The organism is Qipengyuania pacifica (assembly GCF_019857205.1).
Classification (GTDB): domain Bacteria; phylum Pseudomonadota; class Alphaproteobacteria; order Sphingomonadales; family Sphingomonadaceae; genus Qipengyuania; species Qipengyuania pacifica.
The window spans coordinates 57,020-170,168 of the sequence record NZ_JAHWXO010000002.1; the positions used below are offsets into that span (position 1 = coordinate 57,020).

At 60.9% G+C, this 113,149-nt stretch carries 115 protein-coding genes and 1 riboswitch (1 of these 116 only partly in view); of the genes, 74 read left to right on the forward strand and 41 right to left on the reverse strand.

Going from position 1 to position 113,149, the window contains the following annotated elements; translation table 11 throughout:
• Together hemA and murI are read right to left on the reverse strand one after the other, a co-directional pair.
• On the reverse strand, positions 1 to 1,067 hold the 5' portion of the coding sequence (gene hemA / locus KYK83_RS03370) for a 5-aminolevulinate synthase (RefSeq protein ID WP_222827198.1). 154 nt of this gene lie to the left of the window's left edge; the window shows 1,067 of its 1,221 coding nt (coding positions 1-1,067); it begins with the start codon at positions 1,065 to 1,067; its stop codon lies off the left edge, out of view.
• A gap of 143 nt (positions 1,068 to 1,210) precedes the next feature.
• Positions 1,211 to 2,005, reverse strand: a complete 795-nt coding sequence (murI, locus tag KYK83_RS03375) for a glutamate racemase (RefSeq protein WP_222827199.1) — start codon at positions 2,003 to 2,005, stop codon at positions 1,211 to 1,213.
• Between the two features lie 134 nt (positions 2,006 to 2,139).
• On the opposite strand from murI, the gene plsY reads away from it, so the two are divergent.
• From plsY to KYK83_RS03400, 5 genes are all read left to right on the forward strand, one after another.
• A complete protein-coding gene (gene plsY / locus KYK83_RS03380) occupies positions 2,140 to 2,727 on the forward strand; it encodes a glycerol-3-phosphate 1-O-acyltransferase PlsY (protein WP_222827200.1) in 588 nt (195 codons plus the stop codon).
• Positions 2,724 to 3,830, forward strand: a complete 1,107-nt coding sequence (gene dprA, locus KYK83_RS03385) for a DNA-processing protein DprA (RefSeq protein ID WP_222827201.1) — start codon at positions 2,724 to 2,726, stop codon at positions 3,828 to 3,830. The genes plsY and dprA overlap by 4 nt, the downstream gene beginning before the upstream one ends.
• A 120-nt stretch (positions 3,831 to 3,950) precedes the next feature.
• Positions 3,951 to 6,530, forward strand: a complete 2,580-nt coding sequence (topA, locus tag KYK83_RS03390; protein ID WP_222827202.1) for a type I DNA topoisomerase — start codon at positions 3,951 to 3,953, stop codon at positions 6,528 to 6,530.
• The gene (locus KYK83_RS03395; RefSeq protein ID WP_103023151.1) at positions 6,530 to 6,712 is read left to right on the forward strand and encodes a hypothetical protein; all 183 of its coding nucleotides are present in this window, start codon (positions 6,530 to 6,532) and stop codon (positions 6,710 to 6,712) included. The genes topA and KYK83_RS03395 overlap by 1 nt, the downstream gene beginning before the upstream one ends.
• A 79-nt stretch (positions 6,713 to 6,791) precedes the next feature.
• The gene (locus KYK83_RS03400; RefSeq protein WP_222827203.1) at positions 6,792 to 7,400 is read left to right on the forward strand and encodes a hypothetical protein; all 609 of its coding nucleotides are present in this window, start codon (positions 6,792 to 6,794) and stop codon (positions 7,398 to 7,400) included.
• 197 nt (positions 7,401 to 7,597) lie between these two features.
• Here KYK83_RS03400 and era read toward each other — a convergent pair whose 3' ends face one another.
• From era to lepB, 3 genes are read right to left on the reverse strand one after another with little or no spacing between them, the layout of a single operon-like run.
• On the reverse strand, positions 7,598 to 8,500 hold the full coding sequence (gene era / locus KYK83_RS03405) for a GTPase Era (RefSeq protein ID WP_222827204.1): 903 nt from the start codon (positions 8,498 to 8,500) through the stop codon (positions 7,598 to 7,600).
• Positions 8,497 to 9,168 carry a ribonuclease III gene (gene rnc, locus KYK83_RS03410; protein ID WP_196846447.1) on the reverse strand — a complete coding sequence of 224 codons (672 nt, stop codon included), beginning with the start codon at positions 9,166 to 9,168 and terminating at the stop codon, positions 8,497 to 8,499. The genes era and rnc overlap by 4 nt, the downstream gene beginning before the upstream one ends.
• Entirely contained in the window at positions 9,165 to 10,061 is an 897-nt protein-coding gene (lepB, locus tag KYK83_RS03415) for a signal peptidase I (protein ID WP_222827205.1), read from the reverse strand. The genes rnc and lepB overlap by 4 nt, the downstream gene beginning before the upstream one ends.
• A gap of 69 nt (positions 10,062 to 10,130) precedes the next feature.
• On the opposite strand from lepB, the gene pgi reads away from it, so the two are divergent.
• The 7 genes from pgi to gorA all read left to right on the forward strand — a co-directional run bounded on the left by pgi (position 10,131) and on the right by gorA (position 17,505).
• A complete protein-coding gene (gene pgi, locus KYK83_RS03420; protein WP_222827206.1) occupies positions 10,131 to 11,684 on the forward strand; it encodes a glucose-6-phosphate isomerase in 1,554 nt (517 codons plus the stop codon).
• Complete coding sequence (locus tag KYK83_RS03425) at positions 11,681 to 12,553, forward strand: SGNH/GDSL hydrolase family protein (protein WP_222827207.1); 873 nt, start codon at positions 11,681 to 11,683, stop codon at positions 12,551 to 12,553. The genes pgi and KYK83_RS03425 overlap by 4 nt, the downstream gene beginning before the upstream one ends.
• 270 nt (positions 12,554 to 12,823) lie before the next feature.
• Entirely contained in the window at positions 12,824 to 13,291 is a 468-nt protein-coding gene (locus KYK83_RS03430; RefSeq protein ID WP_248284243.1) for a hypothetical protein, read from the forward strand.
• Between the two features lie 16 nt (positions 13,292 to 13,307).
• Positions 13,308 to 13,712: a GtrA family protein gene (locus KYK83_RS03435; RefSeq protein WP_103023159.1), complete on the forward strand. Its 405-nt coding sequence runs from the start codon at positions 13,308 to 13,310 to the stop codon at positions 13,710 to 13,712.
• A 231-nt stretch (positions 13,713 to 13,943) separates the two neighbouring features.
• Positions 13,944 to 15,308, forward strand: a complete 1,365-nt coding sequence (locus KYK83_RS03440; protein WP_222827208.1) for a DEAD/DEAH box helicase — start codon at positions 13,944 to 13,946, stop codon at positions 15,306 to 15,308.
• 75 nt (positions 15,309 to 15,383) lie between these two features.
• Positions 15,384 to 16,070, forward strand: a complete 687-nt coding sequence (locus KYK83_RS03445) for a CDP-alcohol phosphatidyltransferase family protein (RefSeq protein WP_103023161.1) — start codon at positions 15,384 to 15,386, stop codon at positions 16,068 to 16,070.
• A gap of 82 nt (positions 16,071 to 16,152) precedes the next feature.
• On the forward strand, positions 16,153 to 17,505 hold the full coding sequence (gene gorA, locus KYK83_RS03450; protein ID WP_103023441.1) for a glutathione-disulfide reductase: 1,353 nt from the start codon (positions 16,153 to 16,155) through the stop codon (positions 17,503 to 17,505).
• On the opposite strand, the gene KYK83_RS03455 is transcribed toward gorA, so the two are convergent.
• A complete protein-coding gene (locus KYK83_RS03455; protein WP_222827209.1) occupies positions 17,502 to 18,599 on the reverse strand; it encodes an NAD(P)/FAD-dependent oxidoreductase in 1,098 nt (365 codons plus the stop codon). The two genes, gorA and KYK83_RS03455, sit on opposite strands and share 4 nt — an antisense overlap.
• 67 nt (positions 18,600 to 18,666) lie before the next feature.
• On the opposite strand from KYK83_RS03455, the gene KYK83_RS03460 reads away from it, so the two are divergent.
• The 7 genes from KYK83_RS03460 (at position 18,667) to KYK83_RS03490 (ending at position 23,798) form a co-directional block, all read left to right on the forward strand.
• Positions 18,667 to 19,686 (forward strand): NAD-dependent epimerase/dehydratase family protein, encoded by a 1,020-nt coding sequence (locus tag KYK83_RS03460; protein ID WP_222827210.1) that lies wholly within the window; start codon positions 18,667 to 18,669, stop codon positions 19,684 to 19,686.
• Positions 19,687 to 19,795: 109 nt separating this feature from the next.
• Entirely contained in the window at positions 19,796 to 20,350 is a 555-nt protein-coding gene (locus KYK83_RS03465; RefSeq protein WP_103023164.1) for a TspO/MBR family protein, read from the forward strand.
• Positions 20,351 to 20,381: 31 nt separating this feature from the next.
• Positions 20,382 to 20,630, forward strand: coding sequence for an accessory factor UbiK family protein (locus KYK83_RS03470; RefSeq protein WP_103023165.1), 249 nt, complete (start codon positions 20,382 to 20,384; stop codon positions 20,628 to 20,630).
• A gap of 60 nt (positions 20,631 to 20,690) precedes the next feature.
• On the forward strand, positions 20,691 to 20,939 hold the full coding sequence (locus tag KYK83_RS03475) for a hypothetical protein (protein ID WP_222827211.1): 249 nt from the start codon (positions 20,691 to 20,693) through the stop codon (positions 20,937 to 20,939).
• Positions 20,940 to 20,965: 26 nt separating this feature from the next.
• Positions 20,966 to 21,565, forward strand: a complete 600-nt coding sequence (gene recO / locus KYK83_RS03480) for a DNA repair protein RecO (protein WP_222827212.1) — start codon at positions 20,966 to 20,968, stop codon at positions 21,563 to 21,565.
• Positions 21,562 to 22,629, forward strand: coding sequence for a 3-isopropylmalate dehydrogenase (gene leuB / locus KYK83_RS03485; protein ID WP_222827213.1), 1,068 nt, complete (start codon positions 21,562 to 21,564; stop codon positions 22,627 to 22,629). The genes recO and leuB overlap by 4 nt, the downstream gene beginning before the upstream one ends.
• A 32-nt stretch (positions 22,630 to 22,661) precedes the next feature.
• A complete protein-coding gene (locus KYK83_RS03490; RefSeq protein ID WP_248284244.1) occupies positions 22,662 to 23,798 on the forward strand; it encodes a glycosyltransferase family 2 protein in 1,137 nt (378 codons plus the stop codon).
• 22 nt (positions 23,799 to 23,820) lie between these two features.
• On the opposite strand, the gene KYK83_RS03495 is transcribed toward KYK83_RS03490, so the two are convergent.
• Both KYK83_RS03495 and KYK83_RS03500 read right to left on the reverse strand, forming a co-directional pair.
• A complete protein-coding gene (locus KYK83_RS03495) occupies positions 23,821 to 25,092 on the reverse strand; it encodes a phospholipid carrier-dependent glycosyltransferase (protein WP_222827214.1) in 1,272 nt (423 codons plus the stop codon).
• A 43-nt stretch (positions 25,093 to 25,135) separates the two neighbouring features.
• Positions 25,136 to 25,522 carry a hypothetical protein gene (locus tag KYK83_RS03500; RefSeq protein ID WP_222827215.1) on the reverse strand — a complete coding sequence of 129 codons (387 nt, stop codon included), beginning with the start codon at positions 25,520 to 25,522 and terminating at the stop codon, positions 25,136 to 25,138.
• Positions 25,523 to 25,609: 87 nt separating this feature from the next.
• Here KYK83_RS03500 and KYK83_RS03505 point away from each other — a divergent pair, with 87 nt between their 5' ends.
• Complete coding sequence (locus KYK83_RS03505) at positions 25,610 to 26,134, forward strand: TetR/AcrR family transcriptional regulator (RefSeq protein ID WP_222827216.1); 525 nt, start codon at positions 25,610 to 25,612, stop codon at positions 26,132 to 26,134.
• Between the two features lie 41 nt (positions 26,135 to 26,175).
• A complete protein-coding gene (locus tag KYK83_RS03510) occupies positions 26,176 to 27,381 on the forward strand; it encodes a trans-sulfuration enzyme family protein (RefSeq protein ID WP_221597635.1) in 1,206 nt (401 codons plus the stop codon).
• On the opposite strand, the gene KYK83_RS03515 is transcribed toward KYK83_RS03510, so the two are convergent.
• Positions 27,378 to 27,791, reverse strand: coding sequence for a DUF6628 family protein (locus KYK83_RS03515; protein WP_222827217.1), 414 nt, complete (start codon positions 27,789 to 27,791; stop codon positions 27,378 to 27,380). The two genes, KYK83_RS03510 and KYK83_RS03515, sit on opposite strands and share 4 nt — an antisense overlap.
• Before the next feature lie 506 nt (positions 27,792 to 28,297).
• Between KYK83_RS03515 and apaG the strand changes: the two genes are divergently transcribed.
• Positions 28,298 to 28,696, forward strand: coding sequence for a Co2+/Mg2+ efflux protein ApaG (apaG, locus tag KYK83_RS03520; protein WP_103023442.1), 399 nt, complete (start codon positions 28,298 to 28,300; stop codon positions 28,694 to 28,696).
• A 3-nt stretch (positions 28,697 to 28,699) separates the two neighbouring features.
• Here the strand turns inward: apaG and KYK83_RS03525 are convergent, their stop codons facing one another.
• Positions 28,700 to 30,226, reverse strand: coding sequence for a Ppx/GppA family phosphatase (locus KYK83_RS03525; protein WP_222827218.1), 1,527 nt, complete (start codon positions 30,224 to 30,226; stop codon positions 28,700 to 28,702).
• Entirely contained in the window at positions 30,223 to 32,388 is a 2,166-nt protein-coding gene (locus tag KYK83_RS03530) for an RNA degradosome polyphosphate kinase (RefSeq protein ID WP_222827219.1), read from the reverse strand. The genes KYK83_RS03525 and KYK83_RS03530 overlap by 4 nt, the downstream gene beginning before the upstream one ends.
• Before the next feature lie 132 nt (positions 32,389 to 32,520).
• On the opposite strand from KYK83_RS03530, the gene KYK83_RS03535 reads away from it, so the two are divergent.
• The 4 genes from KYK83_RS03535 to KYK83_RS03550 all read left to right on the forward strand — a co-directional run bounded on the left by KYK83_RS03535 (position 32,521) and on the right by KYK83_RS03550 (position 36,384).
• Positions 32,521 to 33,318, forward strand: coding sequence for a LysR family transcriptional regulator (locus KYK83_RS03535; protein ID WP_103023177.1), 798 nt, complete (start codon positions 32,521 to 32,523; stop codon positions 33,316 to 33,318).
• 228 nt (positions 33,319 to 33,546) lie between these two features.
• A complete protein-coding gene (locus KYK83_RS03540) occupies positions 33,547 to 35,121 on the forward strand; it encodes a TadE/TadG family type IV pilus assembly protein (RefSeq protein WP_222827220.1) in 1,575 nt (524 codons plus the stop codon).
• Positions 35,118 to 35,750 carry a TadE/TadG family type IV pilus assembly protein gene (locus KYK83_RS03545; RefSeq protein ID WP_222827221.1) on the forward strand — a complete coding sequence of 211 codons (633 nt, stop codon included), beginning with the start codon at positions 35,118 to 35,120 and terminating at the stop codon, positions 35,748 to 35,750. Before KYK83_RS03540 ends, KYK83_RS03545 begins: the two co-directional genes overlap by 4 nt.
• Before the next feature lie 52 nt (positions 35,751 to 35,802).
• A complete protein-coding gene (locus KYK83_RS03550; protein ID WP_234036391.1) occupies positions 35,803 to 36,384 on the forward strand; it encodes a TadE family protein in 582 nt (193 codons plus the stop codon).
• Positions 36,385 to 36,396: 12 nt separating this feature from the next.
• Here the strand turns inward: KYK83_RS03550 and KYK83_RS03555 are convergent, their stop codons facing one another.
• The 4 genes from KYK83_RS03555 to KYK83_RS03570 form a co-directional block, all read right to left on the reverse strand.
• Positions 36,397 to 37,038, reverse strand: coding sequence for a GNAT family N-acetyltransferase (locus tag KYK83_RS03555; protein WP_248284245.1), 642 nt, complete (start codon positions 37,036 to 37,038; stop codon positions 36,397 to 36,399).
• Positions 37,039 to 37,147: 109 nt separating this feature from the next.
• The gene (locus tag KYK83_RS03560; RefSeq protein ID WP_222827222.1) at positions 37,148 to 38,080 is read right to left on the reverse strand and encodes a hypothetical protein; all 933 of its coding nucleotides are present in this window, start codon (positions 38,078 to 38,080) and stop codon (positions 37,148 to 37,150) included.
• Entirely contained in the window at positions 38,071 to 39,450 is a 1,380-nt protein-coding gene (locus KYK83_RS03565) for a glycosyltransferase family 2 protein (protein WP_222827223.1), read from the reverse strand. The genes KYK83_RS03560 and KYK83_RS03565 overlap by 10 nt, the downstream gene beginning before the upstream one ends.
• A 263-nt stretch (positions 39,451 to 39,713) precedes the next feature.
• Entirely contained in the window at positions 39,714 to 39,980 is a 267-nt protein-coding gene (locus KYK83_RS03570; RefSeq protein ID WP_222827224.1) for a hypothetical protein, read from the reverse strand.
• Between the two features lie 182 nt (positions 39,981 to 40,162).
• Between KYK83_RS03570 and KYK83_RS03575 the strand changes: the two genes are divergently transcribed.
• Positions 40,163 to 40,348 carry a DUF1289 domain-containing protein gene (locus tag KYK83_RS03575; protein ID WP_222827225.1) on the forward strand — a complete coding sequence of 62 codons (186 nt, stop codon included), beginning with the start codon at positions 40,163 to 40,165 and terminating at the stop codon, positions 40,346 to 40,348.
• A gap of 131 nt (positions 40,349 to 40,479) precedes the next feature.
• Here the strand turns inward: KYK83_RS03575 and KYK83_RS03580 are convergent, their stop codons facing one another.
• The 5 genes from KYK83_RS03580 to KYK83_RS03600 form a co-directional block, all read right to left on the reverse strand.
• Positions 40,480 to 40,749, reverse strand: a complete 270-nt coding sequence (locus KYK83_RS03580) for a hypothetical protein (protein WP_103023184.1) — start codon at positions 40,747 to 40,749, stop codon at positions 40,480 to 40,482.
• On the reverse strand, positions 40,746 to 41,528 hold the full coding sequence (locus tag KYK83_RS03585) for a hypothetical protein (protein WP_222827226.1): 783 nt from the start codon (positions 41,526 to 41,528) through the stop codon (positions 40,746 to 40,748). The genes KYK83_RS03580 and KYK83_RS03585 overlap by 4 nt, the downstream gene beginning before the upstream one ends.
• Positions 41,529 to 41,875: 347 nt before the next feature.
• A complete protein-coding gene (locus KYK83_RS03590; RefSeq protein ID WP_222827227.1) occupies positions 41,876 to 42,160 on the reverse strand; it encodes a hypothetical protein in 285 nt (94 codons plus the stop codon).
• 127 nt (positions 42,161 to 42,287) lie between these two features.
• Positions 42,288 to 42,449: a hypothetical protein gene (locus KYK83_RS03595; RefSeq protein WP_222827228.1), complete on the reverse strand. Its 162-nt coding sequence runs from the start codon at positions 42,447 to 42,449 to the stop codon at positions 42,288 to 42,290.
• A gap of 223 nt (positions 42,450 to 42,672) precedes the next feature.
• Entirely contained in the window at positions 42,673 to 44,319 is a 1,647-nt protein-coding gene (locus KYK83_RS03600; RefSeq protein ID WP_222827229.1) for a DUF4435 domain-containing protein, read from the reverse strand.
• Between the two features lie 650 nt (positions 44,320 to 44,969).
• On the opposite strand from KYK83_RS03600, the gene KYK83_RS03605 reads away from it, so the two are divergent.
• The 37 genes from KYK83_RS03605 to KYK83_RS03785 all read left to right on the forward strand — a co-directional run bounded on the left by KYK83_RS03605 (position 44,970) and on the right by KYK83_RS03785 (position 70,553).
• Complete coding sequence (locus tag KYK83_RS03605) at positions 44,970 to 45,248, forward strand: cold-shock protein (RefSeq protein WP_222827230.1); 279 nt, start codon at positions 44,970 to 44,972, stop codon at positions 45,246 to 45,248.
• A 92-nt stretch (positions 45,249 to 45,340) separates the two neighbouring features.
• Positions 45,341 to 45,802 carry a hypothetical protein gene (locus tag KYK83_RS03610; protein WP_222827231.1) on the forward strand — a complete coding sequence of 154 codons (462 nt, stop codon included), beginning with the start codon at positions 45,341 to 45,343 and terminating at the stop codon, positions 45,800 to 45,802.
• 329 nt (positions 45,803 to 46,131) lie between these two features.
• Entirely contained in the window at positions 46,132 to 46,503 is a 372-nt protein-coding gene (gene rpsL, locus KYK83_RS03615; RefSeq protein WP_006831873.1) for a 30S ribosomal protein S12, read from the forward strand.
• Positions 46,504 to 46,638: 135 nt separating this feature from the next.
• Positions 46,639 to 47,109, forward strand: a complete 471-nt coding sequence (gene rpsG / locus KYK83_RS03620; RefSeq protein ID WP_103023192.1) for a 30S ribosomal protein S7 — start codon at positions 46,639 to 46,641, stop codon at positions 47,107 to 47,109.
• 118 nt (positions 47,110 to 47,227) lie between these two features.
• On the forward strand, positions 47,228 to 49,321 hold the full coding sequence (gene fusA, locus KYK83_RS03625; protein WP_103023193.1) for an elongation factor G: 2,094 nt from the start codon (positions 47,228 to 47,230) through the stop codon (positions 49,319 to 49,321).
• Between the two features lie 92 nt (positions 49,322 to 49,413).
• Positions 49,414 to 50,589 (forward strand): elongation factor Tu, encoded by a 1,176-nt coding sequence (tuf, locus tag KYK83_RS03630; RefSeq protein WP_103023194.1) that lies wholly within the window; start codon positions 49,414 to 49,416, stop codon positions 50,587 to 50,589.
• 312 nt (positions 50,590 to 50,901) lie between these two features.
• Entirely contained in the window at positions 50,902 to 51,213 is a 312-nt protein-coding gene (gene rpsJ, locus KYK83_RS03635; RefSeq protein ID WP_006831877.1) for a 30S ribosomal protein S10, read from the forward strand.
• Positions 51,214 to 51,479: 266 nt separating this feature from the next.
• Entirely contained in the window at positions 51,480 to 52,346 is an 867-nt protein-coding gene (gene rplC, locus KYK83_RS03640) for a 50S ribosomal protein L3 (protein WP_103023195.1), read from the forward strand.
• Positions 52,347 to 52,349: 3 nt separating this feature from the next.
• The gene (rplD, locus tag KYK83_RS03645) at positions 52,350 to 52,973 is read left to right on the forward strand and encodes a 50S ribosomal protein L4 (protein WP_103023196.1); all 624 of its coding nucleotides are present in this window, start codon (positions 52,350 to 52,352) and stop codon (positions 52,971 to 52,973) included.
• Complete coding sequence (locus KYK83_RS03650; protein ID WP_103023197.1) at positions 52,966 to 53,274, forward strand: 50S ribosomal protein L23; 309 nt, start codon at positions 52,966 to 52,968, stop codon at positions 53,272 to 53,274. Before rplD ends, KYK83_RS03650 begins: the two co-directional genes overlap by 8 nt.
• Before the next feature lie 13 nt (positions 53,275 to 53,287).
• Positions 53,288 to 54,124 (forward strand): 50S ribosomal protein L2, encoded by an 837-nt coding sequence (rplB, locus tag KYK83_RS03655; RefSeq protein ID WP_103023198.1) that lies wholly within the window; start codon positions 53,288 to 53,290, stop codon positions 54,122 to 54,124.
• A gap of 6 nt (positions 54,125 to 54,130) precedes the next feature.
• A complete protein-coding gene (rpsS, locus tag KYK83_RS03660; RefSeq protein ID WP_067464762.1) occupies positions 54,131 to 54,406 on the forward strand; it encodes a 30S ribosomal protein S19 in 276 nt (91 codons plus the stop codon).
• Positions 54,406 to 54,783, forward strand: a complete 378-nt coding sequence (rplV, locus tag KYK83_RS03665; protein WP_103023199.1) for a 50S ribosomal protein L22 — start codon at positions 54,406 to 54,408, stop codon at positions 54,781 to 54,783. The genes rpsS and rplV overlap by 1 nt, the downstream gene beginning before the upstream one ends.
• A 1-nt stretch (position 54,784) precedes the next feature.
• Entirely contained in the window at positions 54,785 to 55,480 is a 696-nt protein-coding gene (rpsC, locus tag KYK83_RS03670; protein ID WP_103023200.1) for a 30S ribosomal protein S3, read from the forward strand.
• Between the two features lie 21 nt (positions 55,481 to 55,501).
• Positions 55,502 to 55,936, forward strand: a complete 435-nt coding sequence (rplP, locus tag KYK83_RS03675; protein WP_103023201.1) for a 50S ribosomal protein L16 — start codon at positions 55,502 to 55,504, stop codon at positions 55,934 to 55,936.
• Positions 55,936 to 56,145 (forward strand): 50S ribosomal protein L29, encoded by a 210-nt coding sequence (gene rpmC, locus KYK83_RS03680; RefSeq protein ID WP_067464826.1) that lies wholly within the window; start codon positions 55,936 to 55,938, stop codon positions 56,143 to 56,145. The genes rplP and rpmC overlap by 1 nt, the downstream gene beginning before the upstream one ends.
• A 10-nt stretch (positions 56,146 to 56,155) precedes the next feature.
• Complete coding sequence (gene rpsQ, locus KYK83_RS03685) at positions 56,156 to 56,446, forward strand: 30S ribosomal protein S17 (RefSeq protein WP_067690112.1); 291 nt, start codon at positions 56,156 to 56,158, stop codon at positions 56,444 to 56,446.
• A 65-nt stretch (positions 56,447 to 56,511) separates the two neighbouring features.
• Positions 56,512 to 56,880 (forward strand): 50S ribosomal protein L14, encoded by a 369-nt coding sequence (gene rplN / locus KYK83_RS03690; RefSeq protein ID WP_067464754.1) that lies wholly within the window; start codon positions 56,512 to 56,514, stop codon positions 56,878 to 56,880.
• Positions 56,880 to 57,200 (forward strand): 50S ribosomal protein L24, encoded by a 321-nt coding sequence (gene rplX, locus KYK83_RS03695; RefSeq protein WP_103023202.1) that lies wholly within the window; start codon positions 56,880 to 56,882, stop codon positions 57,198 to 57,200. The genes rplN and rplX overlap by 1 nt, the downstream gene beginning before the upstream one ends.
• Positions 57,193 to 57,771, forward strand: coding sequence for a 50S ribosomal protein L5 (rplE, locus tag KYK83_RS03700; protein ID WP_103023203.1), 579 nt, complete (start codon positions 57,193 to 57,195; stop codon positions 57,769 to 57,771). Before rplX ends, rplE begins: the two co-directional genes overlap by 8 nt.
• Before the next feature lie 26 nt (positions 57,772 to 57,797).
• Entirely contained in the window at positions 57,798 to 58,103 is a 306-nt protein-coding gene (gene rpsN / locus KYK83_RS03705) for a 30S ribosomal protein S14 (protein WP_103023204.1), read from the forward strand.
• A gap of 11 nt (positions 58,104 to 58,114) precedes the next feature.
• Positions 58,115 to 58,510, forward strand: a complete 396-nt coding sequence (gene rpsH, locus KYK83_RS03710) for a 30S ribosomal protein S8 (protein ID WP_103023205.1) — start codon at positions 58,115 to 58,117, stop codon at positions 58,508 to 58,510.
• Positions 58,510 to 59,043 carry a 50S ribosomal protein L6 gene (rplF, locus tag KYK83_RS03715; protein WP_103023206.1) on the forward strand — a complete coding sequence of 178 codons (534 nt, stop codon included), beginning with the start codon at positions 58,510 to 58,512 and terminating at the stop codon, positions 59,041 to 59,043. Before rpsH ends, rplF begins: the two co-directional genes overlap by 1 nt.
• Before the next feature lies 1 nt (position 59,044).
• Positions 59,045 to 59,389 carry a 50S ribosomal protein L18 gene (gene rplR, locus KYK83_RS03720; RefSeq protein WP_103023207.1) on the forward strand — a complete coding sequence of 115 codons (345 nt, stop codon included), beginning with the start codon at positions 59,045 to 59,047 and terminating at the stop codon, positions 59,387 to 59,389.
• Between the two features lie 2 nt (positions 59,390 to 59,391).
• Entirely contained in the window at positions 59,392 to 60,159 is a 768-nt protein-coding gene (gene rpsE, locus KYK83_RS03725) for a 30S ribosomal protein S5 (protein ID WP_375247061.1), read from the forward strand.
• A 5-nt stretch (positions 60,160 to 60,164) separates the two neighbouring features.
• Positions 60,165 to 60,353, forward strand: coding sequence for a 50S ribosomal protein L30 (gene rpmD, locus KYK83_RS03730; protein WP_103023209.1), 189 nt, complete (start codon positions 60,165 to 60,167; stop codon positions 60,351 to 60,353).
• A 94-nt stretch (positions 60,354 to 60,447) separates the two neighbouring features.
• Positions 60,448 to 60,972 (forward strand): 50S ribosomal protein L15, encoded by a 525-nt coding sequence (rplO, locus tag KYK83_RS03735; protein WP_103023210.1) that lies wholly within the window; start codon positions 60,448 to 60,450, stop codon positions 60,970 to 60,972.
• 106 nt (positions 60,973 to 61,078) lie between these two features.
• Entirely contained in the window at positions 61,079 to 62,443 is a 1,365-nt protein-coding gene (gene secY, locus KYK83_RS03740; protein ID WP_103023211.1) for a preprotein translocase subunit SecY, read from the forward strand.
• Between the two features lie 31 nt (positions 62,444 to 62,474).
• Entirely contained in the window at positions 62,475 to 63,122 is a 648-nt protein-coding gene (locus KYK83_RS03745) for an adenylate kinase (protein ID WP_222827232.1), read from the forward strand.
• Positions 63,123 to 63,384: 262 nt separating this feature from the next.
• Positions 63,385 to 64,749 (forward strand): NADP-specific glutamate dehydrogenase, encoded by a 1,365-nt coding sequence (gdhA, locus tag KYK83_RS03750; protein WP_103023213.1) that lies wholly within the window; start codon positions 63,385 to 63,387, stop codon positions 64,747 to 64,749.
• A 280-nt stretch (positions 64,750 to 65,029) separates the two neighbouring features.
• On the forward strand, positions 65,030 to 65,398 hold the full coding sequence (rpsM, locus tag KYK83_RS03755) for a 30S ribosomal protein S13 (protein WP_103023214.1): 369 nt from the start codon (positions 65,030 to 65,032) through the stop codon (positions 65,396 to 65,398).
• Positions 65,399 to 65,453: 55 nt separating this feature from the next.
• Entirely contained in the window at positions 65,454 to 65,843 is a 390-nt protein-coding gene (gene rpsK, locus KYK83_RS03760; RefSeq protein WP_006831904.1) for a 30S ribosomal protein S11, read from the forward strand.
• 107 nt (positions 65,844 to 65,950) lie between these two features.
• A complete protein-coding gene (locus KYK83_RS03765; RefSeq protein WP_103023215.1) occupies positions 65,951 to 67,006 on the forward strand; it encodes a DNA-directed RNA polymerase subunit alpha in 1,056 nt (351 codons plus the stop codon).
• Positions 67,007 to 67,096: 90 nt separating this feature from the next.
• Positions 67,097 to 67,516: a 50S ribosomal protein L17 gene (gene rplQ, locus KYK83_RS03770; protein ID WP_103023216.1), complete on the forward strand. Its 420-nt coding sequence runs from the start codon at positions 67,097 to 67,099 to the stop codon at positions 67,514 to 67,516.
• A gap of 94 nt (positions 67,517 to 67,610) precedes the next feature.
• Complete coding sequence (locus KYK83_RS03775) at positions 67,611 to 68,975, forward strand: serine hydrolase domain-containing protein (RefSeq protein ID WP_222827233.1); 1,365 nt, start codon at positions 67,611 to 67,613, stop codon at positions 68,973 to 68,975.
• A 132-nt stretch (positions 68,976 to 69,107) separates the two neighbouring features.
• A complete protein-coding gene (locus KYK83_RS03780; RefSeq protein WP_103023218.1) occupies positions 69,108 to 69,695 on the forward strand; it encodes a hypothetical protein in 588 nt (195 codons plus the stop codon).
• A gap of 111 nt (positions 69,696 to 69,806) precedes the next feature.
• Positions 69,807 to 70,553: a hypothetical protein gene (locus tag KYK83_RS03785; protein ID WP_222827234.1), complete on the forward strand. Its 747-nt coding sequence runs from the start codon at positions 69,807 to 69,809 to the stop codon at positions 70,551 to 70,553.
• On the opposite strand, the gene KYK83_RS03790 is transcribed toward KYK83_RS03785, so the two are convergent.
• From KYK83_RS03790 to KYK83_RS03800, 3 genes are read right to left on the reverse strand one after another with little or no spacing between them, the layout of a single operon-like run.
• Entirely contained in the window at positions 70,550 to 71,170 is a 621-nt protein-coding gene (locus KYK83_RS03790; protein WP_103023219.1) for a trimeric intracellular cation channel family protein, read from the reverse strand. The two genes, KYK83_RS03785 and KYK83_RS03790, sit on opposite strands and share 4 nt — an antisense overlap.
• Positions 71,167 to 71,868, reverse strand: coding sequence for a PepSY domain-containing protein (locus KYK83_RS03795; protein ID WP_222827235.1), 702 nt, complete (start codon positions 71,866 to 71,868; stop codon positions 71,167 to 71,169). The genes KYK83_RS03790 and KYK83_RS03795 overlap by 4 nt, the downstream gene beginning before the upstream one ends.
• Before the next feature lie 14 nt (positions 71,869 to 71,882).
• Positions 71,883 to 73,217 (reverse strand): amidase family protein, encoded by a 1,335-nt coding sequence (locus tag KYK83_RS03800; RefSeq protein WP_222827236.1) that lies wholly within the window; start codon positions 73,215 to 73,217, stop codon positions 71,883 to 71,885.
• 127 nt (positions 73,218 to 73,344) lie between these two features.
• Between KYK83_RS03800 and KYK83_RS03805 the strand changes: the two genes are divergently transcribed.
• Positions 73,345 to 75,027, forward strand: coding sequence for a dipeptidyl-peptidase 3 family protein (locus KYK83_RS03805; protein ID WP_222827237.1), 1,683 nt, complete (start codon positions 73,345 to 73,347; stop codon positions 75,025 to 75,027).
• 7 nt (positions 75,028 to 75,034) lie between these two features.
• On the opposite strand, the gene KYK83_RS03810 is transcribed toward KYK83_RS03805, so the two are convergent.
• From KYK83_RS03810 to KYK83_RS03855, 10 genes are all read right to left on the reverse strand, one after another.
• Positions 75,035 to 76,510, reverse strand: coding sequence for a DUF4403 family protein (locus tag KYK83_RS03810; RefSeq protein WP_222827238.1), 1,476 nt, complete (start codon positions 76,508 to 76,510; stop codon positions 75,035 to 75,037).
• 67 nt (positions 76,511 to 76,577) lie between these two features.
• On the reverse strand, positions 76,578 to 77,372 hold the full coding sequence (locus tag KYK83_RS03815) for a hypothetical protein (protein ID WP_222827239.1): 795 nt from the start codon (positions 77,370 to 77,372) through the stop codon (positions 76,578 to 76,580).
• 32 nt (positions 77,373 to 77,404) lie between these two features.
• Positions 77,405 to 78,814: a dihydrolipoyl dehydrogenase gene (gene lpdA, locus KYK83_RS03820; protein WP_222827240.1), complete on the reverse strand. Its 1,410-nt coding sequence runs from the start codon at positions 78,812 to 78,814 to the stop codon at positions 77,405 to 77,407.
• Between the two features lie 202 nt (positions 78,815 to 79,016).
• Complete coding sequence (odhB, locus tag KYK83_RS03825) at positions 79,017 to 80,258, reverse strand: 2-oxoglutarate dehydrogenase complex dihydrolipoyllysine-residue succinyltransferase (protein ID WP_222827241.1); 1,242 nt, start codon at positions 80,256 to 80,258, stop codon at positions 79,017 to 79,019.
• A gap of 17 nt (positions 80,259 to 80,275) precedes the next feature.
• Positions 80,276 to 83,107 carry a 2-oxoglutarate dehydrogenase E1 component gene (locus KYK83_RS03830; protein WP_222827242.1) on the reverse strand — a complete coding sequence of 944 codons (2,832 nt, stop codon included), beginning with the start codon at positions 83,105 to 83,107 and terminating at the stop codon, positions 80,276 to 80,278.
• 97 nt (positions 83,108 to 83,204) lie between these two features.
• The gene (gene sucD / locus KYK83_RS03835; RefSeq protein ID WP_103023228.1) at positions 83,205 to 84,095 is read right to left on the reverse strand and encodes a succinate--CoA ligase subunit alpha; all 891 of its coding nucleotides are present in this window, start codon (positions 84,093 to 84,095) and stop codon (positions 83,205 to 83,207) included.
• Between the two features lie 32 nt (positions 84,096 to 84,127).
• Entirely contained in the window at positions 84,128 to 85,090 is a 963-nt protein-coding gene (gene mdh, locus KYK83_RS03840; RefSeq protein ID WP_222827243.1) for a malate dehydrogenase, read from the reverse strand.
• Between the two features lie 266 nt (positions 85,091 to 85,356).
• Positions 85,357 to 87,264 carry a putative bifunctional diguanylate cyclase/phosphodiesterase gene (locus KYK83_RS03845; RefSeq protein ID WP_248284246.1) on the reverse strand — a complete coding sequence of 636 codons (1,908 nt, stop codon included), beginning with the start codon at positions 87,262 to 87,264 and terminating at the stop codon, positions 85,357 to 85,359.
• A gap of 129 nt (positions 87,265 to 87,393) precedes the next feature.
• The gene (locus KYK83_RS03850) at positions 87,394 to 87,747 is read right to left on the reverse strand and encodes a hypothetical protein (RefSeq protein ID WP_222827245.1); all 354 of its coding nucleotides are present in this window, start codon (positions 87,745 to 87,747) and stop codon (positions 87,394 to 87,396) included.
• A 122-nt stretch (positions 87,748 to 87,869) separates the two neighbouring features.
• Positions 87,870 to 88,949: a cell wall hydrolase gene (locus KYK83_RS03855; RefSeq protein WP_248284247.1), complete on the reverse strand. Its 1,080-nt coding sequence runs from the start codon at positions 88,947 to 88,949 to the stop codon at positions 87,870 to 87,872.
• A gap of 157 nt (positions 88,950 to 89,106) precedes the next feature.
• Positions 89,107 to 89,292, forward strand: a riboswitch (cobalamin riboswitch).
• 91 nt (positions 89,293 to 89,383) lie between these two features.
• On the opposite strand from KYK83_RS03855, the gene KYK83_RS03860 reads away from it, so the two are divergent.
• Genes KYK83_RS03860 through KYK83_RS03875 form a run of 4 tightly spaced genes read left to right on the forward strand, consistent with a single transcriptional unit; the run spans position 89,384 to position 93,787 of the window.
• Positions 89,384 to 91,300 (forward strand): TonB-dependent receptor plug domain-containing protein, encoded by a 1,917-nt coding sequence (locus KYK83_RS03860; RefSeq protein ID WP_346729410.1) that lies wholly within the window; start codon positions 89,384 to 89,386, stop codon positions 91,298 to 91,300.
• Complete coding sequence (locus KYK83_RS03865; protein WP_346729411.1) at positions 91,297 to 92,112, forward strand: ABC transporter substrate-binding protein; 816 nt, start codon at positions 91,297 to 91,299, stop codon at positions 92,110 to 92,112. Before KYK83_RS03860 ends, KYK83_RS03865 begins: the two co-directional genes overlap by 4 nt.
• Entirely contained in the window at positions 92,109 to 93,062 is a 954-nt protein-coding gene (locus KYK83_RS03870) for a FecCD family ABC transporter permease (RefSeq protein ID WP_222827247.1), read from the forward strand. Before KYK83_RS03865 ends, KYK83_RS03870 begins: the two co-directional genes overlap by 4 nt.
• The gene (locus KYK83_RS03875; protein ID WP_346729412.1) at positions 93,059 to 93,787 is read left to right on the forward strand and encodes an ABC transporter ATP-binding protein; all 729 of its coding nucleotides are present in this window, start codon (positions 93,059 to 93,061) and stop codon (positions 93,785 to 93,787) included. The genes KYK83_RS03870 and KYK83_RS03875 overlap by 4 nt, the downstream gene beginning before the upstream one ends.
• On the opposite strand, the gene KYK83_RS03880 is transcribed toward KYK83_RS03875, so the two are convergent.
• The 7 genes from KYK83_RS03880 to KYK83_RS03910 all read right to left on the reverse strand — a co-directional run bounded on the left by KYK83_RS03880 (position 93,788) and on the right by KYK83_RS03910 (position 104,721).
• On the reverse strand, positions 93,788 to 95,947 hold the full coding sequence (locus KYK83_RS03880; RefSeq protein ID WP_430299032.1) for a M3 family metallopeptidase: 2,160 nt from the start codon (positions 95,945 to 95,947) through the stop codon (positions 93,788 to 93,790).
• A gap of 212 nt (positions 95,948 to 96,159) precedes the next feature.
• A complete protein-coding gene (locus KYK83_RS03885) occupies positions 96,160 to 96,789 on the reverse strand; it encodes a hypothetical protein (protein WP_234036383.1) in 630 nt (209 codons plus the stop codon).
• Positions 96,786 to 97,331: an RNA 2',3'-cyclic phosphodiesterase gene (gene thpR / locus KYK83_RS03890; protein ID WP_222827249.1), complete on the reverse strand. Its 546-nt coding sequence runs from the start codon at positions 97,329 to 97,331 to the stop codon at positions 96,786 to 96,788. The genes KYK83_RS03885 and thpR overlap by 4 nt, the downstream gene beginning before the upstream one ends.
• A 50-nt stretch (positions 97,332 to 97,381) precedes the next feature.
• Entirely contained in the window at positions 97,382 to 98,005 is a 624-nt protein-coding gene (locus KYK83_RS03895) for a lysozyme (RefSeq protein WP_222827250.1), read from the reverse strand.
• A gap of 470 nt (positions 98,006 to 98,475) precedes the next feature.
• Positions 98,476 to 99,654: a GGDEF domain-containing protein gene (locus KYK83_RS03900; protein ID WP_222827251.1), complete on the reverse strand. Its 1,179-nt coding sequence runs from the start codon at positions 99,652 to 99,654 to the stop codon at positions 98,476 to 98,478.
• 92 nt (positions 99,655 to 99,746) lie between these two features.
• Positions 99,747 to 101,795: a M13 family metallopeptidase gene (locus KYK83_RS03905; RefSeq protein WP_222827252.1), complete on the reverse strand. Its 2,049-nt coding sequence runs from the start codon at positions 101,793 to 101,795 to the stop codon at positions 99,747 to 99,749.
• A gap of 223 nt (positions 101,796 to 102,018) precedes the next feature.
• Positions 102,019 to 104,721 (reverse strand): beta strand repeat-containing protein, encoded by a 2,703-nt coding sequence (locus KYK83_RS03910; RefSeq protein WP_222827253.1) that lies wholly within the window; start codon positions 104,719 to 104,721, stop codon positions 102,019 to 102,021.
• 384 nt (positions 104,722 to 105,105) lie between these two features.
• On the opposite strand from KYK83_RS03910, the gene uvrA reads away from it, so the two are divergent.
• On the forward strand, positions 105,106 to 108,033 hold the full coding sequence (gene uvrA, locus KYK83_RS03915) for an excinuclease ABC subunit UvrA (RefSeq protein ID WP_222827254.1): 2,928 nt from the start codon (positions 105,106 to 105,108) through the stop codon (positions 108,031 to 108,033).
• A 27-nt stretch (positions 108,034 to 108,060) separates the two neighbouring features.
• On the opposite strand, the gene KYK83_RS03920 is transcribed toward uvrA, so the two are convergent.
• Positions 108,061 to 108,765: a helix-turn-helix transcriptional regulator gene (locus KYK83_RS03920; RefSeq protein ID WP_222827255.1), complete on the reverse strand. Its 705-nt coding sequence runs from the start codon at positions 108,763 to 108,765 to the stop codon at positions 108,061 to 108,063.
• Between the two features lie 176 nt (positions 108,766 to 108,941).
• On the opposite strand from KYK83_RS03920, the gene KYK83_RS03925 reads away from it, so the two are divergent.
• The 4 genes from KYK83_RS03925 to KYK83_RS03940 all read left to right on the forward strand — a co-directional run bounded on the left by KYK83_RS03925 (position 108,942) and on the right by KYK83_RS03940 (position 112,958).
• Complete coding sequence (locus tag KYK83_RS03925) at positions 108,942 to 109,586, forward strand: response regulator transcription factor (RefSeq protein ID WP_222827256.1); 645 nt, start codon at positions 108,942 to 108,944, stop codon at positions 109,584 to 109,586.
• Positions 109,587 to 109,758: 172 nt separating this feature from the next.
• Positions 109,759 to 110,508, forward strand: a complete 750-nt coding sequence (locus KYK83_RS03930) for a hypothetical protein (protein ID WP_222827257.1) — start codon at positions 109,759 to 109,761, stop codon at positions 110,506 to 110,508.
• Positions 110,509 to 110,511: 3 nt separating this feature from the next.
• Positions 110,512 to 111,222 (forward strand): thymidylate synthase, encoded by a 711-nt coding sequence (locus KYK83_RS03935; protein WP_222827258.1) that lies wholly within the window; start codon positions 110,512 to 110,514, stop codon positions 111,220 to 111,222.
• A gap of 395 nt (positions 111,223 to 111,617) precedes the next feature.
• Complete coding sequence (locus KYK83_RS03940) at positions 111,618 to 112,958, forward strand: hypothetical protein (protein WP_222827259.1); 1,341 nt, start codon at positions 111,618 to 111,620, stop codon at positions 112,956 to 112,958.
• Positions 112,959 to 113,149 lie beyond the last annotated feature (191 nt).

Genomic DNA, 113,149 nt, shown 5'->3' on the forward strand with positions numbered 1-113,149 from the left:
ACGTAGACGCCATATTCGGCGAGCAGGATGTCGCTGATCTTCTTGGCGTGAACCGGATCTCCCACCATCAGCGGGACGATATGCGTCACGCTGTCCATAACCGGAAGGCCCGCATCGCGCATTTTCTGCTTGAGCAGTTCGGCGGCGGCCTGCTGACCTTCGCGTTCCTCGCTCGACGCCTTGAGGTGGCGGACCGATGCCAGCACGCCAGCCACCAGAGCAGGGCTGAGCGATGTGGTGAAAATGAAGCCGGGCGCATAGGACCGGATGCAGTCGACGATCTTCTTGTCCGCTGCGATATAGCCGCCCATCACGCCGAACGCCTTGCCTAGCGTGCCTTCGATGATGTCGATACGATGTGCCGCTTCGTCGCGTTCCGAAATACCGCCGCCGCGCGGGCCGTACATGCCAACGGCGTGCACTTCGTCGATATAGGTCAGCGCGTTGTATTTTTCCGCAAGGTCGCAGATCGCATGGATCGGTGCGACGTCGCCATCCATCGAATAAACGCTTTCGAAGGCGATCAGCTTGGGCGTGTCCGCATCTTCGGCAGCCAGCAACTGTTCGAGATGTTCGAGATCGTTATGGCGGAAGACGCGCTTTTCGCAGCCCGAATTACGGATGCCCGCGATCATGCTGGCATGGTTCAATTCGTCGGAAAAGATCACGCAGCCCGGCAGCAGCTTCGCCACTGTCGACAGCGTAGCGTCATTGGAAACATAGCCGCTGGTGAACAACAGGGCCGCGTCCTTGCCGTGTAGATCCGAAAGTTCGGCTTCGAGCTGGACGTGATAATGGGTGTTGCCACCGATATTGCGCGTCCCACCCGAACCGGCGCCGACATCGTGCAGCGCTTCTTCCATGGCCTCGATGACCTTGGGATGTTGCCCCATGGCGAGATAGTCGTTCGAGCACCACACGGTGACCGGCTTTGGACCGTTGTGACCAGCAAAACACCGCGCGTTGGGGAAGGCGCCCTTGTTGCGCAGGATGTCGATAAAGACACGATAGCGGCCTTCCTCATGGAGTCGGGCAATCGCTTCGTCGAAGATCTGGTCGTAGTTCACGGCGTAGTCGCTCGTATCTGCGCCGCCCTTCCGCGGCTGACTATGCGGCTCGCCCTAATCGAATGCGTTGCAAATCGCCACTGCGATCTTTGCGAACGATTCTCACCTGTCGAAACAAGCTCTGCCGGCCGAAACCCGGCTGGCTACAGAACTTCGAGGCGACCGAGACCCATTTGCGACAGGGGACCGCGTACCTTCTCGAAGTTTTCCAGAGAGCCGGTTGTCACGGCCCGGTCCGGTACGGTGCGCGTCATGGGCTGTCCTTCGACCAGTTGGGCGACCCGCCGCGCGATGCCGTGCGCGCCATGTACGAATCGGACGCCCGGTCCGAGAGCTTCGCCGAGCTCCTGCTCGAGCAGGGGGAAGTGGGTGCAGGCCAGCACCACCGTATCGATTTCGTTGCCGCGAGCCTGCAGGACCAGCCCCCGGGCAGCTTCCGCCACGGCAGCGGCGTCCACTTCCTCTCCGCGCAGTTTGGCTTCCGCCAGGGTGACGAGGTCGTTGGCACCGTAACGCAGCAATTTCTTGCCGCCGGCGAATTCGCGTTCGAGATCGTCGACATATTTCTGGCGTATCGTCGCCTCGGTACCGAGCAGGCCGAACACGCCCGTCTGCGTCATGGCGGCAGCTGGCTTGATCGCGGGAACGGTGCCCACGATCGGAGTTTCCAGCACGTCGCGAACCATGCCGAGCGCGATCGTGCTGGCCGTGTTGCAGGCGATACAGATCAGGCGCGGCTGGTAGCGTTCAGCCATGCGGCCCAGCAGCCCCGCCACGCGGGCGGCGATTTCCGCTTCGCTTTTCGCGCCGTAGGGCAGGCCAGCCATGTCGGCTGCATAGATGATCGGCGCTTGCGGCAGCAGTGCGCGCAATTCTGCCAACACGGTGAGCCCGCCGACACCGGAATCGAACAACAGGATGGGGGATGATGCGTCCAAAGCGGATTTTCTTTACGATGCGGGTGTGAAGGTGACGTCAGTCGGGCATTGCCCAAGGCCCGTACTTACTTTTAGAGCGAGTTCATAGAGAAAGGGCGCAACCGTTCCCGGTTCGTCCATAAGCGGAGTTTCCCGTGGAAGCATTATACGCAGCGTTGCTCGGCTACCTGATCGGATCCATTCCTTTCGGCCTTTTGCTCACCAAAGCCGCCGGCATGGGGGACGTGCGCAGTATCGGCTCCGGCAATATTGGCGCGACCAACGTACTGAGAACGGGCAACAAGGGATTGGCGGTAGCCACGCTTGTCCTTGATCTTGCCAAGGGGCTCGCTCCGGTCGTCATCGCGGGGCAGCTCTGGGGCGAAATCGCAATGGCATTCGCTGCGGGTGCTGCAGTGCTGGGACACTGTTTCCCCGTGTGGCTAGGGTTCAAAGGCGGCAAGGGCGTCGCCACCAACGCCGGCGTTTCGTTCGGCCTCGCCTGGCCGATAGGGCTCGCCTATGCTTTCGTATGGCTCAGCGTGCTGGCAATTTTCAGGGTATCTTCGCTTGCCGGTATGGCTGCGGTGGTCGCGGCCGCCGCTGCCGCACCTTTGTTCGGATACCCGCAGTTCTTTCCGGTTCTCGCCGCAATCGCGGTGGTGATCATCTACCTTCACCGTGCCAATATCACGCGCCTGATGAAGGGAGATGAACCGAAGGTCGGCGGCAGCAGGAAATGAACGCACCCGCGCATCCGGCGTTATCGCAGGAGGAAGCGTTCGCCCGTATACGCTTGCTACGTTCTCCCAATATCGGCCCGGTCAGCTATGCCATGCTGCTGCAGCGTTTCGGCGCCGCTACGGAGGCATTGGAAGCGCTGCCCGATCTGGGAAAACGCGGCGGGAGACAGTACCGTGCGATACCGGCTGAAAAGGTCGAACGCGAGGTGGAAAGCGTGCGCAAAGGGGGCGCCAAATACCTTTTCCACGATCAGCCCGGCTATCCCGCATTGCTCCGTGAAATCGAAGGCGCGCCGCCGATCCTGACATGGCGCGGGGAGCTATCTCTTGCCGCCAGACCATGCGTTGCCATCGTCGGTGCCCGCAACGCCAGTGCGGTGGCGGTCAAGCTGGCACGCGAATTTGCAAAAGGGCTGGCGGAAGCGGGCCTTACAGTCGTTTCGGGTCTTGCCCGCGGCATCGACGGCGCTGCGCACGAGGGTGCTTTTCCTCACACAATTGGCGTGATCGCCAGCGGCATCGACATTGCCTATCCCCCCCAGCATGCGCAGTTGCAGGATCGGATCGCTACCGAAGGCCTGTTGCTTGCAGAACAACCGCCGGGCACCGAACCGCGTGGAAGCCACTTCCCCAGCCGAAACCGCATCATTGCCGGGCTGGCGAGCGGGACGCTGGTGGTGGAAGCGGCGGTAAAATCGGGTAGCCTCATTACAGCTCGATTGGCGGGAGAGGCCGGGCGCGAAGTCATGGCAATACCCGGCAGCCCGCTGGAAGCCCGCAGCCACGGTTGCAACCATCTGATCCGCGAAGGCGCTGTCCTGGTGCAATCTCCGGAAGATGTGACGGAACTGCTCAGGACTTTCGAGGGCGAGCCGCGCTCGACTTTTCGCGAGCCAGCGCAGGCGTTCGATTACACACGTGATGACCTCGCCGACACTCAACCCGCGGATATCGAGCAACTGCTGACGACGGCTCCGATCGGGGTCGATGAACTTATCAGGCAATCTGAAACATCTGCAGCAGCAGTGCAGTTGGCGCTACTGGAACTGGAGATCGCCGGCAGACTGGAGCGCCATGCCGCAGGGCGGGTCTCGCTCAAATGACGTCAGGTAGTTGGCTCCGAACGATCAGGCTTCACCACAATCTTGCTTGACGGCTCTTGGGAGCGGTCCCCATTTTCGCGCGTATACGCACATGCACACGTAAGGACTGCCTTCTTCACCATGCAACTGGTCATCGTCGAATCGCCTGCCAAGGCGAAAACCATCGAGAAATACCTCGGCAAGGACTTCAAGGTTCTCGCTTCCTACGGTCACGTCCGCGACCTGCCGCCCAAGGACGGCAGCGTGCGTCCGGACGAAGGCTTCGAGATGGACTGGGAGCTTTACCGGGACAAGCAGAGCCGCTTCAAGGAAATCGCCGATAACGCCAAGAAGGCCGATCGGCTGATCCTCGCGACCGACCCTGACCGCGAGGGCGAAGCTATTTCATGGCACGTGCGCGAGCTGCTGCATAAGCGCAAGGCGCTGCCCAAGGATGTCGAACGCGTCACCTTCAACGCCATTACCAAGCAGGCGGTGACCGACGCCATGAAGGCGCCGCGCGAACTCGATCAGGATTTGATCGACGCCTACCTAGCGCGCCGCGCGCTTGACTATCTGTACGGCTTCACGCTTTCACCCGTGTTGTGGCGCCGCCTGCCGGGCGCGAAAAGCGCGGGCCGCGTGCAATCGGTCGCCCTGCGGCTGATCGTCGATCGCGAGATCGAGATCGAACAGTTCCGGGCCGACGAATACTGGTCCGTCATCGCCAAGCTGCAGCACGACGGCACGGAATTCGACGCGCGCCTCGTCAAGTTCGATGGCAAGAAGCTCGAAAAGCTGACGCTGGGCAATGAAGGCAGCGCCATGGCCGCAAAGCAGGCGGTCGAAGGGGCGAACTTCACGGTGGAGGAGGTCGAGACCAAGCCGTTCAAGCGCAACCCGGCTCCCCCGTTCACCACGTCGACCCTGCAGCAGGAAGCCGCGCGCAAGCTCGGTTTTTCCGCCAGCCACACCATGCGCCTCGCCCAGTCGCTGTATGAAGCCGGGGCTATCACCTACATGCGTACCGACGGTGTCAGCATGGATGGCAGCGCCATTTCGGCGTGCCGAAAGGCGATTGCCGACCGCTATGGCGGACACGCGCTGCCCGACAGCCCGCGTATGTACAAGACCAAGGCGAAGAACGCCCAGGAAGCGCACGAAGCCATCCGCCCGACCGATTTCGACCGCGACCGCGCCGGGTCGGGTGACGAGGGCAAGCTGTACGATCTTATTTTCAAGCGTGCGACGGCCAGCCAGATGGCCGCCGCCAGCCTGGAACGCACGACCGTCACCATGCGCGATCCCACCGGGCAGCACGAATTGCGCGCCACCGGACAGGTTGTGAAATATCCCGGCTTCCTTGCGGTCTACCAGGAAGGCCGCGACGATGCGGACGACGATGAGGACGGCCTGCTTCCGACCATATCCAAGGGCGATGCGCCTCTGAAGCGCGGGGTAGAGGCGAACCAGCACTTCACGCAGCCGCCGCCACGCTTTTCCGAAGCCAGCCTGGTCAAGCGGCTCGAGGAACTCGGCATCGGCCGTCCGTCGACTTACGCCAGCACGATCCAAACGCTGCGCGATCGCAACTATGTGCGGATGGAGAAAAACCGGTTCTTCGCAGAGGAATCGGGCCGGCTGCTGACGGCGTTTCTCGAACGGTTCTTCGAACAATACGTCGCCTTCGACTACACCGCTGGCCTGGAGGACGAGCTCGACGTCGTTTCCGACGGCAAGGAAGACTGGAAGAAACTGCTCGAAGCCTTCTGGCGCGATTTCAAGCCCAAGACCGAAGAGGTGATGGACAAGAAGCCTTCGGAAGTGACCGAAGTGCTCGACGGTTTCCTCGCCGATTACCTGTTCCCCGAACGCGCCGACGGCAAGGATCCGCGACATTGCCCGCTGTGCGAAAGCGAAGGCCGCGAAGGCGGACGGCTGGCGCTGCGCGGTGGCCGCTACGGCGCCTTCGTCGCCTGTGCCAACTATCCGGAATGCAAGTACACGCGCCAGTTCGCCAAGCCCGGCGGCGCGGATGGCGATGACGGTGCTGATGACGGCGTGATGGGCGAAGACCCCGAAACCGGCCTGCCGGTGGAGCGCAAGAGCGGCCGCTTCGGTCCCTATGTCCAGCTGGGCGAGGGCAAGGAAGCGAAACGTGCGAGCATCCCCAAGGATCTGGACGATTTCGATCTCGAATGGGCGCTCAAGCTGTTGAGCCTGCCGCGCATCGTCGGCGCGCATCCCGAAACCGGGAAGGAAATCGAAGCCGCGATAGGACGTTACGGCCCGTATCTTCGCCATGATGGCAAGTATGGCAAGCTGTCGTCGACGCAGGAAGTCTTCGATGTCGGCATGAACCGTGCGGTCGATATCCTCGCCCAGGCGGCCGATCGCAAAGGCGGCGGTCGCGGCAAGGCCGAACCCATCAAGACGCTGGGCGAACATCCGACCAGTGGCGGCGAAATGAAGGTCATGCCGGGACGCTATGGCCCCTATGTGACCGATGGCACGACGAATGCGACGATCCCCAAAGACATGAAACCCGAAGACCTGACCGATGCACAGGCGATCGAGCTGATCGACGCGCGGGTCGCCAAGGGGCCGGCGAAAAAGAAGAAGGCCGCTCCGAAAAAGAGGGCCCCGGCCAAAAAGAAGGCTGCGCCCAAGAAAGCTGCTGCGAAGAAAAAGCCGGCGGCCAAGAAAGCGAAGGCAGACTGATGGCCAAGGAACGTTTTGAACGCCACAAGCAGCCGTGGAACGGCGAGGAAGCAGGTCAGCTGCGCACCCTTGCCGCCAAGGGCAAGGGGCTGAAGGAGATCGCCAAGGCGCTCAATCGCAGCGAGGAATCGACCAAGGACTTCGCCAAGAAGAACAAGATCGACATCGCGAAGAAGCGGTAAAACAACCGCCGATCCACTGGCCAAGCGGTCCGGATGCAACTAGCATCTGAGTCCATCCGCGGGCCGTTGGAGTGAATCTTTGTTTCTTCCCATTTTGGCTGCTGCCGCATCGTTCTCCACACCTTCAGTTGACGTAAAGGTTGCGATGGAGATCAACCGCAACTTGCACCGATCGGTTGATCGTCAGCGTAAATGGACGGCTGCAGAGATCGAAGTGTTCGCCGATCCGAAGGGCAAGGTACTGACTTGCGAAGTTAGGCGTTTCTTGCCTCACGAGGACGTGGCCGATGAAATGTGCAGGGTCTTGATCGGGAGCAGGGTTGTACCGGCCAAGAACTTCCAGGGCGAGAAAAGTTACGGTCTGGTCCTTATGATGGTTGCTGTGGACAACGATGGGGAATCTAACTTAGCATCACGTCTAGGAGGATTGCAGCAAGACGGCATCGTTCTCACCGTGAGCCAACTTCCTGAATCAATATCCGCGACCCGAATGTTGCTGGACCTAGTAATAGGATTAGATGGCAGAGTTTCACGCTGTGAAGGACACGGAGACGGGCCAGAAGCGTTTCGCGCGGTGGCTTGCGAACAGGCAAGCGCGAATGGGTTTGATGTGAGGGCCGATGCGAATGGCAATGCCGTGCCCTATGTGCGAAATTTCGAGGTCACCTTCGAACTTGCCGGCGATTAGGCGGCTAGTTCGGGCGGCACCTCTAATCGCCGCAAATATCTGGCAACTCCTGCTCATGCCGCATACTATCCGCTAGCATCGCAAGCGCGTTTGCGGGCCTCTCTTGGGATTCGACAGTTCGCGGCAGGCCTGACGCGGCAAACGGCGCAGTGCTGTAGAGTAATTGTTGCTCGTTTCTGACTATCGCCGCCGTTGCATCAACTCTTCCATTCGAGGCCCATTTCCTCGAACATTTCCTTGTCCTCGCTCCAGCGCTCGTCGGTCTTGACGTGCAGGAACAGGTGGACCTTCTGGCCCAGCAGTTCGGTGAGTTCTTTGCGCGCCGCCTCGCCGATGGCCTTGATCCGGCTGCCGCCCTTGCCGAGCACGATGGCGCGCTGGTTGTCGCGCATGACCACGATCTGTTGGTGAATCTCGACGCTGCCATCCTTGCGCTGAATGTACTTTTCCGGTCGCACGGCGGAATCGTAGGGCAGTTCTTCGTGCAGCTGCTGGTAGAGCTGTTCGCGGGTGATCTCGGTGGCGAGAAGGCGTTCGCTGGCGTCCGACACCTGGTCTTCGGGATACATCCACGGACCTTCGGGCATCATCGCGGCAAGTGCAGCCTTCATTTCCGGCACCCCGTCGCCGGTCAGCGCCGAAACGAAATAGATGTCGGCAAAATCGATCTTGCCTCCCAGTTCCTGGGCCAGCGCCAGAAGAGGTTCCTTCTTCGCTGCATCGACCTTGTTGAGGACGAGGATCTTGCGTTCGGGCCGCGAGGCGATCTGTTCGATCAGCGGTTCCAGTTCGTGGCGGCGCTGCTTGATCGGATCGACCAGCAGCAGGACGGCGTCGGCTGCCTCGGCGCCTTCCCAGGCCGCGCTGACCATCGCGCGGTCGAGCCGGCGCTTGGGCGCGAAGATACCGGGCGTATCGACCAGGATCATCTGCGTATCGCCGTCCAGCGCGATGCCCATCATCCGCGTCCGCGTGGTCTGCGCCTTGGCAGAGGTGATCGCGACCTTCTGGCCAACGAGCTGGTTGACCAGCGTGCTCTTGCCCGCGTTGGGCGCGCCTAGGACGGCGACCACACCGCATCTGGTTTGTTTGTCGCTCACCCGAACTTCTCCATGAATTCTCTCGCCGCCTGCTTTTCGGCTTCCTGTTTGCTTCCTGCGGTGGCTACCGCTTCACCCACCTTGTGGACCTTGACGCGCACGGTGAATTTGGCGGCATGATCGGGCCCCGATCGGTCTACCAGTTCATATTCCGGCGGTCGCCGCTGATTGCCCGCTGCCCACTCCTGCAGCGCGCTCTTGGGATGTTTGGCTTTGCCAGCCCCGCTCTCGAGCGCCGGGCGCCAGAGTAGGTGAACCATACCGCGTGCCTGGACAAAGCCGTTGTCGATGAATTCGGCGCCGAGAAGCGCTTCCATCACATCGCCCAGGATGTTGTCGCTGTCACGGCCGCCGTCGCTGCTGGCCTGTTTGGAAATCCGGATATGCGGGGCAAGCCCAATGCCGCGCGCGATGGTGGCGCACATTTCGCGGCTGACGATAGCGTTGAGCCGCTGGGCAAGCTTGCCTTCGGGTGCGTCGCTCTGGGCATAGAGCCAATCCGCAATCGACAGGCCAAGAACGCGGTCGCCAAGGAATTCCAGCCGTTCGTAATCCTGCTTCTCGCCCATGCTGCCATGGGTCAGCGCGGCAAACCACAGGGCCTCGTCCTTCACGGTGAAGCCAGTCTCTGCAAGCCAGCTGCGGGTTTCGGGCTTGAGCGCGTTCATATGTCGCTCCCGATGCGATTCCAGCGGGCGGCCGTAAACCATGTCCACGGCAGCAGCCATTCGGCGCTTCCGTCCGTGGACCAGAGTACCCGGCTCGCTCGACCGACCAGCAGATTTGCATCGACAAATCCGACGCCCCCATCGGGAACGGCAGGAAAGCGGCTGTCGAGGGAATTGTCCCGATTGTCGCCCATCATGAACAGGTGGCCTTCGGGCACGATGACGGGTTCGGTATTATCGGGATCGATCCGGATAGGCTCGCCATTGCCATCCATAGACAATGCACCTGTGCCGTCCGTGAGGAAACGTGGGCCGACATCGCCGAAGTCGATGGTCAGATAGCTTTTGCCCGAAGGCAGCGTCTCGCGAAACTGGCGGTAACGACAGAGCGTGCCATCGACGACCACGCCGCCATCGCTGCGGCAACCGGTGTTCTCGCTCATCGGGATATCGGCATAACCCGCTTCTTCCTTGGGCAAGGCTTCCCCGTTGAGGATTACGACACCGTCCCGGACCGCCACCGTGTCTCCCGGCAGGCCGATCACGCGCTTGACGTAATCGACGCCGGACACCGGGTGTTTGAAAATGGCGACATCGCCGCGTTCGGGCAGTTTCGCGAAAATCCTTCCTTCGAAAAGCGGTAGGTCAGCCGGAAGAGAATAGCGGGAATATCCGTACGGCCATTTGGCGGCCACCAGATAATCCCCGTTGCGCAATCCGGGCAGCATCGATTCGGAGGGAATTGTGAAGGGCGAGAATATGAAGCTGCGGAAGATCAGCACTGCGATCACCAGCTTGGCGACAAACCACAGGAAACTGCCGAGCGATTCCTTTTCTTGCGGCTTGGTGGAGGCATCCAAGGATGCATTCGTATCCAGCGTCGGGTCTGTCATGCGGGGTTCTCAATCATCGCCGAAGTCCCTAGTCGCAGGAGCGCAGCCATTAAAGGATTTTTGCCCGCCATGACGACCGCCGCCGAGCTCTGGGCCCGCCTCGACAATCTGCCTCGCCCTACACTTGGCGAATTGTTCAGCACGCAACGCGACGGCGGTGAGGGCGGTAGCGAACCGGGCAATGACGAGCGCGTCGCCAATCTTTCTGGCCGGATCGAACTCGACGAAGGCGGAATATTGTTCGACTGGTCGAAGACCCATCTCGACAGTGCCGTGATCTCCGCATTCAAGGATCTGGCAGAAACGATGAACTTCGCCGAAATGCGCAAGAAGCTTTTCGCGGGGGAGATCGTCAATCCGACGGAAGGTCGCGCCGCCGATCACGGGACACTGCGCGGAACGGGCGACGAGGCCAAGGTCGAAGAAGCGATGGCGCTGATCGACCGCATGGGCATGCTGGTCGAAGCGATCCATCAGGGCGCATTGGGCGAAATCGAGCACCTCATTCACATCGGCATTGGCGGCAGTGCCTTAGGCCCTGCGCTCGGGGTGGACGCGCTCTCTCGCGATCTGTCCTATTGCGATGTGCATGTCGTATCCAACATCGATGGCGTCGCGCTCGAAGAAGCTTTCGCCAGATGCGATCCGGCCAAGACCCTGATTGCTGTCGCCAGCAAGACGTTCACCACCATCGAAACGATGACCAACGCCGAAAGCGCGCTCAAATGGCTGAGTGACAACGGGGTGTCGGACCCGGGGGGACGCGTCATTGCGCTGACGGCCAATCCGGAAGGCGCCGTAGAATGGGGCGTGGACGAAACACGGATCCTTCCCTTCCAGGAAAGCGTCGGCGGGCGCTATTCGATCTGGTCGAGTATCGGATTTCCGATCGCGATGGCTGTGGGGATGGACGATTTTCGCGCCTTTCTTGCCGGCGCAAAAGCCGTGGACGCGCATTTCCGGGATACCGATATCTCCGACAATCTGGTGGTGCGGGCGGCCTTCGCCGATCTTTACTATGCCCGCGTGCGCGGCTGCCAGACCCGCGCAGTATTCGCCTATGACGAACGGCTGGGCCTGTTTCCCGACTATCTCCAGCAGCTCGAAATGGAATCGAATGGCAAGCGCGTCACTGTAGACATGCAGCCGGTCGACGGCCCGACTGCGCCGATCACCTGGGGCGGGGTTGGCACGGATGCGCAGCACGCGGTATTCCAGTTGCTGCATCAGGGCACGCATCTGGTTCCGGTCGATTTCATCGCCAGCATTGCGCCGGGGGACGATCTCGACCCTGCACATCACCGTATCCTGCTGATGAACTGCTTCGCTCAAGGCGCGGCATTGATGGCGGGCAAGAAGGGCGATGATCCTGCGCGCAATTATCCCGGTGACCGTCCAAGCGCGACGATCCTGTGCGATGACCTCGACGCTGCTACGCTCGGTGCACTCATCGCGTTTCACGAACACCGCACATTCGCCAATGCCGTCCTGTTGGGAATCAATCCCTTCGACCAGTTCGGAGTGGAACTGGGCAAACAGATGGCAAAGGCGATCGAACAGGGTGGCGAACGCTTCGATGCCAGCACCGAAGCGCTTTTGCAGGCAGCGGGCCTTTCGCAATGATCGGGGTCGTTCGCTTCCTGCTGACTGCCGTCGCCCTTGTTTCTACGCCTTTAGCTGCGCAGGAAGAGCACCGAATCCTTTTCATCGGCAACAGCTTCACCCAGGGCGCCAACTCTGCCGTGCTGAGATATCGTCCCGACAGCGTGAACGATCTCAACGGAGAGGGCGTCGGCGGCATTCCGGCGCTATTCGCCAAATTCGCCGAGCAAGCGGATCTCGATTGGGAAGTCAGCCACGAACTGCAGGGCGGAACTACGCTGGGCTTTCATTTGCGCGAGAGGCGCAAACTGATCGATCATGCGTGGGACATGGTGGTGATGCAGGAATATTCCGTCCTCAACCCCGAGGATCCGGGGGATGCGACCGATACCGGCAGGGACGCCAGCGCGCTTGCGAAAATGTTCGAAACCGCCAATCCGAAAGCGCGCGTCTATCTTATGTCGACGTGGAGCAGGGCGGATCAGACCTACAAGCCGGAAGGTCACTGGTACGGACAAACCGTAGGGCAGATGGCCATCGATCTGCGCGGCGCCATGGATCGGATCGACAACCAGGCTGAACAGATCGACGGTGTCATCCCGGTAGGCGAGGCGTGGAACCGTGCAATTGCCGCAGGCATTGCCGACGACAACCCATATGATGGGCGCGACTACGGCAAGGTCGATCTATGGAGCTACGATCACTACCACGCGAGCGCCGAAGGCTCGTACCTTGAAGCTCTCGTCGTCTTCGCAACCATTACTGGTTTCGACGTGCGCGAGTTCGGTGCGAACGAACGCGCAGCCCACGAACTGGGCATCGAACCGAAGGTGGCAGCGGGCCTTCAGTCCCTGGCGATGGAACAGGTGGAACTTGAAGCTGCGCGCTGAAGCATCGCTGCGGGATTAAGATGACGGCTATCTCCGGACGTGTTAGACGTCTGGAATGAAGGCATGGTTCGCACGGCGCTATCTCGATCTGTTAGGATCGATATACATTTATAACGAGCATCGCGGATATACCGCACTCGACAGGGTTCTCGAAGCAGTTCGGGCAAAGCATCCTGAGGCTACAGAGCTTATCGCGGCGGTCGAGAAACACCGTGCCGACGAGCGTAAACATTATACCATGTTCAAACGATGGTTCGAACTCGGGGGACAATGCCCATCGCGCTGGACCGGATGTTTGGCCATATCGATCGGTTCATCGAAATCACTTTTGGCTGCACCATCGACAGCCTCGATACCCAAGCCATTATCGCCAGCGACGATCTGTTCGAACGTCTCTGTAGGGTCGTTTCCTTGACGGAAAAGCGCGGCCTGAAACAGGTCGAAATCCTGCTCGATCATCCCATGGTGAAACAGGACAAGGCTCTCCACCGCATCTTCGAGATCGTCCATGTGGATGAACCCGACCATTTCCTGCCCTACGACAAATGGCTTGCCGAAAATGCGCGGCGCATGCCCAATGCGTGGGAGCGAGGGATCGATCGCCTGATCCATTCCGAATTGCTTTTCATAAAATTGCCGCTTCTGTTCCTGTGGTTCCGTGCTCCCCGACTGACGGAATGGCGCGACGCGGGGGAAAGTAATCCGCGCCCGACACCACGCTCGCTGGCCACCGCCTGAGAGTTTACAAGCCCGCATGTTCGCTCGTTTCTTCACGCGCCCTGCAGGTCGCATGCTGTTGCGTAACACCGTGGTCAGCACCGGCGTCTTCCTGCTCGGCCTGGCGGTACTGTGGGTTCTGGTCGAGAAGGCGGGAATGAATGCAGTACTGGCGACCGGGCTGAGCTTCCTCGTTGCCAATAGCATCCACTATATTTTCGGCCGAACGTGGATTTTCGCCGGATCGGATCGCAAGCTTTCTACCGGCTATGCGATATTCCTCATGAATGCCATGATCGGTCTGGCAGTGACGGTCGGACTGTTCTGGGTGCTGACAGAACTCACCCCGATGAATTATCTGGTAGCGCGCGTAATCGTGTCGGTTTTCGCCGGCCTTGCCGTTTTCGGCCTCAACGCTTCGATCAATTTCCGTCAGGTCTGACGCCATTACGAATGCTCGTCCGCGCGAATTGAATTGACTTTTTGCACTGCAGCATCCAGATGACTGCATCGAAGCGCGCTAGCCAGCGTGAAGCGGCGATGCCTAAAAGTTCATCGCCCCGGCCGCGCCTCGGTCCATATTTCCAGACTTCCCTTTTCACGCGGGTGGTTATTCAACCCCGCGACCGCGCGCCGATTTCGGCTGCGCGCCGCATATCGAATGCGAGTAAACATGACTCAGTTTTCAGATCTCGGGCTGTCGCAGCCCGTTCTTCAGGCCCTCGACCTGAAGGGCTACACCGAACCTACTCCAATTCAGGCACAGGCGATCCCGGCCGTCCTCGAAGGGCGCGACCTTATGGGTATCGCGCAGACGGGGACCGGCAAAACGGCCGCCTTCATGCTGCCCAGCATCGACCGCCTGCGCGATGCCGACCGGCAGACACCGTTCAAATCCTGTCGTATGCTGGTGCTCGCGCCGACGCGCGAACTGGCTGGGCAGATTGCCCAAAGCGCCAAGGATTACGGCGCACTTGCCGGCCTCAAGGTGCAGAGCATCGTCGGCGGTACATCGGTCAACAAGGACCGGAACAAGCTGCATCGCGGCACCGATATTCTCGTGGCGACGCCCGGTCGACTGCTCGACCTGATCGATCAGAAGGCCTTCACGCTCGACAAGGTCGAAGTGCTTGTCCTCGATGAAGCCGACCAGATGCTCGATCTGGGCTTCATTCATGCGCTGCGCCGGATCAGCCAGCTCGTGCCGGAAGATCGCCAGACGCTGTTCTTTTCGGCAACCATGCCGAAGCAGATCCAGGAACTGGTCGGCAAATATTGCCGCAACCCGGTCAAGGTCTCGGTCACGCCGGAAAGCACGACCGCAGAACGCATCGACCAGTATCTCTTCATGGTTCAGCAGGACGAGAAGCAGACGCTGCTCGAAATGATCCTGTCCGAACGCCATTCGGTACCCGGCAAGTTCGAGCGCGTGCTGATCTTTGCCCGCACCAAGCATGGTTGCGACCGGATCGTGAAGAAGCTGTCGCAGGTCGGCATCCCGGCCAACGCTATCCACGGCAACAAGAGCCAGCCGCAGCGCGAACGCGCGCTCGATGAGTTCAAGCGCGCCAAGACGCCCATTCTCGTCGCGACAGACGTTGCGGCTCGCGGCATCGATATCCCAGGCGTTAGCCACGTCCTCAACTACGAATTGCCCAATGTGCCGGAACAATATGTCCACCGCATTGGCCGGACGGCGCGTGCGGGCAAGGACGGCATCGCCATCGCCTTTTGTGCCGAAGACGAGCGCGATTACCTGAAGGATATCCGCAAGAAGACCGACGCCGAATTCGAGCGCCTTCCGCTTCCGGACAATTTCCGTGCAGTGGTCGAAGGCGTCGGACCCACGAAGCGCGAACAGAAGCCCCGCCTGGCGAGGCCGAAAGTTCGGCCCACGGGCGATGCGGCCAAGAAGCGCAAACCGAAGGTCAAGCATCCCAACCGCGCTGGTGCACCGAAGCGGGAAGGTGCGCCGGCTGGAGGCAAGAGCAGAAGCGGCAATCGCCGCCGTCGTTCAGGCGCTCGCCAGCCGGGCTAACCCATCAGCATGTGGCCAGAGGGATACCGCTGGCCACATGATGTCATCCGACTTGTCATTATCGAGCGCAACCGCATGGAACCTGCTTTCAAGCCGAAGATCACTCCGATCGATCGCATTCAGGAAAACCTGGTTGCCCGGGTGGAACGGCGTGCGCTGAACTGGCTCTGCGCCAGGATGCCGCGGCGCGTATCTCCGGATATGTTGACAGCATTCGGGATGTTTGGCGCGCTGCTGGTCTTCACGGGCTATCTCGGCAGCAATCTGGATCCTGACTGGCTGTGGCTTTCGATCGGCGGATATGTCGTTCACTGGCTGGGGGACTCCCTCGATGGCAGCCTCGCGCGCTTTCGCAAGATCGAACGCCCGCGTTACGGTTATTTCCTCGACCATAGCTGCGATGGTTTTGCGACCACGCTGCTTGTGGTCGGGATCGGCCTCAGTCCGTTCGTATTGCTCGAAGTATCCCTGGTGGCCCTGGCAGGCTATCTGCTTATGTCGATCCATGCTTTTCTATCGGTTCGCGTGCTTGGCGAACTGCGCCTTTCCTACCTCAATGCCGGACCTACGGAGATGCGGCTGATCCTGATTGCCCTGACCCTTGCAATGTACATCGCCGGGCGCGAAGCTCCCGTTCTCTGGCAACTCAATCCGTTCGATATTTTTGTGGGCGGGGTAGGCATACTGCTGGTCACGCTGTTCGTGACACAGACAATTCAGGTCGCGCGGCGGCTGGCGGTTGAAGAGCCTCCGCTCAACTAGCTGAAAATACTTTCCCTGTTCCGACCTTGGCAAACGCCCGATGCGTCGCGATATCGCGGGCCTGCGCAACGAGGAGCCCCGCATGTCCGACAAGTACGATTTCGATCTTTTCACAATCGGCGCGGGGTCTGGGGGCGTACGCGCCAGCCGGGTCGCGGCTGCCCACGGAGCGAAGGTCGCAATCGCTGAAGAACATCGGGTCGGCGGTACCTGTGTCATCCGCGGGTGTGTTCCCAAGAAGATGCTGATCTACGGCGCGCATTTCGCCGAGGATCTGAAAGACGCGCGCAATTTCGGCTGGTCTACCGAAAATGCCAAGTTCGACTGGGTAACACTGCGCGACAATGTCTTGAACGACGTCGACCGCCTCGAAGGCGCCTATACCGAGACGCTGGAGAATAACGACGTTTCCATCTATCACGAGCGTGCCGAGATAACCGGACCTCACGAAATCACGCTGGCCAGCGGGACCAAGGTCACCGCCAAGCACATCCTCATCGCTACCGGTGCCCGCCCGCGGATGCCGGAGTGCCAGGGTGCGGAACACGCGATCAGTTCGAACGAGGCGTTCCATCTCGATGAACTGCCGAAGAAGATCATCATCGCAGGCGGCGGATACATCGCCAATGAATTTGCCGGTATCTTCAACGAGTTCGGCTGCGATGTTCACATCGTCAATCGCGGCGACAAGCTGCTGCGCAGCTATGACGAAGCGGTTCGCGACCGGCTCCTGCAGATTTCGACGATGAAGGGCATCAAGTTCCGCTTCAACACCACTTTCGAATATATCAAGCCGTGCGACGACGGCGGTTATTTCGTGAAGATGTCCGATTGCGACGAGGAGAAGGCCGATCTCGTCATGTTTGCAGTCGGCCGCATTCCGAATACCGAAGGGCTCGGTCTTGAAACTGCCGGTGTAGAGATTGGCGACAAGGGCGAGGTCAAAGTCGACCGGTTCAGCAAGACCAATGTGGATCACATCTACGCGGTGGGCGACGTGACGGATCGCGTGCAGCTGACACCTGTCGCCATTCGCGAAGGCCAGGCTTTTGCCGACAGCGTCTTCGGGAAGGGGGACCCGGTTGCCGTGGACCACGGCTGCATCCCGAGCGCGGTTTTCAGCCATCCGCCCATCGCCGCGGTCGGCATGACCGAAGGCGAAGCGAAGAACAAACTCGGCAGCGTGAAAGTCTATCTGTCCGACTTCCGGCCGATGAAGAACGTCCTCGCTGGGCGTAACGAGCGTAGCCTTATGAAGATGATCTGCGACGGCGACAGCGGCAAGATCGTGGGCATTCACATGATCGCACCCGAAGCTCCGGAGATGATGCAGGCGGCGGCGATTGCGGTGAAGGCCGGTCTGACCAAGGCGGATTTCGATGCCACGACCGCGATCCATCCGACAATGGCGGAAGAACTGGTCCTGATGCGCTAGTTCAGCCGCATGAGCGACAGGTCTTCGGGCCTGACGTTCACGGCGCGCAATTCGGCGGGCCATGCGCTGCGGGTGACCAGTGCCTCTGCAGCCAGGGCCATGGCGGGGGAAGTCTGCAATCCGAAGCCGCCCTGGCCGGCGAGCCAGAAGAAATCCGGCGCGTGGCTGTCGAAGCTGGCGATGGGCAAGCGGTCGGGCGTAAAGCTGCGCAGACCCGCCCATTTGCTCGCCAAGCGGGGGATCGTGAGGGTGGTCGCCTGCTCGACTTCCCAGGCGGCGCGGGCGACGTCTTCTTCCTCAGGCTGGGCATCGCAGGGGGCGCTTGTGCCTTCGTCCATGGGGCAGGCGAGGAGGCGTCCGGCGCCTTCGGGTTCGATGTAAAAACCCGGGCCGACCGTTTTGGTGAAGGGCCATGCGGAGACATCGATCGGGACGTCGAACGTGATGACCGTACGGCGTAGCGGGCGGATGCCGATGGGTTTGACCTGCGCTAGTCCGGCAATCTCGTCGACCCAGGCCCCGGCGGCGTTGACGACCGTTTTTGCAGCGTAGCTGATGCCCGGCGTATCGACGATCCAGCGTGTGCCATCGTGCCGCATGGTGGTGACCGGAGAGCCGCAATTGATCGAGCCCCCGTTTTGAATCAAGGCTTTACGATGCGTTTCGAGCATGGAGTGTGCATCGAGTTTGCGGCCGTTTTCGTCGAGCAGAGCGCCGCAGATGCGGTCCTCGCGCAAAACCGGGACCAGTTCGCGCGCCTCGGATACGGAGAGGCGCCGCGCGTGCGAGGACCATTCACTATAGTGATATGCAAGTCGATCAAGCGTATGATCCTGCTGTTCGAGAGCGACGAACAGTGCCGAATGGCGCCGAGCGTTCGGTTCTTCGAGCGAGGGGATGCTGGCCGCCGTCAGGGCCCGGACCAGGGCGCTGTCCATGTCGAAATGGGCGAAGGCGGCACTACGTCCCGAAGCATGGACGCCCGGAGCCGCTTCCGCTTCGCACACGACGGTTCTGCCGTGCCTTGCCAGCCGGGATGCAACCGACAGGCCGGCAATCCCGGCGCCGATGACGAGATAATCGATCTGCAGCATGGTGCCTCGTTGCTCCTCGAAACCAATCCGCCTAGCCTCTTTGCGTGCATAACGACGGGGGACGCAGATGACAGCTACGGTACTTGTGACGGGCGGCACAGGCTATATCGGCGGAGAAGTGATCGATCGGTTGCTGGCGAGGGACTACACCGTCCACACGACGGTCAGGAACAAGGCGAAGAGCGAACCGAAATTGCGCAGCCGGTGGGGTGGCGCTGGCGAGCGCCTGAAAGTGTTTCAGGCCGACCTGCTGAGCGACGAGGGCTGGGCGGAGGCGAATGCGGGTTGCAGCGCGGTTGCCCATGTCGCCTCGCCGTTTCCCCTGCGGGTACCGAAGAACAAGGACGAACTGATCATTCCCGCTCGCGAGGGCACGCTCCGCGCACTCGAATTCGCCACTGCGGCAGGTGCCCAAAGGTTCGTTCAGACCAGCAGTGCAGCGGCGATCGCCTATGGGCAGCCGGACAAGGATCATTTCACCCATCTCGACTGGACGGATCTTACCGCAGGGGTCCCGCCCTATATCGAGAGCAAGACGGTGGCTGAACGCGCGGCGCGCGACTGGGTGGCCATCCACGCGCCGGACCTGATTTTCTGCTCGATCAATCCGGTCGCCGTTTTCGGCCCGGTCCACGACGATGACATGTCGACCAGCGTGGAAATCGTGAAGAAGCTGATCGATGGATCGATCCCGCTGATCCCGAACATGGGTATCTGCGTGACCGATGTGCGCGATGTGGCGGAAGCGCATGTCCGCGCAATCGCGGCGCCTGCGGAAAAGGTCCGCGGCGAGCGCTTTCCGACGAGCGAGAAGTTCCTCTGGATAAGCGAGATGGCCGACATCATCCGCCAGCGCGTGCCCGAGCATGCGGGCAAGGTACCAAGCCGCCCGATGCCGAACTGGCTGGTGCGCGTGCTGGCGCTGTTTCTGGACGAAATGAAGCAGATCAAGAGCGAACTGGGCAATGTGCGCGATGTATCCGGCAAGCATACCGAGGACGTGCTGGGCATGCGTTTGATACCGGCGGAAGAAACGCTGGAAGCCACCATCCGCAGCCTGGTCGCCAAGGGAATAGTCAAGGTTTGACCCCGTGATCGGCCCGCACCGGCATGGGACGGAATTGCCATGCTGCATTGCCACCTGCGCGGTGTCTCGCCAGAAAGCGCATGAAACGAATCGTTGACGGGGTAAGTGGATGAACATGCTGGCGTCGCGCGGGCAGCTGCGCGCAAGTTTCATTCGGTGGGCGCTCTTCACCGTGCCACTTTGCGTGTTGCTTGGATTTCTGGCGGGACGATTGGGCAGCCCGGACACGGCATGGTTCGCTGCTCTGGAGAAGCCCGGCATTTTCCCAGAACCCAAGTGGTTCGGCATCGTGTGGACCATTCTCTACATCATGATCGGGCTCGCCGTGGCGGTAGTCGCATCGGCCTGGGGCGCCCGGGGACGCAGCACCGCGCTGTGGGTTTTCGCCATCCATTTCCTGCTCAACCTGTCGTGGAGCTATGTCTTTTTCGGCGCGCAGCAGATCACCGGCGGGCTGATCGTCCTGGCGCTGATCGTGCTGACCCTGCTGGCGGTGATCGCGCTGTTCTGGCGCGTGCGCAAGCTGGCGGGGGCGCTGCTACTGCCGTACCTGGCCTGGGTCCTGTTCGCGAGCGTGCTGAACTATCAGTTCCTCCAGCTCAATCCGGATGCCGATGGCGGCGATGCCAATGGCGCGGTCGAACGCGTGCGCATCGGCAATTGATACGGGCGGGGTCTGCGCCTAGATAGCAGCCATGCAAAGCCAGAACCCGATGATCGCCGATTTCGTCAAACTCGCCAATTCGGCGGCCGGAACCCTTGCCGGCATGGGCCGCGAAGCGCGCGACGCTGCGCGTGAACGCGCCAAGGAAACCTTCGGCGGCATGGACTTCGTCAGCCGCGAGGAATTCGACGCGGTCAAGACCATGGCCAGCAAGGCACGCGAAGAGGCCGAGGATCTCAAGGCCCGCGTAACCGCGCTCGAAGCCCGTATCGGAAGCTGACGAGGGCCGCGGGAACCCGCTGCCAATTCAGGGTGTTGCAGTTCCTGAAAGGGGCTGCACATGTTTACCCAGCTCAATCCCCCGATACCCTTGCACGTTCTAGGGAAAGGTGACGGCTACGCTCTGGCCGTGATCGATTACGGCCAGGAGCATAATCTGATCTGGGTCACCGCCATCGACGATACGGGCGAGATCTGGTGCGCTCCCAATCCGGACATTCGCATGCAGGCCAACTGGAGCATGGGGCGCGGCAAGGGTCTGGCCGTGGCTGCATCGAAGGAAGCGCTGCGCCAGCAAGTCTCGACTTGAGCATCCGTTAGCTTAAGGCGGGGGCCATGCACCTCACCGCACCCGCCATTCTGGTCGCAGCCCGCCCGCATGGGGAAACGGCGGTGATCGCACGGATGCTGACCGAGGAGAGCGGCCTGGTTGCCGCCTATGTCGCAGGGGGACGGGGGCGGCAACTGCGCCCCGTCGTTATTCCGGGCAATCTGGTGCAGGCGGATATTCGTGCAAAGTCGGACAGCCAGTTGCCGTTCGCCCGGCTGGAACTGGTAACGAGCCGCGGGCCATGGCTGAGCGAGCCGCTGCCCGCCGCCGCCATCGCCTGGGTCACCGCGCTGACGGCCAGCGTGCTGCCCGAACGCAATGCCTATCCCGCGCTCTACGATGCGCTGGGCGGATTGCTCGATGCGATCTGTTCGGCGCAGGCGGCGCGGCAGTGGGTAGAAGCGCTGGCCGTGTACGAAGCGCTGATGCTGCGCGAACTCGGCTATGGCGGAGAACGCCCGGCGATAGCGAACCTTGGGCAGGCTTTGGAAATTCTCGACCGGCAGGAGCCCCTTATCGCACGCTACCTGCTTGCCGATACCCGCACCGACGTCCTAGCTGCACGACAACTCTTGCGGCAGCGACTGGCACGGATGGTAGAATGAAAATTGCGGTATTTGCAGGTGACGGGATCGGGCCGGAAGTAACGGCACAGGCGTTGCGCGTGCTGGACGAACTTTCCCTTCCCGGGCTGACCCTGTTCGAAGGCGATGTGGGTGCCGTCGCCTATCGCCGCCACGGCCAGCCCCTGCCCGACGAAACGCTGGAGATGGCGCGGGCGGCCGATGCCGTTCTGTTCGGAGCCGTCGGCGATTTTTCGTGCGACGATCTGCCGCGCCACCTGCGCCCCGAGCAAGCCATTCTGGGTTTGCGCAGCGAGCTGGGCCTGTTTGCCAATCTGCGCCCGGCGGCCGGTTTTCCGGGGCTTGAGCACCTGTCGTCGCTCAAGCCTGAGATTGCGCGCAGCATCGATGTGCTGGTGGTGCGCGAACTAAACGGTGACGTGTATTTCGGCGACAAGGGCGAGCGGGCGAGCGCCGGCGGCCGCGAAGGGTGGGACGCCATGTCCTATAACGAAGCCGAAGTGCGCCGCATCGCGCACACCGCCTTCCGGGCAGCGATGGGACGGGGCAAGAGGCTGACCAGCGTGGACAAGGCCAATGTGCTGGAAACCAGCCGTATCTGGCGCGAAACGGTGATCGACGTCGCCAAGGATTATCCCGAGGTCACGCTGGATCACATGTATGTCGACAATGCTGCGATGCAGATGGTGAAGGCCCCCGGGCAGTTCGACACGATCGTTACCGGCAATCTGTTCGGCGATATTCTTTCCGATCAGGCCAGTGCCTGTGTCGGATCGATCGGACTGCTGGCCAGCGCCAGCCTGGGCGAGCGCCAGACCGAACATGGCACGTTCGGCCTTTACGAGCCGATCCACGGCAGCGCGCCCGATATTGCCGGGCAGGGCAAGGCCAATCCGGTTGCCGCCGTGCTGAGCCTTGCCATGCTGCTGCGCCATTCGCTCGGCCGGGAGGACGAAGCGGTACGCGTGGAGCGCGCGGTGGAGGGTATCCTTGCCGACGGAGTATTCGGCGGAGATCTGGGCGGCAATGCCACAACCGGCCAAATTGGCGATGCCATTGTTAGCAAGCTGCTAACCATATCTTGAGGATTGCGGCATAAGCGGGTGAAGCAATGGACATGAACCCGGAAACGCAGCCTTCCATGGCCTCCACCTCCGCAGCCACCGCTCTCGAGCTGGCGATAATTCTTCCCACTCTCAACGAGCGGGACAATCTTGCCCCGCTGGTGGAGCGGATCGAAGGCGCGCTGGGCCGGTCCGGCTGGGAAGTCCTGATCGTGGACGACAATTCCGCCGACGGCACCAGTGACGAGGCGCGCCGCCTTTCCCTGTCCGATCCGCGCGTACGGGTCATCCAGCGGATCGGTCGCCGCGGCCTGTCGAGCGCCGCGATCGAAGGTTTCTGCGCCACCGCTGCGCCCTATGTGGCGGTGATGGACGCCGATCATCAGCACGATCCCAAATTGCTGGTCGAGATGCTGACAGCCGTGAAATCGGGCGAGGCCGATGTCGCCGTGGCCAGTCGCTTTGCCGAAGGCGCGAGCATGGCCGAATGGAACCGGCCCGACCGCGAAAAGCTTTCGAGCGTCGCCAACACACTTGCCCGCAAATTGACCGGGGTCGATTTGTCCGACCCGATGAGCGGATTTTTCCTGTTGCGCAGCGCCACGGCGCGCGAGCTGGTGCCGGGCCTTTCGGGGATCGGTTTCAAGATCCTGCTCGACCTGCTCGCCACTTCCGAAACACCGCTCAAGGTGAAGGACTTCCCGATGAATTTCTCCGCCCGCCGTTCCGGCGAAAGCAAGCTCGACCGGGCGATCGCCCTCGATTTCCTGGCCGGTCTTTACGACAAGAGCTTCGGCCGGGTCATTCCGACGCGCTTTGCGCTGTTCGGCACGGTCGGTGTCATCGGCGTGGGCGTCCACATGGCGATCCTCTATGCCTTCATGCTGGTGGGCGGCGCGAATTTCAGCTGGAGCCAGGCGGTCGCGACCTTCGGCGCGATGACGTTCAATTTCTGGCTCAACAACTTCCTCACCTATCGCGACCGGCGCCTGAAAGAAGCGAACAAGGTCTTCTGGGGCTGGGTCAGCTTCATCGCCGCCTGTTCCATCGGCGCCTTCGCCAATGTGGCCGTGGCAACGACGCTGCACGATCGCGGGTTGCCGACCGTCGTGGCCGCGCTGGTCGGCATCGGCATCGGTTCGGTCTGGAATTATGCCCTGTCCAGCCGCTTCGTCTGGGGACGGTACTGACCCGCGAAAGCTGAAAGACGCGCTAGCGCCAGCTTGCGAGCCAGGTCCAGACCTTGAAACTGTCGGGCCCGGCGAGCGGTGCGGCGCTGATTATCGGGTAGAACCAGGCGAACATCAGCACGCTGCCGAATACGGGCGCAAGCGCGGATTTGCGCCAGCCATTGCGCCATAACGCATCGCAGGCCAGCGCCAGTGCGGCGAGCAGGGCCATGCTGGGCAGGCTGTAGTGGTAATAGAACTGCACCGGCTTGTTGGCGAAGATCCAGAAAGCCAGGCTGACACTGTAGACGACCACCGCGCCGAGGGCAGCCCAGTAGCGGCGCACCACGCCATGCCAGGCACACCATGCCAGGGCCGGGAGGCCGAGAATCATGGTCAGCGGATTGCCGATCAGCATGATGCCGCGCTGCACCCCGTCGACCGGTTCGTAGAGATACCAGATCGCGCGGGCATTCAGCACCCATTGTTCCCAAGTCGACTGATAGGGGTGCGGCTTGAGCACGTTTTCCTGCTGCATGAGCATGAACTGGTGGTGGAAGACCAGCCCTTCGGTGATGGGGTTTTCACGAAAGAAGAAGGCCGGCAGGAAGCTGGCGGCGTAGACCGCCAGCGGAACCACGCCGAGCCATAGCGCGGCTTCGACCAGCGTCGTGCCGGGAACGGGCGCGCCGCGGCGGCTGAGGAAGAGGCGGCGGCGTCCCGCTGCTGCGCGGGCAAAGAAGAACACCAGACCCGGCAGCATGGCCACCGTGATCGCATTCCATTTGGCTCCCATGGCAAGGCCCAGTGCGATGCCCGTCAGCGCCAGCCGCCAGCGCCCCTGTTCCGGCTGCCGGATCGCCCCGGCGAACTGCCACGCGGCGACGCACAGAAAGGTCAGGTAGAAAATGTCCAGCATCGCGATGCGGGCATGGATGAAGAGGTGGAACCCGGTTGCCACCAGAACGCCGTAGGAAAGCGTTGCGAAGCGGCTTTGCGTGCCGAACCACAGCGCGCGCATGGCGGCGAACAGGGCCAGCGTTCCGAACAGGGTCGGAAGCAGGCGCCAGCCCCAGGGATTGTCGCCGAACAGGGCGATGCCGAGCGCGATCAGTTCCTTGCCGACCAGTGGATGTTCGCGATTGATGAATGTGCCCAGCGTCAGAAACTCGCGCGCGGCGGGCAGGTAATGGACCTCGTCGAAATAGGGATGGGTGACGACGGTCAGGAACGGCAGGCAGCCCAGCAGGAAGGCGAGCGCCAGGGCGGCGCACCAGCGGATCGGGTCCTTGGGTTGCTCTGGCGCGCGGCTCATCGCCTGCTGGCTTAGAAAAGCCGCGCGTGCGCATCAAGCGGGATCAGTGGGTTGTGCGTTTCTCCAGCCAGAACAGGCGTGCGACCATGGCCAGCAGGCCGATGCTGGCGGTGAGGGCGGTGAAGATCACCCATGGCACGATGTTCATTCCTGCTGCGCGGGCGCGGGGAACGACGAAGAACAGCGCGGTCCCGGTCGCGAACAGCAGGTCCCACCATACCTGTACGCCCCACAGGTTGGTCGTGTGGTTGGTCCAGACGAGCACCACGCCTTCCTTGAAGACGGTGATCGCGGTGTAGCCAAAGAAGGCGGCCGACAGCACTGCGGCCAGCAGGGCGCTGCCCGTCGCTTCGCGATTGGTCAGCACATGGACGATGACAAGCAGGATGGCGACCGCGCCGCCTGCAGCGAGGAGTTCATAGGACGTCATGGCAGCATCTCCCGAATGTATGTAGCGACTGCTACACTTGTAGCGATTCGTAGCGCTCGCTACAAGTTGGGAATGGCGCCCACCCGCATGTCCCGCGAAACCCTTCTGCCCATGATGGCAGGATATGTGCTGGAGAACGGCCTTGCCGATGTCTCGCTACGCCCGCTGGCGAAGGCGGCGGGAACGAGCGACCGGATGCTGCTCTATCATTTCGGCAGCAAGGAGGAACTGGTGGCCGCGCTGCTGGAATATCTGGCCAGCATGTATGCCGCTACGCTCGACGCGGCTTTTCCCGATGGGGCAGCAACGTCGCGGCGTTCGCTCGCCGAGGCGGTTCTTAGAACCACGGCTCAACCGGACTTTGCCCCTTTCATGCGGGTGTGGTGGGACATCGTTGCAGGATGCGCGGACGGCAATGCCCACTATCTCGCCAGCGCCGGAGCGATGGGCGACAGGCTGCTGGAATGGATCGAGACGCATCTGCCGACCGAAGACCCCAATCCCGTTGCCGGTGCACGAGCGGTGCTCGCGGTAATCGAAGGGGCCATGATGCTGCGGACCATCGGGCGCGGCGATATCGGTGAAGCGGGGCTTGCCGCGCTGGAATCCTAATCTGCTTGCGGGGCGGGGCCTCCGTGCTATCTCGCCGCGCTATGAAAAAGACTACTGGCATGGACCGTTCCGTCACCTCCAAATGGCGCCCCGCGACGCAGGCCGTGCGCGGCGGCACGTGGCGTAGCGAGCAGGGCGAGACCAGCGAGGCACTGTTCCTCACCAGCGGCTATACCTATGACGATGCGCAGACCGTCGCCGATCGCTTTGCCGGCGAAGCGGCTGGAATGACCTATTCACGCCTCCAGAACCCGACCGTCGCGATGCTGGAGGAGCGTATCGCGCTGATGGAAGGGGCCGAGGCCTGCCGTGCGCAGGCGAGCGGCATGGCCGCGATGACGACTGCGCTCTTGTGCCAGGTTTCCGCTGGCGACCACGTGGTCGGCGCGCGGGCCGCCTTCGGTTCGTGCCGCTGGCTGCTCGATCACCTGTTGCCGCGCTTCGGGATCGAGACAACCGTCGTCGACAGTGCGGACGATGATGCATGGGAAGCTGCGATCCGGCCGAACACGAAGGTCTTCTTCTTCGAAACGCCGGCGAACCCGACGCTCGACGTGGTCGATCTGGCGCATGTCTGCGGGGTTGCGCGCGCGCATGGCATTACCACCGTCGTCGACAATGCCTTTGCCACCAGCGCACTTCAGAAACCGATGGAATTCGGCGCGGATGTGGTTGCCTATAGCGCGACAAAGCTGATGGATGGCCAAGGCAGGGTGCTGGCGGGTGCCGTATGCGGATCGCAGGAGTGGATCGACGAGGTGCTGCTGCCGTTCCAGCGAAATACCGGCCCGAACATTTCACCCTTCAATGCCTGGGTCGTGCACAAGGGGCTGGAAACGCTCGACCTGCGCGCGCGCAGGCAGAGCGAGAATGCAGTGGAACTGGGCAAGTTCGTGGAAAGCCGCGTACCCAAGATCCTGCACCCGGGGCTGCCAAGCCACCCACGCCATGAACTGGCGCAGGCGCAGATGGTCGCCACCGGGCCCATCTTCGCGCTGGACGTGGGCGATCGGGCCACAGCCTTCGCCCTGCTCGACGCGCTGGAACTGGTTGATATTTCGAACAATATCGGGGATGCGCGCAGCCTCATGTGCCATCCCGCGAGCACCACCCACGCCGGCATGAGCCAGGAAGCACGCGACGAGATGGGCGTGACCGAAGGACTGCTGCGCATCAATGTCGGGCTGGAAGATGTCGAGGATATCAAGGAAGACCTCGACCGCGCCCTGGCGACAGCGGGGCTCTAGCGTCGCCAGCGATTGCGGGTGGCGATCCGCTCCAGTTCCTCGCCCAGAGCATGGGCAGTCGTCATGGCGACCGGACAGGAGGAATCGTCGGTGAGCACGCCATGGACGTCCAGTCCGGCGCCGCTGACGAGTGCCATCAGCAGCCCTTCGTCGCGCGTCATCCCCGCTGCACAGCAGGGGGCAAGGAGGATGCGGCGCTGCGAAGTCCGGGCCAGATCGACAATCAGCGCCCGTGCCAGCACCAGAAGCCTGCGGAAATCGGTGCCGCCGGCGTCGAGGGCTAGCATGGTCGCCCGTGCATCATGCAGACCGTGACCTGCCATTCTTCGCAGTATGACGAGCCCCAAGGTCTGATGCCGTCGTGCGGGGAGGGGAAGCTCGAGAGCGGTCGAATCATGCGGATGGGCCATGCGATCTCCTTCGCGGCCCATAGTATGCGAATGATAATCATTCGCAAGTGACGAGTTCGAGGTTTTCCTGTTCAGGCGGTTCCAAAAGGGCGTTGTAGGGGGTGGAAGCTTTGAAAGTTGGCGCCGCGTTCACCGTCTGCGGCGTAACTCACGCGATATGCATGGATCGCTGCCGAGAGATAGTAGAAGAGACGTCGGTCAGAGTACCAGCAGGGCCATTCCCGCAATCGGCGCGATGAGCGCCAGATTGACGAACGAATCTCCGCAGTGGTCGCGGGCCAGTTGCCCGAAGAAGGCGATGATCATGTTCAATCCCCCGATTGCCGCAGTCCGGGCTCGCCCGAAACCGCTGTCGGGGGCATGTCTAGAGCCCGCCTCTTAGGAGACTGTCACGAGTCACGGTAAAGCGGAATTAACCTTTCAAAGGCCCTCGGAGCCGCGTGTATCGGGGAAATTCCTGCGCACATACTTGCACAAGGGGATCAGGGCATTAGGTTGGCCATGTGATCAAGGAGCTTTTCCAGCATGCCGCAATGACCGACGGGATAACCGTTCGGGTCGCGGTGAACTTCCTGCCCGAACAATCCCGCCCAGAGGCCGGGAAATGGTTCTGGGTCTATCACATCCGTATCGAAAACGGTTCGCACGAGCGCGTCCAGCTAATCACCCGTCACTGGCGGATAACCGATGGGGCGGGCATGGTCAGCCATGTCGACGGGGAAGGCGTGGTCGGTGAAAAGCCCGTTCTCATGCCTGGTCAGAGCCACGATTATGTATCGGGTTGCCCACTGGATACGCCGCATGGCTCGATGGAAGGGTTCTATACATTCCACGCGGAAGACGGGTCGCCGATGGAAGTGCGCATCCCGTTCTTTCCGCTCGCGGCGCCTGCCACCGCAAACTGAAGTTCATTCTTCCTCTTCGCTCAGTTCGGAAACCGCGAAGCTTCCAATTTTTATCTTCGGCTTGAGGTCCAGCCATTCGGCCAGGATTTCGAAATCGCGCGTCGCGGGATAGATTGCGAGAGCGGCGCGGCTTTCGTCCAGACGCAGGACCAGGCTCTTCTTCTTGCGTTTCAGAGCGCTGGTGGTGAGCGACATCCTGCTGCCACCCCCCAATCGGCGTGCGAGGCGGAAACCCAGCCCCCAGGTTACACCCTCGCGCAAGTCGTCGTCACTGGCGAGGACGCGCAGCCTTTCGGGCAACTCGGTGCGGCCCATGCTGCCGAACAGCGCGGCGCAGATCATTGCGCGGCCCCTTGCATCCAAATCGATCCAGCGCTTGCCCAGCGACCATTCGATCGCATGGCTGTCGCGCAGATTGGGTTCCACCCGCTGCAGTGCGCCGGACAATTGCGCTGCGGCCAGGCGCAGACGTTCGTTCAGCGTTCCATCGCCGTCGGCGAGATCGACTGTCCAGGCCGCTAGTAAAGTCGCTTCGGTGATCGATGCATCGCGAGGAGCGGCATAGGCTGTCACACCCGCCAGAAGCGGGTCGGCCTGCATCTGCCCGGGTTCGAGCCGTGAATAGAGCAAACCTTCGCGCAGGCCCCAGGACGAGAACACCAGTTCGTCCGGACGGATCTCGTCCAGCAGCGGGCAGAGCAGGGCCGCGGCATCGGGCAGATAATTGGCGCGCATCGGGCTGATGCCGGAGATGTCGATCAGCTTTTCCGGATCGGCCGCGACGAGTTCCTTCGCCAGCCTGCGGGCATCGTCGGGCAGCAGTGAAAAGCCATGCGGATCGGTCAGCGGGTAATCGATGTATCGCATGGCGTAAGCCGCAAGCGCGCGCCATGTGCCGCCGACCATATACATCGGGCCGGTGTGGGCAGCGGCCCAGCCGACCGATGCGAGCTGTTCGTGCACTGCGCTTTCGAATGCTTCCGGGCCTTCCGCGCGAAGCGCGGGCAGGCGAAGGGTGCCCAGCCTCAGGCTCGACGCTTCGCGACAATCATTGTCGGCGATCGAAACCAGTTCGAGGCTGCCCCCGCCGAGATCGGCGACGACACCCTTCGCACCGGGAAAGGCGCCCAGAGCGCCCATGGCCGAGGCGCATGCCTCTTCCTCGCCCGACAGAAGGCGTGGTGTCAGCCCGAGTTTCGCGACGGCTTGCAGGAATTCCCCGCCATTTTCCGCATCGCGGGCCGCTGCGGTTGCAACGGTCTGCACATCTTCCACGCCGAGATCGGAAATGATGAGCGAATAGCGCGCGAGAGCAGCGAGCGCCTCGTCCCATGCTTCCTGCGGGATCCGTCCGCTATTGGAAAGGTCGCGGCCAAGGCGCGCAGCGACTTTCTCGTTCCAGACCACTTCGGGCGCACGCCCGGTCCCTTCGTAGATGACCATGCGCACCGTATTCGAACCGATGTCGATCACCGCGCGCGGCGGCTGGATGAGGCGGCGTTGCCATTTGGCCGAACGGGATTTGTTCATGTCTCTGCCCCTCCAAGGGTCAGGCGAGGGACTTCGTGATCGGTCAGGGCTGCCCCGCGGCCCGACAGCGATGGATTGGACATGAAGTACTGATGGCAGTTGAACCCGCCATCATCGGTCCGCATGCGCCGGTACTGGCCATCCGGGTCCAGCCTCCAGCTTTGTTCGGTATCCAGGATATTCGCCAGCATGACTTGCCCAAGCACCTGGTCGTGGACGGTCTTGTTGGTGATCGGGACCATGACTTCCACGCGATGTTCCAGATTGCGGCTCATCGCGTCGGCACTGGTGAGATAGACTTTCGCTTGGCGGCTGGGCAGCGTCTTGCCATTGGCAAAGGCCCATACGCGCGAATGTTCGAGGAAGCGGCCGATGACCGACTTCACGCTGATATTCTCGGAAATGCCGGGAAGGCCGGCCCTGAGCGAGCAGATGCCGCGAACCACCATGCGGATTTCCACTCCGGCGCGGCTGGCCTCGTAAAGCTTGTCGATAATCGCGCGGTTGGTAATCGAATTGAGCTTCACCCAGATGCCCGCAGGCTTGCCCGCCTTGGCATTGGCAATCTCGGCATCGATCAGTTCGTAAAGATGTTCCTGAAGGCCGATCGGCGACAGCGATATGCGTTCCAGCTGGTCGGGCTCGATATAGCCAGTGATGAAATTGAACATCTTCGCCGCGTCGCGCCCAAGCGTCGCATCGGCCGTAAAGAAGCTGAGATCGGTATAGATCTTCGCGTTCACCGGGTGATAATTGCCGGTGCCGAAGTGGCAATAGGTGCGATAGCCGTCTTCTTCGCGCCTGACGACGAGGCTGACCTTGGCGTGCGTTTTCCAGTCGGTAAATCCGTAGATCACCTGCACGCCGGCACGCTCGAGCTCGCTAGCCCAGTGAATGTTGCGCTCTTCATCGAACCGGGCCTTGAGTTCGACCACGGCCGTCACTGCCTTACCGTTCTGGGCAGCTTCGATCAGAGCCGCGATGACCGGGGACTGATCGCCCGCGCGATACAGCGTCTGTTTTATGGACACCACGGCGGGATCGACCGCAGCCTGATGCAGGAAATCAACCACCACATCGAAGCTTTCGAAGGGATGGTGGATGACGATGTCCTTCTCGCGGATGGCGGCGAAGCAATCGCCGTCATGTTCGAGAATGCGTTCGGGATAGCGCGGACTGAAGGGTTCGAACTTCAGATCCGGGCGTGGCTCGCCGCAGATGGTGCCAAGATCGGCCAGGCCAAGCATCCCGTTCGTCTTGACGATCATCGCCTCTTCGACATCGAGTTGATCGCGCAGCAGCGCCTCGGATACCTCGTCGCAATCGTCGTCCAGTTCCAGCAGCACCGTCCGACCTCGCCGCCGTCGCTGGATGGCGGTGCGGAAATAGCGGACGAGGTCTTCGGCTTCTTCTTCGACCTCGATGTCGCTGTCGCGCAGGACACGGAAAATGCCGTCGCCCAGCACCTTGAAGCCCGGGAAAAGCTGGTCGGCAAAACGCGTAACCAGCTGTTCGATGCCCACGTAGATCGCTTCATCGCCGGGGACGCGAACGAAGCGCGGTGCGCCGCTGGGGATCAGCACCATCTCGATCAGATCGGCCTGCCGCTTCCCGCGCTTGAGACGGAAGATCACCCCGATGCCCCTGTTCGCCACGAAGGGAAAAGGGTGGCTGGGGTCGATCGCCTGCGGGGTGATCAGCGGCAGGATGTCGCTTTCGAAATAGCGCGCCAGCCAATTCTTGCAGTCTTTCGACAGATCGTCGATCGATGCCAGCAGGATGCCTTCGTGCGAAAGCAGATCGCGCAGCGTTTCCAGACTTGCCTGCTGGCGATCTTCCAGAGCGAGCAATTGTTCGCGGATCGCGGCAAGTTGCTGGCGCGGGCTCGACCCGTCTATGCCCAGGGTTTCGATGCCGCGCTGCACCTGCCCCTCCAGCCCGGCGATCCGGACCATCGTAAACTCGTCGAGGTTGCTCGCCGAGATGGACAGGAAGCGCAGCCGCTCCAGCAGCGGATACCGCTCGTTCTCGCTTTCGGCCAGGACACGGCGATTGAAGGACAGCCAGCTCAGTTCGCGATTGGTATAGCGATCCTCGGGCGCAAGCTGCGCAAGCGCTTCGGCGTCATTGGCCGCTACGCGGGAAGGGAATTCCGTACTCATCGGGCTACGAGGCGGGGGCATGGGCTTCCAATATGACGGTTGAATTACACTGTGCCCTGATGGCAGGGAAAGAAAAGGCCCTTTCTCTGCATCTTGTTTCCTGCGCCGGTCGCATTTAAGGCGCAACGCACCATGAAGCGCACCCATCTGCCCCTGAACGCCCTGCGCGTTTACGATGCCGCGGCGCGGCACCTGTCGTTCACACGCGCTGCCGACGAACTGGCGGTCACCCCGGCCGCGGTCGGCCAGCAGATCCGCGCGCTAGAGGATCACCTGGGCACCGTGCTGTTTCGCCGCACCAGCAAGGGGCTGGAACTGACGCAGGAAGGCGCGGCCGGTCTGGACGCGCTGCGCGAAGGGTTTCTGAAGTTCGAAGAAAGCGTGTCCGCCATGCAGGCGGGCCAGGCTTCGGACAGTTACACGATAGCCTGCCCGCGCGAATTCTATGCACAGTGGCTCGCACCGCGGCTGGCAAAGTTCGGGGAGGGGGATGCCGATATCCGCTTCACCTTCGTGGCGGACGAGAATGCCGATTTCACCGAAGCCAATCTCGATTGCGCCATCCGGCTGGTCGACGGGCCGGGCGACCTGCAGGGGATCGAACTGGACGAGGCTCGCCGCGTTACCGTTGCGCGTCCGGCCGAACACGGCGGGGCGCCGGACAAGTGGATCGACTGGGGCCTGCCGCTGCAGGACGGTGTCGCTGCGCATGTCACCGTCTCCAATGCCGGACAGGCGCTGTCGTCGGCCTTGGCCGGGTTGGGCAAGGCGATCCTGCCGGAACTGCTGGCAAAGGAATCGATCGATGCCGGCAGGCTGGAGGTGCTGGACGGCCCCCATACCGGGACGCGCGCGTACTGGTTAGTTGCGCCAACCCCGCAATGGCGTACTAAAAAGGTCAGATCGCTGGTTTCTTTCCTTTCGGAATAGAAAAGGGTTCCCAAATTTGAATAGATTTTCTTGCGGATGCGCATGAAAAAATCATATTTTTTCTTGGCTGGACTTTGAACTCTTTTCCCGCGCTGCGATATTCAAAAGATATTTATTTCTCTTTTGACTATTCGTCATTGTTTCGAATTTTAAGCCTAAATTAACCACGAATTCCAAGCCGGGCTTAACGCGGCAATGGCTACCCCGCAGCCACAGGGGGCTAGCCTAATGATCCGCACTTTGCGCAATCTACTGACCGATACCAAGGGTAATACGCTGGCGATTTTCGCCGCGGCCCTGGTGCCGCTCGTGGCGATGATCGGTAGCGGGTTGGACCTGAGCTTTGCCTATATGGCCAAGGCGAAATTGCAGAACGCGTGCGACGCTGCAGTGCTGGCCGGGCGGCAGTCAATGGACGGCAATTTCTGGAAAGAGGCCAACGAAGCGGAGGCACGCAAGTTCTTCAACTTCAATTTTCCGAACGGTACTATGGGGGCGCAATCTGTCGACTTTACCGTCGGTAAGGATCCTGAAGACAATGCCCAGATTCTTGGCGTAGCCAAGGCGAATATTCCTACTGCGCTGATGCATATCTTCGGTTTTGACCATATTCCACTTGAGGCGAATTGCGATGCAAAGCGCGACTTGGGGCATAATGATGTCGTTCTGGTGCTAGACGTGACCGGATCGATGGCAAATGCCCCCTCGAGTGGTGGGGGTACAAAGATCGCCCGCCTTCAACAGGGCGCTTTGGGCCTTTATCGGGCCCTGATGAATGAGGAAAACGGGTCGATCACCCGTTTCGGGATTGTCCCATATTCCCACACCGTAAATGTCGGTGCGTCTCTCGCCGATAGCGATATTCGCGACGAAAACGACTATGTAGGCCAATGGCAATACGCCATGTGGACCAGAGATTCTGGTTGGGCTTCTTATTATGCTGCCCGGAAGCCCTCTAGCGGCTGGGCTGATGACGACCATTACATCGACAATGGCAGCTACTATTATGCGCCTAGGTGGCGAGACCGCTATGGCTCGGACAGGGGTTATGTTCGCGCGACCGACTCTTCCTGGGGTTCCAAGAGCAATTTTCGATCGTCTGGTGGATGCATTGAAGAACGGCCGAGCTACGGCAATGCCGCCGATCCGATTGCCATCAAGACCTCTATCACGTTGAACGACGTAGATATGCGCGCCAGTGGTGACACCCAACCAGAGTTACAGTTCGGACGGTATGATCCAAATATCCAGAACCGTGAAAATCAGACCGGGTGCCCTTCGCCAGCAATTCGTTTGCGGCAGTTCGCAAGCGAGAGCTCGTTTAAAAACGATGGTGTGCTGAGAGCTACTGCCAATGTGACGGGCGGCACATACCACGACGTGGGCATGCTTTGGGGCCTGCGTTTCATATCGCAAACGGGATTTTTCAATAATACATCAAAGATAGATGATGTCGCGGTCGATCAGCACATCGTATTCATGACGGACGGTATGTTGGATACCGACAAAGGGGACGGTTCGCATAATCTCTATACGGCGCATGGTCTTGAATTCTTCCAGGACCGGACGAAGGGGACCGGAACTAATCGGGCGGCACATATCGAACGGTTCCGCTCGGCGTGTAATCTAGCGAAATCCATGGGTGTCACCGTGTGGGTAATCGCGCTCGATGTCACTGACACTGATGATGTGAGGCCTTGCGCTACCACGGCCTCGCATTTCTACACCAGTGACGGATCAGATCTCGAGGAAATCTTTGAGAATATCGGTCGGGGCATCGGCAACTTGAGGCTGACGCGATGAGGGCAACTGGCAAGTTTTTCAAGCGCCTGCATAGCGATAATCGCGGTGCAGCGATTATCGAGTTCGCATTTGTAGCGGGGCCAATGGTGCTATTGCTGCTGGGTGGTCTGGAACTCGGTTACAACAGCTACGTGCGTTCCACCATGCAGGGGGCGCTGAACGACGCTGCGCGTAAGGCGGCAGTGGAGTTTCCGATAATCGACGTCGAGGGCGATACCGTGTCGGAGCAGGTAGAGAACATGATCCGTACAACCGTTCAACACGTCGCACCGAAGGCCGAAGTAAAAGTCACACCGAAGAGCTATTTCGACTTTTCGGACATCGGCAATCCAGAAAAGCTCATGACCGATCATAATGGTAACGGCGAATTCGATGCAGCCGACGGTGATTGCTGGGAAGATGCAAATCGCAACGGTGCATACGACACGGACGCAGGGGGTGATGGTAACGGCGGGGCAGACGATGTCGTCCTTTACACCGCTTCGGTTTCTACGCCTCGTCTCTTGCCGCTTCACGGTTTCATACCGGGGGTTGGGCCGAATTATAAACTCACGCTCAAGACAGCCGTCCGCAACCAACCATACAAAACGCAGTCGGCACCGCCCGTTATTTGTGCGGGGGCAATTTGACATGCCTGCACAAGTCAGCCTGTTTGCCCGGCTACGTAGAGAGTGCACGGGAATGGCAATGGTCGAATTTGCCTTTGCCGCCCCAATCTTTCTAACTTTGGTACTAACTGGTCTCGAGCTGTCAAATCTCGCACTCGCTCATCTTCGGGTAAGCCAGATGGCGATGACCGTTGCTGACAATGCCGGTCGTGTCACTTCGGGTATTGATGAGGCTAATATAATTGAAACTTTCACAGGTGCCCAAGCTATCGCTGAAGGCCTCGACTTCACTACCAATGGTCGAATTGTTCTTTCATCGTTGGAAAACAACGGCAAAACAGGCTCGAAGAAGGGGCAGGTGATTTCTTGGCAAAGGTGTTGGGGCAGGACTGATATCGACCCTGCTTATGGAACGGAAGGCAAGGGCAAGAACAACGCTTCGCTTAGTGATGGAATGGGCGCGGGAGCAAACAAGATCGTTGCAGCTTCTGACACCGCCGTCATGTTTGTGGAAGCGACCTACACGTACCAACCACTGGTCTCGACAGGCTTCTTCAATTCGCCGACAATTCGTTACGAAAGCGCCTTCAATGTGCGCGGTCGGCAGAACAACAAAATCAGCAACACTCAGAAGCTTGATAAAATGACTTGCTGAACAGCCAAGCTCTCAGCGTTTGCCATCGAAATACGCGAATACGTCGGCCAATCCTGGCGGATCGCGGTCTTCGCGCATCTGTTCCAAAGCCGATGCGACGTCCAGCCTGTATTCCGCTTCCGGCCCGTCCTGGGAGACGTGGTGGGCTCCCAGACGCCGGATGAAACTGCGCGCGGCCTCGTTCTCGCTAAGCACATTGGCCGAAAACGCTGTCAGACCGCCGGCGAAGGCATCGAGCAGAAGCGTGGCGGCCAGCAATCGGCCGACGCCAAGGCCGTGATAAGCATCGACAACTGCGATCGAGAATTCAGCGATCGGATCGGCGGTGCCCGGCCGGATGGCGCGCACGACGCCCATTACCGGCTGTGAAGGATCGGTAAGGTCCAGCGCGCCCCAGGCAAGATGGCGCACTCCGTCCGCACCCAAAAGCCGCTCGATTATCCAGTCGGGCGGGCTTGCCCCTCCAGTGAAGAAACGCAGATAGCGCGAACGGGGGCTCATCCGCGCGATTCCCTCCCGCAGCCGGATTTCGTCGGCTGGGGTGACGATACGAACGCAGACAGGACGCCCATCTACGAGACTTGTCTGGATCGCAGCATCGCCGCAGCCTTTAGATATGGGAATCCCGGTGTAATCGTCGCCGGTACCGACCATCTTCATCTCCATCACGGCTCTGCATTGCTTGTTAGGCAACAGAACCCGGCCCACCCACCATGTAGCGCGTGCTTTGCCGTTTCGAACCCCTTGATCCGCAGCAAGCCGATCAGAAACGCCGCATGACACCTAAACGGCCTTGGACATAGCTGTATCCCGTCCCGACGGAACCGTTGTTCGAAGGCGTGTCGGTGTAGATAAGTTCGCCGAATGTCGACCAGTTGCGATCCGTGTCGGGGCTTTGGAAACGGAATTGGGCGAAGTTCGACCGGCGCCAGTCGGTGGCTGCGTCGCGCTGCGCGCCGATGCCCCCCGCGCCGAGCAGTTCCCATCCGCCCACGAACCTGCGAAGCTGCACTACTGGAAGAACCTGTGCGTACCAGCGCGGCGAATAATAATCGAATTCACGTGGCTCGCTGTCGTGGAAATATCGGCCTCGCAATTGCAGGCTGAGCCCCCATTCAGGTTTCACCACATGCACGTAATTAGCTCGCGCATGGAGGCGCAGGTTCTCCCCGGTGAAATCCTGTATTCCTCCCAGCACTGTCACGATGTTCCGGTCATCGACGGGCAGATCGATGGCTGCCCCTACAAAAGTGGAATAGATGTTTTCATCGAGCCCGCGGGGCGTTTCCACCACGTCACGTTCGATGAACAGCTCCTTGCGGAAGGGGCTCTCGTCATGAATCGATGCGGACCCGATGACGGTATGACCGTCGGTCCCCGCCAGGATGGACCAGTTCCAGTTCCCGCTGCCACCGGCGTAGCGTCCGAACACACGTTCGCGGCTTCGCGTGCCGGTGCCGGATGGATCGTACCAGGCCTTTTCCACTCGTATTCCGATACGGTCGTCATCGCCCGCATTGCGCAAATCGAAATCGATTGCCGTACGAAGAATGTCGGTGTCGTCGCTATCGGTGGATGCGAATACCTCGCCCCCCAGCGCGGGGGAAGGTTCGATGTCCTGTGCAGATGCGACACCGGGGAGGGCGGCGCTCAGGACCAGCGCGGCGATCGTCTTGTATGTGGGCGTCAGTTCCATTGTTTGCGGCCTCCTGTCAGTTCGGCGAGGTAGCCCCACACCGAAACGGGCTGCATCAGCAGCGGATAGATGAAAGCGTAGAGAAGGAAGCCGCGCAGGCTCTTCTCCATGTCGATATTGTTGCGTTTCAGCATTCTGGTCTGGATGCGGTAAATGACCACATTCCACAGCGCCGCCAGCGGCAGCACCAGAAGGGTGATCGGCCCGGCCAGCCAGAATATTCCGAGAAAGGCCAGGATCAGGCCTGGAATGAAGGCGAAGGTGAAGGTGAGATCGATGCTGACGAACAGCAGGTTCCACCAGATGAACATGGTCCGCAGCCGTGGAGCGACCAGCAGGCGCTTGTGAATTGCCAGCGCCTCGATCATGCCTCGGGCCCACCGTTTGCGCTGGTTGGACAGGCCCCTCAACGTGTCGGGTGCGTGCGTCCAGGCGACCGCATCCTCCGCATGGCCCGTCTTGTAACCCATGCGAAGTAGCGACCAGGTCAGCACGATATCCTCGCCCACCGTGTCGGGCCATCCGCCCGCTTCGACCAGAGCAGCCTTCCGGTAGATCGAGAACGCCCCCTGCGCGACCAGCGTACCGTTATACATGCCCTGCATGCGCTTTACCGCCGCGATGCCGTGGAAATAATCCCACTGCTGCGCTCGCGTGATCCAGCTATCGTTCTGGTTTCCGACGAGCACCGCACCCGCTACGGCGGCAGTCTCGGGCGAACTGGCGTGCAGATGCTCGACCAGCGCGACAAGGCAGCCTTTCTCCAGCAGCGTATCGGCATCGATCGTCACGACCAGATCGTGCGCGGCGAGGGCCAGTCCGTCGTTCAGCACGCGCGCCTTGCCCCGGTTCTGCTTTTCACTGACGAGCAGCAGGTCGCGTCCGCTCGACCCCGCAAACAGCGCCTCGGCATCACGCACGGCCGCGGCCGTCCCGTCGGTCGAGCCGTCGTCCAGCACCATAATCTGTAGCGCGCCGGGATAATCCAGCGCGGCGATGCTGCGCAGTGTCTCGCCGATCAGCGCTTCCTCGTTATAGGCGGCGATGAGGATGCTCAGCGCGGGCCATTGCTCGGGCGTGCGGCGCAGGGCATGGGGCCGCAGCACCAGGCTGGCCATGAGAAACGCGTTCATGAAGCCCGGCACATAGGCGACGAAAGCCAGCACGAACAACGCTGCCAGCGGGTGGGTAAGTCCCCCCAGATCGCTCAGCCAGGGCAGCGACAGCCAGATACTGAACACGACCCACGCCAGCGCCAGGATTATCGATAGTCCGAAGCGCCCTACGGCCCAGCGGTCTCGCCGGTGAGCCTCTTTTTGGATCCGGTCGGGTTGCCAGCCGTGCGAAAGCCGCGCTGTGCTGTCCGCCATGATGTCCCTCCGATGGTGGCAGACGATGTCACCTGGCGCGCTCTGCGCACCGGTTCCGTCGTAGATTCAAGAGTTTGTGGTTAACGGTGCGATAACCGCGCCTGCGAACCCTTCGCTAAGGTTGCGCGCGCAGGAGGACATGGCAGCCACAGGGGATGTTCTATGTTCGACACGCTCGGCGACCGCCTGATCGACGGCGCGATCGTGCTCGCCATCTTCGCGGGCAAGGCTGCCATCGCGCTTCTCGCCATCTGACACTGCGATCATTGCGGAACCTGCGCTTCGGCGCGGCCTTCGTGCAGCGCGCGTTCGGCGATCTGTTCGCCCTTGGCTTCCACGCTTTCGACCACGGATTTGAGATCGGGCGGCGGCGCTATGCGCTGGTCCTGCGTGGCTCCTTCGAGCGTGGACCAGGCGCCCCATACCAGCAGCAGGGCGGCGCCGGCGGCAAGGCCGGCCAGGGCGAAGACGCCACCCGCCCGTGTCCGACTGTAATCGTAGGTGCCGTCTCCGGCTTTGGCATTTTTCATCGAGCGACCCATTATCGTTCTATCGTTCGTGAGCGTTTCCTCACTTAGGTATAGATACGGATGAGCCGCCGCAGCGGATGCAACAACTCACCGGCTACTCACCACGTTTTATCTCATGTTAACCATGTTGGTTAACCCCTTGGGGGTGGCCAAAGAGTGTCGAGGCGGGCAGGGGGCGCCGCATGCAATCGGTTTCATCCCCCTGTATCGACCTGTGCCGTCTCGATGTTGCGGGAGAGCTGTGCATCGGCTGCGGCCGCTCGATGGAGGAGATCGCCGGCTGGCAGTCGGCCGACGATGCGGAGAAGCGCGCCATTGTCGAGCGCGCCGCGCGCCGCCTCGCCGACGGCAGCACCGCGCAGGGCTGACCGGGCGGCCGATCCCGGCCCTGATCCTCGAGGCCCCACATCCCCTTCGCCCATGGAAAAGGCGGCAGCCGCCCATGGGACAACTGCCGCCTTGATGCTGACCGGCGGTAAGGAGCCGCCGGCTAGGCTTATCAGTTCGTGGTCGCGGTGCCGTCTTCCACGGCGTCTTCCGCGCGGTCGCTCATTTCGCCAGCAGCGTCGGCCTGTGCGTCGAGCGCTTCTTCCTTGGCTTCGTCGCCCTGTGCTTCGGCAAGGTCGGCCTGCTCTTCAAGCACGTCTTCCTGCGATTCGTACTTCTGCTCGGCCAGATCTTCCTTGGCTTCCTGCTCGCTTTCCGAGCATGCGCCCAGCGCGGTCATGGCGAATGCAGATGCGACGATTGCGGTTGTCTTGAATTTCACTTGGTTTCCCCTTGTCGTGAATCTCGAGAGCGAGAATTCGCCCCTCGGCCCCTGCTACGAACGAGATCCGCTTTGGTGCCCGCTTTATCCAAAAAAAGTTGCGCCGGTGCCTCGCCGTCCTCCGCAACCGCCCCTGTTCCCGCAGGCCCGCCCTGCGCCAGCCGATCGGCGAAATGGCGCGACAGCGCACATTCGCGGCGATCCATCTCGCCCTCGCAAGCCACCTCCCGGTCCTCCGCAGTCGCAGCGGGTAGACCGGCCTCCACCTCGCGCCGGATGCGCTCGTACACCGGGTGCCCGGGGCGGATATGCTCGCTATAGCGTTCGGGGCGGCGGTTGCGCAGGAAGAACATCACCAGCGCCTCGTTGTGCTTCACGCCATAGGTGATCAGCCCGCCATCGCGGTCGGTCTTCCATTCGGGCACGCCGTCGATCGCGCGGGCGAGCGCGCAATCCTCCAGCCGCTGTACGCCGCGCTCCACCGCGGCATCCCAGGCGGCGGAAAACTCCTCCGCGCCGGGGCGGTTGCGCAGCTTGTACAGCGCCTCCATGCTCGCCCCGATATGCATCGCCGCCTGGGTGACGATGCCCGTCGCCGCCAGATGCGCGATGAAGGCGCGCTGGCGCCCGGCGGTGATGGAATTGCGGCGCGCGGCCTTGTGGGGCACGGGGGTAAAGGCCAGCAGCGGATCGCCCGGCTGCGGCGGCAGGCCGATCCGCGCCACGGCAGAGGTCGCCTGCCGCGCGATCTTGCGGGTGGGGGTAGGGCGGTCTGACATGGAATATCCTCTCTATTGGGCAGGATCGCCAAGGCGCTGGCCGGAGCGCCACGGCAAGGAAAACGAAAGGCTCCCCCGAGGCGCAGCCGAGGCAAGCGCGACCGCCCGCCGCGGCTTATGCCGCGAAGCCAAGGCACACGGACGTGTGCCGCCCGGCGTCTGAGGGGCAAAAAGCGAAAACCCCCGAGGCGCAGCCGAGGCAAGGGCGACCGCGCGCCGCGGCCTATGCCGCGGAGCCAAGGCACACGGACGTGTGCCGCCCGGCGTCTGAGGGTCAAAAAAACAGGAATACGGTCGCTCATGACCACGCATAGAATGCAGATTATTTCCGTGTAGGAAAATGGTTTTTACCGGCGCACCCTAATCCCTGCGCAGCCACGCCAGCGCGCCCGCATCCATCCCCTTGAACTTGGGCCAGCCATCGGGGTCGTCCCCAGCGGCGCGCAGAGCAGCGCGGTGCCGTCGGGCAATTGCCATTTGATCCGGTGATAGAGCTTGGAGCGGGTGAGGGCGGAGCGCACCAGCCACAGCCCGTCCGCCAGCGGATGCCCGTCGCCATGTAGATCGATCGGCTCCGCAGGCGCGGCGGCGGGATCGTGCCAGATCAGATAGAGCGTGGGTTCGTCGGCCATACAGCCTCAATGCAGCACAACCGCGAAAGTTCGGGACAGTCTGTGCGACGCGCCTGCGTGGGATGATCCGGACCGCGCGCCGCGGACCGCAATCGCGGCTTCGCGCCCGTGCTTATGTGAGTGACGGTCAGGCAAACCAGCTCAAGATCAGCGCCAGCACCAAGAAGCCGACCAGTCCGGCCATGAAGATCACCCAGTTGCGCCGCTTGGTCAGGATGATCTCCGCACCGCGCGCCTTGTCGGCGTCATAGTGAAGGGGTTTGTCCTTGTGGTCCGATGGTGTGGGCATGGTGCTCTCCTCGCCCAACCAACTGGCGAGGGGCCGGGGGAGGTTCCGGGGACAGTTGAGTATTCTGTTATCGAAACTCCCGCATCGTCTTAGTGCCTGGATCTGGGCCGGGAGCAGACGGTCTGGTCACGAAGTTGGAGGAGCCCTCAGCGAACCTTCTGCATGCTGAGTTCGTTACGACAACATCGGAAGCGATGAGCCGGTGCCGAAGCCCTTCGCATCGTTAATCATCGTCGTCCGTCTTATCTCCGGGTCGAGGCTTCACTATAGGTAATACGTCAGTGAGTGCCGCGTGAAGTTTGGTGTTCTCATTCGACCTCAGAGCCCTGCCAATGAATTGCTCGAGCGCCTTCTGTTGGTAGTCGAGCTGCCTCGCTGCTTCAGCCAGCAGTCCCTTGTTATCGTAACAACGGAGAACTTTTTCGTAGTCTTGGGCGATGATCGCCGCATTGAGAGCAGACTTAGCTTCTCTGAAGATCGTCGGCGCATCAATTGCTGCTACAGCAGCTTTGAACTCGGTATCCAGAGCGGCTGGATCGTTGCTTGTAAGACCGATTAGTTTCATCGCCGTATCGATCCGTCGCTTCGTGTAGCGGATGCAGATTGCATCGATCTGCTGATTAGCCTGCGTCAGCACAAAGGTGCGCAGTGCACCTAGCCGCGATTGAGCGTCTTCGTCTGAAAACTGCAGCGTCATCGCTAGCGCAAGAAATACCTTCGGCAGAAGCAACAGATTCTCCACTTCAGAAACTGGAAGGCAATACACACCCTTTCCCTCGAGGTTGGCTGCCTCTTTACTGGAGCGTCCATCCCTGTCGACTAGGCCTGCGCAACCTACCCGGTGCAGTTCTGAACGAGCAGCAAAGCTATTGACGGTGTGGATCACTTGTTGACACGAACCGACAGGTATAACCGTGAAGTCGTTATACACCCGCCGGTACAAAGAAGAGTCGAGACTACTTCCTTCGCCCTCAACGAAAAGCACGGGGCGGCGGCTGCCGATGATAGTGGCGACCACTTCGTCGGGTATTTCCGCGTTTTCTGGGACAATTTCGATGTCCCACGCCTCTGTTGGCTCTTTCCGATAGCTACGAAGGGCGTACTTCGTAGCTGCTTGTCTGGACCCGGCAAACTCGACGTCGTGTGTGATATAGAGAAATGCGCAATCGGCGCGCGCGGACTCGATCTCGTCCCACAGTTTCGCGAGAATAGACTTGTTGATGTGTAACTCGGGCTCGTCGAAGATCAAAAGCGTGTTAGATTTAGCCAGCAGAGCTTGAGCGATTAGATAGAAGATTACACGTTCACCATCGCTCATGTCTGAGGCGGAGTATTCGGTCCCATCGGCAGTCTTCGTTTTGATATTGCTCCCTAGGATGACGATTTGGCGGTGTGGGAGCACCCTTTCCCAGATCTCTTTTAGCTTATCGATCTTTGCGACCGGGGGGGTAAGCGGGTTGCCCGGATCAGCCACTGCCTGCGCACGAAATGCGACTGAGACGTCGTTGTTCTCGGCGTACAATGCCGAGAGGACATGGTCGAAATCATTCAGTAGTACGGTCTCGGGTTTCTGGTTCCAGCGACTGATCTCCTTATGCCGCCGCTGATCATCGTCCCGACCAAACCAAAGACGATTCTGGGCAATCTCAAGGTTGGGAGGTACCACGTTCGGGTTAAGCAACAACGATCTGTGGGCCGCGATCCGGTGCGTCTCCACGGCGCCGTTAGCGAAGCGTCGTTCGAGGTGCACTCCTAGACGTGTCTTGCCTGCCCCGTTCGCTCCGATGAAAACGACACTTGCCCCGCTCTCGATTGAAATAGCTATCGAACCACTTGGCGTGTCAACGGAAACAGTTTCGTCAATCGGCATGCTTCCCCCTAATTTCGTCGAACTCGATATGAGAGAACAGGTATATTCGAGCCCTTGATCGGCTTCGACTGCCCATAAATCTCAGTATTACCCCCCTGAAGTCATTCAGCGTATCTCTTGTCCGCCAGTAGGTTGCAACAACGAAGGACTTGCTACACCAATACGACGAACCGGCTCGTGCCGTTAAACAAGCACAAGGTACCAGAAAGAATAGTCACGTTAGGTGTCGAACATGCGGTCCGCTGTTAAACGTGTTGGAAGCGAACGTCTGATTTCTGGCAAAGATCGCGGCATCTAGAACGTCCGAAAAGAGGGCGCAAAGCTGACCTTTCGGTCCGACTCTTGACCCATCCCCCCATCCCACAATGTGCGCGGCCATCCGTTGCGGGAACCTCCTCGCGATTTCCACATCGGGCAGATATAGTTGAGCATTGCCGGTCGCATCTGACGGGCGCCATCACATGCCATTGACCGCGCACCCCCTCCGCACCCATCTTGTAACACCGCTCAACCAACCCCATCTCAAACACAGCTACCAGTCGTGATCGACGGTCCTGAGGGCCAGTTGTCCTCCCTTCTTTCCATTTCGCCTCTTAGCGCGCGCATAAGCGGTCGCTGATGAGCGCCTGCGCGACCTGGAAGGATCTCCCATGACGAATTTCGGCACCATCAAGGCGTATGACAGTGGCAATGGCAATGGCACCATCGCGCCCGAACAGGGCGGCGAGCCGCTTCATTTCGGCAAGAACGATGTGCAGCAGCGTGCGGCGGAACCCCAGCAGGGTCAGCGTTACGGCTACGACACCAAGCAGGCCGGTGGCGGCAAGGTCCATGCGACCAATCTGCGCCAGCAACATCGCAGCGATGCGCACGGGCAGGCCGAAGCGGGAGATCCGCAGGCGCAGCAGGCCATGCAGCAAATGGGCTGATCGTGCGATCGGTCGGGGCGCGCCGTCCGGCGCGTCCGGGCCGTTCCCCCTCTGCAGGGCTTCTCTCCAACCCCCGCGAAAGGGGAACCGTCATGGCTATCAACGATCTGCTTCACGAACATGAGCTCGCCGTCCGGCGCGCCAGCGCGGCCACGGACGATGGCGAGCGTGGCAATCACTTTGCCAAGGTGGCCGAATATGCCGAGCGCGTGCGGCGCATGCGCGAGGATAATGCGGTGAAGGCCAATCTCGGCCCCGTCACGATCACCATCACGCAGCCTGAAACCATCATCTACGGCACCTATACCGGCGCGCTCGAACAGCCCTCGGCTGCGGTGGCGGTTAATTCCTGGGAAGGTGAGGGCGGGGCGCTCGATCCGCCGCAGGTCGTTCTGCCGGCGGGGGTGATCTGCAACGATGTGCGCCATTATCACGTCGGCCCCTATGTCTATCAGGATCTCGACCGTGCGGTGGCCGAACATATGCGGCAACTGTCGCAGCAGGCGGCAGACGGCGCGGGCGATCCGCCGGTTGATGATCCTGCGCGCGATTGACGGAACTTGACCCTTTGCGCCCGTTTCACTATGTGCGCGCCCATCCGGTGTAGGAACCGCCTTGCGATTCCCATCGGGCAGATAGAGCTGAACATTGCCGGTCATGTCCCGGGGCTCCCATTTGGCGGGCCCTTTTCTATTGCAGCGAAAGCTGGGGGCAGCCGTCAAAGTAACCCGGTGGCCGTGTGGGCCGATGGGTGGAGCGTTTCAGGCTCGTGCGATCATGCCGCCCCGGTGCTTACCCGCGCCGCGCGCGCTGCAGGCACGAACCCGGCGTACCGCCCCATCAACCCTCTAGTCGCCGCCAACCAACGGTGAAGTGAGTAATCATGCCGACAATCAACCAGCTGGTCCGCAAGGGCCGCGTTCCGCAGAAGGCCAAGAGCAAGGTCCCTGCGATGGAGCAGAACCCGCAGAAGCGCGGCGTCTGCACCCGCGTCTATACGACGACCCCGAAAAAGCCGAACTCGGCTCTGCGCAAGGTTGCCAAGGTCCGCCTGACCAACCAGCGCGAAGTCATCTCCTACATCCCGGGCGAAGGCCACAACCTGCAGGAACACAGCGTCGTGCTGATCCGCGGCGGCCGTGTTCGCGACCTTCCCGGCGTTCGCTACCACGTCCTTCGCGGCGTGCTCGATACGCAGGGTGTCAAGGACCGCAAGCAGAGCCGTTCGAAATACGGCGCCAAGCGTCCGAAGTAAGGCTTTCCCTTTTTCCGTCACCCCGGACTTGTTCCGGGGCGGTGCTTCCTTCTCACGCGCACGTCGCCTTGAAGAATGAAAAGCACTGGCCCGGAACAGGTCCGGGCTGACCGATCAGATTTTGGAGACATTGAAATGTCACGTCGTCGTCGTCCCGAGAAGCGGGAAATCCTGCCTGATCCCAAGTTCGGTGATCAGGTCCTGTCGAAGTTCATGAACAACCTCATGTATGACGGCAAGAAAGCCGTTGCCGAAGGTATCGTCTACACCGCGCTCGACGTGGTGGAAACGAAGGCCAAGGCCAATCCGGTCGAGCTGTTCCACGCAGCGCTCGACAACATCAAGCCGCAGGTCGAAGTGCGTTCGCGCCGCGTCGGCGGTGCGACGTATCAGGTCCCGGTCGAAGTTCGCCCAGAGCGTGCCCAGGCCCTGGCCATACGCTGGCTGATCACCGCTGCGCGCGGTCGTCCGGAAACCACCATGTCGGCTCGCCTTTCGGGCGAACTCATGGATGCGGCCAACAATCGCGGCAATGCCGTCAAGAAGCGCGAAGACACGCACCGCATGGCGGACGCGAACCGCGCCTTCTCGCACTACCGCTGGTAGGGCGCCCTGCTTGAAGGACCGGGGGAGGGGGATTCCTACTCTCCCGGTCTTCAAGTGGTCACATTGATACCCATATGGGGCGCGCACCTGCGCTAACCCCGAATTCGAGGAAAACCACATGGCTCGCGAATATCCGCTGGAGCGGTACCGCAATATCGGCATCATGGCCCACATCGATGCCGGCAAGACCACCACGACCGAGCGTATCCTCTACTACACCGGCAAGTCCTACAAGATCGGCGAAGTCCACGACGGCGCCGCCACCATGGACTGGATGGAGCAGGAGCAGGAACGCGGCATCACGATTACCTCGGCTGCCACGACCACCTTCTGGTCGGCCGAAGACGGTCAGGGTCCCAAGCACCGCATCAACATCATCGACACCCCCGGACACGTCGACTTCACCATCGAAGTCGAACGCTCGCTGCGCGTCCTCGACGGCGCCGTGGCCGTGTTTGATGGAGTTGCCGGGGTGGAACCCCAATCCGAAACCGTGTGGCGTCAGGCCGACAAGTACGGTGTCCCCCGCATGTGCTTCATCAACAAGCTCGACCGCACCGGCGCCGACTTCTACTACTGCGTCCAGTCGATCATCGACCGCCTCGGCGCGACCCCGCTGGTCCTCTATCTCCCGATCGGCGCGGAAAGCGACCTCAAGGGCGTCGTCGACCTCGTGAACATGCGCGGCATCGTCTGGGAAGACGACGGCCTCGGCGCGACGTTCAACTATGTCGACATCCCCGCGGACCTCGCCGACAAGGCAGCCGAATACCGTGAAAAGCTGGTCGAAACTGCCGTCGAGCAGGACGACGATGTCATGGAACAGTACCTCGAAGGCAACGAGCCTGACGCGGCGACGCTCAAGAAGCTGATCCGCAAGGGCACCATGGCGCGCGACTTCGTGCCTGTCGTCTGCGGCTCGGCGTTCAAGAACAAGGGCGTGCAGCCCCTGCTCGACGCCGTTGTGGACTACATGCCGAGCCCGCTCGACGTTCCGGCCATCAAGGGCGTGAAGCCCGACAGCGACGAAGAAGACACCCGTCCGTCGTCGGACGAGGCACCTTTCTCGGCGCTGGCCTTCAAGATCATGAACGACCCGTTCGTCGGGACGCTCACCTTCACCCGTATCTATTCGGGTCAGCTCTCCAAGGGTTCGGTTCTGAACTCGGTCAAGGAGAAGAAGGAAAAGATCGGCCGCATGCTGCTGATGCACTCCAACAACCGCGAAGACATCGATGAAGCATTCGCCGGCGATATCGTCGCGATTGCAGGTCTCAAGGAAACCACCACCGGCGACACCTTGTGTGCGTCGAGCGCTCCGATCATTCTGGAACGCATGGAATTCCCCGAGCCGGTCATCGAACTGTCTGTGGAACCGAAGACCAAGGCCGACCAGGAAAAGATGGGCGTTGCGCTCAACCGCCTGGCTGCCGAAGATCCCAGCTTCCGCGTGACGACCGACCACGAAAGCGGTCAGACGATCATCAAGGGCATGGGCGAGCTTCACCTCGACATCCTCGTCGATCGCATGAAGCGCGAGTTCAAAGTCGAAGCCAACGTCGGTGCGCCGCAGGTGGCTTACCGCGAATATCTCGGCAAGCCGGTGGATGTGGACTACACCCACAAGAAGCAGTCGGGTGGTTCGGGTCAGTTCGGCCGCGTCAAGGTCAAGGTCACCCCGGGTGAGCGCGGCCAGGGCTTCGTGTTTGAAGACGAGATCAAGGGCGGTAACATTCCGAAGGAATACATCCCTGCGATCGAAAAGGGGTTCCGCGAGCAGGCCGAAAGCGGCCACCTTGTCGGCTTCCCGATCATCGACTTCACCGTGACGCTTTATGACGGTGCGTACCACGACGTCGACTCGAGCGCGATCGCGTTCGAAATCGCCGGCCGCGGTGCCATGCGTGAAGTGGCGGACCGTTCGGGCATCAAGCTGCTCGAGCCGATCATGAAGGTCGAGGTCGTCACTCCCGAGGATTATCTCGGCGACGTGATCGGCGATCTCAACAGCCGTCGTGGCCAGATTCAGGGCACCGACACGCGCGGCAACGCGCAGGCCGTGGAAGCCAACGTGCCGCTGGCCAACATGTTCGGTTACGTCAACGAACTGCGCTCGTTTACTCAGGGCCGCGCCCAGTACTCGATGCAGTTCAGCCACTACGACGAAGTGCCGGCCAACGTCGCGCAGGAAGTCAAGGAGAAGCTTGCGTAAGCTAGCTTTGAGGTCTAGGGGCGGCGCCTGATTCCGCGGGCGCCGTTTCCTCCCCGCAGAAATTAAATTTTTAAGACAGAGGTTATTTAAAAATGGCGAAGGAAAAGTTCGAGCGTAACAAGCCGCACGTCAACGTCGGCACCATCGGTCACGTTGACCACGGCAAGACCACGCTGACCGCGGCAATCACCAAGGTTCAGGGTTCGGCTGTCGATTTCGCAAACATCGACAAGGCTCCCGAAGAGCGTGAACGCGGTATCACCATTTCGACCGCTCACGTCGAATATGAAACCGACGCACGTCACTATGCCCACGTCGATTGCCCGGGCCACGCCGACTACGTCAAGAACATGATCACCGGTGCTGCCCAGATGGACGGCGCTATCCTGGTTGTGAACGCAGCCGACGGCCCGATGCCCCAGACCCGCGAGCACATCCTGCTTGCCCGTCAGGTCGGCGTTCCGGCTCTGGTCGTGTACATGAACAAGGTCGATCAGGTCGACGACGAGGAAATCCTCGAGCTCGTCGAGCTGGAAGTTCGCGAACTGCTCAGCTCGTACGACTTCGACGGCGACAATATTCCGATCGTCAAGGGTTCGGCTCTGGCCGCTCTCGAAGGTCGCGATCCTGAAATCGGCGAAAACTCGATCAAGGAACTGATGGCTGCCGTCGACGAGCACATCCCGACTCCGGACCGTCCGGTCGACAAGCCGTTCCTGATGCCGATCGAAGACGTGTTCTCGATCTCGGGTCGCGGTACCGTTGTGACCGGCCGCGTCGAAACCGGCGTTGTGAACGTTGGCGACGAAGTCGAAATCGTCGGTATCAAGGACACCGCGAAGACGACCGTGACCGGCGTTGAAATGTTCCGCAAGCTGCTTGATCGCGGTGAAGCTGGCGACAACATCGGTGCCCTGATCCGCGGCGTTGCCCGTGAAGACGTCGAGCGTGGCCAGGTTCTGGCCAAGCCCGGTTCGGTCAATCCGCACACCGAGTTCAGCGCAGAAGTGTACGTCCTTTCGAAGGACGAAGGCGGCCGTCATACGCCGTTCTTCGCGAACTACCGTCCGCAGTTCTACTTCCGCACCACCGACGTCACCGGCGAAGTGATCCTTCCAGAAGGCACGGAAATGGTGATGCCTGGCGACAACGTGACGATCAGCGTCAAGCTGATTGCACCGATCGCCATGGACGAAGGTTTGCGCTTCGCAATCCGCGAAGGCGGCCGCACCGTCGGCTCGGGCGTTGTGAGCTCGATCACGAAGTAATCTTCGTCAGATCAAGTTAAATCGCGGGCCCGCTCCTCTTCAAGAGGGGCGGGCCTTCGTTTTAAGAGGGAGAAGGTTGCGATCATACCTTCCTCTCCAACCAATATTCCGTCTTCACAAATTCGACGGAATTGAGGGGTTGCCATGTGCGAGTCTCACCCGTATATGCGCGCCAAGAGACGGGGATTCGTCCCCTGAACACAACGAATTCATGAAAGGTCGCCCGTTCCGGGATGCCGGCACCAGCGGGGCTGGCCTTTCTTTTTTGTGGATCGGAAACGGTCCATTGGCTCTTTCGCATCGGTGTAGGTAATGGAAGCTCAGAATATCCGCATTCGCCTCAAGGCGTTCGACCATCGTGTTCTCGACCAGGCAACTGGCGAAATCGCAGATACCGCACGTCGTACTGGCGCGCTTATTCGCGGCCCCATTCCCATGCCGACGCGTATCGAGAAGTTCACCGTGAACCGTGGCCCGCACATCGACAAGAAGTCGCGCGAGCAGTTCGAGGTGCGCACCTACAAGCGGCTGCTCGACATTGTGCAGCCCAACGCCCAGACCGTCGACGCGCTGATGAAGCTCGACCTTGCTGCCGGCGTGAACGTCGAAATCAAGCTGGCCTGAGCCGACTGATTTCCGTCCCCCTCCCGGACGTTAAATGGGTAGGGAAGTTTAGGGGTGCTCGATAGCCCCGCCGGTCCGGAAGGTCCGGCAAGACATCGGGATACCGCCGGTCTGTTCCAGAAGGAATTAGATCGGGTCTGCGTCCTCCGTCTCGCTACCTAGGCAATATGCTGCGGTGGCACTCAGCCCGGACGGGGCGACGTATCATGAAACGGGCTGGCAAGCACCTCGGATGGGCCGCGGTGCCTCTGTTTAGGAGTTTTACGATGCGCACTGGCGTTATCGCAAAGAAAGTCGGGATGACCCGCCTCTTCCAGGAGGACGGTCGGCATGTGCCGGTTACCGTTCTTGCGCTGGAAAACTGCCAGGTCACTGCTCACCGCACTGCCGATCGCGATGGTTACTTCGCGGTTCAGGTCGGTTCGGGCGAGGCCAAGCAAAAGAATGTGAACAAGCCGCAGCGCGAAGCTTTCGCCAAGGCTCAGGTTCCGCTGAAGATGAAGGTCGCCGAATTTCGCGTCGACACCGAAGAAGCGCTGCTTCCCGTCGGTGCCCGCATTTCGGCCGAGCACTTCATTGCTGGCCAGAAGGTCGACATCACCGGTCATACCCAGGGTAAGGGTTTTGCAGGTGCCATGAAGCGTTGGGGCTTCGGTGGTCTGCGCGCTACCCATGGTGTGTCGCTCTCGCACCGTTCGCACGGTTCGACGGGTAACCGCCAGGATCCGGGCCGCGTGTTCAAGGGCAAGAAGATGGCTGGCCATATGGGCGACCGTCAACGCACCCAGCAGAACCTCGAAATCGTTCGTACCGACGCTGATCGCGGCCTTCTCTTCGTCAAGGGCTCTGTCCCGGGTGCGAAGAATGGGTGGCTGCTGGTCAAGGATGCGGTCAAGATCGATCATGCAGAACTGCCGTTCCCGGGTGTGATGTATCGCAACCGCGACGAATTCGAACATCAGGAAGCTGATGCCGGTCTCGTCGAGAACGCTGCAGAGCATGAAGTCAGCACGGAAGTTTCCGCCGAACAGCAGGAAAAGCTGCTGAAAGAGCAGGAAGCTGGTGTCGACACCGAAACCACCACCGATACGCCCGAAGCCGATGCCGGCTCGGACGAAAACAAGGAGGGCTGATCCGTGAAGGTGAAGGTCCAGAAAATCGACGGCAAGGCGTCGGGCGACATCGAACTGAACGATGACGTGTTCGGTGTCGAACCGCGCGCAGACATCCTGCATCGCGTTGTCACCTGGCAGCTCGAAAATCGCCGTGGTACGGCTCGCCCGACCCGCGAACGCTCGGACGTTGCCCGCACCGGCAAGAAGTGGGGCCGCCAGAAGGGCGGCGGCACGGCTCGCCATGGCGATCGCGGCGCTCCGATCTTCATCGGTGGCGGTAAGGCTCACGGTGCGCGCAAGCGTGACTTCGAGCAGTCGCTGAACAAGAAGGTTCGTGCACTCGGTCTCAAGATGGCTCTGTCGACGAAGGCCAAGGACGGTCTCGTGATCGTCGACAGCCTCGAGCTGAAAGATGCCAAGACCAAGGCGCTTGTTGCTACGTTCGGCCAGAATGGCTGGAGCGGCAAGGTCCTCGTGATCGATGGCGAAAGCGTCAACGACGGTTTCAGCAAGGCTGCTCGCAACATCCCGGGCGTCAATGTGATGCCGGCGATGGGTGCCAACGTCTACGACATCCTGAAGCACGACACGCTGGTCCTCACCAAGGACGCGGTCGAAAAGCTGGAGGCCCGTTTCAATGGCTAAGAAGCAGGAAGTTGAAGCACGTCACTACGACGTCGTGCTCGCACCGCACATCACCGAGAAGGCTACGCTTGCTTCCGAGCATAACGCGGTCGTCTTCAAGGTCGCCAACACCGCCACGAAGCCGCAGATTAAGGAAGCGGTCGAAGCGATCTTCGGTGTTAGCGTTATGGGCGTGAACACCATCAACATGAAGGGCAAGACCAAGCGCTGGAAGGGCAAGGCTTACAAGCGTGTCGACCAGAAGAAGGCTGTGGTCACCCTGAAGGACGGCGATTCAATCGACGTCACCAGCGGTATCTGAGGGCAGATAAGACATGGCACTCAAGAACTATAAACCTACGAGCCCGGGCCGTCGTGGCCTGATCCTCGTCGACAAGTCGGCCCTCTACAAGGGCAAGCCGGTCAAGTCGCTCGTCGAAGGCAAGCGCAAGACCGGTGGCCGCAACAACAAGGGTCACGTCACCTCGCGCGGCATGGCTGGCGGTCACAAGCAGAAGTACCGTTACGTTGACTTCAAGCGTCGCAAGTGGGACGTCGAAGGCACCGTCGAGCGGCTCGAGTATGACCCGAACCGCACCGCGTTCATTGCCCTGGTCAAGTACACCGACGGTGAACTGGCTTACATCCTTGCTCCGCAGCGTCTTGCTGTCGGCGACAAGGTTGTGGCTGGTGAAAAGTGCGACACGAAGCCTGGTAACGCCATGCTGCTCGGTCAGATGCCGGTCGGCACGATCTGCCACAATGTGGAAATGAAGCCTGGCAAGGGCGGTCAGATCGCTCGTGCTGCTGGTTCGTATGTCCAGCTGGTCGGTCGCGATCGCGGCATGGTCATCGTGCGCCTCAACAGCGGCGAGCAGCGTTATCTGCGCGCCGACTGCATGGGAACCGTCGGTGCCGTTTCGAACCCGGACAACCAGAACCAGAACTTGGGCAAGGCCGGACGTCGTCGCTGGATGGGCATCAAGCCGCTGACCCGCGGTGTCGCCAAGAACCCGGTCGATCACCCGCACGGTGGTGGTGAAGGCCGCACGAGCGGTGGCCGTCATCCGGTCACTCCGTGGGGCAAGCCGACCAAGGGCGCCCGTACCCGCAAGAACAAGCAGACGGACAAGATGATCATCCGTTCGCGCCACGCGAAGAAGAAGAGGTAATCCGACATGGCTCGTTCCGTCTGGAAAGGTCCGTTCGTCGAGCTCAGCCTTCTAAAGAAGGCAGAGACCGCCCAGGACGCCGGTGGCGCCAAGCCGATCAAGACTTGGTCGCGCCGTTCCACCATCCTGCCGCAGTTCGTTGGTCTGACGTTCAACGTCTACAACGGTCACAAGTTCATCCCGGTCTCCGTTTCGGAAGAGATGGTCGGCCACAAACTCGGCGAGTTCGCACCGACGCGCACTTTCCCGGGTCATGCTGCCGACAAGAAGGGTAAGCGCTGATGAGCAAGCAGAAGGCACCCCGTCGCGTTGCCGAAAACGAGGCGCTGGCCGTCGGAACCACCATTCGTGGTTCGGCGCAGAAGCTCAACCTCGTTGCCGGTCTGATCCGCGGCAAGAAGGCCGAAGAGGCCATGAACATCCTCGCTTTCTCCAAGAAGGCGATGGCGCGTGACGCCAGCAAGGTTCTCGCTTCGGCGATCGCCAATGCGGAAAACAACCACAACCTCGATGTCGACGCGCTGGTCGTTGCCGAGGCTTCGGTAGGCAAGTCGATCACGATGAAGCGTTTCCACACCCGTGGCCGCGGCAAGTCGACGCGCATCCTGAAGCCGTTCAGCCGCCTTCGTATCGTCGTCCGCGAGCAGGAAGAGGCGTAAGATGGGCCATAAAAGCAACCCGATCGGTCTGCGCCTGCAGATCAACCGCACCTGGGACAGCCGCTGGTACGCCGAAGGGCGCGACTATGCCAAGCTGCTCAGCGAAGATGTAGAGATCCGCAAGTACATCGTGAAGAGCCTGCCGCAGGCAGCCATCTCGAAGGTCGTGATCGAACGTCCGGCCAAGCTGTGCCGCATTTCGATCTATGCCGCTCGCCCCGGTGTCATCATCGGCAAGAAGGGCGCGGACATCGAGAAGCTGCGTGCCAAGCTGTCGAAGATGACCGCAAGCGAAGTGAAGCTGAACATCGTCGAAATCCGCAAGCCGGAAATCGACGCCAAGCTCGTCGCCCAGGGCATCGCCGACCAGCTTATCCGCCGCGTGGCTTTCCGCCGTGCAATGAAGCGTGCCGTTCAGTCGGCACTGCGTCTGGGCGCCGAAGGGATCAAGATCACCTGCGGTGGCCGTCTCGGCGGCGCTGAAATCGCGCGTATCGAATGGTATCGTGAAGGCCGTGTGCCGCTTCACACCCTGCGCGCCAACATCGACTATGCGGAAGCCGAAGCGCTGACCGCCTACGGGATCATCGGCATCAAGTGCTGGATCTTCAAGGGTGAGATCATGGCGCATGACCCGACCGCTCAGGATCGCCTCATGATGGAAGCCCAGACCTCTGGCGTCCGTCCGGCTCGCTGATTGCAGGATTAGGAAAGAACCATGCTGCAACCGAAGAAAACCAAATACCGCAAGGCGTTCAAGGGCAAGATCCATGGCAACGCCAAGGGCGGCACCACGCTGAACTTCGGGTCCTATGGCCTGAAGGCGATGGAACCGGAACGGATCACCGCGCGTCAGATCGAAGCTGCGCGTCGTGCGATCACCCGCCACATCAAGCGTCAGGGCCGTCTCTGGATCCGCGTCTTCCCCGATGTGCCGGTGTCCAAGAAGCCTGCCGAAGTCCGTCAGGGTAAGGGCAAGGGTTCGATCGAATACTGGGCCGCTCGCGTGAAGCCGGGCCGTATCCTGTTCGAACTGGACGGCGTTGCCGGTCCGCTGGCCGCTGAAGCGTTCGAGCGCGCAGCTATGAAGCTGCCGATCAAGACCAAGGTTGTTGCCCGTCTGGGTGACGCATCGCACCTCGGAGGCGAATGATGGCCAAGACTGAAGACCTGCGCCAGAAGTCGGACGACCAGCTGGCCGAAGAGCTGACCACGCTGAAGCGCGAGCAGTTCAACCTCCGCTTTCAGGCGGCAACGAACCAGCTCGAGGCTCCGGCCCGCATCCGCGAGGTTCGCCGCACGATCGCCAAGATCAAGACGCTGCAGAGCGAGCGTTCGCGCTCGGCTGAAGCGAAGGCTTAAGGAGTAGACCATGCCCAAGCGTATCCTGATCGGGACCGTCACCTCCGACAAGACCGACAAGACCGTTACCGTGCTCGTCGAGCGCAAGGTGAAGCATCCCCTCTACGGGAAGATCATTCGCCGCTCGAAGAAGTACCATGCTCATGACGAGAAGAACGAGTTCACGCTCGGCGACGTCGTGCGCATCGAAGAAACCAAGCCGATCTCCAAGACCAAGACCTGGCAGGTGATCGATCGCGTTACCGCAGGCGGCACGCAGGCTGTCGAGGCTGACCTCGAAGTCGAAGCCGCAGGTAACTGAAGCAAGTTTGACGTAGGAACTGCCGGGCACTCGTCCCGGCAAGCCATTGAGAAGGAAACGGATCGATGATCCAGATGCAATCCAATCTCGACGTCGCGGACAACAGCGGCGCAAAGCGCGTCCAGTGCATCAAGGTGCTGGGTGGCTCTAAGCGCCGGACTGCCTCCGTTGGCGACGTGATCGTGGTTTCCGTGAAGGAAGCTCAACCGCGCACCAAGGTGAAGAAGGGCGATGTCCATCGCGCTGTCATCGTGCGCACGAAGAAGGACGTACGCCGCCCCGATGGCAGTGTGATCCGCTTCGACAGCAATGCCGCGGTGCTCGTGAACAAGAGCGAAGAGCCGATCGGTACCCGTATCTTTGGCCCGGTGGTTCGCGAACTTCGCGGTCGCGGGTTCATGAAGATCATCTCGCTTGCTCCGGAGGTGCTGTAATGGCTGCCGCTAAGATCAAGAAGGGTGACAGCGTCGTCGTCCTGTCCGGCAAGGACAAGGGCAAGACCGGAACCGTCGCGAAGGTCATGCCCAAGGACGGCAAGGTCGTCGTAGAAGGCGTCAACGTCGCAGCGCGTCACCGCAAGCCGACCCAGCAGAACCCGCAGGGTGGCATCGATCGCTTTGAAGCGCCGATGGCTCTCAGCAAGGTTGCGCTGGCCGATCCGAAGGATGGCAAGCCCACCCGCGTCCGTTTCGAAGAGAAGGACGGCAAGAAGGTGCGCGTTGCCGTGAAATCCGGGGAGACCATCGATGGCTGATTACACGCCTCGCATGAAGCAGCGCTACGACGACGAAATCGTCAAGGCGATGACCGAGAAGTTTGGCTACAAGAACCGCCTTGAAGTTCCCAAGCTGGAAAAGATCACACTCAACATGGGTGTGGGCGAAGCCAGCCAGGACAAGAAGAAGGTCCAGACTGCAGCTGAAGAAATGGCTCTGATTGCCGGGCAGAAGCCGGTAATCACGAAAGCCAAGAAATCCATCGCGCAGTTCAAACTGCGTGAAGGCATGCCGATCGGGTGCAAGGTTACCTTGCGTCGCGAACGCATGTACGAGTTCATGGATCGTCTCGTGACCGTGGCCATGCCACGTATTCGCGACTTCCGTGGCCTCAACACCAAGTCGTTCGACGGCCGTGGCAACTATGCCATGGGCCTGAAAGAACAGATCATCTTTCCCGAGATCAGCTACGACCAGATCGACAAGGTCCGGGGGATGGACATCATTGTAACCACAACGGCGAAAACCGATGACGAAGCTCGCGAGCTTCTGAAGCTGTTCGGCTTCCCGTTCCCGACTGAAAAGTCGGAAGAGAAGGAGGCGGCGTGAGCCGCTAGTAGAGGAACTTAAGTCCAATGGCGAAACTGAGTTCGATCAACAAGAACGAGCGTCGTAAGAAGCTCGTCAAGCAGTATGCGGACAAGTACGCGAAGCTGAAAGCTATCGCGAACGATGAAAGCCTCGATGAAGGCGAGCGTCTTATCGCACGCCTCAAGATGGCTGAACTGCCGCGCAACGCTAACCCGACCCGGGTGCGTAACCGCTGCTCCACCACCGGCCGCCCGCGCGGCTATTACCGCAAGTTCGGCCTCAACCGCATCGAACTGCGTGACCTCGGCAACAAGGGCCTGATTCCGGGCCTGACCAAGTCGAGCTGGTGAGGTAAAGACAGATGGCTATGACCGATCCCCTGGGTGATATGCTCACCCGCATCCGCAACGGCCAGCGTGCGAAGAAGGACAGCGTCCTTTCGCCCGCCAGCAAGCTGCGTGCAAACGTTCTCGAAGTGCTTCAGCGCGAAGGCTACATCCGTGGCTACAGCGAAGATTCTTCGGGCAAGCACCCTGCGCTGCGGATCGAACTGAAGTATTTCGAAGGCGAACCTGCAATCAAGCATGTCGCTCGTGTTTCCAAGCCTGGCCGTCGTGTCTATTCGGGTTCGAAAGAACTCCCGATTGTGCGTAACGGTCTCGGCATCACCATCGTCTCGACGCCGAAGGGCGTTCTTTCGGACGCCGAAGCGCGCACCGAAAATGTCGGTGGCGAAGTGCTGGCGGAGGTCTTCTGATGAGCCGCATCGGTAAAAGGCCGGTAGCGATCCCAAGCGGGGTCACTGCCAATATCGACGGTGACACGCTTAATGTGAAGGGGCCGAAGGGCACCTTGGCATTGGGACTGTCCGACCTGATCGAGTACAAGCTGGAAGATGGCGAGATTTCGGTCAAGCCTGCCAACGATACTCGCGCCGCCCGTAACCACTGGGGAATGCAGCGTACGCTGGTTTCTAACCTGGTCGAAGGTGTAACCGAAGGTTTCACCAAGGTGCTGGAAATCACCGGTGTCGGTTATCGTGCACAGGCGCAGGGCAAGAAGCTGAAGCTTCAGCTCGGCTATTCGCACGATGTCGATCTCGATGTGCCCGAAGGTCTTGAAGTGAAAACGCCGGACCAGACGACCGTGGAGATTTCAGGTATCGACAAGCAGGCCGTTGGCCAGTTTGCCGCCGAGGTCCGCCGCTGGCGCAAGCCCGAACCTTACAAGGGCAAGGGTATCAAGTACCGCGGCGAGTATATCTTCCGCAAGGAAGGGAAGAAGAAGTAAGATGGCAAAGCTCTCTCTCTTTGAACGCCGCCGCCGTCGCGTCCGCACTGCGCTTCGCAACGTGTCGGGTGGCAAGCCCCGCCTGTCGGTGCACCGCACCGGCCAGCACATTTACGCGCAGATCATCGACGATGCTGCGGGCAAGACCGTTGCCGCTGCTTCGACGCTCGGCGTGAAGGGCTCGGGTGCAAATGTCGATGCCGCCAAGAAGGTTGGCAGCGACATTGCCGCTGCGGCCAAAAAGGCTGGCGTGACCACTGTCGTGTTCGATCGCGGCGGCTTCCTGTTTCATGGCCGCGTCAAGGCGCTGGCCGACGCCGCCCGTGAAGGCGGGCTGGAGTTCTGATGATGGCTGACGAAAACAAGAACGAAGAAACCGTGACCGCGGAAACGCAGAATGCGGTAACCAACGAGCAGCCGGCTGTTGCCGATACGCCGTCCGAAGCCGCTGACAATCAGTCTGCCGCTCAGGGCGACGAAGGTCAGCCTCGCCAGGGCCGCGGCCGTGGTGGCAATCGCGAAGGCGGCCGCGGCCGTGGTCGTGGTCGTCGCGACGATCGCCGCCAGCGCGAGGAAGAAGACGACGGCATCATCGAGAAGCTCGTCCACATCAACCGCGTCAGCAAGACGGTGAAGGGCGGTAAGCGCTTCGGTTTCGCTGCACTTGTTGTTGTGGGTGATGGCCAGGGCCGCGTCGGCTTCGGCAAGGGCAAGGCTCGCGAAGTACCCGAAGCGATCAGCAAGGCGACTGCCGCTGCCCGCAAGAAGATGATCCGTGTCGCTCTGAAGGAGGGTCGGACCCTTCATCACGACGGCAAGGGTCACTTCGGCGCCGGCAAGGTCACCGTGCGTACGGCACCTGCAGGTACCGGTATCATCGCCGGTGGTCCGATGCGCGCCGTGTTCGAAAGCCTCGGCGTTGCCGACGTGGTGACCAAGTCGGTCGGCACCTCGAACCCCTATAACATGATCCGCGCCACTTTCGACGCCTTGCAGGACCAGACTTCGCCGAAGTCGGTCGCGCAGCGTCGCGGCAAGAAGGTTGCAGACCTTCTAGGCCGTGGTGGCGCTTCGGAGGCAGAGGCTGAAGCCGATGCCGCCGCTATCGCGGAGTAAGTTCGATGGCTGACAAGAAGAACACCATCAAGATCAAGCAGGTCGGTTCGCCGATCCGCCGTCCTGAAAGCCAGCGCAAGATCCTCATCGGTCTCGGGCTGAACAAGATGCACAAGATCGTCGAGCGCCAGGACACCCCCGAGGTGCGTGGCGCAATCGCTAAGATCCCGCATCTGGTGACTGTGGTCGACTGATCGAGCAGGTTTAACAATTTGACGGGAGCGGCCTGCTGCGATAGCGGGCCGTTTCCATTTTTACAGCGCGAACAAAAGCGAAAGCGAGTGCACTATGAAACTTAATGAGATCCGCGACAATTCCGGCGCACGTAAGGTCCGCATCCGTGTGGGCCGTGGTATCGGTTCGGGTAAAGGCAAGACCGGTGGCCGTGGCCAGAAGGGCCAGAAAGCCCGTTCGGGTGTTGCCATCAAGGGCTTCGAAGGCGGCCAGATGCCGCTTCACATGCGCCTGCCAAAGCGCGGGTTCAACAACCCGTTCGGCAAGGACTACGCAGAAGTGAACATCGGCATGGTCCAGAAGTTCATCGATGCGAAGAAGCTCGATGAGAAGGCCGTGCTCGACCATGAGACGCTTCGCGCGGCCGGCCTGGCTCGCGGCGGCAAGGATGGCGTTCGTCTCCTTGGTAAGGGTGAGCTCAAGGCCAAGGTCAGCTTCAAGGTTGCCGGTGCATCCAAGGGTGCAATCGAGGCAGTCGAAAAGGCTGGTGGCAAGGTCGAAGTGATCGCGGCAGACAAGCCCGAACATGAAAAGAAGGCTGCTCGCGCCGAAGCCAACAAGGCGAAGAAGGCAAAGTAAGCGGGAAAAATTCGGGGGGCGGGGTTCGACATTCCGCCCCCCGTTCCCTATCTAGCCTTCCTGTGCCGGGAGGGACCGGCGCCAATTCAGGATTGAACAGATTCCCATGGCATCACGCGCCGACAATATCGCGAGCAATATGAGCCTCGCCAATTTTTCCAAGGCCACCGAACTCAAGAACCGTATCTGGTTCACGATCGGTGCTTTGATCGTCTTCCGCTTCCTCAGCTTTGTTCCGCTGCCTGGCGTGAACCCGCTGATCCTGAGCGATCTCTACGATCAGACGCGCGGCGGGATTCTCGACCTCTTCAATACATTTTCGGGCGGTAGCCTGGAGCGCATGAGCCTCATCGCGCTTGGCGTCATGCCCTATATTACGGCGTCGATCGTCGTGCAGCTCGCTGCTGCATTGCATCCATCGCTTGCGGCCCTCAAGAAGGAGGGCACCGTCGGACGGCAGAAGCTCAACCAGTACACTCGGTACGGAACGGTGTTTCTTTGTGCCATCCAGGGCTGGTTTCTAGCTTCCGGTCTGGAAAGCTTCGGTGCGCAGAGCGGGATGCAGGCAGTGGTCGATCCGGGCGTGATGTTCCGTATCGGTGCGGTCATCAGCCTGGTCGGCGGGACGATGTTCCTGCTGTGGCTGGGTGAACAGATTACCAGTCGCGGGATTGGTAACGGCGTATCGCTGATCATTATGGCAGGGATCGTGGCGCAGTTCCCGACCTTTGTATCCAACCTTGGTTCGGGATATTCCGAAGGCTCGATCGCTACGGGCATCATCGTCGGTCTGATTGCCATGGTTGTAATCCTGATCCTCGGGATTTGCTTCATGGAGCGTGCGCAGCGCCGTCTGCTCATCCAGTATCCGAAGCGGGCAACGCAGCGCGGCATGATGCAGGCTGATCGTTCGCATCTGCCGCTCAAGCTCAACACCGCAGGCGTCATTCCTCCGATCTTTGCCAGTTCGCTTTTGCTGCTGCCGCTGACGATCACCCAGTTTGCCGGTAACTCGGTCGATACCGATAGCGCAGCTGGCGGCTTTCTGCAGTCGGTATTGCAGTATCTGCAACACGGCCAGCCACTTTATATGACGCTGTATGCCCTCGGGATCATCTTCTTCTGCTTCTTCTACACCGCGATTGTGTTCAATCCGGAAGAGACGGCTGACAATCTGAAGAAGAACGGCGGGTTCATCCCTGGCATTCGTCCCGGCAAGCGGACTGAAGAATATCTCGATTACGTTCTGACGCGTATCACGGTCATTGGCGCGATCTACCTGACGATCGTCTGTGTCCTGCCGGAATACATGATCGCACAGACCGGCGTTCCGCTGTTCCTCGGCGGCACCAGTCTGCTGATTGTCGTGAACGTGACCGTCGATACGATCAGCCAGATCCAGTCGCATCTGCTGGCTCACCAGTATGGCGATCTGATCAAGAAAGCGAAGTTGAAGGGACGCCTGCGCTAAGGCACGTCAGGCGCGAAGGGGACTTTACGCAATGGATATCATCCTCCTTGGGCCCCCGGGCGCGGGTAAGGGAACACAGGCACAGCGATTGGTGGAGCATCATGGAATGCGCCAGCTGTCGACTGGGGACATGCTCCGCGAAACCCGCAAGGCCGATAGCGAACTTGGTCGCAAGGTGTCCGACATCATGGATTCCGGCGGATTGGTATCGGATGAGATCGTATCCGCAATGATCGACGCCAAACTTGGCGAGATGGGCCCGGAGATGGGTGCCATTTTCGATGGCTACCCGCGCACGGCAGCGCAGGCCGAGCAACTGGATGAAATTCTCGCGAAGCATTATCGTCAGCTCGATCATGTGATCGAGTTGGAGGTCAATGAAGACGCACTCGTTGAGCGGATCACCGGGCGTTACACTTGTGCCAATTGCGGCGCTGGCTATCACGACGTCTTCCATCTTCCCGCGAAGGAAGGTGTTTGTGACAAATGTGGCTCCACGGAATTCAAGCGTCGTCCGGATGACAATGAAGAGACCGTACGCACGCGCATGCAGGAATACCGTGGCAAGACAGCACCGATCCTGCCCGGATATGAAGCTCGTGGAATTGTAAGCCGTGTCGATGGCATGGCGTCGATTGAAGACGTCACGCACGCCATAGACTCGATTTTGTCCCGCTAATCGGCGGGCGTACCTCACTCCAGAATATGCGTCAGCTTCGCGCTTGGAATGGCGAAAGAGCGAGGGTGGGCGCCGTGCGTAGCTCGCTGCTTGCGCGGGGTGCAAAATCCCGTACCCCATAACCTTCGAACATCGCGACTCCATCCTCCGGGGGGACTATCAGGTCTGCATGGCCTGGGGAGCGGGGAAACCTAACTGAATGTACCCGTTGAGTGTGTTCGGGATCACGAGTTCACGTGATCTTGTTTGCACAAGATGGGAGATGCAATTGGCGTCCGTTTACGACCGGCATGTAGATCTGGATACGTTCATGGAAGGCGTGAAAAAGCGCAATCCAGGGCAGGAAGAGTTCGTTCAGGCCGTCCAAGAGGTCGCGCAGGACGTCTACAGTTTCATCGAAGACAAGGAGGAGTATCACGAGGCGCAGATCCTGCGCAGGATCGCGGAACCCGATCGCATCGTAAGCTTCAGGGTCTGCTGGGAGGATGACGATCAGAATGTCCGCGTCGAGCGTGGCTGGCGAGTGCAGAACAACAATGCCATCGGACCATACAAGGGTGGGATCCGCTTTCATTCGAGCGTAAACGAAAGCGTGCTCAAGTTTCTGGCTTTCGAGCAGACCTTCAAGAATTCTCTCACCGGCCTGCCTCTGGGCGGGGGTAAGGGCGGATCGAATTTCAATCCGAAAGGGAAAAGCGATCATGAGGTCATGCGCTTTTGCCAGAGTTTCATGACCGAGTTGCATCGCCACATCGGCCCTGATGTCGATGTGCCGGCGGGTGATATCGGCGTCGGTTCGCGCGAGATCGGTTACATGTTCGGCCAATACAAGCGGATCACCAATCGGTGGGAGGGCGTGCTGACCGGCAAGGCCACCGAGTATGGCGGTTCGCAAATGCGGCCGGAGGCGACCGGGTATGGCGCGGTATATTTCCTGCGCAATATGCTTTCCCATGCTGATCAGGAGATCGAGGGAAAGACGGCGGTCATTTCCGGCGCGGGGAATGTCGCAATCCACGCCGCGGAAAAGCTCGTTCAACTGGGCGGGAAGGTCCTGACGTTATCGGACAGCGGCGGCTTTATCTACGATCCCGACGGCCTTGATCAGGAAAAAATCGATTGGGTTAAGCGCCTTAAGAACGAGAGGCGCGGACGTATCAGCGAATATGCGGACGAATATCCCGAAGCGACCTATCATGAGGATGAACAGCCATGGAGCGTCGAATGCGACGTGGCCCTGCCGTGCGCCACCCAGAACGAGCTGGATGAAAGCGCTGCAAAGTTGCTTTTGAAGAACGGATGTATCGCCGTTTCCGAGGGAGCCAATATGCCGACCACGCTAGAAGGCGTGAAGGCATTTCACGACGCGAAGATCATGTACGGTCCTGGCAAGGCTGCAAACGCTGGTGGCGTCGCGGTCTCCGGCCTCGAGATGAGCCAGAACTCCGAACGGGTCAGCTGGAACCACGAGCGTCTGGGCGAAGAACTGGCCGAACTGATGGACGGCATTCACGACAAATGCGTCGAATTCGGTGAAGCGGACGGATATGTCGATTATGTCCGCGGGGCGAATATCGCCGGCTTCAAGAAGGTCGCAGACGCCATGCTCGCGTTCGGAGTGGTGTAAGAAACTTTGACCGTGCCGATGGGATTGGCTAAAAGGGTTGAACTATCAGGCGGGCCGCCCATATCGGCGGCCTTGTCGTCACGTGCGCGCAGGGTGCTTGACGCTGTTGGCGAATCCTCCTAAGCGCGCGTTTCATTCGACATTTCGGTGTGTCCGGCAGGCGGTAGCTATTCGTGCGCCATCCGGACTTTTGTTTCAGGCAAGACCCGTGGATGTCGGTGTGTTTAGCGATGAGATGGGGCTGCGGCATCAGCCGCCCCTGTGGAGCATGGAGAAGTAAGTGGCTCGTATTGCCGGGGTAAATATCCCCACCAACAAGCGCGTTATTATCGCGCTCACCTATATTCACGGTATCGGCCGTTCAAAGGCCGTCGAAATCGCCGACAAGCTTGGCATTGATCACTCGCGCCGGGTTCAGGATCTTTCCGACGAGGAAGTTCTTCGCGTTCGTGAAACGATCGATGCAGACTTCACTGTCGAAGGCGACCTGCGTCGTGAAACCGCGATGAACATCAAGCGGCTCATGGACCTCAAGTCCTTCCGTGGCTTGCGTCACCGTGCCGGTCTGCCCGTTCGTGGCCAGCGCACTCACACCAACGCCCGTACCCGTAAGGGCAAGGCCAAGCCGATCGCCGGCAAGAAGAAGTAAGCCTGGGGTAACCCAGCGCTTTTCCCTTCTTGAGAGAATGTAAGGAAGAATAACCATGGCACGCGAACCCGGCCGCGTTAGGCGCCGCGACAAAAAGAACATTTCGAGCGGCGTTGCGCATATCAACGCCAGCTTCAACAACACCATGATCACCATCACAGATGCGCAGGGCAACGCGATTAGCTGGTCCAGCGCAGGCATGATGGGCTTCAAGGGTAGCCGCAAGTCGACTCCCTATGCTGCCCAGGTCGCCGCCGACGACGCGGGCCGCAAGGCTGCCGAGCATGGTGTGCGCACGCTGGAAGTCGAAGTAAAGGGCCCGGGCTCGGGTCGTGAAAGTGCGCTGCGCGGTCTCGCTGCAGTCGGTTTCACCATCACGTCGATCCGCGACGTGACGCCGATCCCGCATAACGGGGTTCGCCCGTCCAAGCGTCGTCGCGTCTGATCCGTACCTGCCTGGCGGCTCGCTAGCGGGCCGCCGACACACCCTCACGGACCGGACGCTCTATCGAAGAGCGCCGGTCCTGCCCGCATCCGAACCAGGGGATTTTCATGTCCGTCAATATTAAGAACTGGCAGGAACTCAAGAAACCCAGCGTCCTTGACATCAAGGATACCGGCGACAAGGCCCGCAAGGTTACCTTCGTGGCCGAACCGCTCGAACGTGGCTTCGGCCTAACGCTCGGCAATGCGCTGCGCCGCGTGCTTCTCAGCTCGCTTCAGGGCGCTGCGATCACCTCGATCAAGATCGAGAACGTCCTTCACGAATTCAGCTCGCTCGCTGGCGTGCGCGAAGACGTTACCGACATCGTCCTCAACGTGAAGCAGATCGCGCTGAAGATGGAAGGCGAGGGCATGAAGCGCCTTCAGCTTTCCGCAACCGGCCCTGGCGAAGTCAAAGCCGGCGACATCGCTGTTTCCGGCGATATCGAGGTGATGAACAAGGATCTCGTGATCTGTCACCTCGACGAAGGTGCGACCCTCAACATGGAACTGACGGCAGACACCGGTAAGGGTTACCGCCCTGCCGTGATGAACCGTCCCGTGGACGCGCCGATCGGTCTGATCCCTGTCGACAGCCTGTATTCGCCGGTTCGCCAGGTGAGCTACAAGGTCGAGAACGCCCGCGTCGGGCAGGAACTCGATTACGACAAGCTTTCGCTGACGATCGAAACCGATGGCACAGTCACTCCGGAAGATGCTGTGGCATATGCCGCGCGCATCCTTCAGGACCAGTTGACGCTGTTCGTCCACTTCGAAGACGGTATCCCGCAGCCGACTTCGGCGATGATCGGTCAGGCAGCCGAACCTCAGGAAAGCGACACCAACCAGCTTAATCGTTATCTTCTCAAGAAGGTCGACGAGCTGGAACTGTCGGTCCGTTCGGCAAACTGCCTCAAGAACGACAACATCATCTACATTGGCGACCTGGTTCAGAAGACCGAAGCCGAGATGCTCCGTACGCCGAACTTCGGCCGCAAGTCGCTCAACGAGATCAAGGAAGTGCTCTCGTCGATGGGTCTGCGCCTCGGCATGGACATCCCTGGCTGGCCGCCAGAAAACATCGAGGAAATGGCCAAGAAGCTCGAACAAGAGCTGCTGGGCTGACACCTCGCATGGGGCATGGGCCGGACCCCTCAATCCGGCCCGTATCGGGCTACCTAGAACGGGCCCCCTACGAACGAAGAAAGAACTGAAATGCGTCACAAGATTTCCGGCCGCAAGCTCCAGCGCAAGACTGGCCACCGTAATGCGATGTTCCGCAACATGGCGGCCGCTCTGATCAAGCACGAGCAGATCATGACCACGCTGCCCAAGGCGAAGGAAATGCGTCCCTACATCGAGAAGCTGATCACGCTGGCAAAGCGTGGCGGCCTTTCGAACCGCCGTCTTGCGATGAGCCGCCTGCAGGACGAAACGCAGCTCAAGAAGCTGTTCGACGTTCTGGCGGAACGCTATTCGGATCGTGAAGGCGGTTACACCCGCATCATCAAGGCTGGCTATCGCGGCAGCGACGCCGCCCAGATGGCTGTGATCGAATTCGTCGAGCGCGACGAAGACGCAAAGGGCCAGGATTCGGGTCCGGTTGAAAGCGAAGAAGAATTCGAAGACGCGTAAGGCGCGCTTCGAAATACGAAACAAGCGGGGCCGGGAGGGAAACCTCCCGGCCCTTTTGTTTTGCACGGGCCTTCAGCCGTGCCACAAGGCGGGGATGATCAGACATGCCCTTGCAGCAACCGCCCTTCTCGCCGCAACCCCGCTTGCCGCCCAGTCGAAAACGCAGGATGAACTCGACGCTCGCTACGATCGTGCTCTGGCCGCCGGGTACAAGGCGCTGTTCCTGTGCAGCGCGCTGAGTAGTGATGCAGCACATCTGCGGCGCAGCGAGACTTCGGTGAACGAATACGAACTTTCCGGCATTCAGGAGCCGCTCGATGGGTTCATGCCGGAACTTACGCAAAGCATCGCGCGCGGGAGCGATGGCGCGCTCGACTATGTCGCGGTCCCCTGGGCCGACGACATGTCGCCGCGCGTCGCTGCTTATCGCCAGGGAAATGGCTGTGCGCTGCTTCCGATCGGTGCCGCTCTACCCGATAGCGAGGCTGTCCGCTCGACGCGAATCGACAGGGTCGGCGATCCTAATGTCTATCCGCTTCGCGACGCTATCGCGCCGGCCACCACGCGCGCGGCCGAGGCGGCTCTGAGAGAAACCTACGGCGAGGGGACCCGGACAACGGCGGTGATGGTCCGGCAGGACGATCGCACCCGTGGGGAAGCCTATGCCCAGGGATACGACGCGGATTTGCCGCAGCGCACCTGGTCGGTCGCCAAGAGCCTCGCGGCCACGCTGATCGGTGCGGCGGTCCAGCGCGGCGAAGCGGATGTCGCAGCTTTTGCCGGGCTCGGGCTCGACGATAGCGACCCGCGGCGGGCGATAACTATCGACCATTTGCTGCGAATGGCCTCGGGCCGCTATTCGGACACGCCGGGCAACCGCACCGATCCGCTTTACTTTGGCGGCGCGACGGTGGGCGAGGTGGCGCTCGACTGGCCGCTGCTCAATCCGCCGGGCACGATCTATCGTTACGCCAACAACGACACGCTGGCTGCGGTCAAAGCGATCGAGGAAACGTTCGACAGGCATCCGCCGGCCGGACTGTTCGAAACGCTCGGCATGCACTCGACCGTGGCTGAGACCGATTGGCAGGGTGACTACATCCTTTCCAGCCAGGTCTGGACCAGTTCCGCCGACCTTGCCCGCTTCGGCCAGCTCTATCTCGACGATGGAATGCGCAACGGCGTCCGCATTCTGCCCGAAGGGTGGGTCGATTATGTCTCCGCTCCCTCCGGGCCGCAGCCCGATGGTCCCTTTGGTTATGGCGCAGGGTTCTGGTTGCTCAACAATTCCGAGGGCGTTCCGGCCGATACGTTCGCGGCCATGGGCAATCGCGGGCAGTTCGTCGTCATCGTTCCCAGCATGAACACGGTGATCGTGAGAAGGGGAGAGGATCCGCCCGGTGCGCGGTTCGATATCGCGGCCTTCACCCGCGATGTACTTGTTTCTCTTGAAAAATAGCCATTCAGGAAAGTGCGGCAATTCCTGAACGGTGACTGTCGCTAGAGTTCAGCCGGACCTCACCGCGAATCATCTAGAACCTCTTCGACAGCCGAGGCAGTCCCGCCGCGGCCCAATGAGGAGGACCTCGAGATGAAAACATTTGCAAAGACGTTCGCGAAGGGTGGGATCGCAACGGCAGCCGTGGGTGCCATGGCACTCGCAGGGGCGACCCCCGCGCAGGCTCGCGGCCACGACGATGGCATTTCCGTCGGCGAAGTGATTGCCGGTGCCGTCATCATCGGCGGTATTGCAGCGGTCGCCAGCGCCGCCAGCAGGGACCGCGACTATTATCGGGGCGACCGCTATTATCGCGACGGCCGATATTACAACAACGGCAACGACTACCGTCGCAACGCTTATGCAAGCAGAGGCAACCCGCGTGCTGCCGTAGAGCGCTGTGTCAACGCTGCGAGGAACGATGCCCGGCGCTACGGTTATCGTCATGCCCAGGTTACGGAAATCCGCGATGTCGATGACACTCGATATGGCTGGAAGGTGAAGGGCCGGATGGTCGTCGATGGCAGTTATGCCGGTGGGCGTTATGACCGTTATGGCTATCGTGACCGGAACAATCGCTATCAGCGCTGGAATGACCGTGACAGTGGCAATTTCACCTGCCGGATAGAACGCGGACGCGTTGCCGATCTCGACTTCAGCGGCATCCGCGGGCTGCGGTAATTCACGAAATATACCACTATGGCGGTTCAGGCATCGTTTAGCCTGAACCGCCTAACTCCGCATCATCAGCAATTGCGCGTTTAGGTGGGGCGCGCCGAAGGGGTATCGGACATGCCGTCCATTAAATCCGTTTCTGTCGTACCAGCACTTCTGGCCGTCGTATCAATGACGGCCATGCCCGCCCAAGCAGCCGAACTGCCGCAGGTCGGACCGGTGCACGTTGCACAGGCCATCAGCCCGGCTTGGGCACCAGGCGACGACACGGCCGATCAATACCGGCGCTACAGGCACCGCCGCCATCGCGGCGTGGATGCTGGCGATGTGATTGCAGGCGTTTTGATCCTCGGCGGAATTGCCGCGGTGGCGAGTGCTGCAAATAGTTCGCGTGATCGAAATCCACGCTATCCTGATCCTCAGCGCGGCGATTATCGTTATGACGACACCCGCGGGCTGGACCGTGCGGTGAGTATCTGTGTGGACGAGATCGAGCGTAATGCGCGTATTCAAACCGTCGATGCGGTCAATCGCAACGCGCGTGGGTGGAGCGTAACCGGTTCAATGTATGATGGGCAAAGCTTCAGTTGTTCGATCGGCGAAAACGGGCGGATCGATGCGATCGACTACGGCCGCGGCGGTGCTACCTACGGAAATGGCTATTCCGATGGCGGATATGGCTACGAGGCAAACAATGGTATCGACGATCGGCAGTATAGCGATGATTACTATGCCGCCGCACGAGCACGCACTGAAAGCGCCGTACCAGCCTATCCCGGTGGGCCGTTGCCGGGTGAAGAGGACCAGTCGTACGGCGCAGCCGATATCGAATACGGTAACGGCTATCAGGGCGCGGGAAATTAATCCCGTCCGTAGGCAGGCAGGGCCAGGTTCCATCTGATTGCAGCGAGCCGCAGGCCATATCCGGCGGCCGTCGCACCCACCCAGACCCACTCGCGCACCAGGCCCACCAGATCGCCAAGCACATTGGTGGTGGCTGAAAGGGCGGCGGCCGTGACATAAAGTTCAGGCCGCATGAGGATCGATGGTCGGCCAGCTATGACGTCGCGAATGATGCCGCCCACACAGCCGGTTATAACTCCCATCAGTATAGCAGGGGTGGGCGGTAGACCATATTCGAGTGCTTTGGCGGACCCGAGAACTGCATAGGCAGACAGACCAAGTCCGTCCGCGACCGAGAGGAAGCGCCCCCCCCACCAGCGGGTAGGCGTAAACCAGGCGAACAGCGCCATCGCCAGACAGATGGCCGCAACCCAAGCATCATGAATCCAGAATACCGGTGCCCCGATCAGAAGGTCACGGACCGTGCCGCCGCCAACGCCGGTGATCAGGGCAAAGAAGGCGAGCGTAACGAAGGTTTGTCTCTCCTTCGCCGCTACCAAAGCGCCGGTAAGAGCAAAGATGGCCACACCGGCAAGATCCAGCCAGTCGAGCAGGGGGGTAAGAACTTCGGAATTCACGATGCAGCCATACGCGATTTTCGGCGACGAAACAGCAGCACGCAGCCGAACAGCGATCCAATGACCGACAGGACGGCAAAGAGTATCAGGATCGGATGATGCGTATCCTCGCGCGTTTGCAAGTCCATGATGTGCAACCCCCACACGAAGTCGAACGTACGCCACCATTTCGTCCGGACCGCTTCTATCTGCCCCGTTTCCGTTCCGACGTAAACGTGCGTCCCGTCATTCAGGACGACTTGCCAAACCGGCAAGGCACGACGGAAATCGAGCGGCACCGCTTCCGCTTCGAAACGGGCCGTGCTGGCAACTTGGTCACCACCGTCGATGCCGTCGGCCACAATCAGGCGAGCCTCGACTTCAGACAACGGACCCATAGGACTGCCGTCGGGCCGGAAGCGGGCTGTCTTGCCGTCCATGTAGGTGATGCGGGTGGTAGCTTCGCCGCGTTCCACCTGCGTGGTTACCGATCGTACCGGACCTGTACTTTCAGCCGGCAGCGACACGGCAATTTGCGTATTGGCGGGCAGGGCGCGTTCTGGAACATGTTTGCGCAGATGGTTGCCGCGGACTTCCTCTATGGGTTTCGCCACCATGACGAGGCCGGTAATCGTCCACATCAGAATGGGCGCCCCCACCAGCCATCCGAGCCAGATGTGCAATTTGGCCAAGCGCTTCATCGCGCGCTGCTGTCCCATCTTGCGAAGGCTCCCTAGCCGTGGATGATTGTGCCGATGGCTTCTGCCGCGGCGATGCAATCGAGGTCGGCCCACCTGCGCGATATGACCTGCAGTCCGCAAGGTAGGCCCCCGCTTTCGCCCACAGGAAGAACGGTGGCGGGAAGGTTCGGATAAGTCGCCAGCCCGGCCCAGCACAGCGCCGCTCCCCCAGGCTGTTCCGCTCCGTTTATGGTCATGGTCCCATCGAAGACGCGGCCATCGCGGTGCGGGACCGCGAGAACAGGTGCGGGCGGGGCAAGGACGAAATCGTAATTATCGAAAAGGGTATGCCACGCGTTCTCATTGCGGGTTTGCGCATCGAGCATGTCGAACCAATCTGTTGCGCTGGCCCGCTCACCGTTGGGTCCAGGCATGCCGCGAGCCATGGCTACATTGAGCATCCGCATATACTCAGCCTGTTGCCGTGCTAGATCGGGGAGCAGTTCGCTTTTGCGGTCGATGGTTACCCCGGCCCCTTCCAGTACTGCTGCCGCCGCCTCGATCGGAGCCTGCACCGAAATGTCGGTTGGGCAGGACGGGTGTTCGGTGAGAAGGAGGATCCGACAGTCCCGCAGCGTCTTCTCCATCCTCCGCAGCGGAACGGTTTGTGTCAGTTGCAACAGCAGGCGAAGATCGGCGGCGTTGCGGGCAAGCGGGCCAGCGATGGACAGCGCACCATCATGGGCATCACCGCCGCTCATGGAAGGGTGATCGTGTCCCTGTTTTGAGATGAGACCCCAGCTCGTCTTGTGACCCCAAACTCCGCAGAAATGGGCAGGAACGCGCACCGATCCGCCGATATCGGTGCCGTATTCACACGGTACCATGCCGCTTGCGACGGCCGCAGCCGAACCACCCGAGGACCCACCTGGCGAGCGCTCATGGTCATGGGGGTTGTTGGTACGGCCATAGACCGGGTTATTTGATTGCCAGTCGGCCAGATCGGGCGGCACATTTGTCTTGCCCAGGAAGATGGCGCCCGCAGCCTTCAACTGGCTGACCACTCTGGAATCGCGAGATGCTATGTTGTCGGCATAGGCCTCATGACCCCAGCTGGTGGGAAGCCCTTCGATATCGAAGCTTTCCTTGATTGTCATGGGAACGCCGAACAAGGGGCGTTCACGCGCCGAACGATCATCCGTCATCGCCTTAGCCCGATCCCGCGCCCGGTCGAAATCTGTCACCACCACGGCGTTGATGTGCGCATCAAGACGCTCGATCCGCGCGATGGTCGCCTCCACCGCGTCGAGCGGGGACATCTCGCCCCGGCGCATCGTTTCTGCAAGTTCGATAGCACCGGGATTGTCGGTCAGCGTCGGGTAAGCCATGATGTCTCCTCTTGGGTCGGCAATGTCGGATAAGCCGACCCCGCGGTCAATCGCCCACTTGCGCGGGACACATGGCCGCCGCATGACGTTGCGCTGATGTCATAAAGATAATTCTGGAGGACCGATCATGCGTCGCGCCATTCTTCCCCTACTGCTCGCCAGTGCGGCCTGCACCCCTGTTGCCAATGATGCTCCGGTCATGTCTGCCGATGCACCCCCCGCTGCCGCGTCCGATGGTTATGATCTCCAGGCCCAGTATGCGAAGCTGGCCGTCATCGAAATGGCACCGGACACATCTTACCTGACTGCGGAAGAACGCGACGTCGTCAATCTGCTGATCCAGGCCAGCGGCTATATGGACGAGATATACCTGCGCCAGCGCTTCGCCGCCAACCCGCAGGTTCGTCAGGCCATCTCGCGCAGCCGCCGTGCCGATCGGGACCTGCTGTTGACCATGTTCGACCGGTATTACGGCGCGTGGGACGATCTCGACGAGTTTCATCCCTTCTGGGGCACAGAGCCGCTGCCCGAAGGGGCCGGCTTCTATCCCACCGATCTGACCCGTGAAGAATTCGATGCTTATCTGACGGCTCATCCTGCACAGAAAGACGAATTGCTGGCCCCGTATACCGTGGTGAAGCGCGAGGGCGATGGGCTGGTCGCTGTCCCTTATTCGGTGGAATATCGCGAGTGGCTAGAACCTGCTGCCAAACTCTTGGAACAGGCTGCCCAGCGTACGAGCAACCCGAGCCTCAAGAAATTCCTGACGTTGCGTGCCGCCAGCTTCCTGTCCGACGATTACTACGAAAGCGAAATGGCGTGGATGGACTTGGCCGACACGCCGATCGAAGTCGCGATTGGACCCTACGAGGTCTATACCGACCGCCTGTACGGTACAAAAACCGCCTTCGAAAGCTTCGTCACGCTGCGCAATCCCGAAGAGAGCGCCGCTTTGGCGAAATACAAGAATTACCTGCGCGATATGGAAGGCAACCTTCCGATCGAGGATCGATACAAGAATTTCCAGCGAGGCTTCGAAAGCCCCATCGCGGTGGCCGATCAGATCCACGGTGGGGGCGACAATGTACCAGGCGTACAAACCATCGCTTTCAACCTTCCCAATGACGAGCGGGTGCGCGAAGCCAAAGGTGCCAAGAAGGTCATTCTCGCCAACGTACTCGGCGCGAAATACGAACGCATTCTGGATCCTATCGGCGATGTCGTGCTGAAGCAGGATCAGGCCGCGCTGGTCGCGAAGAAGTACATGGAACTGGAAACGCTGTTCCATGAACTGTCCCACAGCCTCGGGCCCGGTACAATTACCAAGGATGGCCGCCAGACGACGGTGAACGAGGAATTGAAGGAACAGTATTCGGCGCTGGAAGAGAGCAAGGCGGACGTCATGGGCGTCTGGAACATTCTCTTCATGATGGAGAAGGGCGAAATCCCCGCTGCCGAGAAGCAGCAACTTTATGCTAGCTATTTCGCCGGTATTTTCCGCGCGATGCGCTTCGGAATCGACGAGGCACACGGCAAAGGCGCAGCATTGCAATACGGGTATCTCAAGGAAAAGGGTGCGTTCACTTGGGATGCGGCTGCCAATCGCTACATCGTCGATTATGCAAAAATGGAAGCCGGTCTGCGCGACCTTTTGCACGACCAGCTGATGCTGCAGGCGAATGGCGATTACGAAGGGACCAAGGCGTTCTTCGCTCGTTATGCCAAGCTCGACGATTGGGCGCGCGGACGTTTCGCCGCAATGAGCGATATTCCAGTCGATATTCAGCCGATCTACCCCAGCGAAGTGTAGATAGCCGTCAACGGGGGGCGAGGATCACCGATGCGGTGCCCGTCCCCCAGACTGGCAAATACAGGCCCTGTCCCGCCGCCTTCAGGCGTCCGGTCTTCACCTCGTCGATCTGCGCACGAATGACGACATCGCCTTCGCGCTTGGTATCGATGGCATTGGCGATCTTGGCCATCAATTCGTCGTAATCTTCTTCGAAATTCTGCGTCAGAGCAGTCGCAATGGTTTGTGAAAACCCGGGCGAATTGGCAATCTGCAACAGGAAATCGGTGGTGTCGCGATCGGTGTCGCCGGTAATTTCGAGGTTGGAAAAACTAACCTTGCGAGAGCCAGGTTCGTTGACGGGGAGGGCGGTCAGCCAAACCTGGCCCGTCGCATCGCCGAACTTTTCGTCGGCTCGGGCTGCCTTGAAAGTCAGGCCCAGAGCGATGCGGTTTCCGGTAGTGCCATAGGCAACGACCTGTCCGAACCTTGCGTTGACCGGCCCGATCCCGGGCACTTCGAATGGCCGCGCGGACCGTTTGACCAAAGCCTTCGCTACCACCGGCTCGAGTTGCTTGTAATCTGCGATGACGGGGATGAAGAACTGCATCTTGCCAGGCTGCTCTTCGAGCTTTGCAAGTGGCGGCAAGGGTTTGCGCTTTGGGTCTGGCTGACGCTTGCCGACGAAGGTCTCGGTCACCGCCTTCATGCCCAGTCGCAACTCCATGCGTTTGCCGCGCAGCGTGTAGCCGCCGTAATAGAGTTGTTCGGGCACGATCCGCATCCAGACCGGCGGGTTCGTCTCGTTAAGCTGGAGGGATGTGAAGGCTTCGCCCCATAGGCGTTGGATATCTTCCCGCAGACCCAGCTTCGCCAGTTCCTGCGGCAAATTGCGTTCCAGGCGCGCGATCACGGGTTTCAGTTTGGCGTCCGCGTCACTGGTGAACTCGATACGCTGACCGAGGAAGTCGACGTGGGGTTCGTCGGTCCAGTCGTACTGGATGTCGACCTTGCCCTGCGGGTTCCATTGGCTGTCGATCGAAAGCCGGGCGACGACGCGCACCCTGGCATCTCCCGTTGCGGTTTCCTGCTTGAGGATACCGGCAATATCCTGCGCCTTGATTTCGGCGTGGATTGGCATCGTCAGGATGATGTCGCGTCCGCGACCGTCGATCGTAACGCGTCCGCGTGTCACAGTGCCCACGATATCGCATTTGATGGTGGGGGTCTTGAGCTTGACGAAGGCCACCTTGACCTTTTTCGACGCGGCGCAGGTCTGGTCCTTGCGGTCGATGGTCCACAAGGTTCGCGGTATCTCTTTCGACATCTGCGTTTCGAGCGCGGTCAGATCGGCAGTTACGGGTACTGCGACGAGCGAACTTCGAGGTTCGATGTCGATAGTATCCGTAGCGCGCGGAGGCGGTTCGAAATCCGGCTCCCGGCTGCAGCCGACCAGCGCCATTGCGCTACAGCTTGCGGCGATCGCCAAGTGCCTGATTTTCATGCTCGATCGCCCCGATGCCCTGTTGCGCAAATCTGCGGCATGGATGGGGTATCGGCAAGCGGAAAGTTTATCGGGACGATCCCATGGGGAACAATGCCAATCCATATCCGAGGATTGCCGAGGCACCGTAGCCGATGAGCGGGAAAGGATAGTTCGATACAAGAGCAGCGATGGAGAAGCCGGCAAATGATCCGGCAAGGGCGAAGCGCTGGCTGACCGTTCCGCTGCGAAGTCCGGCGAGCAGCGCGACCGTGCCCAGCAGGGCGACCAGAATGCCGACTGCCAACCACAGCGAAACCTGAGCAGCGTCGACCAGAATACGTTCCACGTACGGCTGGGCGGGGAGTTCGCCGCGAACCAGCATGGACAGGCTTGCCAGGAAGGCTGCAAACGCGATGCAGCCTGTCGCCCAGTGGGGCCGCGCCACATAGAGCCCGATAGCGGCACCGGTTACGGCCAGACCAGTGCCGGCATCGGGTTGGAAGAAGACCGCCACCAACGCCGCGACCAACGCTATCTTGCCGGGCCCCTTACCCTCTGCGGCTATAACACTGATGGCGGGCAGGACAAGCAGCCCGGCATGGAGCAGCAGCGGGCCGATCGGCAGCCAGCGCGCGATGCCATTGATCGCAACGCCGGTGAACAGGGGGACGAATAATAGCACGACCAGTGCGACAAGGATCGGCAGCCGATGCTGGCGTTGCACGCGCGCCTTGCCGAAAGCCATCAGCGCTATCGACAGCAGCAGGGCTGTCGCATTCACGAGCAGGTAGCTCCTTGGAGCACCTGCAAGCAGCAGATAGGTCAGCCCGGCAAGCGAGGGTATGGCGAGTGCCGGAATTGTCGACACTCGCGCAGACATTCAGATTCTCGCCCCGACTGTCACAACGGCGATCAGATGTGGATCGGCTTGCCCTGAACCGCCATCGCCGCTTCCTTGATCGCTTCGGAATGCGTCGGGTGGGCATGGCAAGTGTAAGCGATGTCTTCGCTAGTCGCGCCGAATTCCATGGCCTGTGCGGCCTGTGCAATCATGGTGCCGGCGACGCTTGCGATGCACCACACGCCCAGAACGCGATCGGTTTCCGCATCCGCGACGATCTTCACGAAACCATCGGGTTCATGATTGGTCTTGGCGCGGCTGTTGGCCATCATCGGGAACTTGCCGACCTTGACCTTGGCCTTGTCGCCCAGCTTCTCGACCGCTTCGTCCTGCGTCAGACCGACACCGGCGAATTCGGGCCATGTGTAAACAACACCCGGGATGATATCGTGGTTCACGATACCGGTCTGGCCGGCGATGTTTTCGGCACAGGCTATGCCTTCGTCTTCCGCCTTATGGGCGAGCATCGGACCGGGGACGACATCGCCGATGGCCCATACGCCATCGACCTTGGTGCGGAAATCGTGATCGGTTTCGATCTGGCCGCGCGTGTTCACTTCGAGCCCGATCGCGTCGAGGCCGAGGCCTTCGGTGTTCGGACGGCGACCGATCGAAACCAGCACACAATCCGCTTCCAGCGTTTCTTCGTCGCCGCCGGCAGCCGGTTCGAGCATCAACGTGGCTTTCGAACCATCGACGGTGCACCCGGTGACCTTGGTCGACAGCCGCAGTTCCATGCCCTGCTTCTTGAAGATCTTGGCCGCTTCCTTGCGAACATCGTCATCCATACCCGGCAGCAGCTTGTCGAGATATTCGACAACGATGACCTCGGCACCAAGACGACGCCAGACCGATCCGAGTTCCAGGCCGATCACGCCGCCGCCGATGACGACCATCTTCTTGGGTACGGCCTTGAGTTCGAGAGCGCCGGTGGAATCGACCACCACCTGCTTTTCATTGTCGACTTCGACACCCGGCAGGGGGGTAACGGAAGAACCGGTGGCGATGATCACATTCTTGGCGGTGACCGTTTCATCGCCGACCTTGACCGTATGGGCATCCTGGAAAGTGGCATGGCCTTTCTTCCAGTCGACCTTGTTCTTCTTGAACAGGAATTCGATCCCGCCTGTCAGACCTTTCACCGCGTCGCGGCGCTGTGCGTGCATGGCGTCGAGATTGAGCTTGGGCGTAACCTCGATGCCCATTTCCTTCATCGTGCCGTTACTGGCCGCGTCGAAGTATTCAGAGGCGTGCAGCATGGCCTTGGAGGGAATGCAGCCGACGTTGAGGCAGGTGCCACCGAGCGTCTCGCGGCTTTCGGCGCACGCCGTCTTCAGGCCGAGCTGGGCTGCACGAATTGCGGCAACATAGCCACCCGGGCCAGCACCGATGACGAGGACGTCGTAGTCGTATTCTGCCATGATTCGTCTCTGTTAACTTTCGTTGCGTCGCAGACATGGACCGGGTGTTACACGGTCCAAGGGGTAAAAACGGTCCGGGGTGAGCGGACGCAAATCGCAGGTGCCGACCAGATCAAGCGAGTGGGTCATGGCTGGCATCATGGCACTTTTGCCAGTCTGTAGGACAGCCTTTCGCACACACGCACTCCAATCGGCGTTGCTCTTACAGGTCGATCAGCATCCGGGTCGGATCTTCGATCGCTTCCTTGATGATCTTCAGGGCGGTCACCGCTTCGCGACCGTCGATCAGACGGTGATCGTAGGACAGCGCGATATACATCATCGGGCGGATGACGATTTCGCCATTCACCACGACCGGGCGATCTTCGATGCGGTGCAGGCCGAGGACAGCGCTCTGCGGCGGATTGATGATCGGGGTCGACATCAGCGAACCGAAAACGCCGCCGTTCGAGATGGTGAAGGTGCCGCCCTTCATGTCGTCCATCGTCAGCGTGCCGTCCTTGGCGCGCTTGCCGAAATCGGCGATGTCCTTTTCGATCTGCGCGAAGCCCTTGTCCTGCGCATCGCGGATGACCGGAACGACCAGACCATTGGGAGCGGACACGGCAACCGAGATATCGACATAGTCGTGATAGACGATCTCATCGCCTTCGATATAGGCGTTGACCGCTGGCACGTCCTTCAGCGCAAGACAGGCCGCCTTGGCGAAGAAGCCCATGAAGCCGAGACGGATGTCGTGCTTCTTGGCGAACATGTCCTTGTACTTGCCGCGTGCTTCCATGACGGCCGACATGTCGACGTCGTTGAACGTCGTCAGCAGCGCGGCATTGTCCTGCGCACCCTTGAGACGCTTGGCGATGGTCTGGCGCATACGCGTCATCTTGACGCGTTCTTCACGGCGCTCGCTCGCGGCCGATGCCGGTGCGGATGTGCTTTCAGCCGGCTTGCTGCCGCCCGACTTCTTGGCTTCCGCCGCAGCGATCACGTCTTCCTTGGTAAGGCGGCCGTCCTTGCCGGTGCCCTTGATCGTGGAAGGATCGACACCGTGTTCCAGCACTGCGCGGCGCACGGCAGGCGAGAGCGTTTGCGAACTGTCACCGTCGGTCGCTTCCTTGGCCTGAGCCGGCGCAGCCTTTTCGACGTCCGCGTCCGGTTTGTCCGCCTTGGGTGCGTCGTCGCTATCACCGGAAGATTTTGCCGGAGCGTCGCCTTCTTCGATCACCGCGATCACTGCATTGACTTCGACCGTGTCACCGACGTCGACCTTGAATTCCTTGATCGTGCCGGCAACGGGGGAGGGCGCCTCCACCGCGACCTTGTCGGTTTCCAGGCTGATGATGGGTTCATCGACGGCGACCGCATCGCCGACTTTCTTCAGCAATTCGCCGACGGTCGCCTCGGTGACGGATTCACCCAGCGTAGGAACTTTGACTTCGGTGGCCATATTCTTGCTTTCCCGAATTACTTGCAGTCGCTGCGGACATTGGGCGCCTGACCGTTGAGGCCGAGCGCGATATTGACGAGGGCTTCCTGCTGCACCTGATGGCGGCTGGCGTAACCCGTTGCTGGCGAAGCCGCCACTTCACGGCCGGCGTAGCAGGGGCGCATGCCGGATTTGCCCGCAGCCTCTGCAGCCTCTTCGATCAGACGGTCGACGAAGAACCATGCACCGTTGTTCTTGGGTTCTTCCTGACACCAGACGATCTGTTCGAGGTTCTTCATGCGTTCGAGGCGAACGGCCAGCGGTTCCCCCGGGAAGGGGTAGAGCTGTTCGATACGCACGATCGAAACATCTTCCAGTTCCGCTTCGTCGCGGCGCTGCATCAGGTCATAAGCGACCTTGCCGCTGCACAGCACGAGGCGCTTCACCTTCTCGTCGTCAATCTCCTTCATGTCGGACTTGATCCGCATGAAGTGATTGTCCCCCTGGAACTCGCTCGCTTCGGATTTCGCCAGCGGGTGACGCAGAAGGCTCTTCGGCGTCATGATGACCAGCGGTTTACGGAAGTTGCGGAGCATCTGCCGGCGAAGGACGTGAAAGTAGTTCGCCGGGCTGGTGATGTTGCAGACCTGGATGTTGTCGTTCGCGCACAATTGCAGGAAACGTTCGAGCCGCGCCGAACTGTGTTCGGGGCCCTGACCTTCATAGCCATGCGGAAGCAGCAGCACCAAGCCATTGGCGCGGAGCCATTTTGCTTCGCCGCTGGCGATGAACTGGTCGATGACGATCTGCGCGCCGTTGGCAAAATCGCCGAACTGCGCTTCCCACATCACCAGGCTTTTGGGATCCGCCATGGCGAAACCGTATTCGAAGCCGAGCACGCCATATTCGGACAGCGGGCTGTCATAGACCTCGAACTTGCCGTGCGGCAGCGTGGTCAGCGGGATGTATTTGTGTTCATCCTTCTGGTCGATCCACACGGCATGGCGTTGACTGAAGGTACCGCGGCCCGAATCCTGCCCGGACAGGCGCACACCGAACCCTTCGGTCACGAGGCTGCCGAAAGCCAATGCCTCGGCAGTGGCCCAATCAAACCCTTCACCGCTGGAGAACATCTCCTCCTTGGCCTTGAGCACACGGCCAAGCGTCTTGTGGATCGTCAGGTCGCCGGGGATGCCGGTCAGCGTACGGCCGAGGCTGTCGAACAGCTTCTTGTCGATCGCCGTTTCGACATTGCGACGCGCACTTTCCGGATCGGCAGGCTTGTTCATGCCGGACCAGCGACCGCCGAACCAGTCTGCCTGATCGGGCTTGTAGTCCTTGGCCGCCGCAAATTCCTTTTCGAGATGCGCGGTGAACTCGGCGCACAGCCCGTCGGCATAGCCCTTTTCGATCACGCCTTCATCTTCGAGGCGCTTCGAATAGAGTTCGCTGACCTTGGGGTGCCGACGGATTTCGTCATACATCAACGGCTGGGTGAACTTGGGCTCGTCGCCCTCGTTGTGCCCGAACCGGCGATAGCACCACATGTCGATCACGATGTCGCGGCCGAAGGTCTGGCGGTATTCGATCGCCAGCTTGCAGGCGAAGGTTACCGCTTCGGGATCATCGCCGTTGACGTGGAGGATCGGTGCCTGGACGCCCTTGGCCACATCGCTGGGGTAAGGGGAGGACCGCGCGAATTGCGGGCTGGTCGTGAAACCGATCTGGTTATTGATCACGAAGTGCAGGCAGCCGCCGGTATTGTAACCGCGCACACCCGAGAAGCCGAGACATTCCCACACGATACCCTGGCCGGCGAAGGCAGCATCGCCATGAAGCAGAACGGGCAGAACCTGTTCGTGCTGCTTCAGATCGTCGCGGATGGCCTGCTGCGCGCGGGCCTTGCCGAGCACGACCGGGTCGACCGCTTCGAGGTGGCTGGGGTTAGGAACGAGGCTCATGTGAACATCGATCCCGTCGAATTCGCGGTCTGTGCTTGTACCAAGATGGTACTTCACATCGCCCGAGCCGCCGACGTCTTCCGGGTTGGCGCTGCCGCCAGAAAATTCGTGGAAGATAACCTTGTAGGGTTTGCCCATGACATTGGCGAGCACGTTCAGCCGGCCGCGGTGGGCCATGCCGTAGATGATTTCGCGCACACCCTGCTGGCCGCCATATTTGATGACAGCTTCCAGCGCCGGGATCATGGATTCGCCGCCATCGAGGCCGAAGCGCTTGGTCCCGACGTATTTCTTGCCGAGGAACGATTCATACTGTTCGCCGCGGATAACCGCCGCGAGGATGGCGCGCTTGCCCTCGTCGGTGAACTGGATGGTTTCTTCCGGCGTTTCGAACCGTTCCTGCAGGAAGCGGCGCTCGACGGTGTCCGAAATATGCATGTATTCCAGGCCGACATTGCCGCAATAGGTATGCCGCAACGCATCGTAGAGTTCGCCGATGGTTACCCAGCCGAAGCCGAAGACACCGCCGACATAGACTTCCAGATCCTCTTCACCCTCGAAGCCGTGGCCCTTGAGCGTGAGGTCTTCGGGAATTTCCCGCTTTGACAGACCGAGGGGGTCGAGGTTGGCGGCAAGATGTCCTCTGACGCGGAACGTGCGGACCAGCATCATTGCACGATTGGAATCGTCCGATGCTTTCTCGAGCGCCTTGTCGTCGAGCTGTTTTCCGGCCTTTTCGGCAGCCTTGGAGACCACCACGCGCATCTGCGTGGGATCGAGCGCGGCGGTAAGATCCGCGCTGCTGTCGACCACTTCGGTCAACCATGCAGGATTGCTCCAGCTGGGCCCCTGCTGGGGACCTTCCTGGTCGCCCAGCTCGGGCAGGAAATCATGGCTTTCGTTACCCATCCGGGTCACCTTCTTGCGCCGACCAAATGTCGGCTCCTAATGGCAATGCCTCAGCGGCGCGGACGGTCCCGGGGAGGAGGGTGGCCCGCGCCGGGTATCAGGCAAGTTCCTTGAGCAGCGCGTCGAGCGTGGTGCCAAGTTCGCTTGGCGAGGGCGAAACGCGGATGCCCGCCTTTTCCATCGCTGCGATCTTGTCTTCCGCACCGCCCTGGCCGCCCGAGACGATGGCACCGGCATGGCCCATGCGGCGGCCCGGAGGCGCCGTGCGACCGGCGATGAAGCCGACCATGGGCTTTTCAACGCCCTTCTTCGCCATGTGCGCGACGAATTCGGCTGCTTCTTCTTCGGCGCTGCCACCGATTTCGCCGATCATGATGATCGACTTTGTTTCGTCGTCCTTGAGGAAGAGTTCGAGCACGTCGATGAAGTTGGTGCCGTTGACCGGGTCGCCGCCGATACCGACTGCAGTGGTCTGGCCAAGGCCAACCATGGTGGTCTGGTGGACGGCTTCATAGGTCAGCGTGCCGGAGCGGCTGACCACGCCGACGCTGCCCTTCTTGAAGATGGAGCCGGGCATGATGCCGATCTTGCATTCGCCGGGCGTCAGGACGCCGGGGCAGTTCGGGCCGATCAGGCGCGACTTCGAACCCTGCAGCGCGCGCTTGACGCGGACCATGTCGAGCACGGGGATGCCTTCGGTGATGGCGACGATCAGTTCCATCTCGGCATCGATCGCCTCGAGGATCGAGTCCGCAGCGAACGGCGGCGGCACGTAGATGCAGGATGCGGTTGCGCCGGTAGCGGCCTTGGCTTCGCCAACGCTGTTGAAGACAGGCAGGTCGATATGGGTGGTGCCACCTTTACCCGGGGTCACGCCCGCAACCATCTGCGTGCCATAAGCGAGCGCCTGCTGCGTGTGGAAAGTGCCGGTATCGCCGGTCATCCCCTGGGTGATGACCTTGGTGTTCTTGTCTACGAGAATGCTCATGTGTGTCTTTCCTGTTCGGTGTTTTTCGCCGTTCAGGCGAGCGAGCTGTCCAGGCCTTTGCAGGCTTCCAGCAGTTCTTCGACCGCGTCGGTCGATACCTTGAGGTTGCTCTTTTCCTCATCGCCGAGTTCGATTTCGATCACGTCTTCCGTGCCGCCCGCACCGATCACGGTGGGAACGCCGACATAAAGACCGTCGAGACCGTACTTGCCTTCGACGTAGCTGGCGCAGGGCAGGATGCGCTTGCTGTCGCCGAGATAGGCTTCGGCCATGGCGATCGCGCTGGTTGCGGGTGCGTAATAGGCCGAACCATTGCCGAGCAGGCCGACGATTTCACCGCCGCCGCCGCGCGTGCGCTTGACGATTTCGTCGAGGCGGTCTTCCGACACGCCCTTGATCTTGGCCATATCCTTCACCGGAATGCCGTTGATCGTCGAATAGGACAGGACCGGCACCATGGTGTCGCCGTGGCCGCCGAGAACGAAGGCGTTCACGTCCTTCACCGAAACGTCGAATTCCCAGGCGAGGAAGGTGGCGAAGCGCGCGCTGTCGAGCACGCCGGCCATGCCGACGACCTTGTTGTGCGGCAGGCCGGAAAATTCGCGCAGCGCCCAGACCATCGCGTCGAGCGGGTTGGTGATGCAGATCACGAAGGCGTCGGGGCAGTTGTTCTTGATGCCTTCGCCGACCGCCTTCATCACCTTGAGGTTGATGCCGAGCAGGTCGTCGCGGCTCATGCCGGGCTTGCGCGGAACGCCGGCGGTGACGATCACCACATCCGCGCCGGCGATGTCGGCATAGTCATTGGTGCCGGTGATCTTCGCGTCGAAACCCTCGATCGGGCCGCACTGCGACAGGTCGAGCGCTTTGCCCTGCGGCATGCCTTCGGCGATGTCGAACAGGACGATGTCGCCCATTTCCTTCTTCGCGGCGAGGTGGGCGAGCGTGCCGCCGATCATGCCGGAGCCGATAAGGGCGATCTTCTTGCGTGCCATTGGGGGTAGCGTCCTTGTTCCTGCCATGCGGGACAGCGATGTTACCCGGACCATGAATGGGCCATGCATCAAGTGTCCCGCAAAGGAAGCATGGCACCGGTCGATTGCGAGAGCGACCTAGGCGCGCCAACACGGGAATGCAACCGGCAAACGGCACACACAGAAAACTATCTTTGCAAATGGTTCGCAATTGCAATAGACTGGTGGGCTCGGCTCGTTGCGCAAGCTTATTTCAGAACGATAATCCCCTTCTTTCGCGAAGTTGGTCAAGCCGTTCCGTGACTGCGGGTATGGTTGCTTTGTGACAATCCGTCTTCGGCCAGCAGCAACGACGCCTGATACGCCGGAATGGCGCGGCTGAAGTGATATCCTTGTCCAAGCGTACAGCCCGCAAACCGAACACCCTTGACCTGTTCGGTGGTTTCGAGGCCCTCGGCCACGATTTCGATACCGAGTGTGCGGCCCATCTGCGAAACAGCGCGGATGATTGCATCGCTCTTGCGACCGGCCTGCGCGCCCGACACGAAACTGCGATCGACCTTGATCTTCGAAAACGGCCATTGATTTATATAGCTCAGCGAAGAGTAACCCGTTCCGAAATCGTCGAGAGCAAACCGCACTCCGGCACGCGCAAGATCTTCGATGAACATCGCGATGCTCGGGCTGTCTTCCAGAAACACGTTTTCGGTAATTTCAAGCTCGAGACGGTCCGGCGACAGGCCCGCATCTCGGATCGCGCTGAGAATGCCCAGGGCTGCGCCGGGAGCCTTGATCTGCATCGGCGAAAGATTGACCGCGACGGATATATCGTCGGGCCAGGCTGCGGCCGCACGCGCTGCTTCGCCAGTCAGCCAGTTGCCGAGAGTTACGATTGCGCCGCATTCTTCGGCAACCGGGATGAACTGATCGGGAGGAATTTCACCCCTTGTCGGGTGGAACCAGCGCGCCAGGGCTTCGAAACAGCGAATGCGACCCGTATCCAGATCGACGATCGGCTGAAAGTAGACGGACAGTTCATGCCGCGAAAGCGCAAGGCGAAGTTCGGTCTCGATCTTTCGGCGATGGGTCAGGTCCCTGGTCATCGATGGGGTGAAGAATCGAATTTGGGATCGGCCGGCGACTTTGGCCTCATACAGCGCCATATCCGCATGGCGCATCAGTTGATCTGGCATCACGCGATCGTCCGGCATCAAGGCAATGCCGATCGATGCGCCCATTTCCAGGCGTTCCCCATCGACTTGCAGCGGGCGCATGACCTCGCCCAGTAGCGTGCTGGCCATGACCGACGCGGCGTTGCGGTCGGCTATCAGGCAGGCAACGACGAACTCGTCACCGGCGAAGCGAGCGACGATACCGTCTTCGCCGACCAGGGCGGCGATCCGCGCGCCGATAGTGTGCAGAACCTCATCACCTGCTTGATGACCTTTGAGATCGTTGACTTCCTTGAACCTGTCCAGGTCGATCCAGAAAATACCAGCCCGCCCGTCGACATCTGCCGCCGAGATGACGCCAGGCAAAAGGCGGTCCAGCCCAAGACGATTGGAAAGCCCGGTTACCGTGTCGGTCAGGGCAAAGGTTTCCATTTCCGCTGCCAGCGCTGCGCTGCGGTCTGCCGCGTCGAGGGATTCGTGCAAGGTGCGAAAGATGGAGGTGACGATCGAGTACATTGCGGGAAAGAGAAGAGCGATGGTTATCGCAAGACATGCCCCGGCGATCGAACCATGGGTGATGGACGCGATGACGATAGGTGTCGACACCAGCGTCAACTGGCCCAGAGCTATGGCCGGACGCGCGGCGTTGTGCGCGCAGATGCCTATGCCGTAGCCAAGCGCATTCGAAATGATCAGGACCTGCGCCATCGCATCGATGTCGAGCGCGATGGCCGACGCGGCCACGGTGCCGAGGATGAGGCTGAAGCCGAACGCGCCGAACTTGTAAGCGAATTCAAGCTGGGCTGCACTTATCTCTTCCGGGCGCTTTGCCAGGTGACGAGAGTTGACGATCCGCAGGACGGCGATGCTGCTGAGCAGAAAGACGAGAGAATAGAGGAGGGCGCTACTGGACAGATACGCCACGACCGTGCTCGAGATGGTGCAGTTCAGGGCGCCTACTGCGAGCGCCGTGCGCCGGTCGTAGAGTGAGCGAATGAGAGAATTGCGAGCTTTCTCGCTCAACGGATCTCTCGACGACGCATGGGCGACGTACCGCTTCAAATCGAATGACCCGCTTCGCTCACCCATGGCAAAGCGTTTAAGGCGGATCCATCATATTTCAGTTAACGGTAACACGTGGATTTTCCGGAGTTATACGGGGGATATGCTCGCCAGCAACGACTTCATGGCAAGCTGCTCATCAAGGCGTCTGGCCAGCCCGCGATCGAGCGTTCGGCAGATGCCGAGCCACCAGTCGTAACTTTCGGTGTCGTCGGCCGCATGGGCGTGTTCAGCCTGCTGCGCTGCAACTTTCGCCGCGCTCAGCCCATGGTTCGCAAAGTGCTTCAGCGCTGCATGCATCACGCCATCGATAGGGGAAGCGGTGGCGACCATCTGCGCTGCCCCGGCATTGTCGTTCGCCGCGCGCGAGTGCGCTTTGCGAGCCAGTGCCCGGGCAATCGGCGAATGGGCGGTGGAACGTGCGGCAGCGAAATGGACCGGCATGCCATGGTCTCCTCAGGGGGGGCTGGGCTGTTGAACCCCCTCATGGCCGAAGCACGCTAAACTTCGGTTCCGCAGCATGGTTGTAGAGACGTAAAGGATTGCCTTCGTGTTGGCCCGCAAGCCTATTTCTTCCCGGGCTCGTTGATCCATTTGCCTGAATTGGCATACTCCTCGCGAACCCTGCCGGATTGCGGGAGCTTGTCGGCTGGAGGTGCGGCGGCGGGCGCCCCAACGGGCGCATCCGGTTCGGTACTGATACCGATAGCGGCATTGGAGGGAGGGGTAGGCTGTACAGGGCCGGGGACGTCCGCTTCCGCGCGCCGAATGTTGGGGGCGGCAAGCGGCTCCGCGCCGGCATAGTCGTCGGTAAAGGCACCGGCGGTTCCGGCCCCGCCTTTCCAGCGATAGAAACGGTGCGCGCCTATGGCACCGATATAATCGAGGCTGGCGGCCCAATAGGGGTTCACGTAATTGGTGTGGTAATGCGTGGCCAGGCCGACGGGCTTGTAAACCTCGCCCGCCAAGGCACCCAGCGCTACGGATTGGGCCACCGCCCAACCCCGGCGGGAAGGGGTGCGCGCCAGTGATCCGTCGCAGGTGAAGCTGAACTGGCAGCCCGTCTTGCGTTCCGACCCCTGAAACACCACACCGCAGATGCTGGCGGGATAGGCGGGATGTGCAACCCGGTTCAGGACCACCTGCGCCACCGCTTGTTGCCCCGACAAGCTTTCACTGGCGGCCTCGTAATACACTGCCATGGACAGGCACTGCAATGCGCGCGCCTTGTCGATGCCGTTGCCCGTCTGGCGAAATGCCTGTGCCGCTGCACCCGCGCCATGACTTTGTGCAAATTCGACGGTTTCAAGCGTCCCTTCGCTCTTGCGAAGGTCGGCGATATCTGTGGCAAGGCGCGGGGCATCTTCGAGGTAATAGAAAGCCGATCCAGGAAAGCTTTCGCCAGCCGTTTCGAACGGCATGGGCGTCAAAGGCACGCGTTCGTCGCCTAGGCCAATCGCGCTCCTGAAATCGGACCATTCGCCTTGCGCTGCCACGGTCGGAAGAGCGATGGCAGCGCCAAGAATACCGAGGCGGGTCATCAGTTTACGGCGATCCTGCAGTCTGGCGGCCCGGCGCTGGGCGCGCGGCGAGGCGACGTGCAGCGCACGGTCCTTGTCCCCGGCCAACGCTTCCAATCCGCTCAAACTGCGTCCTTCTTTCAGGAATTGCCCATAGCCTATACCCGGTAAGGCCGACAGATGTGTGCGATCGCCATCCCGCAACGGGACGGGATTCGATGGCGCGCTATAACAGCAAAACTTAATGAAGTTGCGTCTTGTGCAACGACACATTGCGCAGTAGTCGGCGCCGCGAGTCACGGGTTGGCCTGTTTCGCGCAGGCCCGAAGAGGGAAGAGGGTGCAAGCCCCTCGCTGCTCCCGCAACTGTGACCGGGGAGGTCCGCTCCACATGCCACTGCGAAAGCGGGAAGGCGGAACAGGGCCGCTGATCCGGGAGCCAGGAGACCTGCCCATGACCGTCGTTCGGCTGCAGGGCGGGGTGTACCTGTAGCAAACGTGGATGGAGCGTTTCGGCTTCCTCCCGTCATGGGCGGCATTTCGTTCATGACAGGAGGTTACGTGTATAAATATCTGCTTTTGATTTCCGCTTCGGCAGTACCTGGCGCAGCGTATGCGCAGACTGCCAGCGAGCAGGCGCTCGAGGAAATCATCGCCGCCCAGGACGAGGCAAACGAGGCTGGCGATCAGCAAGCGACTGTGGGCAGCTATCGCAGCGCGGCCCCGGCCGAGGCGATCATCACGGTCACGGCCAACGGCCTCGGCACCGATCTGCGCAATACCGGCCAGTCGGTCACCGTCATCGGACGTGAAGAGATCGAAACCATTCAGGGTGCCGATCCGGCACGCGCACTTGCGCGCGTTCCCGGTCTGTCGCTGTCGCGTAGCGGGGGTGTCGGTACGGTAACCAGCGTGAACGTGCGCGGCGCCAATCCCGACCAGCTTCTGGTACTGGTCGACGGCGTGCGCGTGGCCGACCAGGCGAGCCCTTCGGGCGGCTTCGATTTCGGCAATCTACTGCTCGGCACAGCCGGCAAGATCGATGTTCTGCGCGGATCGAACAGCACGATCTGGGGATCGGAAGCCGTGGGCGGGGTGATCGACATCTCGACGCGGGCCGAACGCGGCATGACTGCCAGCGTCGAGTACGGCTCGCGAGACACGCTGTTTGCCAGCGCCGCTGCCGGAGCAGGCAATGACAATGCCTTTATCGGCCTGACCGGGTCATGGTTCGAGACCGACGGATTTTCCGCAGCCGCATCGGGCACGGAAGCCGACGGATCGAAGCAATTCGCTATCGGCTCCAGCGCCTTCCTCAATCTGACCCCCAGCCTCGAACTGTTCGCGCATGGTAATTTTGCAGAAGGCGACGTCGAAATCGATGGCTTTCCCGCACCCAACTTCGTCCTCGCCGATACCGACGATACGCAAAAGACTACGCGTTACTGGGGCGATGTCGGCCTTGCCTATTATGGCAACGACCTGACCCTGCGCGCTGCATACAGCCTGTCCGATACCAAGCGCGCCAATCGCGATGGTTCCGGGGCGGAGACTTTCGCCAGCGACGGCCGCTCCGATCGCATCTCGCTGCGCGGTGAATACCGCTTGCTGGGCGGCCTCTCGCTGGCTTTCGGAGGCGATCATGAATGGACCGAGTTTGAAACGAGCTTCGACACGGCCGCCGAAACCGAAATCAGCGGCGCCTATGCGCAGCTCGGCTGGGTGATGGGCCGTCTGGCCGTCCATGGCGGTGCGCGCGTGGACGATCACGAACAGTTCGGCACGCATGTCAGCTTCGGCGGTGATGTGAGCTACGGCTTTGGCGACGACTGGCGCGTGCGCGGTAGCGTGGGCGAAGGCTTCAAGGCACCGACACTGTATCAGTTACTCTCGTTCTATGGGAATACGGAGCTCGAACCCGAAGAAAGCACCAGCTACGATCTGGGCGTCGAAAAAGGGCAGCGGGGGTCAGGTCTGCACCTCGCGTTGACAGGCTTCCGCCGCGACAGCGACAATCTGATCGGGTTCGGCGTTACGCCTGAGAGGCCTTCCGGGGTGTACCTGAACACCGCCCGCGCCCGCGCGCAGGGCATCGAAGCGGAAGCAGGCTTCGATCTTGCACCCGGTCTTCGCCTTGCCGGCATATATTCTTATGTCGATGCGGAGGACCGTACGACCGATCTCGATCTGGCGCGGCGACCGAAGCATTTCGGCACCATTTACGGCGACTGGATCAGCGATTTCGGACTCGGCCTGGGGGCGGATCTGCGCCTCGTGGGTGCAAGCTGGGATAATACCTCCAACACCGTTCGCCTCGAAGGATACGAGCTGCTCGATGTGCGGGCATCCTTCGGCCTGGGCGACAATCTGGAACTGTTCGGCCGCGTCGAGAACGTGTTCGACACCGATTACCAGACGGTTGCGGGATATGGGACGGCTGGCCGCAGCGTCTTCGGCGGGATCAGGGCGAAGATGTGAAACCGCTGCTCGCCGCATCGGTCCTGCTCCTTGCCGCATGTGCGCAGGGCGGGGCCGATGCGCCGACGGCTGGGGCGCGGCCGACCATCGTCAGCCTGAACCCCTGCACCGATGCGATCCTTGCCGATGTGACGGCGCCGGGACAATTGCTGGCGATATCCCATTACAGCAAGGATCCGCGGTCGAGCTCGATGCCGGCGAAACAGGCGTCGCGATACCGCGCCACCGGAGGAACGGTCGAAGAGGTTCTCGCGCTCGATCCGGATGTGGTCGTGGCGGGAAGCTTTATCGCACCTGCAACGCGCGCCGCGCTGGAAGATCTGGGCATGCAGGTCGTGACGTTCGGCATCGCCAGTGATGTCGCCTCGAGCGAAGAGCAGATCCGGGAACTGGCTTCTCTGGCTGGGAATCCGCAAGCGGGGCAGCGCCTTATCGAACGGATCGGAGCGGCGCTCACCGAAGCAGAGGCGCCGGACGGGCGCGCCGTCGACGTTCTCCTGTGGCAGCCCGGCGGAATTGTCGCGGGCGAGCAATCGCTGGTGAGCGACCTGCTTGCCCGTACCGGCTTCACGAACGGAGCGCCGGCCCGCGGGCTGTCCCAGGCCGACTATGTGGCGCTCGAAGATGTGGTTGCCGCGCCGCCGCAGGTGTTGCTGGTTGCAGGCGGCGACCTTGGCCAGCAGCACCCGGTGCTGGACCGGCTGCCGGACATGCGGCGCGAACGCTTCGATACCAGCCTGCTTTACTGCGGCGGTCCGACGATCATCCGTGCCGCTCGCCGACTGGCGGAGATACGGAGCACAATATCGTGAACCGCGCGACTTTGATCTTCGGCGGGTTGCTCATCGTTGCGCTTCCGCTTTCGCTGCTGGCGGGGCGGGTCTGGCTCGATCCCGCCAGCACGCCCAACGCCGCGCTCATCCTTGCAGAGCTGCGTCTGCCGCGCGCCCTGCTGGCCATGGTCGTCGGCGCGGGATTGGGAGCGGGCGGGGCAGCCATGCAGGGCTATCTGCGCAATCCGCTGGCCGACCCCGGTCTTTTCGGGATCGCTCCGGGCGCGGCGCTGGGTGCCGTGGCCGCGCTTTGGTTCGGCTATGCCGCTTCGCCGTGGCTTCTTCCCGCATTCGCCTTGATCGGGGCGGGCGGGGCGATGGCGTTGCTTGCGGCGATTGCCGGACGCACGGGTGGGATCGCGCTGTTCACGCTCGCCGGGTTGATGGTTGCGAGCCTCGCCGGCGCATTGACGGCGCTTGCGATCAGCATGGCACCCAATGCCTTCGCCATGAGCGAAATCGTGATGTGGCTGAACGGCGCGCTGACCGACCGGAGCTGGCGCGAAGTGTGGCTGGCCACCCCGCTCGTGGCGCTGGGCGTGCTTCTGCTCTGGCAGAGCGGGAAATCGCTGGATGCACTTACGCTGGGGGAACCCGTCGCCCGGTCCCTTGGGGTCGAACCCGGACGGCTGCTCTGGCTGCTGATCGTGGGCATAGGGCTGACGGTCGGCGCGGGCGTCGCGGTGGCGGGTATCATCGGCTTCGTAGGCCTCATCGTGCCCCATCTGGTTCGGCCCTTCACCGATAGCCGGCCTTCGCAGCTCATTGTGCCGAGCGCATTGGCCGGGTCCCTGCTGGTGCTGGTCGCGGACAGCGTCGTACGCATATTGCCACTGGTGACGGAACTGCGTCTGGGCATCGCCTTGAGCCTCCTTGGCGCTCCATTCTTTCTCTGGTTGCTGCTGCGCATGCGCAGGGGGCTGGCATGATGCTCGCGGCACGGGAAGTCTCCGTCGACAAGCGTCTGTCCCGCATCTCGCTCGAACTTGCGCCGGGATCGATCACGGCGATCTGCGGGCCGAACGGTGCGGGTAAATCGACCTTGCTCGAGGCGCTTGCGGGCTTGCTGGTGCCCGATGGTGGAATGGTGGCCTTCGACGGGGTGGATGCTTCCACAACGCCACCACGGGACCGAGCAAAGTGTATCGGCTATCTCCCCCAAGCGCATGAGATTGCCTGGGATGTTCCGGTGCGCAGCCTGGTCGAACTCGGGCGCATGCCGCATGGCGATCGCCTGTCCGGGCCGGTCGATGCCGCTCTGGACGCGCTCGACATCGCACAGCTTTCGCATCGCCGGGCGCAATCGCTGTCGGGCGGCGAAACGGCCCGCGTGTTGCTGGCCCGTGTCCTGGCGGGCGAACCGCGATGGATCCTTGCCGACGAGCCGCTGGCTGCGCTCGACATCGCCCACCAGCTCACCCTGCTGCGCCATCTTCGCGATGCCGCCGACAAAGGGGCGGGCGTGGTTCTTGTCCTGCACGATCTGGCGCACGCCATGAACCACGCCGACCGGGTGGTCGTGCTCGATGCCGGCGAACTTGCCGCCGATGGCAGATGCGAAGACGCGCTCGACCCACGAGTGATCGAGCGCGTCTGGAAAGTTCCCGTCCGATGGATCGGCGAACCGAACCACCGGGCGTTGATCAGCGGCTGATTATCCGGCTGTATCTGCCGGCAGCGCGCCGTCCGATACTTCGCTGTCCGCAGCTTCGTTGCCCGGGACAAGGCCCCGCGCTTCAAGCATCGGCGTGACGTCCGGATCGCGTCCGGCAAAGTTCCGGAACATTTCGAAGTAATCCATCGTGCCACCGGTGCTCAGCACTGTTTCGCGATAGTGGTCGCCATTCGCGCGGGTAAGACCCCCGTTTTCCATGAACCACTTGCGGCTGTCGCGGTCGAGCATTTCGGTCCACAGATAGCTGTAATAGCCTGCCGAATAGCCGGCCGGTCCGCTGAAGATGTGGTTGAAATAGGTCGAACGGTAGCGTGGCGGAACCAGGTCGATTTCAAGGCCGAGTTCTTCGAGCGACTTGCGTTCGAATTCGGTAACCTTGGCTGGCGTGTTGATCGCTTCGGCCTGTTCCTTCGACAGGGCCGCCCACTTCATGTCGAGCAGTGCCGCTTCGACGGTTTCACCGAAGTCGTAACCCTGGTTGAACTTCGCCGCCGCTTCGATCTTGGTGATCATTTCGGAGGGGATCGGCTCGCCCGTGCGATAGTGCTTGGCATAGTTGGACAGCACTTCGGGGTAGGTCGCCCAAACCTCGTTCACCTGGCTCGGATATTCAACGAAGTCACGCGCCACGGCGGTGCCGGACAGGCTGGGATAGGTCTGGTTGGCGAAGAAGCCGTGCAGAGCATGGCCGAATTCGTGGAACATGGTGTTCACATTGTCGAAGCTGACCAGCTGGACTTCGCCCGTTGGCGCCTTCGGAATGTTCAGCACGTTGTAGATCACCGGCTTGGTGTTCCACAGCTTGCTCTGATCGACGAAGTTGCTCATCCAGGCGCCGCCGCGCTTGGACGGGCGTTGGAACGGGTCGAAGTAGAAGATGCCCAGTTCGCTGCCATCGCGGTCGAACACGGTGTAGGTCCACACATCGGGGTGATAGACCGGCAGGTCCGTGCGGCGTTCGAACCTAAGGCCGTACAGCTTGTTCGCGGCATAGAACACACCGTCTTCCAGCACCTTGTCGAGCTGGAAATACTCGGTCATCGCGTCTTCATCGAGGTCGTAGCGAGCTGCCTTCACCTTGTTGGCGTAGCGATACCAGTCCCACGGCTTCACTTCGAAATTGCCGCCATCGGCCTTGATCGCTTCGTCAAGCATGGCTGCTTCGCGCCGCTGCGTTGCGGCGAGGGCAGGTACCATGCGTTCCATGAAGCCAAGCGCGGTGGCAGGCTTTTCGGCCATGCGATCCCACATGGCATAGGTTGCCCAGTCGGGTTCGCCGAACAGCGATGCCTTTTCGGCGCGCAGCGCTGCAATCTTGGCCACCAGCGGACGGGTATCGATGTCGGTGGTGCCGTCTGCACGGTGATAGGAAGCCATGAACAGCTTCTCGCGCGCGGCGCGATTGGTCATATTTGGCAACAACGGCTGCTGTGTGGTGTTCTGCAGCGCAATCGCATATTTCCCGGGATGGCCCTTTTCGGTGGCAAAATCGGCGGCAGACTTGATGTCGGATTCCGAAAGGCCAGCCAGTTCTTCGCGTGTATCGAAGATGACCGGCTGATCGGCCATGGCTGCGCGTGCTTCCTGGCCGAATTCGGTCGTGATTTCTGACAGCTCGGAATTGATTTCCTTCACCCGGGCACGCTGTGCGTCGGTCAGCAGGGCGCCGGCGTGAACCATGCCTTCATAGGTGTCTTCGAGCAGCTTGGCGTCTTCGCGCGTCATCGCCATTGCGGCGCGATTGTCATACACGGCTTTCACCCGGGCGAAGAGCTCGGGGTTGAGCGTGATGGAATCGGAATGTGCGGTCAGCTTGGGGCTGATCTCGGTGTTGATCTCGTCCAGCCGGTCGGTCGTGTTCGATCCGGTCAGGGCGAAGAAGACGGTGGCGACGCGGCCCAGCATCCGGCCCGACTTTTCGAGCGCAACGATCGTGTTGGAGAATGTCGGCGCTTCGGGGTTGTTGATGATGGCATCGATTTCAGCCTTGTGGATCGCCATGCCCTGCTCGAACGCGGGGATGTAATCGTCTTCGGAAATCTTGCTGAAATCGGGCGCGTGGAACGGCAGGGTGCTGTCGGACGCGAAATATCCGGTTCCCTGCGGTATGTTTGCGCCCGCGGTGTTGGCGTCTGCCATGGTTTCGATTTCTCCGCCCGGAGTGGTGGCGCAAGCGCCAAGAAGTGCGGATGCTGCAACGGTGGCCAGGATCTGGGCCTTCATGTTGTTCCCCTCATGATTGTGCGCCACGCGGAACCCGGGCGCGGGAATGCGATAATGATATGCGCGATTGGCCTGCCTGTTGCGCGCACGCAAGCATGCATACGTCGCCGGTCGGCGCATCTCATACGTTAGTCGAACGGGACGGGCTCGCCCTGGTTCCTGTCGGCGCGCTCCCGCGCGGTATCCAGTGCTTCGTCCAATGCCTGGCGGTTCACGGTCATGAGACGCGGGCGGCCTCCGTCACGGTCGACGACCAGCCAGATTGCACCCAGTTCGAAGAAACCGCCCTGGTCCTTTGCCACACTCATGCGCGAAAGATCGATCTTCTGGAGCACCTCGATCATGGCCGGGTCGAATATCTCGTCGAACACGGCCTCCACTTCGGTGCGATCCTTGATCTCCCGTCTTTTTCCGTCGCCATCGATATAGAGCAGCGGCAGGCCGACTTCGCGCAGCAGGCGTGCCTTATCGCCGCTTCGTGCGGCATCGCGCAGCGTCGATATCGCCACGTCGAACTGGCTGGCACTGGTGCCGGTGGCACAGGAGATCGCGCCACCTTCGACAAAGTCATGATCGCGATCGAACTGGGGATTTCGTTCTTTCTGGCTCGACCATACCAACAACAGGCAGTCGCCGGGGGCAGCCTCACCCTTGGCGACGATGTCGGCCGACTTTTCCGTCTCACCGTCGCCATCGGGCACGCACGCCCATGCCGTCGTCACGGCGAGTAGCAGGGGGGAGAGGTAGAGGCGGTTCATGATGGCGTTCTGAGGGCGTAGATGACGATCGGTTCGTAGATCGAACCGTGGCGGTGCAGAGTGCTTTCGAAGAGCGTATAGGAATCGGCTCTCCAAGGGCCAAGTCGCAAGCTGGCGTTTCGTTCGAGAAACGGTTCCAGCGGACCTGAAGAGCGATTGACCCGCGCCAGCGTAATGTGCGGATGATACTTGCGGTGGTCCGGTTCCACGCCGGCCGATACGCATATACGATCGATTTTCTGGCGAAGGCGCTTCAGCTCGGGTGAAATCTCGACGCCAGCCCAAAGGGTGTGAACCCGGCCCTTGCGCACAAAGACTCCCGTGCCTGAAATCGTCAGGTCGAGGGTCGGTAGCTCGATCGCGTGAAGCTGGCGGGCCAGACCCCCAGCCAGATGCGTATCGACCTCTCCGATATAGCGTAGCGTGAGATGAAGCTGGTCATCATCCTGCCAGCGCACATCGTCTACGCCCTCCATCAGATCGATCAGGGCATCGCGGATCTCTGGCGGTGGACGAATGCCGACGAAGAGGCGGTGAGACATGCTAGAAAACTGTAACTGGACGGTAAAATCTGGGACCGCTGGGCGATCGGTCAGGTTGAATAGGGGTCGTCGTTCTGGCGCGGATTCCCATATCGGCCCTTCATGAAAATCTTGGCCCGGCGCTCGCTGCGAAATTGCAGACCGCGGGCGAATTTTCCGCCGGCGTGCGTATAGTCCAGTTCCGCCGCGATTGCCTCGTAATCGCGGCTTTCGATGGCCGTGTTAAGCCGCGGGCTTTCGTTTTCCGATACATTCCCCAAGCCGACATTGTACACCAGATCGAGCAGGGCATCGAATTCATGCTGATGAAGCGGCAGGTCGCCGACCAGCAGGCGCACGCCTTGTTCGGCTTTCGCCAGATCGTGTTCCAGGAATTGCAGGACCTGCGCCTCGTCGACGCGATCACCGACCTGCAGATCATCTTCGGGAAGGATCAGGTGACCGACCCCCACGGTCGGATATCCGGCCACGTCGCGGTAGACGGTGTATCGCACGCCTTCTTCTTCTATCAACGCCTGCTTGAACGTGCCGCTCGCTTTCATCAGTGCAGCTGGCTTGCGTACACCTGCGACGTCATCGACCACCCGCTGCATATCCTCGTCGATGCCGAAGGCCTTGCGCGCTTTGGGCGGGCCGGTGAACGCCGTTAGGCCCAACGCGCCCGCGCCGAGCATCAGGGTGGCGCGTCTGCGCGCGGAAAGTTTGGGTTTGATATGGAAGGCTTGATAGGCTGCGCGGCGTGCGCGGCGAAGATCGCGCCGATGCCGACGCTGCCGGTTCAGTCGTTCAAAAATCCCTTTCGATTTTCCGTTATTTCCTGAGCGCGATGGCGCGCGAGACCAATCTATATCGTCCAGCGGACGGTTGAAGTCGGTCAGGATGGCCTCGAGCCTGGCATTCGTCTGGGTATTACGCCGCGTACTGCTTGATCGTTTATCGCTTCCCTGCGGGTGTGGAGCGGTGTCCTTGTCCATAAGGCGGGCACCTTTCGGTTTCTATCTGCTCTGGCACGACATCTCCTGATCCGCCGTGAGGGGCGCGGGAAATGCCGTGCGCTGTCTGTCTTGTCTTTAGAACGGTTCATGGTGCCCAATCGGTCCACGGTTCGTCGCTGCGCAGCCCCGTCCGGGCCGCGCCGTGCGGATCAGGCAGCCCGGCGGACCCTGTTTCGACCCGTGCGCTTCGCTTCGTAACACGCAAGGTCGGCGCGCATCAGCGCATCATCGATGCTTTCGCCAAACAGCCAGGGCGACAGGCCGATCGAGGCGGAGATGCGGATGCCAAGGCGCTCGCTGAACCGGTCTTCCAGCTTGGCGATCATCATCCGCAGATCGTCTGCCCCCTCGGCAATGGCCGTATCGCTAACTCCGCGGGCGATGACTAGAAATTCCTCGCCGCCAAGCCTGAATGCAAGGTGCTCACCCTTACTCTCCAGAGCGGCAGCCCAGTCGCGGATCGTATCCGCGGCGGCTATCAGCACTTCGTCGCCGACGGCATGTCCGAAGGTGTCGTTGATCGCCTTGAAACGGTCGAGGTCGATCGTCAGGAGATGGCGCGAATGCGCGCCGCCCTCGGTATGCGTTTCCTCGAACAGCTTGCGGCGGTTGAACAGTCCGGTCAGCGGATCGCGCCAGCTGAGGAATTCGGCACTGGACAGCGCAGCGGCAAGGTCTTCGGACAGACGCCGGTTCTCGACCAGCATGCGCGCGGAACTGCGCAGATGCTGTCCCGCGCTCGAACTGTAGAGGCGGATGCCGACGACGGCCAGGGTCACCACCCCGATCATCGCCGGGTCGCTGTTCGCAGGGTGAAACAGGATCAGCGCGCTCGCCGTCGCCCAGAAACTGACCAGCATCCCGTCGCGCGCTGCGGGCAAGGCGGCGAGCGTGACGGCGATCAGCGTGATCGTCACAACAACCACGACCCGTATCAGCGCCACGGCCGCGATGGATGCCCCGGCCGGTTGCGGCCATAACATCAGCGCCAGCGTGACACCCGTCAACGCCATCGCGCCGAACACGATGCGCTGCATGGTCTTGATCGGCTGACGCGCCCTGACGCGCACATCCAGTCTCGCCGTCGCATTGCGGGTGAACAGGAACGACGCCAGCCGCAATGCCAGCAACAGTGCCATGGCCGCCGGGTTGGGCAGCACGGCAACACCCAGCGCCAGCATGCTCAGGCCGATCAGGCTGGAAGGAAGCGAACGCCGCTCGCGATCGAGCATTGCGATAACCGCTTCCCGATCGACCTCGTAGGAATCGATCGGGATGCGCGTAAAGGCGCCGGCACTTCTGCCGTCAGTGTCCAGATCGTTTCGCAATGGTTGTTTCCCTACACCCTCTCACGCCGGGTCTTGGGAAAATACCGTTCAATCGTTAACGTTCCTGCTCGCAAAATTCACTTTATCCCGGATCACCAGATGCGCGCGCGATCTTCCGGCGCGATATACATCTCGTCATCCGGCGTGATATTGAACGCTTCGTACCAGGCGTCCACGTTACGCAGCGGAGCGATGGTCCGATAGCGTGACGGGCTGTGCGGGTCGGTCGCGACCTGGTTGCGCAGCGAATCCTCGCGCGCCTTGGCCCGCCACACCTGCGCATAGGCGAGGAAGAAGCGCTGATCGCCGGTCAGTCCGTCGATCACGGGTGCTTCCTGGCCGTTCAAAGCTTTCTTGTAGGCATCGTAGGCCACCAGCACGCCGGCAAGGTCGGCGATGTTTTCGCCCATCGTCAGGTCGGGATTGATGAAACTGCCGGGGACCACTTCGAACTTGGCGTATTGGTCGCCGAACTTCTTGGCTTCCGCTTCGAACCGCTTGGCATCGCCCGCGGTCCACCAGTCCTTGATCGCCCCGCTGGCGTCGATCTTGCGGCCCTGATCGTCGAAACCGTGGCTGATTTCGTGGCCGATCACCACCCCGATCGCACCGTAATTGACGGCCGGGTCGGCATAGGCATCGAAGAACGGCGGCTGCAGGATGCCTGCGGGGAAGACCATCTTGTTTTCCAGCCCGCCATTATAGGCGTTCACGGTCTGCGGGTTCATGCCCCACTTCTTGCGATCGACCGGTTTGCCAAGATCGCTCATCGCGTAATCGGCATTGAACTTCGTCGCGGCGACCATGTTGCCATACAGATCGTCCGGCGACATCGGCAGCTGCGAATAGTCGCGGAATTTCTCCGGATAGCCGACCATCACGTCCATCCGCTCCAGCTTGTCCAGCGCGGCCTGCTTGGTGCCGGGGCTCATCCATTCGTTGCCGCGAATGCGATCGCCCATGGCCAGCTTCAGATTGGCGACCAGTTCGTCCATGCGCGTCTTGGCGATTTTGGGGAAATATTCGGCGACGTAAGCCTTGCCCACCTGCTCGCCCAGCGAACCGTCGATGGTGTCCACCGCGCGCTTCCAGCGGGCACGCTGTTCGCTCGTCCCGTTCAGCGCGCTCGTGAACTGGAACCGGCTGTCGACCATTTTCTTGTCGAGGAACGGCGATGCCTGATCGGCGATATGCGCTTTTTCCCACAGCTTGAGCGTGTCCAGATCGGTACTGGCATACAGCGCCGCGATTGCTTTCACCGCCGTGTTATCGGTTACGATGATGCGGTCCTGCGGCGGGATGTTGTTGCCCTGGAAGAATGCATTCCAGTCCACCCCGGGCGCGTAACTGGCCAGCTGCGTTCCCGACATGGGATTGTTGATCTTCTCGATCTGGCGCTTCTGTTCCGCATCCCAGTTGAGCTCGGCAACATAGGTTTCAAATGTCATCACGCGGCTCGCCGCCTCGCGCGGGTCGGGCTGGCCGATATTGCGGAACGTGCGTTCGAGGTAATCGAGATAGGCCCCGCGCTGCGGCGCGAACTTCTCGTCGAAATAATACTCTTTCTCGGGCAGGCCGAGCCCGCCGGACGACAGCCACAGCGTGTTCATGGTCGGATCGTCGGGATCGGCATAGGGACCCGCTCCGAACAGCGAACCGCCGAACTTGCCATAGGTCGAGCCCATGTAACGGGCGAATTCTGCCTTGTTCGAAATCGCATCAACCTGCGCCAGCTCGCGCTTCAGCGGGGCGATGCCTGCCTTTTCGATCGCCTTTTCATCCATGAAACTGGTGTAGAGAGCGCCATATTGCGAACCTGCCGGCGCGTCCGTGACGAGGCCATTCACTTCTTCGGTTACATCTTCGCGCAGATTGTAGAACGATCCTACAGAGGGGCGGTCAGCGGGGATTTCAGTCCGGTCCATCCACGCGCCGGACGCATAGCGTTCGAAATCGTCGCCGGGGTCGGCGGTCAGATCGCGCGCTGTCAGATCGATGCCGTAATCGCCGATCTTGGCCTGGCCGGTCACGACGATGGTGTTCTCGTCGGACGCGGTTTCGTCGGCAAAGGCAGGAGCGGCGAGGGCAAGGCCGATCGCCAGTGCCGAGGCTGCGGACAGAGTTTGGAGTTTGCGATACATGGCTTTGAGTCCCCGTTGATCGAATACGCCTTTATATAGGATCGGTGGCTTTACCGGCATCGGGCTAATCGGCAAGCGGCCGACGCGCATCGGCGAAAGACACGCCCGTGCCCTCGCGATCCGGTCGCCTCGGCAAAGGGCACGTCTCGGCACAGGTGAAGGCCGCGGAACACTGTCCCGCGGCCTTCTTGGTTGACGGGCAGAGCCCGTCTGGGAGAACAGTTTAGAAGGAGAAACCGGCTCCCGCAGCCACACCGCCCTTGCCATTGGCACCCATGGTGCCGCTGACTTTCAGGACGGCCTTGCCGTCGGCGAAGGCAGACGACAGGCCGAAGCCGAACGATGCCTCGCCGCGATAGTAGCCGACACCGCCGCCGACCATCATCCTGCCGGGCTCCAGGGCCTGCGGGATCGACGCCATCGCCATGGCCGAAGCCGTACCGGAGAAAGCATCGTCGCGCAGTTCAGCCAGATCGAAGCCGATCTGTGCCACTCGCATGTCGGTGTAGTTCATGGAGTCCGTCAGGACGCCGGTAAGTCCGGCCTCCATCTGACGCAGATTGACCGCATCGGTTGCCGCAGTCGCATCGGCGACATTATGCAGCGCAACCGGGGCAGACGCATCCCTGCCGATCAGCGTGACATCGTTGGTGATGGTCCCGCCGTTGCTGGCCGTCGGATTGTCGGGGTTCGAGTACTGAACCGCCACGATCGTGCTGCCTGCCAGATTGTTGTTGATGGTCTGGATATCGTCCGTGTTCTGCTGAACGTTCTGGTTCGTGGCAAAGAGCTGCGAACCGTTCACGGCATCGGTCGACGTTGCGGACAGCGTCCCCGCAGCGACATTGGTGACCTGCACCGGACCGTCGTCGGCACCGAAGAAGGCAACCGTATTCGTCGGCGTGCTGCTGCGGGTCGATGCATCGGCCGTCGCCACATAGCCGACCGGAACATTGGCAAGGTCCGCCTGGATCTGGTCGATATCCGTTTCATTGACGGTCACTCGCGTATCGAGAGTGACGATATCGCCCTCGTTCACCGTGACCCGGTCGTCGAGATTGTCGATATCCCCTTCATTGACGGTAACGCGTGTGTCCAGATTGGCGATGTCACCCTCGTTGACGGTAACCCGGCCATCGAGATTGGCAATGTCGCCCTCGTTGACGGTAACCCGGCCATCGAGATTGGCGATGTCGCCTTCGTTGACCGTGACACGGCCATCGAGATTGGCAATATCGCCTTCGTTGACAGTCACGCGGCCGTCGAGGTTGGCAATGTCGCCTTCGTTCACGGTCACACGACCGTCCAGATTGGCGATATCCCCTTCATTCACGGTCACACGGGTATCGAGATTGGCGATGTCGCCCTCGTTCACCGTTACGCGATCGTCGAGATTGACGATGTCCGTTTCGTTCTGCGTGATGCGATCGTCGAAACCGTCCACCGTCACCTGGATCTGGCCCACACTCGTCTGCAGGCTGTTGATGTCGGTGCGGTTCTGGGCAATGTCGGTTTCATTCTGCGTCACCCTCCCGTCCAGTGCATCGACGGCCTGATTGGTGGCGAACAATTGCGAACCGTTCACCGCTTCGGTCGACGTTGCGCTCAATTCGCCGTCTGCGACATTGGCGATCGTAGTGCCGCCAGCGCCGCCCAGAGTGATCGACGTCTGCGTTGCATCGTCATAAGCGACCGACGTATCCTGCAATGCAGCGATATCGGTTTCGTTTGTGGTTACCCGGGTGTCGATCGTGTCGATATCGGCAGCGTTCACCGCAACATTTTGATTGGTGGCGAACAATTGCGATCCGTTCACCGCCTCGGTGGACGTCCCGCTCAACTCGCCCCCGGCCACGTTGGAAATGGTCGTTCCGCCAGCGCCGCCCAAGGCAATCGCAGTCTGGGTGGCGTCGGTGTACATCACGGACGTATCCTGCAGGGCAGCAATGTCGCCCTCGTTTGCAGTTACGCGCGTGTCGATGGCATCGATATCATCGGCATTTGCCGTGACGTTCTGGTTCGTTGCGAAAAGCTGCGACCCGTTTACGGCATCGGTGGATGTCGCATCCAATGTGCCGGCAGCCAAGCCGGTTATGGTGGTTCCTCCGACCCCATCGAGTGTAATCGTTGTATGGGCAGCGCTATCGTATGTGACCGTGTCGCCCACTGCGGCGGCGATCGATGCATTGACCTGACCTACGGTGGCAGCATCGGTGTCGGCCGTACCGTCCAGAACGTTCGTGATCTGCCGTTCCGCACCCAAGGCGCCGACGGAAACGCTGTTGATGCGATCCGCCAGCGACCCTGTACCCAAGGCAACCGAGTTGATGGCACTCGCGGTCGAGCCGGTACCAAGAGCCATGCCATTGACGGCAGTCACTTCGGCGTCGGTCCCCAGCGCAATCGCGCCGGTCGCCGTCAGGCCAGTGGTGGCACCGTTGCCGAATGCTATCGAATCCGCTGTTCCCGCACTGGCAACCTCACCTTCGCCAAGGCCGGTGATCTGGTTGCCGCCGATGCCGATACCGGCGGGATTGTTGAGGGTAAGGCCATCGACCGTGACATTGCATTCTCCCGGACCGACGATCGTGTTGTTGCTGTTCAGCACATCGACGCTGATCGGGTTGCCGGCAACGGCGTTGCCGACGATGTCACCGACGTTGATGTTGAGGGGACTTGGCAGACCCGGCAGCAGCAAAGTGCTAAGTGGACCTAACAATCCATTCAAGTTCGTTTGTAATGGCGTGACGATACCGGTGTTCACCTCTCCCAACAGCGCGGTCAGGTCGGACTGGTTCAGGCTGAGGCCCGTACAAACATCCACCACAGGGTCTGTCTGCGCGTAAACCGGTGTTTGCGGGAGTGCGAAAGATAAGGCGGCTAAGGAAGTTGCAGTCGCCATGTTAACGATTTTGCTTCTAACCATTGATGTTCTCCCATTTAGGAACGGGCGTAAACATCTGTTTGATAATCTTAATTTGGTCTTCGAACGGAATCGCCGATACCCTAGGAAGTATCCTTACCAATCCCTTATCGAACTCGGTCGCAGATCGGGTTAACCGATTGGTTATCTTTATGATTACCAGTTAATGAACTTTTTGCTCGATGCGCCGGACTAGGGGCTAATACGGGGGTCTCTATCGGCCTCCGCGCCAAATCTTTGTCGCGGCACTGGTTTTTCGGGTCGAAGGGGCCCACTGGCGTTTTCGATCGTTCGTTCCCATGTGGCAGGCAAACGTGGAAAGGTTGCGATAACGCGTCCTCACGGATACCACGTAATTTCGAACACAACGGGAACACTCTCCTTTTCATGGCACTCACCAAAATCTCGGTCCGCGGCGCGCGTGAACACAATCTCAAGGGCGTCGATATCGATCTGCCTCGCGACAGCCTGATCGTCATCACCGGGCTTTCCGGGTCGGGCAAGTCGAGCCTGGCCTTCGACACGATCTATGCCGAAGGGCAGCGCCGCTATGTCGAAAGCCTGTCCGCCTATGCGCGTCAGTTCCTTGAGATGATGCAGAAGCCCGATGTCGAACATATCGACGGGCTGTCTCCCGCTATCTCGATCGAACAGAAGACCACCAGCCGCAATCCGCGCTCCACCGTGGCGACGGTGACCGAGATCTACGATTACATGCGTCTGCTGTGGGCCCGCGTCGGTGTGCCCTATTCGCCCACGACCGGCCTGCCGATCGAGGCGCAGACCGTGTCCAACATGGTCGATCGCGTGATGGCACTGCCCGATGGCACGCGGCTCTACCTGCTCGCGCCCGTCGTGCGCGGGCGCAAGGGTGAATACCGCAAGGAACTGGCCGAATGGCAGAAGGCGGGCTTTACCCGCGTGCGGATCGACGGCGAGATGTACGGGATCGAGGAAGCGCCCGCGCTCGACAAGAAGTTCAAGCACGACATCGAGGTGGTCGTCGATCGCCTGGCGGTGAAAGAAGGGATCGAAACGCGCCTCGCCGACAGTTTCGAACAGGCGCTCAAGCTTGCCGATGGCCTCGCCTATGTCGATCTTGCCGATGGCGTGGTGCCGGGGCGCGAGGATGAAGGCGAAGCGGGCGGGGCGATGAAGGGGGCAGGTCTGCCTGCCAACCGCATCGTCTTTTCCGAACGCTTCTCCTGCCCGGTTTCCGGGTTCACCATCGAGGAGGTCGAACCGCGCCTGTTCTCGTTCAACGCGCCGCAGGGGGCCTGTCCGACCTGCGACGGGATCGGCGAAAAGCAGCTGTTCGACCCGCAACTGGTCGTGCCCAATGAAGCGCTCAGCCTCAAGAAGGGTGCGGTCGTGCCCTGGGCCAAGAGCAATCCGCCGTCGCCCTATTACATGCAGGTGCTGGCCAGCCTCGCGAAGGAATTCGAATTCGATCTCACCACCCCGTGGGAGGAGTTCGACAAGGAAATCCGCGACATCATCCTTTACGGCACCAAGGGCCGGGCCATCCCGCTCACCTTCAAGGACGGGCGCAAGAGCTACACGGTCAAGAAGCCCTTCGAAGGCGTGATCGGCAATCTCAACCGCCGCATGCTGCAGACCGAAAGCGCCTGGATGCGCGAGGAGCTGGCCAAGTTCCAGACCGCGCAGCCATGCGAGACCTGCGGCGGCAAGCGCCTCAACGAGAAGGCGCTGGCGGTGAAGGTCCCGGGCCCCGACGGCCCGACCGATATCGCCACCCCCACCAAGATGAGCGTGGCCGATGCCAAGGGCTGGTTCCTCGCGCTACCCGGCCAGCTTTCCGAAACGCAGGCGCAGATCGCGCATGCCATCCTCAAGGAAATCAACGAGCGGCTGGGCTTCCTCGACAATGTCGGGCTCGACTATCTCAACCTCGACCGGACCAGCGGGACGTTGAGCGGCGGGGAAAGCCAGCGCATCCGCCTCGCCAGCCAGATCGGCTCGGGCCTGTCGGGCGTGCTCTACGTGCTGGACGAGCCCAGCATCGGCCTGCACCAGCGCGACAACGACCGGCTGCTCGAAACGCTGAAGCGCCTGCGCGATCTCGGCAACACGGTGATCGTGGTCGAGCATGACGAGGATGCGATCCGCGCCGCCGATTACGTGGTCGATCTCGGCCCCGGCGCCGGCGTCCACGGGGGCGAGGTGGTGGCCGAAGGCACGCTGAAACAGGTGCTCAAGTCCAAGAAATCGCTCACCGCCGCCTATCTCACCGGCCGGCGCGAGATTGCCGTCCCGGCCAAACGGCGCAAGGGCAACGGGCACAAGCTCACCGTCCACGGCGCGCGGGCGAACAACCTCAACAACGTCACCGCATCGCTGCCGCTCGGCACCTTCACCTGCGTCACCGGCGTGTCGGGTTCGGGCAAGTCGTCCTTCACCATCGACACGCTCTATGCCTCTGCCGCGCGCCACCTCCACGGCGCGCGCGTGGTCGCCGGCGCGCACGACAAGGTCACCGGCCTCGATTACTGCGACAAGGTGATCGAGATCGACCAGTCGCCCATCGGCCGCACCCCGCGATCGAACCCCGCCACCTACACCGGCGCCTTCACCCAGATCCGCGACTGGTTCGCGGGCCTCCCCGAAAGCCAGGCCCGCGGCTACAAGCCCGGCCGCTTCAGCTTCAACGTCAAGGGCGGCCGCTGCGAGGCGTGCCAGGGCGACGGGCTGATCAAGATCGAGATGCACTTCCTCCCCGACGTCTACGTCACCTGCGAGGAATGCGGCGGCAAGCGCTACAACCGCGAAACGCTGGAGGTGAAGTTCAAGGGCCACTCCATCGCCGACGTGCTCGACATGACGATCGAGGATGCGGAAACCTTCTTCAAGGCCGTCCCTCCCATTCGCGACAAGATGGCGATGCTCAACGAAGTCGGCCTCGGCTACGTCAAGGTCGGCCAGCAGGCGACCACGCTTTCCGGCGGCGAGGCGCAGCGCGTCAAACTCGCCAAGGAACTCGCCAAGCGCAGCACCGGGCAAACGCTCTACATCCTCGACGAGCCGACCACCGGCCTCCATTTCGAAGACGTGCGCAAGCTGCTCGAGGTGCTGCACCGGCTGGTCGACCAGGGCAATTCGGTCGTGGTGATCGAGCACAATCTCGATGTCATCAAGACCGCCGACCACATCCTCGATCTCGGCCCCGGCGGCGGTGTGCGGGGCGGGGAGGTCGTCGCGCAGGGCACACCCGAAGATGTCGCCCGGGTCGAAGGCTCCTTCACCGGCGCCTATCTCGCGCCCATGCTCGAACGGCAGAAGGAAGCGGCGGCATAGGGGCCATCGCGCCCCGCCGCTGCCGCGTCAGCGCAGCATCCCCAGCTTGAACCCGGCCAGCACGGCCGAAACCCGGTCGTGCACGCCCAGCTTGGTGAACAGGCGCTTCAGATGCGTGCCCACGGTCGCCTCGCTGATGCCCAGGATCATCGCGATTTCCGGGTTGGACTTGCCCGCCGCCACCCAGTTGAGGATTTCCGCCTCGCGCGGGGACAGCCCGTCGATCCCGGCGCCGTGTTCCTCCTCGATCCGGTCGATCCGCAGATGGGCGTGCTGCGCCACCGCGCACATCAGCGACCGGTCGACCTTCGCCAGGTCCTCCGCCGCCACATTGTCCACGCCGAAGAACCCGCGCGCATGCCGCAGGCCCGATGTCGGGATCGCCAGCCCGTCGGTCAGGCCCATCCGCGTCGCTTCTTCCACGAACAGGCGCCCCACGTCGTTCACCGTCAGCTGCTTCAGCAATTCGCCCAGAGTGCCCACCTCGTTGCGGGTCGTCGCCGCGGTGGACACGGGGTCGATCAGGTCGAAATCGCGCTCCAGATAGCGCCGCATCCACTCGGGCGGCATGCCGCGCTCGTACAGGCGGAACTGGTCGGGCTTGGTGACCATGGGAATGACGAAGCAGAACGATCGAAAGCCCCGCGCGCGATAGAATTCGGCCAGCACATCCAGCACGTCGTCGCGCGTTGCGGCCTCGTCGATCTGATGAAAGATTTCACTGCCGGGCATTACGCAACCACCTCCTTGGTGATATTTCGTTTCGCGAACCGACAGTCATGCTGCGCTGCTTACTGCAGCGTTCCTTCAATCCCATGTCCCTCAATCACGTGACTGGCGCGTTCGTTCCCTGTTCCGCACATGCGGCGCCCCGGAACACACCCCTCCGGCAAGGACCGGACAGCATCGTGGCGCAGCCGAAGTTCATCATCGTCGACCCCGATTTCGCCCGCCAGCGCGATCTCGCCTGTGCGCTCGCCGGACTGGGCCTGTCGCATTCGGCCGCCGACCCGCGCGAGATTGCGGAGATATGGCCCGCCCGCTGCCAGATCTTCGTGCATGACGAAGGGGACCGGCTTGGCGAACTGCACGCATGGCTTGAACGCGGCGGCATGCGCTTCCCGCTGATCCCCTACAGCAGCGCCCCGTCGATCGAACGGGTGGTGGAGGCGCTGCACAGTTACGGTGCCGTCGGCTATCTCGACTGGCCCTGCACCCACGACCGGCTGTGCCGTACGCTGGCGCTCGGCGCGGACAAGGCGGAGGAGATCTTCCGCCGCAACCAGGCCTATGCCCGCAGCCGCGCGCTGGTGGAGGTGCTGACCCCGCGCGAACAGGAGGTGCTGGCAGGCATCTTCAACGGCTGCACGGGCAAGGAGATCGCCCGCGATCTCGGCCTCAGCCCGCGCACGGTGGAAACCTACCGGGCGAACATCTTCACGAAGCTGGACGTGCGCAACGCGGTGGAGGCGGTGCGGCTATTGGCGGCTGAGCTGCCCGAACTGCATCTGGAACACCTCAGCTACGCGCGGCTCGCGGGTGTGGAGGGGTGAGGCGCAAACGCGAGCCTCCTTGGCCAAGGAGTTTGCGTTAGGCGTCGCTAAATCGCTTAAGATTTAGTCGGACTTTGGAGCCACGTTCGGCCCAAAATTGTGCAGCGCTGATGGCTCGGTCTTTACAACGCTAACTTTGTTGTGGAGCTTCTCAAGTAGATTGCGAGGGCACATGGATAAGATCCGAAATTTCTCGACGGTATCAGCTGAATACCTTCGTGCTCAGCCCGATAGTAAGAGGGCTGCGATGATCCAAGAGCGCCTCTATAAGATGATCGATTACGCAAAAGGGCGTTATGATTGGTATGAAGAACAGCGGGAAAAGCGAGTGACGATGGCACTCGGAATGATTGCGCTTTCTGGAGTGGCAATGACCGTAATCATCGGCGCAACTAAGCCTGGGGGGATCGATGCAAAATCCACCGCATTTTTAGCATCTGGAGCTGTGCTACTTACTGTCTTTCTCACGGCTTTTTCGGTATTTTTGACATATCTGCGTGGGCAGAACTTGAATTACACTCATAGGAAAGAGCTTACCACCATTTATTCCTGGTATCACTATGGTGTGCCAAAGGATACCGACGTTTGCTTATTAGAGCACTTAATTTTCGGAAAATATTCAACTAGTCTAATAGGCAGAAATACAAATTTCACGGTCAATAAGAAGCGTAAAACTCTTTCTAACGGTTTCGGTGATTTTTGTAGCAAGGTAACACAGTTATGGCAGGACGACCTGTTGCGCTTCGATGAAGATTTACAGCAAGTATATGTTCTTCAAATACTTCAGTCAATATCTCGAGATAACTTACAAAGGATGAATTCCATTCTTAAGGTAGGAATATTGGCAACCGGGTCGGCCGTTGTTTTTCTGGCAGTGATAATACTTATTTCAGGTGTGCCGACGCTCCCGGCATCGATTTGAATCATGTACTTCATTCAAAGCGAGCGATTTCTTGATGCCTATCTCAGATGCGCTGAGCATGTAGTCAACGAAGGGCGTCGCAAAAGCGACATGAATGAAGTGCAAGATCTTGCGTGTCTGATTTCTCCACAGTTGGCAGAATGGACTGAATTCGTCGCTTTCGTGGAGCGCATTTCTCAAGATGAAAACCTAAAACATGGTGCGCAGAAGGCTAAGCGCGCTTACGAAAGATTATCAGGCAACATTACAAAGCCAAGCTATATTGGTAGACTAAAACAGTATCCTTTTCTCAAAGTTGGTACGAACGATTTCACTCCGATTGATCAATTGGCGCTAGTGGCAGAAAAATTTGGGGAAGCCCCGCAATCTTCTAATCTATCTTTAAGCGTGTTCCATCCATCGGATCTTCGAGATGCATATCGCCCGGGTTATGTGCCATGCCTCTCATTCATCGATGTGAAATACCGTGACGGAGAATTACGAACAAAGTTCTTTTTCAGAAGTTGCGATTTTGCAGAGGTAGCTTTGTTCGATTTTCTTCACTGCAGCCGTATCCATTTTTCCATTATGGAGAATTTTAAAGAGCAAAGACCCGATGTCGATATCCGTGAATCTAAAATACTCTTTTTCTTCAGCCGAGCTTTCACATATAAAAGAAAGCGAGAGCCAATCACCGCGATCCGCAATGCTGCTGCACTCGCTTCCGAAACTTAAGTTTGTGCGATCGGTCGCGCCGTAGCCGACCCAGCCGGATACCACATTCATTTCGTCGTACCCCGCTACATCCCCTAGTCACGCATTAATGGCCACAACGCCAAAACCTGCTATACAGCCGTCATCGCCGGACCTTTCATGGGCCTTTCGGTGACTGAGAGAAGCTTCGGCATTGCTCCCGCCTAGCGTAGTGGAGCGGTCGCATGCCCACCCAAGTCTTTATACCCCTTCTCGTCGTGACGGCGTTCGTCAGCGCGTGGCTTCTGGGCGAGTGGATTATCCGCCACCGTCGCCGCGGCAGCTAGGCGCGCCGCCGCGCGCGCAAAAGGCGCTGTCCTACACGCGATTATCTCTATAGCTGGACCGGTTCCCTTCCACTTTCGCAAGGTGAACCCATGTCCTTCATGCCCGCCCGTCAGGGTCGTTTCATCTCCGCCGCCGAGCTGGCCGAGGCCGAGGCCGCCAGGCGCGCCGAAACGCGTGCCAAAGCCGCCAAACCGCCTGCTGCTCCCTCACCGGAAAGCCCTCCCGAACCGCGCACCCGTACCGCCGCGGCGCTGCGCCAGCGAGGGGAAGGGCAGGGCGCTCCGCCTCTACCCTGCGCAGAACCCGCGCCTGCCCCTGCCGACCTGACCCCTGCCGCCGGGGCATCGCCCGATCCCGCGCCCGCCGCACCGCCTGCGCCCGCCAGCTTCCCCGCGCTGGTCGAGGATCTGCCCGGCGACGAGACGCGCGCCCCGCAGACGCAGTTCACGCTCGACCTGCGCATCGCCTTCCTTGAAGCGCTGGCGGTCAGCGGCAGCGTGCGTTCCGCCGCGCGGCGGGTGAAAATTTCGCACCAGAGCGTCTATCGCGCGCGCCGCTCCAGCGCTCCCTTCGGGCGCGCCTGGGATGCGGCCATGGTGATCGCGCGCGGGCAGGCCGAGGCGCTGCTGGCCGATTACGCCATGTCCGGGGTGGAGGAGGAGGTCTGGTATCACGGCGAGATCGTCGGTACGCGGCGGCGCGTGAGCGACCGGCTGCTGCTCGCCCATCTCGGCCGCCTCGACCGCATGCGCACCGACGCGCGGATAGAGGCGCTGGCGGAAGATTTCGACGGCCTGCTGCACCGTATGCGCGCAGGCGAGCCGATCGACGTGGATATGGCCGAGGGGGCCAAGCCCGCCGCCGCCTGTCCTGACACCTCCGCTCGCCCCGAGCCTGTCGCAGGGCATGGCCCAAGCCACACCTCCGGCACCCCGGAAATTTTATCGCCTGGACAGTGTAACACCCGGTCCATGTCTCCGGAAGACGCCCCGCCTCAGCGCGAGGAACGCCATCCCGACGAACCGCCCTGCGACTGCATCGCCGCGCGCAACGGCACCGATGGCGGCAGGCCGCATTACCGCATGGGCAAGGACGGCTTCGAACCCGTGCTAAGCGCGAAGGGGGAGGGGCCGTGTTGCGGCGAGCCGCGCTGGCCCGCCTGCCGCGCCTGCCCGCATTACCCGCCCGTCGCGCGGCTGCTCAACGAGATGGAGGACCAGCGCCCCCTCGATGCGCCCGAGCCGGATGAGCTGGGCGGCGATCCTGCGCAGATCGAGGAATGCCAGATTGCCGCCTTCGAGGCGGGGGACGAGGACTGGTGGCGCTACGGCGTGGACTTCGTCGCCTATGCGAAGAACGAGTTCGGCGACTGGGCACCTATCGGGGACGAGCAGGAGGGGCACAAGGGCGGGGCTTCCGGGCCGAAGTAGGGCGCTGGCGAGGGGCTTGCGGCGGCTCCGGCCTTGCCCGCAGATGAACCTGTTCCGCATCTCGCAACCGCAGCACGTTTCGTCGCAGGGGCGGGATAGCGCTGGCGGGCGGGGCATTGGGTGGGTGATGGACCCGGCTGCGGGGCGAGATGATCCCTCCCCTCCCTCACGAACCCCGCGGCCGGCTCCTC

Bases quoted from the DNA above. Each gene is read 5' to 3' on its own strand.
- dprA (WP_222827201.1), top strand. From the start codon at position 2,724: ATGAACGCACCCGCGCATCCGGCGTTATCGCAGGAGGAAGCGTTCGCC.
- topA (WP_222827202.1), top strand. From the start codon at position 3,951: ATGCAACTGGTCATCGTCGAATCGCCTGCCAAGGCGAAAACCATCGAG.
- KYK83_RS03395 (WP_103023151.1), top strand. From the start codon at position 6,530: ATGGCCAAGGAACGTTTTGAACGCCACAAGCAGCCGTGGAACGGCGAG.
- rnc (WP_196846447.1), bottom strand. From the start codon at position 9,168: ATGAACGCGCTCAAGCCCGAAACCCGCAGCTGGCTTGCAGAGACTGGC.
- lepB (WP_222827205.1), bottom strand. From the start codon at position 10,061: ATGACAGACCCGACGCTGGATACGAATGCATCCTTGGATGCCTCCACC.
- pgi (WP_222827206.1), top strand. From the start codon at position 10,131: ATGACGACCGCCGCCGAGCTCTGGGCCCGCCTCGACAATCTGCCTCGC.
- KYK83_RS03425 (WP_222827207.1), top strand. From the start codon at position 11,681: ATGATCGGGGTCGTTCGCTTCCTGCTGACTGCCGTCGCCCTTGTTTCT.
- KYK83_RS03430 (WP_248284243.1), top strand. From the start codon at position 12,824: ATGCCCATCGCGCTGGACCGGATGTTTGGCCATATCGATCGGTTCATC.
- KYK83_RS03435 (WP_103023159.1), top strand. From the start codon at position 13,308: ATGTTCGCTCGTTTCTTCACGCGCCCTGCAGGTCGCATGCTGTTGCGT.
- KYK83_RS03440 (WP_222827208.1), top strand. From the start codon at position 13,944: ATGACTCAGTTTTCAGATCTCGGGCTGTCGCAGCCCGTTCTTCAGGCC.
- KYK83_RS03445 (WP_103023161.1), top strand. From the start codon at position 15,384: ATGGAACCTGCTTTCAAGCCGAAGATCACTCCGATCGATCGCATTCAG.
- gorA (WP_103023441.1), top strand. From the start codon at position 16,153: ATGTCCGACAAGTACGATTTCGATCTTTTCACAATCGGCGCGGGGTCT.
- KYK83_RS03455 (WP_222827209.1), bottom strand. From the start codon at position 18,599: ATGCTGCAGATCGATTATCTCGTCATCGGCGCCGGGATTGCCGGCCTG.
- KYK83_RS03460 (WP_222827210.1), top strand. From the start codon at position 18,667: ATGACAGCTACGGTACTTGTGACGGGCGGCACAGGCTATATCGGCGGA.
- KYK83_RS03465 (WP_103023164.1), top strand. From the start codon at position 19,796: ATGAACATGCTGGCGTCGCGCGGGCAGCTGCGCGCAAGTTTCATTCGG.
- KYK83_RS03470 (WP_103023165.1), top strand. From the start codon at position 20,382: ATGCAAAGCCAGAACCCGATGATCGCCGATTTCGTCAAACTCGCCAAT.
- KYK83_RS03475 (WP_222827211.1), top strand. From the start codon at position 20,691: ATGTTTACCCAGCTCAATCCCCCGATACCCTTGCACGTTCTAGGGAAA.
- recO (WP_222827212.1), top strand. From the start codon at position 20,966: ATGCACCTCACCGCACCCGCCATTCTGGTCGCAGCCCGCCCGCATGGG.
- leuB (WP_222827213.1), top strand. From the start codon at position 21,562: ATGAAAATTGCGGTATTTGCAGGTGACGGGATCGGGCCGGAAGTAACG.
- KYK83_RS03490 (WP_248284244.1), top strand. From the start codon at position 22,662: ATGAACCCGGAAACGCAGCCTTCCATGGCCTCCACCTCCGCAGCCACC.
- KYK83_RS03495 (WP_222827214.1), bottom strand. From the start codon at position 25,092: ATGAGCCGCGCGCCAGAGCAACCCAAGGACCCGATCCGCTGGTGCGCC.
- KYK83_RS03500 (WP_222827215.1), bottom strand. From the start codon at position 25,522: ATGACGTCCTATGAACTCCTCGCTGCAGGCGGCGCGGTCGCCATCCTG.
- KYK83_RS03505 (WP_222827216.1), top strand. From the start codon at position 25,610: ATGTCCCGCGAAACCCTTCTGCCCATGATGGCAGGATATGTGCTGGAG.
- KYK83_RS03510 (WP_221597635.1), top strand. From the start codon at position 26,176: ATGAAAAAGACTACTGGCATGGACCGTTCCGTCACCTCCAAATGGCGC.
- KYK83_RS03515 (WP_222827217.1), bottom strand. From the start codon at position 27,791: ATGGCCCATCCGCATGATTCGACCGCTCTCGAGCTTCCCCTCCCCGCA.
- KYK83_RS03525 (WP_222827218.1), bottom strand. From the start codon at position 30,226: ATGAACAAATCCCGTTCGGCCAAATGGCAACGCCGCCTCATCCAGCCG.
- KYK83_RS03530 (WP_222827219.1), bottom strand. From the start codon at position 32,388: ATGAGTACGGAATTCCCTTCCCGCGTAGCGGCCAATGACGCCGAAGCG.
- KYK83_RS03535 (WP_103023177.1), top strand. From the start codon at position 32,521: ATGAAGCGCACCCATCTGCCCCTGAACGCCCTGCGCGTTTACGATGCC.
- KYK83_RS03540 (WP_222827220.1), top strand. From the start codon at position 33,547: ATGATCCGCACTTTGCGCAATCTACTGACCGATACCAAGGGTAATACG.
- KYK83_RS03545 (WP_222827221.1), top strand. From the start codon at position 35,118: ATGAGGGCAACTGGCAAGTTTTTCAAGCGCCTGCATAGCGATAATCGC.
- KYK83_RS03550 (WP_234036391.1), top strand. From the start codon at position 35,803: ATGGCAATGGTCGAATTTGCCTTTGCCGCCCCAATCTTTCTAACTTTG.
- KYK83_RS03555 (WP_248284245.1), bottom strand. From the start codon at position 37,038: ATGGTCGGTACCGGCGACGATTACACCGGGATTCCCATATCTAAAGGC.
- KYK83_RS03560 (WP_222827222.1), bottom strand. From the start codon at position 38,080: ATGGAACTGACGCCCACATACAAGACGATCGCCGCGCTGGTCCTGAGC.
- KYK83_RS03565 (WP_222827223.1), bottom strand. From the start codon at position 39,450: ATGGCGGACAGCACAGCGCGGCTTTCGCACGGCTGGCAACCCGACCGG.
- KYK83_RS03570 (WP_222827224.1), bottom strand. From the start codon at position 39,980: ATGAAAAATGCCAAAGCCGGAGACGGCACCTACGATTACAGTCGGACA.
- KYK83_RS03575 (WP_222827225.1), top strand. From the start codon at position 40,163: ATGCAATCGGTTTCATCCCCCTGTATCGACCTGTGCCGTCTCGATGTT.
- KYK83_RS03585 (WP_222827226.1), bottom strand. From the start codon at position 41,528: ATGTCAGACCGCCCTACCCCCACCCGCAAGATCGCGCGGCAGGCGACC.
- KYK83_RS03590 (WP_222827227.1), bottom strand. From the start codon at position 42,160: ATGGCCGACGAACCCACGCTCTATCTGATCTGGCACGATCCCGCCGCC.
- KYK83_RS03595 (WP_222827228.1), bottom strand. From the start codon at position 42,449: ATGCCCACACCATCGGACCACAAGGACAAACCCCTTCACTATGACGCC.
- KYK83_RS03600 (WP_222827229.1), bottom strand. From the start codon at position 44,319: ATGCCGATTGACGAAACTGTTTCCGTTGACACGCCAAGTGGTTCGATA.
- KYK83_RS03605 (WP_222827230.1), top strand. From the start codon at position 44,970: ATGACGAATTTCGGCACCATCAAGGCGTATGACAGTGGCAATGGCAAT.
- KYK83_RS03610 (WP_222827231.1), top strand. From the start codon at position 45,341: ATGGCTATCAACGATCTGCTTCACGAACATGAGCTCGCCGTCCGGCGC.
- rpsL (WP_006831873.1), top strand. From the start codon at position 46,132: ATGCCGACAATCAACCAGCTGGTCCGCAAGGGCCGCGTTCCGCAGAAG.
- rpsG (WP_103023192.1), top strand. From the start codon at position 46,639: ATGTCACGTCGTCGTCGTCCCGAGAAGCGGGAAATCCTGCCTGATCCC.
- fusA (WP_103023193.1), top strand. From the start codon at position 47,228: ATGGCTCGCGAATATCCGCTGGAGCGGTACCGCAATATCGGCATCATG.
- tuf (WP_103023194.1), top strand. From the start codon at position 49,414: ATGGCGAAGGAAAAGTTCGAGCGTAACAAGCCGCACGTCAACGTCGGC.
- rpsJ (WP_006831877.1), top strand. From the start codon at position 50,902: ATGGAAGCTCAGAATATCCGCATTCGCCTCAAGGCGTTCGACCATCGT.
- rplC (WP_103023195.1), top strand. From the start codon at position 51,480: ATGCGCACTGGCGTTATCGCAAAGAAAGTCGGGATGACCCGCCTCTTC.
- KYK83_RS03650 (WP_103023197.1), top strand. From the start codon at position 52,966: ATGGCTAAGAAGCAGGAAGTTGAAGCACGTCACTACGACGTCGTGCTC.
- rplB (WP_103023198.1), top strand. From the start codon at position 53,288: ATGGCACTCAAGAACTATAAACCTACGAGCCCGGGCCGTCGTGGCCTG.
- rpsS (WP_067464762.1), top strand. From the start codon at position 54,131: ATGGCTCGTTCCGTCTGGAAAGGTCCGTTCGTCGAGCTCAGCCTTCTA.
- rplV (WP_103023199.1), top strand. From the start codon at position 54,406: ATGAGCAAGCAGAAGGCACCCCGTCGCGTTGCCGAAAACGAGGCGCTG.
- rpsC (WP_103023200.1), top strand. From the start codon at position 54,785: ATGGGCCATAAAAGCAACCCGATCGGTCTGCGCCTGCAGATCAACCGC.
- rplP (WP_103023201.1), top strand. From the start codon at position 55,502: ATGCTGCAACCGAAGAAAACCAAATACCGCAAGGCGTTCAAGGGCAAG.
- rpmC (WP_067464826.1), top strand. From the start codon at position 55,936: ATGGCCAAGACTGAAGACCTGCGCCAGAAGTCGGACGACCAGCTGGCC.
- rpsQ (WP_067690112.1), top strand. From the start codon at position 56,156: ATGCCCAAGCGTATCCTGATCGGGACCGTCACCTCCGACAAGACCGAC.
- rplN (WP_067464754.1), top strand. From the start codon at position 56,512: ATGATCCAGATGCAATCCAATCTCGACGTCGCGGACAACAGCGGCGCA.
- rplX (WP_103023202.1), top strand. From the start codon at position 56,880: ATGGCTGCCGCTAAGATCAAGAAGGGTGACAGCGTCGTCGTCCTGTCC.
- rplE (WP_103023203.1), top strand. From the start codon at position 57,193: ATGGCTGATTACACGCCTCGCATGAAGCAGCGCTACGACGACGAAATC.
- rpsN (WP_103023204.1), top strand. From the start codon at position 57,798: ATGGCGAAACTGAGTTCGATCAACAAGAACGAGCGTCGTAAGAAGCTC.
- rpsH (WP_103023205.1), top strand. From the start codon at position 58,115: ATGGCTATGACCGATCCCCTGGGTGATATGCTCACCCGCATCCGCAAC.
- rplF (WP_103023206.1), top strand. From the start codon at position 58,510: ATGAGCCGCATCGGTAAAAGGCCGGTAGCGATCCCAAGCGGGGTCACT.
- rplR (WP_103023207.1), top strand. From the start codon at position 59,045: ATGGCAAAGCTCTCTCTCTTTGAACGCCGCCGCCGTCGCGTCCGCACT.
- rpsE (WP_375247061.1), top strand. From the start codon at position 59,392: ATGGCTGACGAAAACAAGAACGAAGAAACCGTGACCGCGGAAACGCAG.
- rpmD (WP_103023209.1), top strand. From the start codon at position 60,165: ATGGCTGACAAGAAGAACACCATCAAGATCAAGCAGGTCGGTTCGCCG.
- rplO (WP_103023210.1), top strand. From the start codon at position 60,448: ATGAAACTTAATGAGATCCGCGACAATTCCGGCGCACGTAAGGTCCGC.
- secY (WP_103023211.1), top strand. From the start codon at position 61,079: ATGGCATCACGCGCCGACAATATCGCGAGCAATATGAGCCTCGCCAAT.
- KYK83_RS03745 (WP_222827232.1), top strand. From the start codon at position 62,475: ATGGATATCATCCTCCTTGGGCCCCCGGGCGCGGGTAAGGGAACACAG.
- gdhA (WP_103023213.1), top strand. From the start codon at position 63,385: ATGCAATTGGCGTCCGTTTACGACCGGCATGTAGATCTGGATACGTTC.
- rpsK (WP_006831904.1), top strand. From the start codon at position 65,454: ATGGCACGCGAACCCGGCCGCGTTAGGCGCCGCGACAAAAAGAACATT.
- KYK83_RS03765 (WP_103023215.1), top strand. From the start codon at position 65,951: ATGTCCGTCAATATTAAGAACTGGCAGGAACTCAAGAAACCCAGCGTC.
- rplQ (WP_103023216.1), top strand. From the start codon at position 67,097: ATGCGTCACAAGATTTCCGGCCGCAAGCTCCAGCGCAAGACTGGCCAC.
- KYK83_RS03775 (WP_222827233.1), top strand. From the start codon at position 67,611: ATGATCAGACATGCCCTTGCAGCAACCGCCCTTCTCGCCGCAACCCCG.
- KYK83_RS03780 (WP_103023218.1), top strand. From the start codon at position 69,108: ATGAAAACATTTGCAAAGACGTTCGCGAAGGGTGGGATCGCAACGGCA.
- KYK83_RS03785 (WP_222827234.1), top strand. From the start codon at position 69,807: ATGCCGTCCATTAAATCCGTTTCTGTCGTACCAGCACTTCTGGCCGTC.
- KYK83_RS03795 (WP_222827235.1), bottom strand. From the start codon at position 71,868: ATGGGACAGCAGCGCGCGATGAAGCGCTTGGCCAAATTGCACATCTGG.
- KYK83_RS03800 (WP_222827236.1), bottom strand. From the start codon at position 73,217: ATGGCTTACCCGACGCTGACCGACAATCCCGGTGCTATCGAACTTGCA.
- KYK83_RS03805 (WP_222827237.1), top strand. From the start codon at position 73,345: ATGCGTCGCGCCATTCTTCCCCTACTGCTCGCCAGTGCGGCCTGCACC.
- KYK83_RS03810 (WP_222827238.1), bottom strand. From the start codon at position 76,510: ATGAAAATCAGGCACTTGGCGATCGCCGCAAGCTGTAGCGCAATGGCG.
- KYK83_RS03815 (WP_222827239.1), bottom strand. From the start codon at position 77,372: ATGTCTGCGCGAGTGTCGACAATTCCGGCACTCGCCATACCCTCGCTT.
- lpdA (WP_222827240.1), bottom strand. From the start codon at position 78,814: ATGGCAGAATACGACTACGACGTCCTCGTCATCGGTGCTGGCCCGGGT.
- odhB (WP_222827241.1), bottom strand. From the start codon at position 80,258: ATGGCCACCGAAGTCAAAGTTCCTACGCTGGGTGAATCCGTCACCGAG.
- KYK83_RS03830 (WP_222827242.1), bottom strand. From the start codon at position 83,107: ATGGGTAACGAAAGCCATGATTTCCTGCCCGAGCTGGGCGACCAGGAA.
- sucD (WP_103023228.1), bottom strand. From the start codon at position 84,095: ATGAGCATTCTCGTAGACAAGAACACCAAGGTCATCACCCAGGGGATG.
- mdh (WP_222827243.1), bottom strand. From the start codon at position 85,090: ATGGCACGCAAGAAGATCGCCCTTATCGGCTCCGGCATGATCGGCGGC.
- KYK83_RS03850 (WP_222827245.1), bottom strand. From the start codon at position 87,747: ATGCCGGTCCATTTCGCTGCCGCACGTTCCACCGCCCATTCGCCGATT.
- KYK83_RS03875 (WP_346729412.1), top strand. From the start codon at position 93,059: ATGATGCTCGCGGCACGGGAAGTCTCCGTCGACAAGCGTCTGTCCCGC.
- KYK83_RS03880 (WP_430299032.1), bottom strand. From the start codon at position 95,947: ATGGCAGACGCCAACACCGCGGGCGCAAACATACCGCAGGGAACCGGA.
- KYK83_RS03885 (WP_234036383.1), bottom strand. From the start codon at position 96,789: ATGAACCGCCTCTACCTCTCCCCCCTGCTACTCGCCGTGACGACGGCA.
- thpR (WP_222827249.1), bottom strand. From the start codon at position 97,331: ATGTCTCACCGCCTCTTCGTCGGCATTCGTCCACCGCCAGAGATCCGC.
- KYK83_RS03895 (WP_222827250.1), bottom strand. From the start codon at position 98,005: ATGCTCGGCGCGGGCGCGTTGGGCCTAACGGCGTTCACCGGCCCGCCC.
- KYK83_RS03905 (WP_222827252.1), bottom strand. From the start codon at position 101,795: ATGTATCGCAAACTCCAAACTCTGTCCGCAGCCTCGGCACTGGCGATC.
- KYK83_RS03910 (WP_222827253.1), bottom strand. From the start codon at position 104,721: ATGGTTAGAAGCAAAATCGTTAACATGGCGACTGCAACTTCCTTAGCC.
- uvrA (WP_222827254.1), top strand. From the start codon at position 105,106: ATGGCACTCACCAAAATCTCGGTCCGCGGCGCGCGTGAACACAATCTC.
- KYK83_RS03920 (WP_222827255.1), bottom strand. From the start codon at position 108,765: ATGCCCGGCAGTGAAATCTTTCATCAGATCGACGAGGCCGCAACGCGC.
- KYK83_RS03930 (WP_222827257.1), top strand. From the start codon at position 109,759: ATGGATAAGATCCGAAATTTCTCGACGGTATCAGCTGAATACCTTCGT.
- KYK83_RS03935 (WP_222827258.1), top strand. From the start codon at position 110,512: ATGTACTTCATTCAAAGCGAGCGATTTCTTGATGCCTATCTCAGATGC.
- KYK83_RS03940 (WP_222827259.1), top strand. From the start codon at position 111,618: ATGTCCTTCATGCCCGCCCGTCAGGGTCGTTTCATCTCCGCCGCCGAG.